The sequence below is a fragment of the Arenibacter sp. 6A1 genome (genome assembly GCF_012272855.1).
GTDB lineage: Bacteria > Bacteroidota > Bacteroidia > Flavobacteriales > Flavobacteriaceae > Arenibacter.
Genome location: NZ_JAAXCQ010000007.1, coordinates 173,015 through 268,349 on the forward strand (window position 1 = coordinate 173,015; position 95,335 = coordinate 268,349).

Sequence of the window (95,335 nt, forward strand, 5' to 3'; positions counted from 1 at the left end):
TTCTGTACGTCTTGATACTTTTAGTAAAAACAAACGCAATATTTCTTTTTATACGGCCAGGGGATACCAGCAAAAAGAGGATATCTATTTCCCACATAAAAGCGAATTTCCCTTTCATTGTTACGAACTTGTACTATAATTTTTTTAGGCCTTGAAAACCATTATTAGTTTTAAAAGCATTAACAAACTCGCCATTCCCGCTACCATTGCCGGAATAGCCGAACCTATTTTATCTATCACCGACACAGCCATTGTGGGCAATATTCCCGTTAATGGCGTGGAGTCCTTGGCCGCGGCCGGTATTGTAGGGGCATTTTTATCAATGATCATTTGGATCTTGGGGCAAACCAGAAGTGCTATTTCTGCCATTATCTCCCAATATTTGGGTGCCGGGAAATTATCGGAAGTAAAAACACTGCCGGCACAGGCCATTTATTTAAATATAGGACTAAGCGTGCTGGTACTTTTTTCTACGATCTTTATTATCGAGGATATTTTTATGCTTTTAAATGCCTCGGGAAAAATATTGGAACTCTGTGTCTCTTATTATTCTATTCGTGTTTGGGGCTTTCCTTTAACCCTTTTCGTATTTGCCGTAATGGGCATTTTCCGTGGGCTACAAAACACCTACTACCCTATGTTAATTGCGATAACCGGGGCAGTATTGAATATTGTGCTCGATTTTATATTCGTGTATGGTATAGAAGGCCTGCTCAGCCCTATGTATTTGGAAGGCGCCGCTTATGCCAGTTTAATTGCCCAAGGGGTCATGGCTATTATGGCCTTTGTCCTTTTGGTTACCAAGACCGATATTAGCCTATCCTTAAAATTCCCCTTACATCCAGAATTGGGCAGATTAATTGGGATGAGCCTAAATTTATTTGTGCGTGCCTTGGCTTTAAACACTGCCCTTATCCTAGCCGTTAGGGAAGCCACCGCTTTGGGAGACCAATATATAGGAGCCCATACCATCGCTATCAACATTTGGCTTTTTACTTCCTTTTTTATTGACGGATACGGGGCCGCCGGAAATATTATGGGAGGAAAACTTTTAGGGGCCAAAAACTACGATGGCCTTTGGCTACTGGCAAAAAATATTATAAAATATGGCCTTGTAATCAGCCTGTTTTTAATGGGATTAGGCGTCTTGTTTTACCAACCTATAGGGCTACTATTTTCTAAGGAACCCGATATATTAAACGCTTTTTACGCCATATTCTTTATCATTATTATTGGGCTTCCCATAAATATGGTGGCCTTTGTATTAGATGGACTTTTTAAAGGATTAGGAGAGATGAAATATTTGAGGAATGTTTTGCTCTTGGCTACTTTTCTCGGCTTTGTTCCTTTGTTGTTCCTTGGTAAATATTTACAATGGGACCTCTACGGCATTTGGGCAGCTTTTACCCTATGGATGTTTATTAGGGGAGCAGCCCTAGTTTGGAAATTTAGACGAAAATTTCGTCCGCTCTTACAAAACACCTAATTTTGAGATTACCTAAGCCCTTTTAAAGGCAGAAAAGGCCGAATGAAAATCTAAATCTATCTATTAACTATTGCTCTGATTATTATGGAAACTACAAGACCTAATGGAAGTTTATACACCAAAATTGTCGATAAGGTGGCAACGGTAGAATTTGGACATCCGGCCAGCAACTCCTTTGTTTTAGAACTATTAGAGCGCCTCACCGCTACCCTTAACCAACTTTCGGAAAACCCAGAGGTTTCCGTTATTGTTTTAAAATCTGAAGGGGAAGGTACCTTTTGTGCCGGGGCTTCCTTTGATGAGCTAGTGGCGATAGAAAATTTAGCCGAAGGCAAAATATTTTTCAGTGGCTTTGCCAACGTTATCAACGCTATGAGAAGCTGTACAAAAGTTATTATAGGACGTGTTCAAGGGAAGGCTGTAGGCGGAGGCATTGGACTGATCGCGGCTTGTGATTATGTCTTTGCCGCAGAAGCTGCCGCCATCAGGTTATCCGAACTCTCTATAGGGGTTGCCCCATTGGTAATTGCTCCTGCTGTAAAACGAAAAATTGGCACCGCAGCCCTTTCTGATTTATCCCTAGCTCCAACAGAATGGAAAAATGCCTATTGGGCACAGGAAAAAGGATTGTTTTCCAAGGTGTTTACAAACCTTAAGGATATGGACAAGCAAGTATCTATTTTGAGTGAAACCTTGGCAACCTATAATCCAGAAGCCTTATCGCAATGGAAAAAAGTACTGTGGGAAGACACCGATCACTGGGATACACTACTGATAAACAGAGCAGAAATTACGGGGAAACTGGTACTTTCTGAAGAGACTAAAAAGGCCTTGAAAAAATTCAAAAAATAATTCTATATACCTTCTTTTATGAATAAATTTCGCCTCGAAATAAAATGGGCCATCATATTCTCCGCCACCGTATTGGTCTGGATGACTTTTGAAAAAGCAATGGGCTGGCACGATGTCCATATAGGAAAACACGCCCTATACACTAATTTTTTTGCCCTTGTAGCCATTGCCGTTTATGTTTTTGCCCTTCTCGATAAGCGGAAAACGGTCTTTAATGGTAAAATGACCTGGAAACAAGGCTTTATCAGTGGTATAGCACTCAGTGTTATTATTGCCGCATTAAGTCCGATTACCCAATTTATAACCAGCACCATCATAACACCCGATTATTTTACCAATATTATCAATTTTGTGGTGAGTAATGGAAAAATGACACAGGAAGCAGCAGAAGCCTACTTTAACCTAAAGAGCTATATGCTACAAAGTGCCTTTGGCGCCCTTACCATGGGTATCGTAACGGCGGCCTTTGTTGCCTTTTTTGTTAAAAACACTACCAAAGAACTATAACCGTTTTCGGTGAATTTTAAATCCTAACCCTTAAAAAAAAGATATGTCATCAATCTTAAACGGAAACTTTGTTTTCCTATTATTAGCCGTAGTATTATTTGTTGTTTATTTTGTCAACAAACTTAGGAACAAGAAAAAATTTAAAAGGTAGTTGCCTACCTTGTCTTTAACCAACCCGTAATGCTCAGTCTTTCGCGCTTTACGGGCTTTACCTCGTGTTCTAATTCCTGACTTTCAAATATCACTACCCTGCCTGGAAATGGGGTTATGGTCTTGGTTTCATCTTTTCCGTTTTCAGAAAGGTACAATACCAATTCTCCACCATCGGTTTCTGGAACCCAATCATTCTCATTCAGATAGCACACCATGGACAGTTTTCGCCTGTCATCGTTCTTAAAGGTGTCTAAATGTCTTTTATAAAAAGTACCCTCTGGGTAAATGGCATAATGGAACTCTTTATAGAGAATTCCCATAAAACAAGTTTTATTCAAATAATTAGCTAGGTCATTGATTTTATCAAAAAATCGCCGTTCCAGAACATCATGGCTATCTTCATTTATCCACAAGATGAAATCGCCACGAATAGCTTTTTCTATCTGTTCGTTGACCCGATTGCCAATAGCTGCTTTTTTAAACTGCTCTTCCTCGTATTTTGTCAGAAGAGAATTTCGTAGGACCGCCACCTCTTCGTCTGTAAAGAAATCATCGATAATACTGTATTTCGTCTCTGAAATATCAGTTATCACTTTTTCAAAAAGTAGATTTTCTTTAAAATCTAATTGCTCATAAAGTTCTATCACTTATAACATTGCCATTTAGAAAGCCGGCAAATGTAGTTTAAAATCGGTTTTGTAAAACAAAGCCCATCATAAAAATGATATTTTTTTACTTCTAACCCTCTCCTATACATTGGCTTAGGGCCTCCACTTTTAGAAGAAAGATAAAAACTTCCTTATTTTTAGACATTTAGAAAAACACCTCTACACAATCCCTTCGACCTATATTGAATTAAAAAATTAGCGGGAATCAATATATACATAGGTTTTACAAATTAACTACCTTTGCAGGGCAAACAAACATTATGGGCAACATTCGTATTACCAAGCAGTTTAATTTTGAAACTGGACATGCATTATACGGCTACGACGGCAAATGCAGAAACGTACATGGGCATAGCTATAAACTTTCCGTGACGGTAATAGGCACTCCAATTACCGATACAAATCATGTAAAATTAGGAATGGTTATAGATTTTGGCGACCTAAAAAAGATTGTCAAGGAAGAAATCGTTGATGTATTTGACCATGCTACTGTGTTTAACAAACACACCCCACATGTAGAGTTGGCAAAAGAGCTAACGGATAGAGGGCATAGCGTGATTTTAGCGGACTACCAGCCTACCAGTGAGAATATGGTGCTGAGTTTTGCCGATAAAATAAAGGCTAGACTTCCCGAAAACATCAAGTTACATTCCTTAAGACTACAAGAAACCGATACCTCGTTTGCAGAATGGTATGCTTCCGATAATTAATTCCCTATACGGCTTCTTATAGGCTTTTGATCGTTTACAACCCACACATGATAGAAATTACCGTTCCAAAAGGAAAAAATATATACTTCGCCAGCGATCAGCACCTTGGGGCTCCGACCATGGAAGCGAGCATGGTCAGGGAAAAAAAGTTTGTCGCCTGGTTAGATGACGTAAAAAAAGACGCAGCGGCCATTTTTCTCTTAGGAGATTTGTTCGACTTTTGGTTCGAATACAAAACGGTAGTACCCCAAGGATTTACACGGACCTTGGGTAAGTTAGCCGAAATAACCGATTCGGGTATTCCTGTCTATTTCTTTGTAGGGAATCACGATCTATGGATGAACGGATATTTAGAGAAGGAATTAAATATTACGGTCTTTCATAAACCCCAAGAATTTCGATTTAATAACACTTCTTTCTTTATCGGCCATGGTGATGGCCTAGGACCTCACGACATAGGCTACAAACGCATGAAGAAAGTGTTTACCAATCCTTTTTTTCAATGGCTATTTCGATGGCTTCACCCAGATCTGGGCGTGAAATTGGGACAATACCTGTCCGTAAAAAACAAAATGATCTCCGGAGATGAGGATATAAAGTTTTTAGGCGAGGACAAAGAATGGTTGGTACAATATTGCAAGCGCAAACTAGAAAAACAGCACTACGACTATTTTGTTTTTGGACACCGCCACCTTCCTTTGGAAATTGACCTCAATGGAAAATCGACCTACACAAACCTAGGCGATTGGATTTCTTATTATACGTATGGAGTGTTTGCAGAGGGACGTCTTTCGCTTAAAAAACAGGGCGAATAATCATGCTTCCGATTCTAGTTTAACTATGTTCACTTTTAGGGAATGAATGACGTTGCGTTCTCAAAAGGACTTCAGATGACGCCAAGTAAGCTACATAAAAACCTACCTATAAAGGTCGCAATGGCATTAAAAACAAACGCCCAAACAGTATTGTCCGGGCGTTTGTGAAAAGTTATAATAAAGGCTGCCTATAGGAAGGTTACTGCCTTATATCTTTAAGTTTCAATTGTAAAGAAACATTCCCCTGCCATTCATTTTCATCGAGGGCAAAAACAGCACTGAAGGGCTGTTCACCAGTCACTACCTCCAGTTTATTACCCAGGTTAAAACCGATACATCCTATTGGGGGAGTGCCATTTTGGGTAACGGCCATTTTCAGGTGGCTCTCATCTTGCCCTACCCCCTTGGCATACCCGTTATCTTTAAGGTTTTCTGCCATAAATACCGGAGACGGATTTCCCGGGCCAAAAGGTTCGAACTGTTTAATGATACGCAATAATTTTGGAGTCACTTCCTCTAGGCTTATGTTCGCATCGATCACAATTTCTGGTGTCAATAGCTTTGGATCTATGCTTTGGGCAACCACTTCTTCGAACTTGGCCTTAAAGGCCTCATAATTCTCCTCTAATAGGGTGAGTCCAGCTGCGTATTTATGTCCTCCAAATTGCTCAATAGTCTCGGCACAACCTTCCAAAGCTTGGTAAACATCGAAGCCTTTTACCGAACGTGCCGATGCGGCCAATTTCTCCCCGCTTTTAGTAAATACCAAGGTGGGCCTATAATAGGTTTCTATAAGTCGTGAAGCCACAATTCCGATAACCCCTTTGTGCCAAGTAGCTTTATAAACGACCGAGGTACATCCTTCTTGTTCTTCGTTTTCTTCGATTTGCAATAAGGCCTCTTGGGCAATTTCTTGGTCTAGGCTTCTTCTATCGGTATTATAATTTTCTATTTCAGCGGCAAATTTTTCGGCCTGTGCCAAATCCGTAACCTTCAATAAATTCACTGCGTGTTGCCCGTGTTCCATGCGTCCTGCGGCATTAATCCTAGGGGCAATTACAAAGACCACATCGGTGATCGTTAGGGTTTGCTTTTTTAATTGATTAATAATTGCCTGAAATCCAGTTCTAGGACGACTATTGATCACTTTTAACCCCCAGAAGGCCAACACTCTGTTCTCTCCGGTAATAGGAACAATATCGGCACCAATGGCCGTAGCCACTAGATCTAGATATGGGATTAGGTCATCTATAGTTTCCCCATTTCGGCTGCCTAAGGCCTGAATCAGTTTAAATCCGACCCCACATCCACAGAGTTCATCATAGGGATAGCTGCAATCTTCCCTTTTGGGGTCTAAGACTGCCACAGCATCTGGAATTTCCTTTCCTGGCCTGTGGTGATCACAAATAATAAAATCTATTCCTTTTTCCTTGGCATAAGCGACTTTATCAATGGCTTTTATTCCACAATCCAATGCGATGATCAATGAAAACTCATTGTCTTCGGCAAAATCTATGCCCTGAAAAGAAACCCCATAGCCTTCCTTATAACGATCTGGAATATACGTAGCTACATTGGGGTAATAGCTTTCCAGATACGACGACACTAAGGCTACTGCCGTAGTACCGTCGACATCATAATCTCCATAGACTAAAATATTTTCCCCGCAAGCCATGGCTTGCTCTATCCTAAGCACCGCTGCATCCATATCCTTCATTAAAAAAGGATCGTGCAATTGGGACAACTGCGGTCTAAAAAATTGTTTGGCCTCCTCAAAGGTCGTTATTCCTCTTTGGAGCAACAATTCGGCTACTAAGTACTCTACATTAAGCGCTTTGGCCAATGCATCGACCTGAGCCTGCTCGGATTTTGGTTTTACAGTCCAACGCATTGCGTTTATTCTTTTAGCCTGATTCTATTTTTAAATATTTCTTCTCCTTCTACGATCACCTTTAAATAATAGCGCATTTTAGGCAAGTAAGACAGGTCGTAGGTAAGGATACCCTTCTGAAATCCTATATAAGAATGGGTTTCCACTATTTTAGATTCGTCTTCTTGTTGGGTTATAATCACCTGAACGTCCTTGGCATCGTTGGCAAAATAATCCAAGATGATAGGACCTTCTGTCCTCGATGGAAACATGGTAATAGAAGGGGTATTATCTAAATGATATTCTGCCGTTGGCTTTACCCTAAAATCGTATCTAATATGGCTTCCAAAATCAGCGTTAAAATGTTTTATAGCACGTCCTAAAGTGTCCAATATTTTTACATCGCCACGACCATCCTTAGCTTTGTACCAAAATTCTAGTCCATCGCCGCCCTTGTCCTCAACGGTAAAGGTATAACTCCCTTCTGGCAGTTGTAAGGTGTCCCTATAAACCGTATTTGGCTGTAGCTCCAAACTGTCCTTTTTAAAGACAATTTCACCTAAGCTATTGGTAACCTTGTACGAGTTCTGACCTGGTTTGTTGTTCGTTTTAAAGTAAATTATACTATTTTCTGGTAAAATATTTGGGCGTGTATACTGCGAGCTCTTTTTATTGTCTGCCTTATACCCATCTTTTTTACCGTTTGGATTCTTTAATTCTACATGAAATGGTACTGTTTCCTTATCACTGTATATTTCTTTAGGCAAGGTTATTAAAGCCATTTCACCATAAGGAATATCTCCTTTCCACTTAAAGGTATTGGTTTTATCACCTTCTAGACCATACTTCACCACCAAAGATTTAAGGTTTTCACGGCCGTTGTTCTTGATCCTGATTACGGCTAGACTTCCCAAGGGATTTTTTCTACTAAAAATCTCCTCGGTCGATGGAGAAATAATATCCACTAAGGTAACATCATTGGCAGAATTTATCTTTCCGAATTCCATCACATAGGCCACCAACAATTCTTTGGCACTAGGGTTTTCGGTTTCATAGGGCTCCATATCTACATTGACCGAATAGGCTGTTCCTGTTGTAATATCGAATAGTGCCTCATCTGGCTGTAGTAGGTAACCTGGGCACCAATTTGCCCTGTCGAATATCCAAGTACCCGCTTGCGGATATAAGGGGTTATCGCCACATTCCATCCACAGTTGCTTGGCATCTATTACCTTTCCATTGACAAGAATTTCACGGTATTTATCACAAAATTCCCCACAACCATTGGCATCCATCCCATGTCCGGTTTGGAGAATTTTAATTTTCCCGAAGGTAGCAGCGGCATCTGGCTTTAAATTAACAGGAACCAAATGATTCTCTATCGGATCATTTTTGTCGCCATAATTATAATTCCCATCATATATTTTATGCACTGCCAAAGGCTCTACCACCGGTTTTCCGTAGGTGATTTCGAAATCTACCGTTACTTTCCACCCTCTGGTTTTATTGTCTTCATACCCTGTATGAATATAATCGACTACCAAGCTATCTCTTAGGATAGGACTAAAATCGGTAATATCTACTTTCCAATCGAACCTCCAGTCTTCTTGGAACCTTCCTCCGTAGGGAGTCAACATTCTGGCTATCTCATAAGAGGTAGAATCGTTTTTGGGGCGTACTTTTATATGGTCTACATAATCCCAGTCTGCACAGCGCATATTGTCTGGGCATTCGAAAGTAAGGTTCAGTATTATTTCTCGTATTTCCTTGTCCTTCTTAGGAAAAACAGCCCATTCCTTATAACTGTTAGCCCCTAATGCCGGATTTGTTACTATGGTTGCTTCTTTATGGGAAACAATATGTTCTTTTTGTTGTGCTTGTAGCTGTTGACCAATAAAAAGTAGGCTGCCAACCAAAAAAAGTGCTCTTTTAATCATTTGTAATTCTTGCAATTTATTTATTAAAGTAAGTTTTGATATCTAAGGCAGCGAATTTCCTAAACATTTCCATCACACCACAGTATTTTTCAATGGATAGATCAACAGCGCGCTGCAATTTTTTTTCATCTAGGTTAGGCCCCGTAAAGTGGTACTCTATGGTTACCTGATCGTAATATTTAGGATGCTCGTCGGTAAGATTCGCAATGGTTTCTATTCGAAAATCGGCTACCTCTAGTTTCATTTTTTTGATCAATGATGCCACATCCAAACCGGAGCAGCCTGCCAAACTGGCCAACATCAGTGCCTTTGGGCGATACCCTTGCCCTTCGCCTCCATCCTCTGGTGCGATATCTATTATAAGGTTATTTCCTGAAGGATTGTTACTTTCAAAGGCCATGTTTCCCAGCCATTTCGTAGTGATGTGATTTGTCATGAGGTGAATTTTTAGTACTTTAATTGTCAAAAATACAATATAAATCTCCAACTATGCCCTTAGTAAAACCCTTAGATTCCCAACAGGACGCAGAGACTAAAGAACTGGCTGCATTTTTCAATGAAACATTAGGTTTTTGCCCCAATTCTGTACTGACCATGCAGCATCGGCCAGCTATTTCCCAAGCCTTCATTCATTTAAACAAAGCCGTAATGGCCAATGAAGGCAGGGTCACTTCTGCCCTAAAAAGACTAATGGCCTGGGTAAGTAGTAATGCTGCTGGTTGCCGTTATTGCCAAGCCCATGCCGTGAGGGCTGCAGCACGTTATGGTGCTTCCCAAGAACAATTAGAAAACCTATGGGATTACCGAACCCATCCTTCTTTTTCCGAAGCCGAGCGTGCCGCCTTGGATTTTTCATTATTGGCTTCGCAAGTCCCCAACGGAGTAGATGACGAATTAAAAGAACGCTTGACCCGGTATTGGGACGAGGGTGAAATTGTGGAAATGTTAGGGGTTATATCGCTCTTTGGATATCTTAACCGATGGAACGATTCTATGGGCACCTCCTTAGAAAAAGATGCCATTGAAAGCGGAGAGCAATATTTGGGAAAATACGGATGGGAGCAGGGGAAACACCGATAATAACTCCGCTACTACCCTAAACGGCCCTCCTCCTAGTTACTGGGATATGTTAGCACTAAAGCCTTCGTTCCTACATACTTCACTAGCGCTTGGATAATACTTTATATAAGTAGGTGCAAATTAGCGTAGGGTAGCACACACTATTTTTTACCGGCTACGACGATTACTATTTCTCCTTTTGGAGGTGTTTTGGTAAAATGCGCCAACACCTCGGCTGCGGTACCTCTGATGGTTTCCTCGTACATTTTTGATATTTCCCTAGAGACCGATACTTGGCGATCGGCTCCAAAATAGGTGACAAAATGCGACAAGGTCTTTACTAATTTATGGGGAGATTCATACAGAATAATTGACCTTGTTTCTTCGGCCAACAGTAAAAAACGGGTCTGTCTCCCTTTTTTTACGGGCAGAAACCCTTCGAAAACAAACTTATCGTTGGGCAGACCGCTATTGACCAAAGCAGGTACAAAAGCTGTGGCTCCTGGTAAACAATCGACCTCAATTCCGCTTTCTACACAGGCACGGGTCAATAAAAATCCGGGATCGGAAATGGCAGGAGTACCCGCATCGGAAATCAGGGCGATATTCTCACCGGCCTGAAGTTTCTTTACTATATTTTCAACGGTTCTGTGTTCGTTGTGCATATGGTGACTTTGCATGGGGGTCCCAATGCTATAATGATGCAACAACTTACCGCTGGTACGCGTATCCTCGGCCAAAATAAGATCTACTTCTTTTAGTATTCTTAAAGCGCGCAATGTAATATCTTCTAAATTACCTATTGGTGTAGGCACAATGTAAAGTTTCCCCATCTGTTGTTATTAAGGCTGCCCTTATTAAAAAGCAACTTGTACGTAAACTTTTATAAAAAAAAGAGCGCTTTATAAGGTTATCAATAAAAACCTATAAAGCGCAAAATTACAACTTAGTCCTTACTTAGCTACGAAAATTTACGGGCAATAATCCCCATAAAGCGCAATTCGTAGTCTTCTTTGCCCTCCCAATGGTTATAATCTGGTTTTACCATATTTTCTATAAAAGAAATAGAACGTTCTTCGGTGTCTATTGTTCTTAATTGAGACAAAACCCTATTGTAGTCTTCCATACTACCGTTAAAAAGATGTTTTACAAAAGCCAGCCGATCATTAAGGTCTACGGTAATGTCTCGTGGTTGGGATTCTTTAGCGGTCTGTCGAATTTCAGTAATTGGCGGGGTCGTTACTTCCTTGGGCATAAAGAGATCCTTATCATTTTTCATCAGTTCTGGTTTGGAGGTAAATTGAGAAAGCACCTCTTCTATCGTTGTTGCATTGGGCATCTCGGAAACCATATCTCGTATCGTATCAATTCCCGGGACAATGATATCTTCTTTATGAGGATTGCTCTCTGGCACAGAAGAATTAGCCTTTAACACGGAATTTGCCATGCTTTCAAATTTTGAGGCAATGACATTTTTAGGCTTTTTGGCCTCGGTTGTCTTTAAAGATTCTTCTATGTATTTTAACACTGCTAATTTTTCGTAAAGCTCTTTTGTCGCTTCATATAACGCAGAAATATCATTTAAATTCCTAGACGAAATAATCTCTGTCGATAATTTTCGCAACTCTTCTTTTAGTCTCTTTTTCATCGGTACATATCTTTTAAAAAAAATGTTTTCAGCAATCCCTCAATCCATCAAATGGTACTTTAACAAATATTGGCATCCCTAACCATTAACTTTTGTCTCCAATGATACCACAAGGATTATTTTTTTAATAATTTTATCCCACCTTATATAGAAAAAGGGGAGTAAATTACGTTCGTCTAAAAATACAAAATGTTTCTCGAAAATACTGTTAACCCTAAAGAACAATTCGGCTGGATCGAAGTTATTTGTGGATCTATGTTCTCTGGTAAAACCGAGGAACTGATTCGCCGTTTAAAAAGAGCTCAGTTTGCCAAACAAAAAGTTGAGATTTTTAAGCCTATTGTAGACACCAGGTATCACGAATCCATGGTGGTGTCTCATGATGCTAACGAAATTCGCTCTACTCCGGTCCCTGCAGCGGCCAATATTAGGCTTTTAGCCGATGGCTGTGATGTGGTCGGGATAGATGAAGCCCAGTTTTTTGATGACGAAATTGTATCGGTATGTAATGATTTGGCCAATAAAGGAATCCGTGTGGTAGTCGCCGGACTCGATATGGATTTTAAAGGAAACCCTTTTGGTCCTATGCCCGCCTTGTTGGCTACTGCAGAATATGTTACCAAGGTACATGCCGTTTGCACCCGTACCGGTAACCTTGCCAATTATAGTTTTAGAAAATCCAATAATGATAATTTGGTGCTTCTAGGAGAAACCGAAGAATACGAACCCCTTAGTCGCGCTGCCTATTACAAAGCCATGTTAAAAGAAAAAGTTAAAAATCTAGATGTGAAATCAGAAGAGATTATCCATCCTAAAAATGATAAGAATGTCTAATGCCGGGGAAACCGTTCTGGAAATAGATTTAAAAGCCCTGGAACACAATTATCAATATTTAAAGACAAAAATAAAATCGAATACCAAATTTCTAGGTGTTGTTAAAGCCTTTGCTTACGGTAGCGATTCCGTAGCCATTGCAAAGAAACTAGAAGCCCTTGGAGCAGATTATTTGGCCGTAGCCTATACCTCGGAAGGGGTAACCCTCCGGAGTGCGGGAATTAAAATGCCTATTTTGGTATTACACCCACAACAAGTGAGCTTTGCTACCATGATTGAAAATTCATTGGAACCAAGCTTATATTCCCTAGCTATTTTTACGGCCTTTATAGAAACTGCCAACAAGCTTGGAGCATCAAAGTATCCGATACATTTAAAATTCAATACAGGCCTCAATAGAATAGGGTTCGAAAAAAAAGACATCGACTTTATAGTTGACCATCTTAAAAAGAACAATGCCCTTGAGCTCAGGTCTATATTCTCGCATTTAGCCGCTTCCGAAGACCTAGAAGAAAAGGATTTTACCCTTCAACAAATTCATAAGTTTGAAGAAATATCCAAGGATTTAGAAACTAAATTAGGGAATATGCCCATGCGGCACTTGTTAAATACCTCCGGCATTATTAATTATGCCGATGCCCAATACGATATGGTGAGAAGCGGTATTGGTATTTACGGGTTTGGCAATGAGGCTTCCGAAGATAAAAAATTACGACCGGTGGCTTCCTTAAAAACCATTATTTCCCAAATCCATACTATAAATGCCAAGGATACCGTAGGGTATAACAGGGCTTTTACAGCAGAAAAAACTACGGTTACCGCCACACTGCCTTTAGGCCATGCCGACGGTCTTGGAAGACAATACGGCAACAAGGCAGGACAGGTATTGGTTCATGGAAAATTGGCCCCCATTATTGGCAATGTGTGTATGGACATGGTTATGATAGATATCACAGATATTCCCTGCAAGGAAGGCGACGAGGTAATTGTTTTTGGCAAGGAATATACAGCGGATTGGTTGGCTACTTCTGCCAATACCATTTCCTACGAATTGCTTACGGGGATTTCACAACGCGTAAAAAGAACTTATATCGATTAAAAAATGTCTTGGTCTTGGAGTTTAGTGACGCATTGTTTTTTTTACTAAATTGGAGAATACCTTAATAACCAATTAAATAAAAAACCTATGTTTAAAGAATTCAAGAATTTTATTATGACCGGTAATGTCATTGATTTGGCAGTTGCGGTGTTATTGGCAAGTGCCATGGGCTTGGTCGTCAGTGGATTTGTGAATGACATTATGATGCCTATCGTTGGATATTTTACCGGAGGGGTCGATTTCGCGGACATGCAATTTGTTCTTTCAGAGGCAGTCATGGCTGCCGATGGCACAGTAGAGAAACCAGAAAGCGCTATCCGATATGGAAAATGGATTAATTCCATTATCAACTTGGTCATCGTAGGAGCCGTTTTATTTGTCATTGTAAAAGCGTATAACAAAACCAAAAAACCGCCAGAACCAAAGGCTCCCAAAGGTCCAAGCCAAGAAGAACTATTGACGCAGATAAGGGATTTGTTAAAAAAATAATAGCTGTTGCCCCTTATAACAAGATAAGACCAAAAAACGGCTAAACAAAAAACCGTCAACCATGTTTCCATACAAAGTTGACGGTTTTCTTATGTTTTCAATTGTTATAAAAATAACATTTTGTTATATTTTTATAAAACTATTGTTAATAATCTTGTATAATGTCTTTTAATCAGTACTTTTGCAGCATGAATTTTTAATTTTATTCTAATGAAAGTAGCAGTAGTCGGTGCAACAGGAATGGTTGGTGAAATAATGCTAAAAGTATTGGCAGAACGTAATTTCCCCATCACTGAATTATTATTAGTAGCCTCAGAACGCTCGGTAGGGAAAAAATTGACCTTCAAAGGAGAAGAGCACACCTTAATAGGATTGGCAACGGCCGTAGCCGCCAAACCAGATTTGGCCATTTTTTCTGCCGGAGGAGATACTTCTTTAGAATGGGCTCCTAAATTTGCCGAAGTAGGGACTACCGTTGTAGATAATTCCTCGGCTTGGAGAATGGACCCCACCAAAAAGTTGATAGTTCCAGAAATCAATGCCCATGAACTTACCAAAGAAGATAAAATAATAGCAAACCCTAACTGCTCTACTGTACAATTAGTATTAGCGCTATCGCCTTTGCACAAGCAATACAAAATGAAAAGGGTGATTGTTTCTACTTACCAATCTGTATCGGGAACAGGTGTTAAAGCCGTTCAGCAATTAGAAAATGAAATTGCTGGCATACAGGGAGAAATGGCATATCCTTATCCAATTGGAAAAAATGCCCTTCCACATTGCGACATATTCCTAGAGAATGGGTACACCAAAGAAGAGATGAAATTGGCCCAAGAGCCCTTAAAGATATTTAACGACAATTCTTTTTCCGTGACTGCTACAGCAGTACGTATCCCTACTTCAGGTGGACATTCGGAATCTGTAAACGTAGAATTTGAAAACGATTTTGACCTAGCAGAAGTAAGAAGGCTATTAAGTGAGGCCCCTGGTATTACCGTACAAGACAACACAGATACCAATACCTATCCGATGCCTATTTATGCCAACGGAAAAGACGATGTTTTTGTCGGTAGAATTAGAAGGGACGAATCACAGGCAAAAACTTTAAACTTATGGATCGTAGCCGATAACTTAAGAAAAGGAGCTGCCACCAATGCCGTACAAGTTGCTGAATATTTGGTAGAAAACAAATTGGTATAACGCCTTAAGGCATCCCTATATCAGATTATTCTTCTGAACATATAATTGTTACCGCTGCTTTATAAGTAAGGTACTGGTTACAATCTAAGTTAAAACCTTTATAACCCTTGTGTTATAAAGGTTTTTTTATGGTATTTTTATAGATTAGAAATCGCTTAACAATGAAATGAGCATGACCGATAACCAGTCGCAAATACGAATTTCAAATGACCGTTCAAAAAAACACATATCTGCAAATGAAAAAATTAACCCTGTCCTCTTTTACGGCCCTGTTGATCATGGGCTGCAAAACAGATACTAAAAAAGAACACCTATTGTTGAATTATCCTATTACAAAAAAAGTAGACCAAGTAGACACTTACTTTGGCACCGCAGTAAACGATCCTTATCGTTGGTTAGAAGATGACAGAAGTGCGGAAACCGAGAATTGGGTAAAGGAGCAAAACGAGGTGACCTTTGATTATTTAGATAAGATCCCTTTCCGTGACAGTTTTAAAAAACGTCTCGAAAAATTATGGAATTACGAGAAGGTAGGCGCCCCTTTCCAAGAAGGAGACTACACCTATTTTCATAAAAACGATGGCCTTCAGAACCAATATGTGGTATATCGTAAAAAAGGGGATGAAGAAGCAGAGGTTTTTTTAGATCCGAATTCTTTTTCTAAGGACGGTACCACTTCTTTGGCTGGACTAAGCTTTTCCAAAGATGGGTCAATGTTGGCCTATTCTATTTCTGAAGGGGGAAGCGATTGGAGAAAAGTGATCGTTACCAATGCCGTCACCAAAGAGGTTGTAGAAGACACCATCGTTGATGTTAAGTTTGGGAGCATTTCCTGGAATGGGAACAAAGGCTTCTTCTATTCTAGCTACGACAAGCCCGATGGCAGCGAACTTTCTGCAAAAACGGACCAACATAAATTATACTACCACGAATTGGGGACCCCACAAAAAAATGATGTCTTGGTTTTTGGAGGCACCCCAGCAGAGAAACACCGTTACGTAAGTGGCCAAGTTACGGAGGACGATAACTACCTAATTATTTCGGCCTCGGTATCTACCTCGGGCAACAAACTATTCATAAAAGATTTGAATAAGGCCAATAGTCCATTAATTCCGATAGTAAACCATACCGATTCGGATAGTTATGTGATAGACAATTTAGGATCTAAACTATTTATAGTAACCAATTTAGGGGCTCCGAACAAAAAAATGGTGACGGTCGATGCTGCAAAACCAAGCCCGGAGCATTGGGTAGATTTTATCCCTGAAACAGAATACGTACTGAATGCCAGTAAAGGAGGTGGTTATTTCTTTACCAGTTATATGGTCGATGCTATTTCCAAAGTTTATCAATACGACTATCAAGGCAAGCTAATTAGGGAAGTAGCCCTTCCAGGAGTGGGAACTGCCAGTGGATTTGGCGGAAAAAAAGAGGAGAAGGAATTTTATTTCTCCTTTACCAATTACAATACTCCAGCATCGTCTTATAAATACAATGTGGATAGCGGTGAGTACAGCCAATATTGGAAACCTGAGATAGATTTTAATCCAGAAGAGTACGAATCTACCCAAGTTTTTTATACTTCCAAAGACGGCACTAAAATACCTATGATCATTACCCATAAAAAGGGATTGGCTCTTAACGGCAAGAATCCGACCATCTTATATGGTTACGGCGGATTCAATATCAGCCTTACCCCTTCTTTCAGTATTGTCAATGCTGTTTGGATGGAGCAAGGCGGAGTCTATGCGGTACCAAACTTAAGAGGAGGTGGCGAATACGGAAAAAAATGGCATGATGCCGGTACCAAAACCCAAAAACAAAATGTTTTTGACGACTTTATTGCCGCGGCCGAATTCCTTATTGACAAGCAATACACTTCCAGTGAATTTTTAGCGATCAGCGGCCGTTCTAACGGTGGTTTATTAGTGGGGGCAACAATGACCCAAAGACCAGACTTAATGCAGGTAGCCTTGCCAGGCGTTGGGGTATTGGACATGTTGCGCTACCACACCTTTACAGCAGGTGCCGGTTGGGCCTATGATTATGGGACTGCGGAGGACAGTGAAGAAATGTTTAAATACCTACAAGGATATTCTCCTGTACACAACGTAAAGGAAGGGGTGCATTATCCGGCCACAATGGTAACTACAGGTGACCACGACGATAGGGTGGTGCCGGCGCATAGCTTTAAATTTGCGGCAGCATTACAGGAAAAACAAACTGGTACGAATCCGACACTGATCAGGATTGAAACCAATGCCGGCCATGGTGCGGGTACTCCTGTTAGCAAAACCATAGAACAAGCGGCAGACACCTTTGGGTTTACCCTTTTCAATATGGGGTATGAAGATCTTCCTAATAAAGAAGTCCTAAAAGATTAATTTTACCCATCTATAAAAACATTAAAAAGTCCGTTTATTTTTTTAAACGGACTTTTTTTTTTGGACTGAATTTAAGCTGTTGAGAAACATCAAATTCCCAGGATAAGCTTTTAATCTACCTTTGTACGATTGAAAAAAACAAATTCGAAGAATTTATCAAATTTCCTATCCTTATTTCTGTAGAAGTATTGATATAAGTATTTGTTGTGAGTTTTCGGTTTTACGATCAGAAAGAAAAAATACCAGGTAAGAAAACTTAAAGAAAACATCTCCCCTCCATCTTCCAGTATAACCATGATTAATTGCATATATCGGCCACCACCAATTAAAACGTGCATCATATCTATGACAATGCCAAAAAATAAAAACAGGACAAAAAGCAATCCTAGATCTATATTCTTTTTTTTATATTCTTCGTTTCCCCTGTGAAAACCGATAACCATGGAAATTAACAACAAGGAACCAAATAGGGCAACATAGGTCAGCTCCCCTAAATCTTGCGCACGAAAACCAAATGCCGGTTGATAATTAAATTGTTCCACTACCCAGGTACCAAATCGTTCATGGAATTTAAGTGAATCATCCAAGAGCAACATAACAAACAATAGGAACCATGAAAAATAATTATACGCTTTATCTTTTATAAAAAAGTAGACAATGGCACCTAGCACCAAAAGGTATTTAAAATATTGAAATATTTCCGGATATCCGCCATCCCTATTCACTAAAAACAACATTGAAGCCGACCAATCGAATTCTACCCGGATAAAAATCAGATAAATAATCAGCACATGTGCCAAGACAAAAATGATATCCAAGACTAACATGAGGCCTAAAAGCCAATTCGTTTTACGGCTGCTAAAATTCTTTTTAAAATAAGAGAGTTTCATTTGGAGGAATTTAGAAATCACCTTAAATTAAAGCCTAATGTTAGCTTAAGGTTATTAAATCGTTTAATCCTTGACATTTTCGACAAAAGGAGCGTTTTTACTAATCTATAAAATGTAAACTACTGGCAATATGTTCTTAAGGACATTTTTTATGTATGAATAATATCTATCCGCCAGCCCCATAAAAATAAATTGGCCCTCCTTTAATTTGGCTCAATTTTTTAAACGGACTTTTTTTTGGACCCGCTTCCTTGGCTTTTTATATCTTTACTGCTATGTTATATGTAAATTCCCTTTCCTTTTCCTACCAGAAAAAACCAGTTCTTACCGACATCAATTTTCAGGTAAATGATGGCGAACACATTGCCATTGTAGGCGAAAGCGGATGCGGAAAAAGCACGCTGTTAAAAATTATCTATGGACTGCTTCATATAGATAAAGGGACCGTTTTTTGGAACGATCAACAAGTTATGGGGCCTAATTTCAATCTGGTTCCCGGGGAGCCTTATATGAAATATCTTTCCCAAGATTTTGATCTAATGCCCTATACCACGGTAGAAGAAAATGTGAGTCAGTTTTTATCTGTTTTTTACCCCGAAGAACTCCAAGCCCGTACCTATGAGCTGTTGCAAATGATAGACATGGTCTCCTTTGCCAAGGTAAAGGTAATGACCCTTAGCGGAGGCCAGCAACAACGAGTTGCCCTAGCCCGTGTATTGGCACAAATGCCCGACTTGCTATTGTTAGATGAGCCCTTTAGCCACATCGATAATTTTAAAAAGAACAAGCTTAGAAGAAATCTCTTTGGGTATTTAAAAAAGCACGGTATTAGCTGTATTACTGCTACCCATGACCATCATGATATCCTTCCCTATGCCAATAGGGTACTGGTCATAAAAGACCACGAACTAATCGCCGATGCCGAAACAGCCCAATTATATAAAAATCCAAAAAACCTGTATATCGCCTCCTTGTTCGGAGAAGCAAACCTGGTTCCTATAGACATCGTAAAGTCGTATGCAGATGTAAAACGACACATCGTTGTCTATGCTCATGAGTTTAGGGTATCGCGCAAGAAAGGTATTCCGATCATTGTAGATAAGTGTTATTTTATGGGCAGTTACTATCTATTGGAAGGACTCTCTGAAGGCAATAAAATACGTTTCCATTATTCCGAAGCTATTTCGGCGGGAAAAAAAGTTTTTATAAATATCGATATTGAGACCATTAACCAGCGGCTTCAGCCCTAAAATCTATCTGTGAACAAGGAACAATTACTACAGGAATTACAATTTAAGGCCGTCCGTAGTAGTGGTGCTGGTGGCCAAAACGTCAATAAGGTTGCCACCAAGGTGGTATTGATCTTTGATCTGGGAGCTTCATCAGCCTTTACGGAGACAGAAAAGAACAGACTTTTTAGAAAACTTGCCCATAGGCTGTCCAAGGATCAGCAACTGATTTTACAGTCCGAAGAAACCCGAAGCCAACACAAGAACAAAGCATTGGTAATCGAAAAATTCTTGGAAACCATAGCCCTTAACTTAGTGGTGCCCAAAAAAAGAATGCGTACCAGGCCGACAAAATCGTCCATGGAAAAACGATTAAAAAGTAAAAAGAAAGGGGCTTTAAAAAAGTTACACCGGAGGAAACCACCGCTCGACCAATAAGAGCTTTTCAGGGCCGTAGTTTCTTTTACAAACTGCCAGCAAAAGCTAATGCTTTCTCAACACACTGTTCGACCAGATTTTTTTTTTGCGTTAGGGACCGCGGCGGCATCCCCGAAGCAGCGCAAGGGATATAGCCAAGTGCCCGACCGACGAAGGAGGGAACGCCCAAAGCCCTACACTAAGAGCTATGGAAAATCTAGAAATGTTTGGACAACTCAACTTTTAAGCAGCTTAAAGAAGCTGTCTTTTAATTAATCGCTAGAATCGTAAATTCTTTTGTATTAAATATAACGGCATCGCCCTTAGCCTTCCCCATCAATAATTTCCCCATGGGGGTGTTGGGAGCAATGGCATAAAAGGTCTGTCCCTGAAGTTTAATTTCCCCGACACTGATACTGAGGTAATAATGAAGGCCCGTAGTCTGCACCAAACTCCCCAAACTTATGGTATTTGCCGTCGTTTTTAAGGGTATTTTCTGAAATACTTCTTTTAAATTCTGCGCCTCGGCCAATTGCTGCCCTAGTTTTTCGCGCTCTAACTGTATCATAGCCCTACCGGTCTCGTGCTTGTCACCAGCACTACTTTTGGTTTCTGAAGTGAGGGCCTCTTCAAGGGACCCTATATTCTTTTGAAGCCTCGAGAGCCGCTCCTCTACATATTTAAAGCAATGGGCATATAGCTGTTCTTTTAGGGAAATATCCATCCTACTATCTTACTATTTCTTTTATTTTAACGGATTGGCAAATCGCTTCGCAACCCGCTTCTCTATACAAGGTCTGCCAAATTCTTTCCGACCAAACTTCCTATGGCAATGCCCATACCGCCCATTCTAACGCCGCAGAACACACGATCTGACAAAGGCTTTACAATAGGGCGTTTATGCGTTCCTGTGCCCATAATGCCGCTCCAGCGCCGTTCTATTTCAAAAGACGTATTTGGCAAGATTACAGTAGCCAGTATTTCTTCCAAACTATTCTGAATCAAAGGCGTGAGGCCAAAGGCGGCTGTTTCTTCCCCTTTGAAGTCTAAATTTCTACCTCCTCCCAAAAGGATCCTATCATCTATATTCCTAAAGTAATAATAGCCCTCGTCTAAGTGAAAAGTGCCCTTTATTTTTAAATCCGGGATAGGTTTTGTTATTAATACTTGAGCCCTTGAAGGCTTTACGTTCTCTGCGATCAATTCCGCCGCAAAACCGTTTGTTGCCAGCAATAGATTTTTGGTATTGAACTCAAAGCAGTTTGTTTTTACGGTAACATGGGACGCATTTTCGGCAAAACTTTCTACCGTAATGGCGTTCAGGATCGTTACCCCGCTTTGTTGAACTTTTGCAACCAAGCTTTCCATCATTTTTCCCGTATCGATCTGCCCCTCTACCGTGCTGGTGATATACTGCTGTTGTATACTTTCAAAACCAAAAATATTGTCTTGTGCTTTAAAGGCCTCGGTCTTAAAAACCTCCTTTAGCAAGTTGTTGACCCTAGGCAGCTGTGACCGACATTCTTGGTACAGCTCTCGGTGTTCTTTTAAAAACACTTCATGACCCCCAAGGTTTTGGTAATCTATGGTTTTATCGCCCAAATTGGCCCGCAGAAATTGAATGCCTTCCCACCTGTTTTGAACCAGTTGCAAAACTTCTTCCTCGGTATGCTTCTTCAGGTCGGATAAGATTTCGGAGATGCTCCCGAAACAGGCAAAACCGGCATTTTTGGTACTGGCCCCCTGGGGCAGGATCCCTTTTTCCAAGACCAGCACTTTTGCCTGTGGAAATCGTTTTTTCAATTGCAAGGCCGTATTAAGCCCAACGATACCACTGCCAACGATAGTATAGTCTATATTGGACAACCACGTTTTGTATTCCCAGTAGCTAAGATTCATCATAATTGGAGTTATAGGGGTAGCTTGCGATAAAGTTAATACCTTATTTTATAAATTCAACGGGCTATGGCAATATCAGAGGCCTGTAGTTAAAAAAAAAATGGGACTGAAAGATCACATCCCATAAAATTCCGCAAAAAAAAACTCCGACATCGTAGTCGGAGTTTTCAATATTCATCTATTCTTCTGGTTGTGGCGCCATTACAAAGTCTTCCATAAACTTAGTCGTATAGTTCCCCGCTAAATAATCCGGGTGATCCATTAACTGTCTGTGGAAAGGAATGGTCGTCTTAATTCCTTCGATGACAAACTCATCCAAGGCACGTTTCATCTTATTAATCGCTTCTTCCCTAGTTTGGGCCGTCGTAATTAACTTAGCAATCATGGAATCGTAATTAGAAGGTATGGTATACCCGCTATATACGTGCGTATCTAAACGTACTCCATGCCCCCCTGGGGTATGCAATGTGGTAATTTTTCCTGGAGAAGGTCTAAATCCGTTAAAAGGATCTTCCGCATTAATCCTACATTCTATAGAGTGTAGTTTAGGAATGTAGTTCTTACCAGAAATAGGAACACCTGCAGCAACAAGGATTTGCTCGCGAATAAGGTCATAATCAATTACCTGTTCGGTAATTGGGTGCTCTACCTGTATTCTGGTATTCATCTCCATAAAATAGAAGTTACGGTGTTTATCTACTAAGAATTCGATGGTTCCCGCGCCTTCATATTTAATATATTCGGCTGCTTTCACAGCTGCCAATCCCATTTCATCCCTTAATTTATCGGTCATGAACGGAGAAGGCGTCTCTTCTGTAAGCTTTTGGTGGCGACGTTGAATAGAACAGTCCCTTTCAGAAAGGTGACAAGCTTTTCCATATTGATCTCCCACAATCTGGATCTCGATATGTCTTGGCTCTTCTATTAACTTTTCCATGTACATCCCTCCATTTCCAAAGGCAGCTTTGGCTTCTTGGACAGCACTTTCAAAGTTTTTCTCTAGATCTTCTGCTTTAAAAACGGCACGCATACCTTTTCCTCCACCTCCGGCGGTAGCCTTTATCATCACGGGATACCCCATTTCTTTGGCTAATTTTTTGGCATCTGCAACATCTTTTAGAAGACCTTCGGAGCCCGGAATGGTAGGAACCCCTGCTTTTTTCATGGTTTCCTTGGCCGTGGCCTTATCTCCCATTCTATCGATGTGTTCTCCAGAAGGGCCGATAAATTTTATATCGTGTTCGCTACAGATCCTAGAAAACTTGGAGTTTTCCGAAAGAAATCCGTACCCTGGATGGATAGCATCGGCATTGGTAATTTCGGCTGCCGCAATAATATTGGGGATTTTCAGATAAGACTCCGAACTTGGTGCGGGTCCTATACAAACGGCCTCATCGGCAAAACGCACGTGAAGGCTTTCCTCATCGGCCTTAGAATATACCGCTACGGTCTTAATCCCCATTTCTTTACAGGTCCTAATGATACGTAAGGCTATTTCTCCCCTATTTGCAATAAGTATTTTTTTAAACATATCGTGGTCGAATTTTTAAATCTTAAAAATCAATTTCCTAAAACATTAGTTTTAGGAAATGCTTCCGATAGGTATCGGGAAGGTGATTTATTATGATGGGTCAACCAAAAACAACGGCTGATCGAATTCTACTGGAGAGCTATCGTCCACTAGAACTTTTACAATTTTCCCTGAAATTTCAGACTCAATGTCATTGAACAATTTCATGGCTTCGATCACACAAAGCACATCTCCTTTTCCGATAGTATCGCCAACTTCCACAAAGTTTGGTTTGTCTGGAGAAGGTTTTCTGTAGAAAGTACCGATAATAGGCGATTTTATAGTCACATACTTAGCGTTCTCGTCTACCTCTGTTTTCCCTGCAATTTCAACTGAAGGAGCAGGAGCAGCAGCTGCAGGAGCGCCCTGTGGCTGCATTGGCGCGCCCATAGGGATTTGCTGTACATAAGTAGTTTCTCCTGTAAAACCAGAGCCTCCGGTTCGGATGGTGATCTTAATATCTTCCATCTCTAATTTTACTTCGCTAGCCCCAGATTTGGCTACGAATTTAATTAAGCTTTGAATCTCTTTAATATCCATAGAATTCGTTTTTGTGTAATAGGTTGCGTCAGATTTATGAATTATAAGCCCATTTTAAATAAATGGATCCCCAAGTAAAACCACCTCCAAAGGCCGCAAAAACCAAGTTGTCGCCTTTTTTGAGCTGCTTTTCATAATCGTGTAATAATAGTGGTAAGGTTGCCGAAGTAGTATTGCCATACCTTTGTATGTTCATCATGACCTTTTCATCGTCTAATCCCATTCGATTAGCGGTAGCGTCTATAATACGTTTGTTTGCTTGGTGAGGCACCAACCAATCAACGTCCTCATGGGTAAGCGAGTTGCGTTCCATGATTTTTCCCGCAGCATCTGCCATATTGGTCACGGCAAATTTAAACACCGATTTTCCGTCTTGGTAAATAAAATGTTTCCTGTTTTTCACAGTTTCTTCAGATGCCGGCATCAGTGATCCTCCTGCATCCATCTTCAGAAAGTTTCTTCCAACCCCATCAGATCTTAAATATTCATCTTGTAACCCCAAACCTTCCGTATTAGGCTCAAAAAGTGCCGCTCCGGCACCATCACCAAATATAATACAGGTAGTCCTATCGGTATAATCTATTATAGAAGACATTTTATCGGCTCCTATAAGGAGTACCTTTTTATATCTTCCCGACTCGATATAACTCGATGCCGTAGACATCCCATATAAAAAGCTAGAGCAAGCAGCCTGTAAATCATAAGCAAAGGCATTGGTCGCTCCTATTTCAGAAGCCACATAAGCAGCAGTAGAGGCTACCATCATGTCTGGAGTAGCAGTTGCTACCAGTACCATATCAATCTCCTTAGGGTCTAAATCCCTCTTTCTGATCAGTTCTTCGGCCGCCTTAATGGCCAAAAAAGAGGTTCCTAGCCCCTCTCCCTTCAAAATCCTTCTCTCCTTTATTCCGGTCCTAGTTGTAATCCATTCGTCATTGGTATCTACCAAGGATTCCAAGATCTTATTTGTCATTACAAAGTCGGGGACATAGCCCCCTACCGCAGTAATTGCTGACGTTATTTTGCCCATCTAAAATTGATTTTACTAGAAATCTTCAATTACTTGAAAATTTGTGAAAATTAATGATTTTCTCGGACTTTTAGCCAAAAACCACCAAGTTTTTGAAGATTTCATCACTTTCATAAAAAAAACTCCCACTTATTAGAGTGAGAGTTCCAGTTGTAATGTCTTTAACTAAATTATGCTACTGCCTCTTCAGTTTTGTCAATCAAAATCTGACCTCTGTAGTACAATTTACCTTCATGCCAATGAGCTCTGTGGTATAAGTGCATTTCTCCAGTTGTTGGATCCTTTGCTACGGTTGGAGCCACAGCTTTGTAATGCGTTCTTCTTTTGTCTCTTCTGGTTTTAGAAATTTTTCTTTTAGGATGTGCCATTATGTAACTTATTTACCCGTTAATAATTTTTTTAATTCGTCCCATCGGGGATCATTGTCTTCGTCTTCTTTGTTTTCCTCTATATCTTTTGGATGCAACTCTTCTAGCTTATCCAACGTTTCCGATTGTAATGTGCCGTCCAAGACTCCAGGATGAACTTTCTTAAGTGGTACTGACAACACCAACATTTCATAAACGTATTGTGAGATATCTACTTGATGCTCCCTATGGGGAATAACCAGTATCTCGTCGTTGTCATTGTTAAACTCATCACCAAACTTTACCACCAATTTTAAATCGGCACTAATTTCCTGATCATAAGCCTCGTCGGTCAGATCACAATTCACGTTTACCGTGCCTCGTGCCTCCATTTCCAACTCCATCATGGTACTCATTTTGTTCAAAGTAACGTCTAAATTAATATCCGTTCCATTAAACTCATCATATTCAAAAGACTCAAAGAACTCATTTTTAATTGTAAAATCAAAGTCGTGTTTTCCCTGTTTCAGTCCTGAAAAAGATATGATAAACTCCTTAAGCTTCTTCATGTTCCACACTTATTTTTTACATACCGCCATAATAATAGCGGGTGCAAAGATACTATTATTTTATAAAACGCCAACAATTCAAACGAAATAAATAAATTCCTTAAAAATACCCCTAATCCGTTGTCTTACTGCCAGTACCGTCTGCCAAAAAAGCTGTTTTTACACTACCTTTTCAGTCTTTGTTTTTTCAGCGGATTCGCTGTTAATTCTTGGTATTCTTCCCTGTTTTTAAAAATCTTCAAGGCCGTAAACACCGCCTCTTTAAAGGAACTGTGATCGGCAATGCCCTTACCGGCAATTTCATAAGCCGTCCCATGATCCGGAGACGTACGTACTTTGTCGAGGCCTGCGGTATAATTCACTCCTTTCCCGAAAGATAAGGTTTTAAATGGAATTAATCCCTGGTCGTGATAGGCCGCCAAGATAGCATCGAACTTAGTATAACTGTCAGAACCAAAAAAACTATCGGCAGAATATGGTCCAAAAACCAAGTGCCCCGCCTTGATCAATTCTTCAATGGCAGGCTTCATCACCTCCTCGTCTTCTTTCCCGATAACACCGTTATCGCCGCTATGTGGATTAATCCCCAACAATGCTATTTTAGGCTTGCGAATACCAAAATCTACCTTCAAGGAGTTTTCTATGGTAAGCGCCTTGCTCTTTATTAATTTGGCATCAATGGTAGTGGCTACATCTTTAATGGCCACGTGATCGGTAACCAAACCTACCTTTAATTCGTCGGTAACCATAAACATTAAGCTTTCCCCTCCCAGTTCCTGGGCCAAAAAATCGGTATGTCCCGGAAACTTAAAATCCTTGGCTTGGATATTGTTTTTATTGATAGGCGCGGTCACCAATACATCTATCTCCCCTTTCTTTAAGGCCGCCACGGCTGCCCTAAGAGATAATAAGGCATATTTCCCTGCTTCCGGTGTAGCCTCGCCAAATTTAACCATAGGAGATTCTTTCCATACATTAAAAACATTGACTTTACCGTCAAGGGCTTGTTCTACCTTATGGATGCCATTATAGTTGACACCAATGTTCAATTCATTTTTTTGAAACGAAATGGTCTTGTTCGACGCAAAGATAACCGGAGTACAGAAATCCAACATCCTAGAGTCTTCAAAGGTTTTAAGGATTACCTCGCATCCTATTCCGTTTAAGTCCCCTATAGATATTCCTAATTTTATTTTTCCAGTTTCCCGCATAGCAAGTTTTCGTTAATATCAAATAAACCTCTAAATTTACACCACAAAACTACTTAATTTTAACGACACATGTTTACTGGGATTATTGAAACTTTAGGAGAGGTACAAAAATTGGACAAGCAAGGCACTAATCTTCACATTACCATAAAATCGACCCTTGCCCCTGAGTTAAAAATAGACCAAAGTGTTGCCCATAACGGGGTTTGCCTAACGGTTGTGGCTATCGAGGACTCTTCTTATACGGTTACGGCCATTGAGGAAACCTTGCAAAAAACCAATTTAAACGAACTTAAGGAGGCCGATTCCGTAAACTTGGAACGCGCCATGGTTTTGGGTGCTAGGTTAGACGGACATATTGTTCAGGGCCATGTAGACCAAACCGGTACCTGTACCAAAATAGAAGAAAAAGACGGTAGTTGGTTTTTTACCTTTAGTTACGATCCTGCACAGAATAACGTTACCATCGAAAAGGGCTCCATAACCATAGACGGCACAAGTTTAACGGTAGTAGATTCTGATAAAAACAGTTTCAGCGTCGCCATCATTCCCTACACCTACGAGCACACCAGGTTTAGAGAATACCAGGTTGGAACGGTCGTAAACTTAGAGTTCGATGTCATCGGAAAATACGTTTCCAGGCTATTATCGCTAAGAGACTAGCCTAGCCGCACCCCTCTCTATTTTCTTTTTCCAACTTAGCGCATACTGCCCCAGCATGCTGTCATCGGCTTTTATAGCCTTCATTTTTGGGCGTTCCCTCCTAGGTCGGTCGGGCTCTCCGCTATATCCCTTGCGCTGCTGCGGGGATGCCGCTGCGATCCCTAACGCGGAATAAAGGCAGCATAAAACAATATCGCAATTGGTTAAACTGCCAATGGACCAATTAGGAAATAAGGTGAATGGAATTTCGACCCGTCGACGGTAAAGTTGTTATATTAAGGTAGCAATCTTAAAAGGAGCTTCGACAAGAAGGGTCAATATAAGGAGCACCTATAACTTTCTACCGACACACTCAGCGCCCAAAAAAGCACAAATTGTACCATTAGAACAACAAACGGAAAACCAGTACCAATAAAACCTCTTCCTTGTAATGTAGATCCCTGTTATATACAGAACGATTCACTGGGACACCAAAACGCCCAATAAGGCGATCCATAGTAGATATATACATCCGCCTCCTTAGAGATCGCTCCCCCAGAAAAAGGAGCCGTCCATTTATAAACAAGGGGCAAAAAAAAGACCCCTAGTTATTTACTAAACTGTAAACAACCAGGGGTCTGTTATATTTTCGGCCAATACCTCTTACAAGATATTAGACTTCATTTTGTTCCAAACAACTGCTAATAACGTTCCTGAAATAGCCGCTAAAATGGTCAATGATATTGCTCCTGTATAGTAGCCATAAATCCAGTACCCAGTAGCGAACATACAAGAGTAGATAAGTACACATCCTAATAACATAGCGCCGATACCGGCAGGTACACTCCATTTTTCCTTAGCGTTTACTATTTCTACATTGTCTTTTTCGGCCGATGAAATTACACTCTTCCACCCTGGACCTCCAGGCTGAATTTTCTTGTAGAAACTCTGCAAGACCTCCTTAGATTCTGCTTGGGTCATATAAGTCGCCGCCAACCATATAAGCGTCGTGACCAAAACTACCATTGGATATTCTGCCCAATCTGGGAAAACACCTGTTTCTGCAGCGAAGAAGAAAGGACCAACCGCTGTTAACTTCAATACTATAGAAATAATACCAGAAGCAAACATAGCCGTAATTTCACTCCATGCATTAATTCTCCACCAGAACCATCTTAGGATAAAAATAAGTCCGGTACCCGCACCAAAAACTAAAAGCACTTCGAACAACTGCAGGGCATTTTGTAACAACAAGGCCAAAACAGCACTAAATATCATTAAAACAACTGTAGATATTCTTCCTACGGCAACCAATCTCTTCTCGGTAGCATTAGGGTTTATCTGTTGTTTGTAAAAGTCATATACGATATAAGAAGACCCCCAGTTTAATTGGGTAGAGATCGTACTCATATAAGCTGCGATCAAAGAAGCCAAAACCAATCCAAGCAAACCACTAGGAAGTTTGGTCAACATCGCAGAATAGGCCAAATCATGCCCTAATTTATCTGCAGCAACATTAGGGAAAGCAGCATGGATACTAGCTACATCCGGATATACAACCAAAGAAGCCAAGGCTACTAAGATCCAAGGCCAAGGACGTAAGGCATAATGCATAATATTAAAAAAGAAAGTAGCACCAATGGCATGGTTTTCATTCTTCGCCGCCAACATACGTTGTGCGATATACCCACCACCACCTGGTTCTGCACCAGGATACCAAGAGCTCCACCATTGTACTGCCAATGGAATAATAAATAAGGTAATCAAAGCCTTCGTATTGCTAAAATCTGGTAGTATAGATAGTTTATCCTTAACATGTTCATTGGCCATAAGAGCATCTATACCTCCTACTTCCGGGATATTCACCAAATAGTAAGCAGCGCCAATGGCACCGCCCATAGCTACGAAAAACAAAAGGAAATCGGTATAAACCACCCCTTTAAATCCACCTAAAGCACTAAAGGTAACGGTAATAAGACCAGCACTTACTACGGTCTGCCAAGGCTCTAGCCCTAACATAATACCGCCAATTTTTATAGCCGCCAATGTAACGGCCGACATGGTAATAACATTAAAAATTACCCCTAGGTAAACCGCTCTAAACTTCCTTAAGAATTTTGCGGGCGCGCCACCATAGCGCAACTCATAAAATTCAAGATCCGTATTTACATTAGACTTACGCCATAGTTTGGCATAAACAAACACGGTTAATAATCCGGTAAGCAAAAACGCCCACCATACCCAGTTACCAGAAACTCCATTGGTACGGACAATATCCGTTACCAAGTTTGGCGTATCGGTAGAAAAAGTGGTAGCAACCATAGAAAGGCCTAATAACCACCACGGCATTGTTCTTCCTGACAGGAAATATTCTGCTGAATCTTTTCCTGACTTTTTTGAAACATAAATTCCAATTCCTAAAACAATTGAAAAGAATACTATTATAAAACTGTAATCGAGTGTGCTTAATTCCATGAATATGGTATTGGTTAAATCAATCGATAAAGATAAATTTTTTTGGGATACTTTTGCTTTTTGTTTGCTAAATGTCACATATGAACTTCCCAATAGAATCAGATATCACATTAACAACATGGTTTCTTGCCTTTTCGGCCACTTTTATCCTTGGCATTTCCAAGGCAGGAATCAAAGGAATCTCTATTATAATCGTTACGCTAATGGCCCTGGCCTTTGGCGCCAAGGAATCGACCGGACTTTTGGTACCCCTATTGGTGGTTGGCGATACCATAGCCGTTATTTATTACCACCGCCATACCCAATGGAAGTATATTATTAAATTTCTCCCTTGGATGATCCTTGGAGTTTTTCTAGGTACGGCCATAGGGAAAGACTTGCCCGAGAGCACTTTTAAAATAAGTATGTCTGTTATTATTTTGGGAACATTGGTAATGATGTATTGGTGGGACAATAAAAAATCTAAAAAGGTGCCTACCCATTGGGCCTTTGGGGGCTTTGTTGGTATCATGGCAGGAATAACCACTATGATCGGTAATTTGGCCGGTGCATTTTCCAACATCTATTTTTTGGCCATGCGATTGCCCAAAAACGAATTCATAGGTACTGCCGCTTGGTTGTTTTTTATCGTAAACCTTTTTAAAGTACCCTTCCATATTTTTGTTTGGAAAACCATTACCCCAGAAACGCTTCTTATAAATCTACAACTACTTCCAGGCATTCTTATAGGCCTGTTTATGGGAGTGCGTTTGGTAAAGGTGATCAAGGACAAGTATTACCGTAAAATGATCTTAATCCTAACTGCGGTCGGAGCTTTGCTACTTTTATTCCGATAAAAGGACGGACAGCGCATTGTTATACGCTACTTCCTTTCCTTAAAACAGGAAAGAAATCCAAGGTCCGATTTAAGGTTGGCACCTTAAATCCCTGGCACATTGTTCCGCGTTAGGGACTGCGGCGGCATCCCCGCAGCATCGCAAGGGATATAGCCAAAGGCCCGCCCGACAAAGGAGGGAACGCCCAATTTATACTCATCAATAAATTTTGTCCTTAAATTATACCGCATAAAAAAAGCCGATGCTGAACACCGGCTTTCCATAAAACCAACTCAAACCAAATTTTATGTAAACTTTCAATGGCACAAAAATGAGGCTATTTAATCAGAGTTGTGTTAACAAAACTTCAAGCTATTATCATCTTAATCTTTTAAGTCATTTTCACCTCCCTATTGTGTATTTCGCTACGGATAGGAGGTGCTACGATTATATTTTTTACACAAAACCTGACAAAAATCATATTCTAAGAGGCCATTTCGTATAAATTTTGCCTATTCATAAACGGTCCAACCAAATTGATATGGGAACTGATGATTTTGAGGAAAATTATGTATTGCCATCCTTTATATACACACCCTCATCAATGGTTTTGGCCAAGAACAAAAAAAGAATAAAATGAAACAGCACAGCTTTCATATTCCGGTAATGGGCATTGGATTTACCATAGATACCCCCTTAAAAGTTGCACATTTGGGTATTGACTCGGTAATTTCTTTGGTAGATGATATTCTCTTGGAGAAATTAAGGAAAATGTATTGTGAAAAATTTGAACTCCCCTATCAAGAAATTACGGATAAGTTCGAAGATTTTAGAGCAAAACGAATTACCTCTTATCTGAATATGGTAAACAAATTGGCGCACCAAAAATTTGAGGCCTTAAAAAATTCGAGCCTTGAAACAAGCCAGGAGATTAAAGAGTACTTTCAGCTACTACCAGATTCAGCTACTCTAAAACAGGAGTTTTTAAAAATAACTTCGGGAGATTTTAACCTCCCCGACCTCAAAAAATGGTACCAGGAACATTTGACCATGGGCAGTATCGATGTCAATATCATGACCAAGGTAGATAAGGACAATTACATCGGCAAAGAGAAGCAAGCGGTGATTTATAACGATGCGCATGCGGCCTTACGTGGGTACGCCAATAGCGACCTTTGCTCTTCCTTAATTTTATCGGCCGGTATGAATCCGAGGTTGTACAGCTATATGGAGCATTTTGAGGACTTTTATCCCGATAACAATGGGGTCGTTCAAAAGAAAATAGTACTCAAAGTAAGCGATTATAGGTCGGCTTTGATCCAGGGCAAATTTTTGGCCAAAAAGGGACTGTGGGTTTCCGAATATAGAATAGAGTCCGGATTGAATTGCGGAGGGCATGCTTTTGCGACGGACGGTTACTTAATGGGACCTATTTTAGCAGAATTTCAGCATAATCGGGAATCCTATATAAAGGAGGTGCACGGTATTTTAATGTCGGCCCTGGCGCAAAAAAACCGATCCCTGCCCACTGCCTCCTTACCCTTAAAGATCACCGCCCAAGGTGGGGTGGGTACTGCCGAAGAACACTCCTTTTTACTAGACCACTACCAGGTAGATTCCGTGGGCTGGGGAACACCCTTTTTATTGGTCCCAGAAGCGACAACCGTAGATAGGGACACCCGTAATAAGCTGGTAGATGCCCAAGAAAAAGATCTGTACTTAAGCGATATTTCTCCCTTGGGCGTTCCCTTCCATAACCTTAGAGGAAACACCAAGGATATGGAAAAGCAAAAATTGATTGATAAAAACAGGCCCGGAAGTTCGTGTCCCAAAAAATTTGTAGCCTTAAACAAGGATTATAAGGAGGAAGGCCTTTGTACCGCTTCTAGGCAGTACCAACATTTAAAAATTAAGGAATTGGAGGCAGAAGATGTTTCCAAGGAAGTATACGAGCAGCGGTGGCAAAAAATAACGGAAAAATCCTGTACCTGTGTCGGCTTGGGGACTTCTGCCTTGTTGGCCTATGATTTGGATACCAAGACCGAAGGAACAGGGGTCTCTATTTGCCCAGGGCCCAATATGGCCTATTTTTCCAGAACCATGCGTTTAAAAGAAATGACAGACCATATTTATGGTCAGAGAAATGTTATTGTCCGGACCGATAGGCCTCATATGTTTATGAAGGAGTTGGGACTTTATATGGACTATCTTAAAAACAAGTTGTCGGCCGCTGAAGGTGCCATGGATAAAAAACAAGAGAAGTACTTACGAACCTTTGTCACCAATATGCTCGAAGGCGTGGCGTATTACCAAAACCTTTTTGGCGCGCTAAAAGAAGGCTTTGAAAGTTCTAAAAATACTATTCTTAAGGAATTAAAACGGGAAGAGGAAGTATTAAAGGCCATACACCAGGAAATTGGAGCCATGGCGGTTACCCATTGATAGGGAGTACAAAGGGGTTAATACGACAAAAGCCGCTACATGGCTGTAGCGGCTTTTGTGATCCCTAATTCTAGTGATTATTTTGAATTTAATCGTATTGGTTTTGCCTTTAAGTCGAATGCTTTTTTAGGGGCTTCCAAGGCTTTTATAACCGTAGGCGCTATCTGGGTGGTAAACATCTGCTCGTTTCCTGTAAGCTCTCCCAAGGCCTTAACGCCTTTTCCAAAGGCTACCATCCACACTTCGCCAGCTCCTTTTATACTACTACCATGACCTTTCCACGTATCTAATGGTTCGGTTCCGCGACCGTGATCTGTAGTGATGATAAAAGTAGTATTGTCCTTGTAAAAAGGGTCTGCCTGGGTGTATTCCCACAATTCCTTAATTAAGCCATCGGTATTATGGGCTGCCTTTAAATAGGCATCGTATTCGCCATCATGGGCAAAATCGTCGGTTTCCCCATAGGAGATAAACATAAGTTTAGGGTGTTTCTTTTTCATATGTTCCAAAGCAAAGTGATGTGTAAAGGCATCTAATCTTACAGATCCCCATGGACTTGGCAATTGTTGCTGCAATTTGTTTAAAAACTGCTCGCGGTCTGTTAAATCGTCTCCTTGAGCCAAATCAAAGCCGGCATTCACAGGAATTCCGGAGCGCTCCTTGTTGATGATATAAGGAAAGACATCCCAGCTTCCAAAAGCAGCTACCTTGCCCTTATATTCCGGGATATTGTTTACTAGCTCCAAAACAGTTTTATTGGGATTGTTAAACTTATTGTTGCTGGTGATGTTTACATCATCGGCTGTACCGGTTAAAATCTCGTTGTATCCAGGATATGAAAACCACATAGAATTGGTAAGATCTACCTTGCTACCCTGGTTTCTATTTCCGTGCAACTGGCCTATCTTCACTACTTCGTTCCATAAAAAAGGCATTAAACTCGCTCTTCTTTCCTCGGCACTCTCTCGCCAGAAAAGGGATTTTAATTCCGTAGTATCGCCAACATATTTTTTATTCGCTACCAATAAGGGATCGGCTCCCGAAAATAATTCTTGCCAACGGAGTCCGTCCAAAGTAATTAAAACCACATTGGGCTTATTATCTGTTTGTGCCATGGTCTTGGAGAAAATTCCCGCTACAAGAACCATCATAAGCGTAACTAAATTTTTTTTCATTTTTTGGTTAAAATTATAGTGTTAAAAGTTAAAATATTGGACCAATCGCTCCAGTTTAAATTTTGATCTCGGTACCGTACTCTCCAGAAATAGGTGGTGTTTGGTACTAAGCGTTTTGTCACCTCGTCAGTAAGGTCATCGTCTTTTTGCCTGTTTTCCTTGTAATACCAGTTTTCATGTTGTTTCCAGCTCTCAAAGACAGGTTTCTCAAAGTCTTCGGTCGTGGCTATTTGCCAATGGGAAGCAGCATGGAAGGCATCCTTAAAACTTGTTTTAAATGCGTCTGCCTTTAATGTCGTTCCCGAAAAATGAACGGTTTCATTATTTGGAGAAAGGGCCACTGGCGGCAGTGGTTTTCGTTCTTTTCTCCAAACGGTAATACTATCCCTGAGTTCGTTTTCCCTGAACTCGGTTTCATTGCCTCTACTGATTCTTTTAATGGTGAATTTGGGATCTTCCCTATTGCCATCGACTTCTACCATTACAAATCCGTATTCGTCTTGGGTAACGCTAAATTCTTCATAATCCCTGCCTTCGAACTCTCCCCAATTATCTATGGCCCCACCTGCCGAAGCCACATTAATCCAAAGGTGCTTATGATCCCTAGATTGACCCCGCGAATATCCATGGGTATGGCCAAAAAAGTGAATACTGGGTTTTCCGCTTTCTGTAGAGAATTGTTCCAATAAGGCTACCACTTTCCCCGAAAAATCTTCTTCCCCAGGAATCCATAATTCCGATTTGTGGGGATGGTGCAATTGGGCAAAGACAAAATCTACTTTTTCCTCTTTGGCGGTATCCTCCAAAAGTTTTTTTAACCATTGGTATTGTTCGCTGCTATTGTTGTAACCGTCATTAGAGTTTAATCCTATTATTCTGGTATTGCCATAGTCTTTAAACCACCAATGTTCGGCATAGGCAGGACTACCGTTTTCTGGCAGGCTAAAATATTTAAAGTAAAACACCGAATTCTTTTCATGGTTCCCCAATACCGGATATACGGGAACCTCGGACAACAATTTTTCTGCCGGATTAAAAAAATCGTTTTTCCATTGGTCGTATTTGGTTCCGTTTTCTACCAAATCGCCAGGGATCATTACCATAGCAAGGTTGTTTGGCAGGCTGCCTCCAAACTCTTTTTCCAAATACGTTAGGACTCCCTCATTGACCACTTCTGAAAATTTATCTGGGTTGTTGTGGTCTTTTTGCATATCGCTCATGGCCACAATTTTAAAAGACTCCTGGTCGCTGGCAAATGGAGGTGTTTTAAACTGATATATGTCCGACACGGCTTTATCGGTTTTTACCCGATAGTAATATTCTGTAAAACGCTTAAGGCCTTCTACTTTTACCTCGTGCAACCTGGCCTCGGTAAAGTTGATATCGAAGGCAGTACCCTTTGATTTTTTTCCCAATTTTGGGGTAAGCCCCCATTCTACGATACTTTCTTCCCCCGCGTTGGTTTGCCATAAAATTTTGATGGAATTTGGGGTGGCATCCTGAAGGTATGGTTCTATTTGGATGCTTACATCCTTTTGTTGCGCGTGACCTATAAACATAAGAAAACACAGGACACCGCTAAGCGAAATACTTTTAATCATGGGGTAGTTATATGGTTGGTTTAATAACTTCTTTAAAAGAAATTATTTTTCTAAAAATAAACATTCTTATATTGGTATCTAAGGCTTTATTACAATAAATATTTCAGTTTTATAAAAACAACCTAAGACCAAAGAAATATCCTTTGGTCCTAGGTCGTTACTGAATCGTTCTTATTCGCTTATTGTAACCACCAGCTTATTTCCCGTATTTTATCGTTTCCAGCCCCAAATTGAACTTCAATAGCCTTGGAAACATTCGCGGTATTGTTGTTGTATTCGGACTGTGGATACATCCATCTTGTTGGGGGTGTAATCCCTGGGGTTTGGGCAAAACTTGGGTATCCTGTTCTTAAATGGTCAAAATACATTCTCCAACCCGACTGTAAAAAGGAGGTGAAATATTTTTGGGTCAAGATCAGTTCCAGTTTTTTTGCCGTTGGGAACGCCTCTTCAAAGCTTACCAAGGAACCGCTTAAATAAGTCGCTGCATTTGACGCATCCACATAAGTTTCAAAATTTTTCGCATAGTCGTTATAAAAGCTAAAAGATGCTTTAACGCCATTCTCGTAATGGGTTTTGGCAGGGGTGGCTATCCATCCTCTTACAGCTGCTTCCGCCAAGATAAATTCTAGCTCCCAATACCCCATCAGGTTGTGAGGTTCGGTAGTGGGGTCTGTAGAATACCGTAGATTCACTTTAGACACGTCACCGGCAGCGGCCTTATCGTTTACTTCGGCATAAGGGGCCAATGGATCGCCACCTTCATAGGCATTAAAATCGTCTATGGCCAAACCTGCTTCCTTGGCATTCTTTGTCCTTCCGCAAAAGATAAACAACCTAGGGTCTTGCCTATCCTTTAACCTTTCTACAAAGGTGGCAGACATATACATCCCAGAGCCATAGCTACTAGAATTAAACTCTGCGTACCTACTGCCTTCTTCGTCCGCGTACACCAATTGCCCATTGTCTTCATTAGAAACCATAATAGGCTCGTTGGCATAAATTGAAGCGAAGGACTCCTTAATTCCCAATTGGGCATCTCCTTCTTTTTTAGAAAGGGTCATCAGTACCTTTAGCCTAAAGGAATTGACCAACTTTTGCCATTTTAGGGTATTGCCGCCAAAAATAATATCCCCGGCAATAAGGTTGGTATTGTCCCTTAATAGTTCGTTGGCTTCTGCCAGTTCTTTTAATATTCCTATAAACACCTCTTTCTGGGAATCGTATGTAGGAGCATAATTTTCCGCTGTTTCCCCTTGGAGGGCTTCGCTATACGGAATATCGCCAAAGGTTAAGCTCAGGTTGTAAAAGTAATAAGCCCTAAAGAATTTGGCAAGAGCGATGTATTCTGTGCTATTGATGCGTTCTGCTTCTTGCATCATTTTGGTTACTTCTCCCAACATATTATAGTCTCCAAAACTAGCGCGGTTCCAATTGTAATATTGGTTGTTGCTTTCTCCATCGGTTTGCACTAGCATTCTAGAAGCATATAAGGCCGAGGTGCCTTGGACCGTAAAAGCTTTGCTGGCAATATTGGTCAATAATAACTGGGGATGCGTCTGCCCTACGTTATTCGGATTTTCGTTAATATCTGATAAATCGTGACATGCCGAAAGGGTTATCAGAATAAATAGGTGGCATAATATTTTTATTTTCTTCATTGTGTTTCTTATTACTAAAATTTAACATTAACACCCATACCAATGTATCTTGAAGATGGGTCTTGCAGGTTGTTGTCATTTCCAAAATCTGGATCGATCAAATCTGCTTTCTTCCAAACGAAAAGGTTATATCCGCTTAAGGTCGTCTCTAAGCTTTTTACTCCTTTTATATTGGCCAGTTCGGTTAAATCGTATTTAAAGGAAAGGGTTCGCAGTTTAAAGAAGCTACGATCAAAAATATTCGCGAATTTTTTATTTTCCTTATTGGTAACTGCGGCTCGGTAAGGGTAGTTCTGCGACCAGGTCTGCCAGCTAACGGCTGTGGTATTTTCTTGATAGGTTCTGGTATCGGAAATGACGGTACCATCTACATCTTGTACCAATTCTCCTCCGGTTACCGTTACACCTTCGGGAACATAAACAGGCTTGCCTGCCGCGTATTCCGCATCCCGGTACTCCGTAGAATTAGGGTGTTTACCGCCCCACCACATTTTTTCAACGGTTAAAGAACGCATCAATCCGCCCCATACCCCATCGATACCGATATTTACGGAAAGTTTCTTGTATTTAAAATTGTTTTGAAGACCCAAGGTCCAACTAGGGTCGGTATGTCCCAATTGCTGTTTAAAATTATCCCGTACCGGCATTCCTTTGTCGTTTAAAATCAAATCTCCTGCAGCAGATTTCTGCCATACGGTTGCATAATAGCTATCGGCGCGGTCATTGAGTCTTAAATTATTATAGGTAGCATTATCTCCATAAATTTCTGTGATACGCCTTACCTTTCTACTCCAGTTGGCCGTTGCGTCCCATCTAAAATCATCCGTACGGAAAGGGGTAGCTCCCAGAACAAGCTCTAATCCTTTGGTAGTATATTCGTTTCCATTCACCTTACGGCTTTCAAAACCAGAAGTGTTAGAAATAGGCAAATCTATAATCTGGTTGGTATCGACTACATTGTAGTAAGTAAGGTCCAAGCGGACTTGGTTTTGTATAAACGCCGAACTTAGTCCCAATTCGAAAGAGTTAGAGCTCTCTGGCTGAATATTGGCATTGACCAAACCATTGGGGTATTCCAATTTTACGTTTCCGCCAAATACACCATTATTGGTATAAAAAGATTCGGTACTATAAGGACCAAGGTCGCTAGACACCTTTGCCCAAGAACCAAAGGCCTTTACATAATCTATCCCCACCGGAAAGTTCACATAATTAGACACTACGGTACTTAAGGATGCCGAAGGGTAAAAATAGGATCTGTTTGCCTTGGGCAAAGTAGAAGACCAGTCGTTTCTGGCTGCCAGGGTTAGGAACACCGAATTGTAAAGATCCATGCCAAAAGTAGCGTACACACTATTGGTAGCCTTTTCTTCTAAATAGGTTTTTGCTGCCACCGCACCCTTGGTGTTGTTTAAGCTATATACAAAGGGTACTACCAGACCATCGGTAGAATTGTATTCTTGCTGGTATTTTCTATAAAAAGAAGCTGCTCCGGCATTGATATCAAAAGAAAGATCATCGCTCAAATCCTTGTTATAAGATGCTAGGATATCGTAATCTACGGTTAGCTTATTGCTGTTCCATGTTTTATAGTCTCCATCCCTGGCATCTCCGTAATTCAAATAACTTTTAGGACTTTGGCGGTCTTCAAAAATATCCTGAACCACTGCCGATCCCCTTGCCTGTAGGCTTAGATCGTCGGTAATTTTATAGTTCAATGCCATTTGTGCATTGATCAGGTTGGCATCGTATTTCTGGTTCAGCTCATGAGCGGCAAAGTACACATTGTTATACCAGGCATAATTATAATTTGCCTGTCTGTAGCCCTCCTGTCCCGGAACATAACGGTGTTCGTCCAATTCCTTTCCATTTACGTCATCACCCATCCATATAAGAATAGTATACATATGGTTTTTGGGGCCGTATCCGTGTCGTGGGTAATTAGGGGAGAATACCTTGTTGTAAGACAGTTTACTGTCCAAGGTAAGGGCCTCGGAAAGGTTGGTGGTCGATTTAAAACTAAGTCCCCCAGTTTTAAGACTGGCATTGGGCACCCTATCTTTTTGGCTAGAGAAATTTCCGGATAATCTAAAGGCCCCTTTCTCCGATTTATTGGCTATCGCAAAATCTGTTGATGCGATATACCCCGGTTCCATAAAGTCTTTTAGGTTATTGTGGTATTTCCATGGAGTCGGCACCCTGGAATAGCGCGACTTATCGTCGTACTGAGTTCCGGAAACATCGCCCCACCATGGAATAGTTTCATCAGTGACATTATCGTAAATAGGGCTGTTCCATTGTGATACCATCACCCCAGGCTCAAATTTAGGTCCCCAGATCATATCTCCATCGGATACACCACCATCTTTTCCGTCCCAGAACTCATACTTTCCATTGGAACCGTTTCCGTATTCATTTTGTGTTTCGGGAAATACGGTAAAGCCGGCCGAAACCATGGTATTATGGGATACAGAAACTTCCAAGCCATCGGTTTTGGCATTTTTTGTGGTGATCAAAATTGCTCCGTTCCTCCCTCTAGATCCGTAGAGAGCCGATGCTGTGGTTCCTTTTAATACATTGATGTTGGCAATATCGTTGGCCGAAACATCATAAAAGTCTGTTTCTACGGCAATACCATCTATAACGATCAGCGGTGTTTTACCTCTCAGCGAAAAAGAAGGTTTTTGAAATAATCCGGTCGGATTACTAACCGTAAGTCCGGCTACCTGACCAGAAAACAAGCTCCCCACATTTGGTGCGTTTACCTCTTCGATTATTTCGGTATCGATAGTTTGGGTGGCATAGCCTATTTTTTTCTCGGCACGACTAATTCCCAATGCGGTTACCACCACCTCATCGAGTTTTTGAGAGTCTGGCAAAAGCTGAATATCGGCCCTGAGTTTATTTGCCGTGGCAAATTCCGAGGAAATATACCCTATATAGGAAACCACCAAGGTTTCTGTTCCTGTTGGCAATGCTATCTGGAAATTCCCGTCAAAATCGGCTGCTGTCCCGGTGGTACTTCCTTTTATAACAACGGAAGCCCCTGGCAATGGAAAATTATTTTCGTCCAAAACCGTCCCCTCAAATATTTTTTGGGAGTGGCCGCTGACAAATGCCAGAACCGCCAGTATCAATAATAGTTTCGTTTTAATCATGTTTTTGAAAGATTGCGTTAGTTGTTTGTTAATATGCCGCAAATATGCCTCGACTACATTAACCAAGCCCTTCCTTTATATTAAGTGATTGTAATAATACCGCTAGGATTGTTAACTAAAGGTTAGCCGTAAAATACAGAGGCAATGACTATGAAATAGCCTGTATTTGCTAGGAACCGCTAACCTTCAACGAAACTATTCTGACCTTGAAGCCATTAGAAGGGAAGGGTCCTTTGGGAATCAAAAATATAGGGATGGTAAAGAGCTTTAATTGCTTTTGTAAGCGCCGGCCGCCTTGGCTCCTTTACAAAATCGGGCATAAAAAAAACGGACATTGATCTTACCGATCAAAGTCCGTTTTCAAGAATTGCATTAATTTTTATACCTAGGCTTCTTTTAAAAGGATGTCTTTTAATTCCGCTAGGGAGGCTAAGACATGGGTAGGATTGGCCGATAATAACTGGGATTTATTATGGGCTCCTGACGTAACTCCAACGGTCATCCCGCAGTGAGCATTTTTACCTTCTTGAATATCAATAATAGAATCGCCTGCCTTCAGCACTTTTTGAGCATCGGTTACCTGCAACAAGTTCATGGCTTCTTCGATCATGTCTGGATTTGGCCTGCCCAATTTTACATCATCGGCCGTAATAAGCGCATCGTATTGGACTCCTTGGCACCATCCCATTTTATCTAATAGCAATTGGGCCGTATTTTTATCGTAGCCTGTGTTTAAGGCTACTTTAATATTTGCCTTTTTTAAACTTTCCAACAGTTCTGGTACCCCATCATAACTACTTACCTCTAGTTCTTGGTAAGCTTGTTTTAACATCCCCTTAAAGTCCTCGAAAATTTCCGATGTATTAGGGCTACTATCTACAGCATCGTTGGCCTTTAGTATATCTTTTATCGCTTGGTGCTTTTCTTTTCCTGCGCCATGTTCCAAGACAAAGTCCAGACTTAAGTCAAAGCCTTTTTTATTGATTGCCTTTTGCAAGGTTTTGTACACCACATTATCTTCATTGACCGTGGTTCCTGCCATATCAAATACGGCTAATTCTATAGTGTGCATTCTTCCTTATTATAAAGTTTCGTAATATTTTCCTTGGAAAACCCAGCGCTTCCTGTCATTCCCTTTCCTCCTATTCCTGTAACGATATGAATATTATCATCCATATTTTTTTGATAAATATCGGTTGTTTTACATTGGGAATACATCCCAAACCAACGATGTTGAATGTCATAAGTGGGCAGGTCCATTATTTTTTTAGATTCCTCGATGATAAAGTTATCAATGTCCATATTCAAATCAAACCCTAAAAGATCCTTTTCCTTTGCGGAGGCGTATTCATGAGAGTCGCCAAGAATAACCGAACCGTCGCACGCTTGTTTGAACAATATATGGACGCCCCACTTTTTTTCGAGGGAATCGGGGCTTTCTTTGGCCTTTATAGCTTTATAGGAAGCACATTCTTCAAAAGCCTCATAGCGCCTAATAGATAGTCCGGTTAAGATAGAGCCTTGCAATTTATAGTTTTGTTGGGGTTTGGTACTCATCATTTGTAGTTTAGAAACTACTAGATCGCTTTCCTGAAAGGTCTTGGGATACAAGGTCTCAAAATCGCTCCCATTGCAAATCATCACCTTTGCCGCTTTAAAAGTTTCCCCCATAGCGGTGGTCAACACCACCTCGTCGGCCAAAGATTCGCACTGCATTATTTTTTTATTAAAAAATAGCTCGAGTCCTATCTCTTTCATATAGCCGTGCAATTTATTGATCATGACCCTTGGTTCTACGATCACTTCCTCTGGAAAAAAAAGTCCGGCTTTTACATAATCGCTACGCAGGCCATTATATTTATCAAGGCACTGGGTTTTTGTCAATAGCTGCGAGCTATACGCATTCTGTTTATTGATTGCCGCCAATTCTTCTAGCAATTGCACCTCCTCTTCGTTAGAAGCCAAATACACAGACCCCTGTTGGCGTACAGAAATATCGAATTTTGATTGTATTTCCTTATATATTCGCAAACTCTCCCTTCCATAGGCCTGCCACTTAGAGTCCATGCCCGACGGCACTACCTGCCCAAAATTGCGTACTGTGGCTCCTTGGGGAGCATTGTTTTTTTCGATCAAGGCCACTTTCAGCCCCAATTGCATCGCCGCATAGGCATGAAAAGTGCCCAAAACACCTCCACCAACGACTATAAGGTCATATTTTTTCTTCATAATTCTATTAGTTGCATTTCGGGATGTGATGTTTCCCTACTAATTTTTAAACTATTCTCTTTTCTATATTTTCTTTTAAAGTAGACCAAGGATATCACCGCAATTACACCCCCTAAAACAGCAATCAGGTAAGAGCTTCCTATAAAAAAGTTAAGCCATGAAATATTGCTCTGTCCAAAATTCTTATAAAGGAGTACAGCCATACTTCCCAAATACCCAAAGGCATCGGCAATGTAAATCAGGTATCCGGCATTGCCGTTTATTTTAAAGGTGGCAATCATCCTATCAAAAAAAATGCAATTAAAGGGCACATAACATATATAGAGCCCAAAACCAACGCTCATCATCCAAACTACCGGAGAAATAACTCCACCCTGAAAAAGCAAGGTTGTTATTCCAATGCCCACGGTGCCAAAAAGCAATAAATAATGATAAGAGACAAAAGCTTTGTAATTACTTTTTAATAGCCCGATGACCCCGATGATCACCAATACTAAAACGGCGATGGGTATTTCTGAAAAGGTATAGATAGCGGCGTTCCCTTCAAACCCTAGGGAATCCCATATCTCCCTGGTAAAATTATCCCTAAAATCGCGCAATGCCGTTAAAAAGGTATAGAAGACCACCAAAATCACTATCGGAAAAAAGAAAGCCCCAAACACTTTTTTACGATCTTTTGCAGTCATAGGTTTCCGTGCTGTTTTTAGCTGTTCATCTTCTTTCGTAGGTGGTGGCATCCTATTGAGCAACCAGGCAAAAAATACAAAAGGAACAATAAAAACCGCTCCGGTAACCGCCGGCATCCAAAACTCGGAAACCTGCCATTTTTCCATCACCAAAAGTCCAGCCGATTTTACTACCCCACTAGAAACGATAAAACTAGAACATAGGGCAACCCCAAGAAACTCTGTAAACTTGCGACCTTCCAAATATGAAAAAACAATACCCCAAACAATCCCCAATGGCAGACCGTTTAGAAACATAAAAATAACATTATAGGGCATTGGGGTTATTCCAAAGAGAAGGAGACTAAGCTCGGCTAAAAGGATCATTCCTATTAAATAATAGATGCGTTTTTGAGGTTTAAGTTCCGAAATTACCTTTATACCAATGAACTTGGAAAGCATATACCCAATTACTTGGGCAATGATCAGGATAATTTTGTAGTCGATTCCCATAAAAGAAAAATCCTCGTAGGTAGCCACCGTAAAGGGCTTTCGAAAGGCATACATACAAAAATATGTGCCAAAGGAAGCAAACGCCCCATATAACAAAAACCTGATATCTCTTTTCCCTGCTTTCAACTATTTCCTTGTTTAATTCGTACCTCGGTACAAATGGTGAATTATTGAATACAAAACTCCTTACTTTTTTACGGTAAGGAGTTTTTAAGGGGTTATGAGATTGTTAGGGAAAGTTTATAAAATAAGAACGTATGTTAAGAGAAGGTTAGTTATATGATTTTAAAATAAAAATGGCCCATAGCAACCTTCTCTTTTTTAAGGAAAAATCACCATGAACCATTAAATAGGTACTCGTTAAAAATATTATTTTATAGAGTCTACCACACTACCACAGCGTAACATACTGTCGCCGTAATACGGGTTCTTAATATCTTTCTCCCTACTCAACCAATAAGCACCTTTATCGCTGTTGGCCATAGGACAATGTTGAATATATATGGGCGCTGATCCTTCTTTGAGGTTGGCGCCTATGGTGATCATATGGTCGGATAGGGTTACAAGTTCCGCACGTTGTTTTTTAAGATCCTCCGTTTCGGAAATGGTCAAATACTGTTTTTCCAACGATGATAAGTACTCCTTGGCACTTGCGTCAAGTCCCTTGTCTTTCCCCAGTTTCTTTAGGGGCGCTAAACTTTTCTTTGCCGCTGCACTTGCCAAGGCCGCATCACTGGCAACCAAGGCATCCTTCATTTCCAAGTATGCGGCGATTACCTTTTTGAACTCGGCCTCCAAAGTAGCCGACCAGGCTATTTTTAACTCGGTTGCGGATTCTTGGCCCATACTGCCCGAATGTCCTTCGTGCCCTGTTGTCGTTTTTCCTCCACTTTGGTTCATCATAGATTTCTTTCCCATTAATTGGGCCGCCGCGTCTACGGTAAAGGCTCCGTTAACGACAATTTCTTCCCCATTTTCCAAACCGCTGAGTACGGTATAGCTACCATTGCTCAGTATTCCTAGGGTTACTTCCCTCAGCTGAAAAATAGGCTCATCGCTACTTTCCTTTATATATACCAAAGAGCGTTTTCCGGTCCAAAGGACGGCACTTTCTGGAATAACAATTACCTCATCATCTTGCTTGCCTAAAATATCGATTTTCCCTTCAACGAACATTCCCGGTTTAAAAGTAGCATCCTTATTTTGTAATGTTGCCCGTACCATTACTGTTCTGGTACTGGTATTCAACCTTGGGTCGATGAATGAGATCTTTGCCTCAAATTCCTTATTGGGATATGCCTTGGCAGTAATGTTTACTGTTTGCCCGACTTTTAGTGAAGGTATTTGATTTTCATAGGCGTCGAATACTGCCCAAACCGAGTTTAGATCGGCAATTTTAAATAGAGGTTGCCCCTGCTTCACATAGTCGCCTTCCTGCACCAGTTTTTCGGAAACCGTTCCGGCAACAGTGGCATAGATCGGAAAATTTTCTCTCACTTTTCCCGAAGTTTCAATTTGGTCTATTTGCCCTTCGCTTAGCTTCCACAACCTTAATTTATTGCGCACGGCCTTGTAGAGCGAAGGCTGTGTAGCCTTTAAGCTTGCCGCCGTTATAAGTTCTTGTTGCGCCGCTACTAGGGCAGGGGCGTAGATAGTGGCCAAAAGTTGCCCTTTCTTTACCGTTTCCCCAGTAAAACTAACCCCTAATTTCTCTACCCTTCCTTCAAAGTAAGAAGCTTGTACAGCATTGGCCTCTTCATTTTCTTTAATTTTCCCTGATAGTTTCAGCTTGTTCTCACCAGCTTCTCCAGCGCCTACCATAGCCGTCTGAACATTGGCCAAGGCCATGGCATTTTTGGTCATTTTAAACTGATCGGCAGCCAAACCGTCCGCGCCAGACTCCGCAGGAATAAGGTCCATACCACAAATGGGGCAGTCCCCAGCTTCGGGCTGCATAATCTGAGGATGCATGGAACAGGTCCATAGCTGACTCTCGGCCACTTCCCCGGAATGATCGTGTTGATCTTCTTTGCTGGCACTTTCTCCAAATAGCAGCCATCCCATTAGGAGACCTGCTAGTAATATCCCGACATATAGTATGTACTTTTTCATCTTATTCTTATTAATTCATTTATCTCAGATCCACATAGTTCAATGCTCTACATTGCTTTTCCTACCAGGGTCTTTTTTCAAAAACGGCACTTATATAATTTGCCCCTTAATTTGATACTTTAAAAGGAAAGCTTACGGCTATCTTTTCCCAAGCCATTGAAATTTCCCCTTCCCTATCGTTCTTCTTTATTATGGAATATTCTAGGTGCTCCTTCGTCGTATCCAAGGTTTTTGGGGTAACCTGAAAACGCAGTACATCTTCTGATTCCTTATAATCGTCTTTCCCATGTTGATTCCAATTGGAATTGAATATGAGGGTCCATTCGGATTTTGTAGGTATCACAAAAAAACCATATTTCCCTGCGGGCAGCACTTGCCCTGCTATGCTCAGATTTTTATCAGTCTCTATCCAAGTAGCCATGTGGGCTCCTGCTTTCCATACGGCATCAAAGGGTAGTAATCCACCAAAAATGATCCGGTCTCTTACACCAGGGGAAGAGTAATCGATATGAATATGGGCATCGCCTATCATTGTCATTACCGAAGTGTGTGGACTTAGTACTTTATTTGCGGTACTGGCCACTTCTTTTGGCACTGGATGTTGATGGCCTTTGGCCTTGGGTTCTTTAGCATTTTTACAATTAAATAATGCTAAGGAGAATATGGAAATACAAATTATTTTCTTCATTAATTCTTAATTAATTTTTGTTGTTCGTAATCGCAGGGCATTGGCAATCACCGATACCGAACTAAAGCTCATGGCCAGTGCCGCAATCATGGGAGACAATAACAGCCCAAAAACCGGAAACAGCAATCCGGCGGCAATAGGTACCCCTAGACTATTATAAATAAGCGCAAAGAATAAATTCTGTTTTATATTCTTCATCACTTTCACACTCAAATTCCGCGCCTTTACTATTCCATGTAAATCTCCTTTTACAAGGGTAATGGCGGCGCTTTCTATGGCTACGTCGGTTCCGGTTCCCATGGCGATCCCTACATCGGCCTTTGCCAAAGCAGGGGCATCGTTGATACCGTCTCCGGCCATCGCTACCTTTTTACCTTCTTTTTGTAATTGGGTAACTATATTTAGTTTATCCTCCGGCAGCATTTCTGCTTTAAAATCGGCCAAATTCAGGGTTTGGGCCACGGCACTGGCAGTATCGTGATTATCCCCGGTTAGCATCATTACCGCTACCCCGTGTGACTGCAGTTCTTCGATGGCTTTTTTACTGCTCTCTTTAATTTTATCACTGATGACCACATAGCCTACACCAATACTGTCGATAGCTAAGAAAGGCACTGTTTTCCCCTTTTTCTGCTCTTTCATCACCGTCTCCAGCAATTCGTCAGACAGGCTTACTTGCGCTTCTTCCATCATTTTTTTATTGCCCAAGGCCAGTGACTTCCCTTCCACGGTTCCGGTGACCCCTTTTCCGGTCACCGACATAAAATCGGATACTTTCAACAGGGTACTTTCTTTCTCTTTGGCATAGGCAACGGTTGCTTCTGCCAAAGGGTGCTCGCTATGGTTGTTAAGCGCGTACACATATTGTACAATTTGCTCTTGGGTGTACTCGGAAGAGGCACTGCCTACTCGTTCTACAGAAGGCTTTCCTTCGGTGATAGTCCCTGTTTTGTCTATGATAAGGGTATCTATCTTATCCATCTTCTCCAAGGCTTCTGCATTCTTGATCAACACTCCAGACTGCGCTCCTTTCCCAACGCCCACCATAACGGACATAGGAGTGGCCAAACCTAGGGCACAGGGACATGCAATAATAAGTACGGCAATAGCGTTGACCAATGCGTACACATAGGCCGGTTCCGGACCAAAACTTGCCCATATTACAAAGGTAATCACGGCTATGATGACTACCACGGGCACAAAATAACCAGAGATTTTATCGGCCAGTTTTTGTATCGGTGCCTGACTCCTACTAGCTTTGTTCACCATATCGATGATCTGGGCCAGCAGGGTATCGGACCCTACTTTTTGGGCTTCCATCAAAAAAGATTGCTTTCCATTAATGGTCCCCGAATTTACCGTATCGCCTTCTCCCTTATCTACAGGAATAGGTTCCCCGGTGATCATGGATTCGTCTATAGAAGTATTGCCTTCGCGAATGGCCCCATCCACGGGTATTTTTTCTCCCGGTTTTACCCTTAATAAATCTCCTATTTTAATTTTATCAATAGCGATGGTTTCTTCCTTGCCATCGACTACTCGTATCGCTTTATTGGGAGCCAGTTTCAACAATTCCTTTACGGCGTTATTTGTTTTACTATGGGCCCGTGCTTCCAATAATTGTCCCATCAACACCAAGGTTAGGATAACGGTAGCTGCTTCAAAATATACGTGTACGGTTCCGTGATGCGTCTTAAACTGGGCAGGGAAAAAATCGGGAAATAACAAGCCAAAAACACTGAACAACCACGCCACTCCTGCACCGATACCGATCAGGGTAAACATATTGAGGTTCCAGGTCTTTAGGGAACGATAGGCACGTTCGAAAAACATCCATGTAGCGTAAAATACTACGGGGATAGAAAGCACAAATTGTATCCAGTTCCAATAGGTCATTGAAAGCATGTCGTACAATGGATTGTTCGGTACCATTTCGGACATGGCAATTATAAAAATGGGCAGGGTAAAGATCCCCGCTATCCAAAACTTGCTTAGCAGCTTCTTATAATTCTTTTCTTCGGCAGATATATCGGCTTCTTTGGGCACTAGATCCATACCACAGATGGGGCAATCCCCGGGTTCGTCCTTTAGTACTTCCGGATGCATAGGACAGGTATATTGGCTAGCCCCAAAGGCATCCATTTTCACTTCTTCCACCAAATCCATTCCACAGACCGGACAATCGCCCGCCTTGTCATAAATCGTATCGCCTTCGCAATGCATAGGGCAATAAAAGGTACCCGTACCGCTACCTTTTGGCGTTTTTTTAGGCGTTTTATGCTGTTGGGGATTTTCTTCCCCCGGCATGGCAATACTATAAAGGTCTCCCTCCTTTGCCAAGGCTTCTTGGAATTTCTCTAAAGGGATATTCTCGGTCATGCTTATGGTAGCCTCGGCCTTTGCCAAATCTACCGATGCTTCTGTAACCCCTGCAACCTGCTTCAAAGTCGCTTCGACATGGCTTCTACAGCCATTACAAGTCATTCCGAAAATTTTATAGGTAACTGTGCCGTTTCCTTTAAGCTCTTTATCGGATTCCCGCTGCTGAAGTTGCTCCTCTCCCGGCATAGCAATACTATAGCGGTCTCCTTCCTTTGCCAAGGCCTCTTGGAATTTCTCTATAGGGATTTGATCGGTCATGCTTATCGCAGCCTCGGCCTTTGCCAAGTCTACCGATGCTTCTGTAACCCCTGCAACCTGTTTCAAGGTCGCTTCGACATGGCTTCTACAGCCATTACAAGTCATTCCGAAAATTTTATAGGTAGCTGTGCCATTTCCTTTAAGCTCTTTATCGGATTCCCGCTGCTGAAGTTGCTCCTCCCCCGGCATAGCAATACTATAGCGGTCTCCTTCCTTTGCCAAGGCTTCTTGGAATTTCTCTAAAGGGATATGCTCGGTCATGCTTATCGTAGCCTCGGCCTTTGCCAAGTCTACCGATACCTCCGTAACCCCTGCAACCTGTTTCAAGGTCGCTTCGACATGGCTTCTACAGCCATTACAAGTCATTCCGAAAATTTTATAGGTATGTCTCATTGTTTAGGTCTTTAATTGAATACTCAAATGTAGCCTTTACCCCTAGCTTGTGTTTTCACAATTATGGAGGATGTTTATACTATTTGGTCCAATGATTTCCTGTCCCATTGCTGCAAATTCTTATAATCGCTCATAGACATTCCGGTTACCGATTTAAACTGTGCTGCCAAATGGCTACTGCTTTTATAGTTTAGACTATAGGCTATCTCAGAAAAATTAAGATGTTGCAGCTGAATCAATTCCTTGACTTTTTCAATTTTTAGATTGATATAGTACCTTTCTATAGTAATACCCTCTTGTTTACTAAACATTTTGCTCAGTACCGAATAATCCTTCTTTAGTTTTTTGGACAGGTAAGCCGATAAGTTTTCCTCTGTTGCCGCTTCTAGGTTGTCAATAGCTTCAATGCAAGCTATTTTTAGCTGTTCGTTTACCATCAGCCCGACCTCTTTTACCAGTTCGAAGCCATTTTTGTTCAGCAGGCTTTCTATAAAAGCCTCATCGACGCCTTCTTTTTCCAAGAAAACAATCTCTCCTAAGGAAATGGATACCACAACCAGGCCTACCTTTTTGAACTCCTGTTCCAAAAAGCTTATACACCTATTGCAAACCATATTTTTGACGAGAATCTTTTTTTTCATGCTTCTTTTTAAGAACAAGCTTATTACCCTTTAATTTACGAACAATCTAGAAACTTATAGCCCCTGTCCAAAAACTATACTTCCCTGTTAGTTGATTTCCTTCTGAACAAAACCACAGTTCAACATACCGCTTCCAAAGTATGGATTTTTAACAGCCTCCTTTGCACTTACCCACATACCGCCTTTGTTGTTATTGTACATAGGACAAAATTGTTGGTACAAGGTTTTTGATGTTCCGGCAATCGCCACAAAATCTACGATAGCACTGCTTAAGCCTTCAAAGTATTCTCTTTGTTTAGCGATATCTCCTGTGGTAATTTGGGTCGCTTTATCTTTAGCAGTAGCGATAATTTCTTTTAGTTCGGATTGCTTGGAAGCTTCAACGGATGCCATATCGAATTCCGATATCTTTTTTAGCATGGTCTCTCCTGCCTTTGCAGCATTCTCCTGACTATCTGCCACCAAGGCATCTTTTAATTCTAGGTAGCTATCGATGATAGTTCCTGCTGCCGTAGTTTCTTGAGTGCTTGTATTTGCCTCTACAGATACTGCGTTGTCTTCTTGAACTGCCTCTTTCTTTGCCTCTTTACAAGACATGGTAATAACAGTTACTAATCCCAAGGCTAACATTCGCATTGATACATTTCTTCTTTTCATCTTAAATGGTATTTATAGTTAATTAATAATTATTTTAAAACTGAATTCCCCGTCAGTTACATTCGGTATTAATGATTTGATACGTCAAAAATATGCAGCTTTATGGCATTCCTGCCTTGCTGTACTTACTTTCTTAGGTAATGAATAATGGTCGATTGCACTTGAAAATCCCTAATCGCTTCTATCTGGCCAGTTTGAAACTTCAATTGTAATTCCTGCACCTCCAGAATGTCCCTAAAATCTATAGTTCCAGTCTCGTAACTTTTAAGTAGGATCTCTTCTGCATTTTTAGCTTGGACCAAATTTTGGGCCTGTGTTTCATAATTAATTTTTGCCGCCTTTCGTGCTTTCACGGCCTTGTCCAACACAGCTTCCAAAGTGTTCAATTTACTTTGTTTCTGAACAATTATTTCCTGTTGCTTTAGTTCGTTCTGCTTGCTTTTAGACTTAAAACTATTATTAAAAATAGGGATGGATAGGGAAACCATAGGCATGACCATATCCTTGTGCATTCCCATTACGGTATAGCTCATCCCAAGGCCAAGCATCGGCGCACTTTCTTTTTGGTTCAGCAGTTCTGATTGGGTTACCGATTTAAAAAGCTTGTCGTATTTTAATAGTTCGGGATGCAACTGTAAGTTCTTCTCATCATAAGGAAGCTCATCGGAAAGTCCGTCCAATTCCATGCTCACCAGCACGGGAGTGTTTTTATCCCTGTTTAGCAGACTGTTCAACTGGCTCTGTTCTGATAGGTACTCTTGTTCCAAGACTTTTTTTAAAGCGAGCAGTTCATTTTGTCGCATTTGCAAGCGAAGGACATCTACGGAAGATGCCTTTCCTACTTCCACGGAATTTAGGGCCAAGGTCTCATAGGTTTTTAATAAGGCTATGTTTTCTACTAAAACCTTTTGTTTCCCTTGGTTCGCAAACAAGGTATAATACGATTGGGAAACAGAAGCCGCCAATTTTCGTTTGGCAATGGCAATATCCTCGTACTGTGCTTCGGCCAAGGAAGCTACATAATTTTCTCTGGCCGTAATGGTCTTAAACCAAGGAAACATTTGCATCACTTCAAATTGTGCCACCTCCGACATCGCTATATTCTCTGGCGGATTGGCCAATACCATGGCCTCCATGGTCGTATTGGGCAGTGTGTTTACCTCTTTTATTTTTTCGGTAGCGACCTGATACTGCAATTCAAAGGCCTTTATTTCTGGGTTGTTGGCATAGGCATCCATGACCAAGCTGCCCAGATCCTGGCCTTGCACAGAAAGCGTCAGGAACAAGGCGGCAAATAACAGCCTTCCTCTTGAGTTATAATAGTTATGATCGGTTCTCATTATTCGTCTAATTTTAAATTATTGCCACTGTTTTTTTCCTTCAATTTCAAGGCAATTTCCGCCTTGGAACTAAAGAGTACCGGTACTACAAACAAGGTGATCAGGGCTATCAGCATTCCACCAAAACTCGGGATGGCCATAGGGATCATAATATCGCTCCCACGCCCTGTTGCAGTAAGTACGGGTAAAAGCGCCAACATGGTTGTTGCGGTAGTCATCAGACATGGACGGATACGTTTTTCACCTGCCTCTACCACCGATGCCCATATTCCTTCTTTGGTCGTTGGGTTATTTCTATCAAAAGTCTGTGTCAGATAGGTAGCCATGACCACCCCATCATCGGTAGCAATTCCGAAAAGGGCAATAAACCCTACCCATACGGCCACACTTAAATTGATGGTATGCATCTGAAAGAGATCACGGAGGTTTTCACCAAAGAAATTAAAATTCAAAAACCAGTCCTGTCCGTACAGCCATATCATTATAAAGCCCCCGGCAAAAGCCACGGCAATTCCGGAAAACACCATAAAAGAGGTTGCCACGGATCGGAATTGGAAATACAGGATCAGGAAAATTATGGCTAGTGCCAAAGGCACTACGATAGCCAATGTTTTTTCGGCCCTTAGTTGGTTTTCATAGGTTCCTGTAAACTGGTAGCTAATGCCTTTGGGCACCACTAGTTCTTGACTTTCTATTTTACTCAAAATCAAGGCCTGTGCATTTTCTACGACATCTACTTCGGCAAAACCGTCCAATTTATCGAATAGCACATAGCCGACCAAAAAAGTATCCTCACTTTTGATCATCTGAGGCCCCTGTTCGTAGCGCATGGTTACCAGTTCGCTTAATGGAACGGGATTCCCTTTGGCAACGGGCACATAGATGTTCTTTAGTTCCTCTGGATTCCCGCGAAGTTCCCTTGGGTAGCGTACCCGTACCCCGTAGCGTTCGCGGCCTTCTACGGTTTTGGTAAGGGTCATACCCCCTACGGCGACTTCCAAAATGCGCTGTACATCTTCGATCATAATACCGTAGCGTGCCAATTGCTCCCTATTGATATCTAGTAACAAATAAGGTTTCCCTACAATCCTATCAGCAAAAACAGCCTCTTCTTTTACCCCTTCGGCATCTTTTAAAATGGCCTCTAATTGCATTCCAAAGGCTTCTATCTGTTTAAGATCCTGTCCCTTTACTTTTATCCCCATCGGAGCCCGCATTCCCGTTTGCAACATTACCAGCCTCGTTTCTATAGGTTGCAATTTTGGAGCGGAAGTAACCCCAGGTAAACGGGTTACGGCCACTATTTCGTTCCAGATATCGTTTGGTGACTTTATAGAGGGGCGCCAATTCCTAAAATACTCCCCATCGTCATCGGCAATGAGTTGTTTTCTTGATATGTTGGCGGTAATAGGGGTTTCTGGACCATGCTGGTCATGATCGATATTTTCGCTATTGGGATTCACGATCATACTACCATCCTGAAGTATAAAATAACCATCTTCATTTACCTTATACCGTTGTCGCTCCCCCTGCTCATTCAGCATATATTCTGATTTATACTGAATAATATTCTCGTACATGGACAAGGGAGCAGGATCTAGGGCAGAATCTGTTCTCCCCGATTTCCCTACAACGGTTTCTATTTCGGGAATACTGGCCACAGCCATATCTAACTGTTGCAATACCCGCTTATTCTCTTCGACCCCAGAATGTGGCATAGAAGTAGGCATCAACAGAAAAGACCCCTCATTTAAAGAAGGCATAAATTCCTTGCCCGTATTTTTCATGATAAGAACTCCAAGGACCACAAGTAAAGTGGGGATGGATAGGAACAACAATTTATGTTGCAATGCCCATTGTAAAATGCGCACATAATACCTCCTAAACAGGGTAAATACCCCTAAGAGTCCAAAACATATAATCGCTACGAACAGTAGGTTCCACGACAAGTTCTTATCGAGTCCCAGCGGCCTCCAGTATTGGGCCAAAAGGACCATTATAGTTCCTACCGATACCGCAATATTGGCCAGATTGGCCTGTTTATCGGTTATTTTATCTTGCCCTTTTAAAAAGCGTACTATCGCAAAGGCCAATAAAACTAGCCCTAGGTAGTACCCAAAGAACAAGGCAACCACTCCTGTAATGGCCATCAACGCATTTAAGAAATACCCAACCGTTGTCCTAATAGTCCGTTTTTTAAATAGCATGGCTGCAAAGGGAGGAATCAGAAATAAACTAACGATAAGGGCGGCAGACAAGGCGGCTGTTTTCGTAAAGGCCAGGGGTCTAAATAGTTTCCCTTCGGCCCCTATCATCGTAAATACCGGTAAAAAGCTTATAATAGTGGTCAGTACGGCAGTTACTATGGCCCCGGACACCTCTTCGGTAGCATTGTAAACGACCGTATTAATAGGCAGCTTCTCCTTGTTTTCATCCATATGCCGGATAATGTTTTCGGACAAGATGACCCCCACATCTACCATGGTACCAATGGCGATGGCAATCCCCGATAGGGCCACAATATTGGCATCGACATTAAAAAATTTCATGGCAATAAAGACCATCAACACGGCAACGGGCAAGAGTCCCGAAATAAGGATAGATGCCCTGAGGTTAAATACCATCACGATGATCACAAAAATGGTGATCAATATCTCTAGGGATAGGGCTTCGTTTAGGGTTCCTAAGGTTTCTTGTATTAATTCCGTCCGGTCATAAAACGGTACGATCGTCAGTTGGGAAGTACGGCCATCGGCCAATATTTTTGAGGGCAGCCCAGCGCTCATTTCGGCTATTTTTGCCTTTACGTTATTAATGACCTCCATTGGGTTAGCACCGTATCTGGCAACGACCACTCCCCCAACAACCTCAGCACCTTCCTTGTCCAAAATACCACGACGTTCGGCTGGCCCCAGGTTTACCTTCGCAATGTCCATAATACGGATGGGCGTATAATCTTCGGCAGTTACTACGGTATTTTTAATGTCTTCCAAAGATTTAATATACCCTAGGCCACGCACCAAATATTCGGCCTTGTTTATCTCCAAGGTCTGTGCCCCTATATCGCGGTTGCTTTGCTTTACGGCATTCACCACCTGCTCTAGGCCAATATTGTACTGCTTCATCAGTTCCGGATCTACATCGATCTGGTATTCCTGAACATACCCACCTATAGATGCTACTTCCGACACCCCGCTGGCCGAGGAAAGCCCATATTTTACATAGTAGTCCTGTACACTGCGCAGTTCGTGCAAGTCCCATCCTCCGGTAACCGCCCCTTTTTGGTCTCTTCCTTCCAAAGTGTACCAAAATATTTGCCCCAATCCGGTAGCATCGGGTCCCAAGGACGGATTTACCCCATCGGGCAACAGGCCGCTGGGCAGGGAGTTTAGTTTTTCTAGAATACGGCTTCGGCTCCAATAGAACTCTACATCTTCCTCGAAAATGATGTAAATGCTCGACAAGCCAAACATAGAGGTGCTCCTAATGGTTCTGACCCCAGGGATCCCCAACAAGGAAGACGTTAAGGGATAGGTAATCTGGTCTTCCATATCCTGAGGAGACCTGCCGGGCCAATTGGCAAAGACTATCTGTTGGTTTTCACCAATATCGGGAATGGCATCTACGGCCACGGGATCATTCGGTAAAAAACCGGTATTCCAATTAAAGGGTGCATTAACGGTGCCCCAACCTATAAAAAGAACGAGTAGCAATACGGCTACCAACTTATTATGGATAAGAAACTTGATGCTTTTATTTAGCATGGGTATTGATATTTAAAACATTAGAATTCTGTGCTGTAAAAAAAACACAAACAACAGCTTTGGTCCAAGACCGGTATTACCGTTGGACGCTGGGGTTCTAAAGTTTTAAAATCAGATTAGGAAGGTCTCATCCAGTATATGGATGTCCCGTATGAGTAAGGGAGGCGTATAATCGCCAAAAGGCACCTTGTTTTTAATATCTCCTTCTAGAAGACTTAAAAAGCTATAAGAATAGGCAATAACAAATACTTGTTGCTGAAAGGTCAGCGAATCAAAGGATATCTTTAAATCGTCCTGTCCTTCAACAAGGATATTTTCTTCCTTGCAGCAGTCATCTATAACGATGGAACATGCCTCATTTGCCGCAGGCTGCATCATTTCCATGCCACAGCTATCTACCTTATCAAAGAAAGAATAATCAACCAATGTTTTTCCACAAAAATGCATATCTACCGAAAATGACATGGTAGACAATAACACTAAAAGTGCTAAAGAAAAAGCCGCTATTTGTCGAAAAATATTTTTCATTTGTGTTGCAAAAATACAAAATATAATCTATCCTAAATTAGATTAACAATTTATTATAGCTATGCACAAACTTACCCATAAAAAACTATATGGCTTACAAGAATTTGGGCAATGCTATTATTGTGCATCGCTTAACCATTGCCGTGCCAAAGCGTTACCCTAGAGCCTATTAACAACTCGATTCTTGCTGGAATATTGTAATTATTCAAAAAAAATATCGCCAAAAAACTCCGGCCTGTGATAATCGGGTGCCGCTGTATGTATGGGATAATAACTTAAGAAATGAGGTTTGGAGGTATGGTCGCCACATTTGTAAAAATTAGCCTTGGCCGCCAATCCTTTTAGTTGGATATTGGGATGGTGGACTAGGATACTAGCAGGGATTACCAAGAACAATTCCCAGAAATACTGTCCGCCTTCTGCTTCAAACACCGATGTCCCCAAGCTACTTTCTACCTGTATATGCTGTTCTATGGTTGCTGGGGCTATCAACTGCCGATCGGACCTTCCCGGACCGTACGCCAAATGGACGGTGCCGATAGCGTTCACTTCAAAATTATAATAGCGACCGTCTTTTAAGGGGTCAAAAAAGAATTCCACACAGCTATCTTGGTGTACCGGACCATTAGTTTCCGTCGTCCTGGCCAATACATGCTCCTCGGTAACATAGAATTTTAGGATCATATTATTGTTGGCACATGCGATCCTAAAAGAAACCTTGGGCTGGTAAGGAAACTCCCCCCAATTAAGGGTTTCTATGGAGTGTACGGGCACCTGTTCTTCTAGGAGCTGCGATAACTGCCTTACATCTGTTCCTTGGAAACCTTCTAATTCTTTTACCCTGAGTGCCATTTCTTTTTATTGATTATTAACCGAATATCGAACACACAAAAATAGTCCAAAATTCATATTTGCATATTTACATTAGCCTTTTTGAAGGCTACTTACAATTTCATAAGATTTTAGGCGGTCCTTATGATCAAAAATATGGGATACGACCATAATTTCATTCACTTGAGTCGCGGCTACAAAGGCCGATAGTTCTTTTTCTATGGTCTCTTTGTTCCCTACAAAACTATAATACATCATCTGTTGTATTTGCGCTTTCTCCCGCTCGTCCCAAAGCTCGTCCATGTTGTCTACCGGTGGCGGCAGGGGTTTTCTGGTGTTTCTTATAATTCCCAATGCCAGTTGTTGTAGGCTGGTCTCTATGTACCTTGCCTCTTCATCGGTATCGGCAGCAATAATATTGACACAGGCAATCGTATAGGGTTTGTTACTCTGTGGCGAAGGTTCAAAATTTTGATGGTATAGTCCTAGCGCCTGGTGCAATTGTGCCGGGGCAAAATGGCTCGCAAAGGCATAGGGCAATCCTTTTTTTCCTGCCAATTGGGCGCTAAAGGTACTAGAGCCCAATAAATACAAGGGGATATCTAAACCTTCACCGGGGATGGCCCGTACAGGGGCATGGCTGTTTTCTATGGAAAAATATTGCTGTAGCGCTTCTATATCACGTGGAAAATCGTGTACTGTTTCTATTCTATCCCTACGCAGGGCCTTTGCGGTGAGCTGATCTGTTCCCGGTGCCCTTCCCAGCCCTAAATCTATTCGTCCTGGGTAAAGGGTTGCTAAAGTGCCAAATTGTTCTGCTACGATCAATGGCGTATGGTTGGGCAACATAATACCTCCGGACCCCACCTTAATAGTTTTTGTTCCCTGGGCAATATGCCCTATTAATATTGGCGTGGCCGAACTCACCAAAGTATCCATATTATGGTGCTCGGAAATCCAGAAGCGTTCAAAACCTAATCGCTCTGCATGCTGCGCCAGCTCCAAACTGTTCTGAATAGCCTGCAGGTGCGTTGCTCCCTTGGCGACAGGAACCAGATCTAGAACAGAGAATTTTATAGTGTCTAAATTATGTGGATTGTTCTCCTTCATTATAGGCTGTTTTTTTAATAGGCTGTTAGCAATAATGATTACTGCCAAAGCCTTACAAAGTTAACAAGTCCAAGCACAATACTAGGATGAAACCAATCAATTATTATTCCTAGCCTCCCCTCCTAGGGCCACTTATAAAAGGGAGGTGTCTATTCCTGTTTCCATCCATAAAAACCTTTGGTACCTATCCCTATAAAAAGACAGGTCATCCTACTATTATATACCTCATTTGTTTTGCGTTAGGGACCGCGGCGGCATCCCCGCAGCACCGCAAGGGATATAGCCAAGGGCCCGCCCGACGTAGGAGGGAACGCCCAAAAGATTAGACAACGGCCACAGAAATTCGCCATGGCATACGGCATATACACCCTAAAAAATAGGCTCCCCAAATTTTTGCTTAGACCCCGATCTGGGAGCCATGGGCGCATGGAGAAAAAAGCTATGGATATGCTTGGGATCGGTTAAATAAAATTAATGGGTAGCTTTAAGCGACAAGGCCTTTTCAAAATTGGCTTTAAATCCCAAAGAAACGGGGATGTTATCTTCCGTTGCGCTTTGAACAGACAGGGCAAAACCCTTTCTTGTTTTCTTACAGGCAGTAATGTGTTGAACGTTTACGATATAAGATCGATGGGTGCGCACCAGACTGGCATCTTTAAGTTTTCCCTGTAGTTCTTTTAAACTCGCCCGCACCAGTTCCATGGTCAATTTTTCTCCTTTTAAATAAAAGATTTCCAAATAATTTCCGGCAGATTTAACGTATACCAATTGGTGGTATTTTATGGCTAGGACTACCTTGTCGTTTTCTCCCGTAATGGTTAGCAGCTCATTGGCCTTATCTATCATTGGACGCGCTGGGTTTTGTTGTTCCTTCTTATAGTACGCTAGTTTTTGCATTAATTGCATATACCAAAAAAAGAGAATGTAGGGGACTCCTATGATGAGCCCTACCTGCTTAAAGGTATTATAGAACTCGTATACATTTTCTTCGAAAGGCATGTAAAGCGGATTGTAAATAACAAAGATCGAAACCGTAATCAATACCACTTCCAGCACCGACCATAAAATAAGGCTATAGATTTTAAGGTGGTGTAATTTTATCAAGGGACGCAACACAAACTGGGAAAACAATATGATGGCTGCCCCTATCAACACAAACTGATGGTAGTAACTTTTGCCCCACTCATCCAAATCAAAAGGATCGTATATAGTTATAAAAAGCAAGGAGTATACAGAAATAAACCCCACCAATAAAAGCCTGTTTTTGGAAGTATCCAAAAACCGAACATCTTGCCGTAAAACATTGGTCATAGGTCGTCTTTTAGTACTCACTTTTACTGCTGTTACCATCCTCCAAAACCATATTTTTTAGATCCGTTTCCACAGCGGGCTTATGGGAAATCGTTTTTAAAAGGATACTCATATTTTACTTTGGACTTTTAATTCTCCTAAAGTAACTAAAAAAATAACAATCCCATGATGCCATAAAACCTTGGCCTTGCAACAATTATTTTCCGTTCTACCCGCTATGGGTGTCTCGGAAGGCGGTTTGAAACTCTTTTAGCGTACTTGCAGCATGGCCCGAGAGCTCCAAAAAATACTGCTGCTGCCATTCTTGGGTATTTTGGGCCTGCTTGCTAGTAAGTCGGTCCCAAGGCGGGTACACCCTTATCCCCCTTTTACCGGGCTTTTTTGCACTAGAGAAGACCCCTTGGTGCAGCAATGCCGATAGTGGAAATATAAATTGGCCACAACCAAATTCGGAAACGGCATTTATCACTAAAAACTCTACCCCATCATTTTCGGTATAGGGAGCGGTACCTCCCTCCGCGCTGCGCTTCCAAATAGCCACAAACTGACCTGTTTTTTTAGGGGTTTGTTTGGCGGTTCGCCCTATCACGGAAAATCCGTTGAGGGTATAAGAACAAGCCCCATAAGCCGCACCTTCTCCCTTTGTAAAATCGGTTAGGACAATCCCGGGGGAATCGTATAATAGGCTTATTCCTTTAGGCCAACCTATAGCCATCAAAAGGGCACTGGTATTGGTGTTTTGCATATGCTACCGTTTCGTTTTATGCCAATATACTCCTGGCGCAGGCTCGTAAAAATAGCGCTAAACATCCATGTCCCCTTATGTTTCCAAGAAAGGTGCTAAAAAAAAGCGCTCAGGATATGTATGTAACGCCACAAATGGCCCAATTCTTGATTGTATAAACGACTGAACTAAAAGCCAATGCCCTTTTAGACGGTGCGAATTATAATAATATTAACGAGGCTATAAAAAAATATTAACATCTAAAAAGCAACCTTTGCCCGTATCTATATCTATAGGGTAAGAACTTTTTAAGTTTTCAATACTATAAAATTATCAAAGCATGATTGAGGAATTATTAACTTTTACGATGAATTTAATAGATCAGTACCCGTACTTATCTATAAGTCTGTGTTTAGTACTGGTATTATTTTTAATTGGGGTCGAAGTAAAGAGCAAATATTCTAACAAATAATAACTTGTCCTTTTTCCAAGGATTTCCCCTCATTAAAAAAAGCGCTGTACGGTTTAGGATACTAATTATCCTGGCTTTTACGGCGCTTTTTTGGTGGCAATTTTTTTAAAGCTTCCCCTTTCTTATTGTAAAATCCTTCTCCCTTTTGCTCTCACAAACATTAGGATGGCAAAGTGCAAAAATCCGGCGACCTTCACCACACGGTCCATGTATATCTTAATCCAGGGGTCCTATCATTTCTTTTTCGTACCATATATAAGGTCATGGCTATGGTTACAATTTCAAGGAGTTTTGTAAATTTATGTCATCTGCCTTGCAAGGATGCGCAGCGGTAACAGTGTTCCCCTTTTTTATCACTAAAAGATTATCTTATGTCCTACGAACTCATCCACAACAAAAAAGAACATAGGTTTCAGGTATCTATCGATGGCCATATGGGCATTGAGGAGTACAAACTTTTCCCAGGCGGTATTGCCTATATCCATACAGAAGTTCCCAAGGCATTGGCCGGTCAAGGGGTAGGCTCGTTCATAGCCAAGGGCGTATTAGACTATGCCGCCCAGCAAGGCCTAAAGGTAAAGCCTGTGTGCCCGTTTATAAAGGCCTATATCGATAGGCACCACAAGTATCAGGCTAATTCTATTGCTCACCAAGACAAGAAATCTTAGCACTAGCAGGGTAATGTTTTTTTGGGCGTTCCCCTATCGGGTCGGGCTTTCCGCTGTATCTTTTTTAGCCGGCAGGGCCGTCCAAAAAAGGATGCCGCTGCAATCCCTAACACGGCAAAGCACAATCTTCCCTGTCAATCCTTATATTCAAAAAGAAAGATTTCCTTATGATCGTGGGCTATCTACCTCGCGATTGCACACCTTTTGAAAAGCATATTTTTTCTGCAAAAATAATTATTTACAGAAAATTACTTCTTTTTTAAAAAATAAACCTTCAGCTCCTTCCCGTCGAAACAAACCCAAAACACATTGGTTTACAGCTTCTTATATCCGTGAAAATTACATTTAAAAATGTACTAAAAGCAAACAAAAAACGAATGATTTCAATTTCTGACAAAAGTCATGTTTTCCACTAGCAATAAGTCGCAGTTTTGCCCTATATAATTAAAGAAATGAATTATGAGTCACATTAAAACAGGGTTCGCATTTATAGCAAGTTTATGCATTTTCTTGCTTTTCAACAACATGGCCGTTGCCCAACAGTTCAAAATAATCAATGAAAAATCGTCCTTAAGTGTTTTAGGGACCTCTAGTATACACGACTGGGAAATCAGTGCCGAGAATAAGTCGGGGGTATTGGTCTTAAAAAATGGGGAAACCAATGAATTAGAAAGATTGGATATAGAAATAGCAACGGAAGGTTTAAAAAGTGGAAAGTCTAGTATGGACAAAAACACCCATAAGGCCTTAAAAACCAAAAACCATAAAAAAATCGTTTTTAACCTTTCCGAAGTACAACAGACCATTCCACTTGGAAATGGGAAATACAAAGTAAAGGTCCAGGGCGACTTAAGTATTGCTGGGGTAAAGAAGACCATTTCACAAGACTTAGAGCTGGGGATCACTGGCAATACTGCCAAGCTTTCTGGAGAGAATAAAATAAAAATGACCGATTTTAATATAGACCCCCCTACCGCATTGTTAGGTACCATTACCACCGGGGACGACATCACCATAAAATTCGACATCACCTTAAATAAATAAAATTATCACTACCAAAAATCAGAATCATGAGAACATTTATTAAAAATACCCTGGGGATTACCTTACTATTGGCCGGAATGGGACTGCAGGCACAAGATCGCACCCTAGACAATTACAGACAGCCAGACAAAAATGGCCTGAACGTTTTTGAGGCGCCAAAAGATGTAACAACTACTTTTGATGGCGTAAAAGTACGAATAGGGGGCTCCTCTACCCTACAGTATCAAAGTTTAGAGCATTCTAACTCTGGTGCCGTACCGCTAAAAGAAATCGGTACTAACTTTAACTTGGCCACGGCAAACCTAGATTTGGACGTTGCTTTGTTCGATGGGGTAAGAATGCACCTAAGAACCTATTTGTCTTCTAGACACCACCCAGAACCTTATGTAAAAGGAGGGTATTTCCAAATAGACAAACTAGACTTCATTAATGAAGGGTTTATGGAAGATGTAATGCAGTATGTTACCGTTAAAATAGGGCATATGGAAAACAACTATGGTGATGCACACTTTAGAAGAACCGATAATGCTCAAGCTATCTACAACCCATTTGTTGGAAACCTAATTATGGACGCTTTTACCACAGAGGTAGGAGGAGAAGTGTATTTCCGCAAAAATGGCTTTATCAGTATGCTAGGCGTTAGTAATGGTAAACTAAATCAGGACGTAAGCGAAACCAATGGAAAAACAGGAGGAGCTTCTTTCTTGGCAAAACTAGGGTACGACAAACAAGCTACCGAAGATTTAAGATACCGAATTACGGGAAGTTTATATACTACAGGTTATGTACCTAACTCTTATCTGTATACCGCTGACCGTGCCGGATCTCGTTACTATTACGTAACCGAAAATAACGAAGCTAGAGCTAGCAGCAACTTTAGGTCTGGAAGATATAACCCGAACATGAGAAACCAAATCACGGCCGTTATGATCAACCCCTTTATTAAATACGGAGGCCTAGAGTTTTTTGGAACCTTAGAGCATACCACAGGGAAAGCCAGTACAGAAACCTCTAAAAGAAAGGCTACACAATATGCTGGAGAAGTCATTTACCGATTTGGAAAAAATGAAAATGCTTATTTAGGTGGTCGTTACAATGTTGTAGATGCAGAAGAGATGAGTGGCGATGACATCAATATTTCTAGATTCCAATTGGGAGCTGGTTGGTTCTTAACGAAAAATATCCTGACCAAAATAGAGTATGTCAATCAGCAATACAAAGATTTCCCTACGACAAGCATCCTTAACGAAGGAGAGTTTAAGGGATTAATGGTAGAAGCTGCAATCAGTTTCTAAGCAGTACCAATAAGATAAGTACAATGTGAGGGTACTTAGCTTATTATATAGTTTGCTTGGGCCAAAAGGTACCAAAAGCTCAGGCAAACTATATCAAGGATTCATGGTAAAAGCTGCTATCAGTTTCTAACCAGTACCAATAAGGTAAGTACATTGTGAGGGTACTTACCTTATTGTATTTTGCTTGGACCAAGAGGAATAAGAAGTCCCGGCAAACTTTATAAGGCAAATGAACACAACGCTAAACACTACCGATGAAAAAGCTTTTGGGTCTCGCCACATTATTTTTGTTACTTTCCTTTACCATAACGGATTCCAGATTGGATAACACCACGGTATATCTGGCTACAGATAGCACCCTACTAATTTCCGGAACCAGTAATATCAATGCTTTTAAATGTCTGTTTAACACCGAAAAAATAGCAGCACCAATACCGCTGACGTTTACAAAAATCGGCAACACACACTTCTTTAAAGAAGCTACCTTATTATTAGACAACGATGGCTTTAACTGTGGAAGCCGCTTTATAAATAAAGACTTTCACTCCTTATTACAGTCCAAAAAATACCCTAGCATCCTATTGGAACTTAAAAAATTAGAACCTATAGAAAACACCAGGGAAACCTTAATTGCCCTTGTAGAAATACAGATTGCAGAACACACCAACGCTTACCATATACCCGTTAGGTATACAAAGTCTAAAAAGCTCAGCGTTTCGGGAGAATTGGCCTTAAGTTTAGGCGATTTTAAGCTTGAGCCACCTAAAAAAGCATTAGGGCTTATTGTAGTTCACGACACCATTAGGATCAACTTTGACCTAAAGTTGAATATGGATACTGTTTCGAGCTAGCACTGGATTAATGTGAAAATGTACCAATTAGAAAATGGTATAACGTAGCCATGAATCATTTTGATTAAGTACCAGTTCCGAAAAATCCTCGAGGTAGCGGAATACACCAATACGAACCTTAAACTAAAATGGCCTCAAAGTCGGGAAACTTAGCGGAACAGTAAGCTTTAGTTTTACACCTTATGATCAAATAAGATCATTGCACTTTTCATTGGTGTACTAATAGCAGGGACGTGCATATAGTTTGTTCTTGGAAGAGTTCATTTTTTACTTGTTTTCATAGGACCGTTTGATTTTGGGGTACCGTAATCCTTTTTGATATCGATATTTAGTTCGTCCTTGGCGACCTCCATCATTTTCTCTAGATAATCGATCATAATCTGCTTGCGACCCGATACGTCCTCTAGCTCTTTTATACGAGCTTCAAGCTCCTTTATCTTTTTGTTACTATTGTCTTTCATTTCTATAACCTTAACTCCAGTTTTCATAAAGGTAGAAAATTTATAGATCCACCGATAAATTATCGGGTGGGGCCACAATTAATTTCACCAATTAGGGTACACTGAACTTGCCTTTTTTGAAATCGCCAACAAGACGTTTTTTAAATTTTTTCGAGTATTTACCCCCTTTGCGAATACCCCGTACAGTTGCTTTCATTGTTCTCCACTTTTTAGTGGTCAACCTATACCAGGGACGTACATCTTTGATAATTGTTTACTGTTTCTTGTAAAAGCGTTAGGGACCGCGGCGGCATCCCCGCAGCGAAGCAAGGGATATAGCCAAGGGCCCGCCCGACGAAGGAGGGAACGCCCAAAAAAACAACCCTTAGAGCATCCTAACATTTAGGACCAACGATCTTCTTGTAGTTTAACAAACCAATTAGCATAGGGGCCTTTTCGAGATTGTACTGCCCTTAGGATTCACTGCTCATCAACTCCTTAGGTTTAAGGCAGGCATTTACCGCATCTAAGCCTTCCTGGGTATCGGAGAGCACTACCAGGGTGTCGTTTTCCTGAATAACGGTACTTCCATTAGGGGTAATATATACGCCATTACGCTTAATCATGGCTATAATGGCATTTTTGGGAAAGTTTAAATTCACCACCTTTTTATTGGTCGCAAAGCAGCCCGCCGTAATATCAATTTCCTTCATAGCGGCTTTAGGGCCCTCGGAAAGGAAACTCTCCAGCTCTGAAACAGACTTATCTTTTTCGGGCATGGCAACATTTAGCCATTTCGCTACCACAGACAGGGTGGTCCCCTGAATTAAGACCGAGGACACCGAGATAAAAAACACAATATTAAAGATCATATCGGCCTTTTCTATACCTGCCAAAAGCGGATAGGTAGCAAAAACGATCGGCACTGCCCCACGCAATCCTACCCAGGAAATGTAAAAACGCCTTCTTAGTTTCATCTTAAAAAACATCAGACTTATAAATACGCCCACCGGTCGAGCGACCAAAATCAGGAATACCGAAATTAGCAATCCGATCCCCATATACGGGAATACCTCCGTTGGAAAAACCAATAATCCCAGGGCTAGGAAGAGTACAATTTGCATTAACCAAGCCAGACCATCGAACATTTTTAGGATGGTTTTTTTATGGATCAGGTCCTGGTTTCCTAAATAAACCGCACAGATATAAATGGCCAAGAACCCGTTCCCTCCCACAAAATCGGTGGCCGAAAAGGTAATGAACATCAGGGCTATGACCAATACGGGATACAGCCCCTCAAAATCGAGTTTTATTCTGTTAATGATAATTTTGCTCAGTTTTCCAAAGCCAAATCCGGCTATCCCTCCAAAAACCATTTGTTGTAAGAACAAGGGGATTAAAGAGGCTAAACTCTGATCCTGATTTACTACTAGCGATAAAAAAGCAATGGTCAGCACATAGGCCATGGGGTCGTTACTTCCGCTTTCGAGCTCTAATGTAGGCCTTAGATTGGTTTTTAAAGCAAGGCTTTTAGACCGTAATATAGAAAACACCGCCGCCGCATCCGTAGAGGAAACGATAGAACCAAGGAGCATACTTTCATAAATGGTAAAGTCCGTCACATAATACACAAACGTCCCTAGAGAAACGGCCGTTAGCAAAACGCCAAGGGTAGATAACAGTATTCCTTCGCGCATAATGGGCTTTACGGCTTTTAAACTGGTATCAAGTCCCCCGGAGAACAGTATAAAATTTAGGGACACAATACCTATAAACTGAGCAAGTTGGGGATTGTCAAAACGAATGCCCAAAATACCGTCGGAACCCGCCAACATACCAACACCCAAGAAGAGGATTAAGGTAGGCACTCCAAATTTATAGGAAGTTTTCCCTACGATGATACTGACAAAAAGTAATAAAGAACCTATTAAAAGGAAGTTTTCTATGGTGACGTTCATTGATATGTTTTCAGGAATGCAAGTCCCACAAATATACGTATTAAGGTTGAAAAAAAATTAACGCCCCCCTTGTTTATTGTTGCTTTTTACAGGCTTCCAAGGAGTTTTTTCCGCTCTGCGATAAGAATATAAAGTAGCATTCCAATTGATCGCTATAGCGCCAAAATGGTCTTTAAAAAATCAGTTTGTACAACAAGAGTTCTTCATCATCATTGGGCAAGGTGGTGGTACCGATTAAGGAAAGTCCCAATCGCAATAGCAGGTTTTGGGAGGCCACATTATTTTTTACGGTAATGCCGCTAATTTCTTTGATCCCAAAGGAATCTAGCGCTTCCTTCTTTAATTTATTTGCGGCTTCAAAAGCATAGCCTTTTTTCTCGTACTGGGGCAATAGGGCAAAACCAATATCGATGCCTTCTAGCCATTCCCTTTTATACAGTCCGCAAGAGCCTATTTTTATATGGTCTTTTTTTCGGATGATGGTATAGTTAGAAAACCCCAACCGATGCAGCTGTGGAAGCATTTTTCGCTGAATATATTCCTGGGCATTTTGCACCGTTTTTAGGTTCCGATCGCCTATGTTCGCAACCACTTTGGGGAGTTGAAAAGCTCATATATAAAATCGGCATCTTCTTCCGTAGTAGGTTTTAACAGCAATCGTTCCGTTTCAAAGCTTTTATAGGTCATGCCTCAACATCCTTTTTTAGGGCTATGGCTATCAAGCCCATAGCCCCTTATCCCCATAAAACTACATTAATTATTTAGAATAGGCCCCAGAGGAATAGGTCAATTCATAACTATGGGTATAAATTTCAAAGACAATACCGAACGGATCTTCTACATAACACATTTTATAAGGCTTGTCATTGGGATAATATTCCCTGATGGGCATTCTTTGTTTCCCCCCATGGGCCACAATTTTTTCGATAAGGTCTTCTATATTGGGGTCTTGGATGCAAAAGTGAAAAAGACCGGTATTAAAAGGATTAAATGCAGGCGCTTCTTTTTTTCCGTGGGGAAAAGAAAACAGTTCTATGCCTATCCCATCCGAAGTCGATAGATGTGCAATCTCAAATTCCTCCCAGTCTTCGCCAAAAACGTCAATACACATTTGGCCAATGGCCGTTTCCCGCTCTTTTTTTACTGTAGAAGGTTCCATAATAATATACCAGCCCATCACCTCCTGGTAGAATTTTACGGCCGCCGTAATATTGGGAACGCTAATTCCGATATGGGAAAATGACCTGGGATAATTTTCTGTAGTTTTCATATATGTTTTATTTTTAGTTTTTTAACGGGCATACTTTGGCTGCACCTAGCATAACTATGTAAACTTGCCTTACCACCGTCAGGTTTGCATAGCTGAATTTGTACTTGCGAACAGCTTTCCGTTATGCCCATTTCATATTGTTGTTTATATTAGACAAAATAAGAATATATTTGACTCATATACAATACGTTACCCTAAAGTTCGATACCTTACTAAAGGAGTGTATTGCTGATTTACAGTGTATTAAAAAAATAATTATGCAGAAACATTTTTGTCCGCTTCACTTTACCATGAATTTAATTGGTACCAAATGGAAGCCTTTGCTTTTATTTCACCTCCTCGAAGGCCCGCTACGATCTGGAATACTACAGAAAACAGTCCCAGAAATCTCCAATAAAATGTTTACCCAAACGGTACGGGAATTGGAGAAAGACGGACTTATTAGCAGGGAAGTATTTGCGGTGGTGCCCCCAAGGGTGGACTATCAGCTTACGGAAAAAGGGAAATCGCTAGCGCCTATTTTAAGAAGTTTAGATGCCTGGGGCAGGGAAATGTCATCGGAATAATATTCTAATGGCCACACCCATATTTTTGGGAGCGACCTTTTAAAGCCTATTTCTCCTTCCTCGAATCGTCCTTAAGGATGTCATTATGGAGACTTCCCCATGGCCTGTAGCCAAATTAATTTTTTAACTTTGTTTGCTTACCACCAAACTTATTCATGAGATTCAAGATTTATACCATCGCTTTTGCTGCACTATTTTTAGTTTCCTGCAAACAGACCGAAAAGCAACCCCAAGAGGACACTAACCAAATCGTTACGGCTAAAGTCGCCCCGGTGAGCGAGAGTCTTTATGAAGATTTAGAAGGGAACCCTATTTCCTTGGAAGAGTACAAAGGCAAAAAAATACTTCTTAACTTTTGGGCCACTTGGTGCAAGCCCTGTGTCGAAGAAATGCCTGCCCTTGCCAGGGCCATGGCTATTTTAGAAAAGGAAAACTATGTCTTTCTGTTGGCTTCTGACCAGTCGACCAAAAAAATAAAGGCTTTTAAAGCCAATTCACCACTTGATTTACCCTTTATAAAATTCAATGGGGCACTTTCCAAATTACAGATCTATGCCCTGCCTACCACCTTTATCTATAATGAAAAGGGTGAAAAAGCATCTGAAATAACGGGCGTTGTTTCTTGGGATTCTCCAGAAATGATCCAAAAATTAAAAAGTATCCAATAAATGCCAAACTACAAATATTTTGGGCTAATGGCCCTGACCCTACTCCTGGTTTCCTGTGGTGCCAAGGAAAAAAAAGCACAAGAAATTGTACGTCATATTCCTTCTCCTGAGGGAAGCTCGAACTTTTTGCCGTATTTATTTTCCAATTCGGACCAAGCCATTTTATCGTGGGTACACACTGTAAACGATTCTACTACACAGTTAAAGTATAGCTACCTGGACAATGATGAATGGAAGGCCCCCAAGGAAATAATCAAAGGATCGGATTGGTTCGTAAACTGGGCAGATTTCCCTTTAATTGCGGAAAACAAGGGGAATTTAATTTCGCATATTCTACAAAAATCTTCTGCGGGCACTTATTCCTATGATATTAAGCTGAATCTTTTACCTAAGGGAGATACTGAATGGAAGACCGGATTGCCCCTGCATACCGATGGTACCAAAACCGAACATGGTTTTGTGTCTGCGATACCTTTTAAGGAAGATCAATTTTTTATGACGTGGCTCGATGGTAGGAATACTGGCGATGCCGCACAAGGACACGAACACGAACATGGCCATGGCGGTGCCATGAGTATCCGGGCTGCCGTAGTATCACCAACCGGTGCGCTTAGCGAAGAAGCCTTGGTAGACAATCGTACCTGCGATTGCTGTGGTACCACCGCTGCCATCACTAGCAATGGTCCGGTAGTACTGTATAGGGACAGAACCGAAGACGAAATTAGAGATATCTCTATTTCTAGATACGTAAACGGCGCATGGACGAGCCCGAAACCAGTACATCGGGATGGTTGGGAAATTAAGGGTTGCCCGGTAAACGGTCCTAAAAGTGACGCTTTTGGTAATACCCTGGTAGCCGCTTGGTTTACTGCCGCTAATAACGAGCCTGTAGTAAAGGTGGCTTTCTCTGAAGATGGAGGTGAAAATTTTGATGCTCCTTTTGTCATAAACGATCATGCTGCCATTGGTAGGGTCGATGTTTTAATGATCGATGCTGAAAATGTCATTGCCAGTTGGATGGAGTCTGTGGGCGATGGGGCCCAATTAAAGGCGGTAATGATGCATATCTCCGGAAAAATATCGACGCCCATTGTCATCAGTCAAATAGATGCTCCTAGAAAGGCCGGCTTCCCGCAAATGGAGCTTGTAAAAGACAAGGTCTACTTTGCCTGGACCGCTGTTAGGGACCAAACCCCTCAGGTACAAACGGCATTTGTACACTTGGATAGTTTTTAAATCAAGAATATATTTTGATTTTTTGCAGTGCCAAGACTTATTAAGTCTTGGCACTGCTACCCCTTTTGGGCGGACACCACCACTCCCACTGCCTACTTTCTTACAATAAAGTCGGTGAATCCTAAAAACGCAGCAGCCCCACTAGCGTAATTCAAGGTATTCATAAGGCGTCCTAGTGCCGTATAATGAGGCCATCTACTCCTATACAATAAGCTTATTTTGATAGTAAAAGATTATTCATTTTATGAAATAATTACATTTTACGTATTATTCCGCCTACATTTTTAAATTTATTTACGATATTGGTTAGCGAAAAAATGAAGGAGCTATAAAAGCCTTCCTTTAATAATCGAATCGAATGACCGCTATTTATATCATTTTAGGAATTTTAGGAATCGCTTTGTTTATCTGGCTGGGCTACTTTCTGTGGTCTTCCTCCCTGGAAAAATACGATTATAACATCTTTAATATTGGGGTCATCATCAGAGGGCTCATTGCCATAGGGTGCATGTGGTTTGCTTTAATAATGGTAGAAAATCCAGATGGCTCCTCTATTGTTTGGATAGTTGTTTCCGTCATCCTATGGCTATGGACCTTTTTGGAAACAGCCTTTAGAGCCAATATTTTTATTGCCATATTCTCCTTAGTATATCAATTGTTCGCCGTGTTTTTAATTAAACAGGCGCTGAACAGAGTTTTTAAATAACCACCTATTGAATAATACCAAATAACCAAACCAGAAACAAAGTGTTCGTCCTCCTATAAGTCGAGGTCGAATACTTTGTTACCAATAAAATAATTGCTTGCTGAAAGCCTATCTACCATGGAAAAAGAAAAACTGACCAAGGACAGATCATTTAACCCAAACCGGCCGTACCACCGCACGGAAATTGACCAAGCTTTTACACAAAGAAAGGCCCTGATGCACCAAGAAGCCTTAAATAGAGGAAAGGCCTATGATGGTCGGGAGTTGGCTCTTTACCAAGACTGCTATACCGGAAAAACACTACGGGGAGGCGATCGGTATGATTATGAGCACATCCTATCTGCCGAGGCGGTTTTTGATCACTATAAAGCAACCCATACCAACGAGCAAATTGCCGTGATCGTGAATCATCCCGATAATGTGGGTACCACCTTACGTACTATTAACCAATACAAAGGAAAGTACGATTTGGTTTCGCGGATCTTGGGTGATCCGGCTAAAATGGCGGAGTTTGATATTGATGCGGCACTAACAAAAAGGAATCTACAAAAAGCGCAACAAGCGGTCTTTGGAAATAAATAATATAGCATAGCCCAATCGTGATATCACAATAACTGTCAGTCAATGCGGGCACGAGTAATCAGACCATATTAAAAATAGATTTCGACAATATGAATCTAGGTATGTTATAAGGAAACGATAGCTAAAATGGACCGAAAAGCAGGGCCGGCACGAGCGTGACCCTCGCGCTAGCGGTAAGCAAAACCCTTTAGGAGAAATTCATTTCCAAATTTGGACTATACCGTGATTATAGTATGTGCTTGCGTACAGTTCATTAATTATTTATCTTCAAGAAAATAAAAGAGCTATTTCCTAAGCAACCCCAAAACCTATCATTACTTTACAAAAGACATCAGAAGAGGATATATTTTCTTCTTAAACACCTTTCGCTAGCGCGAGCGTCACGCTCGTGCCGGCAAGAGTAAGCAGTCCATATTAAAAAAGTAAAGATGACCAGAAAATACAAGTTCCATAATAAGTCCGCTGCTTACTTCGTAAGCTTCGCAACGGTATATTGGTTGGATATATTCATCAGACAGGACTATTTTTCAATCTTAGAGGAAAGCGTAGCTTTTTGCAGGGCTGAAAAAGGCATGGAAGTGTTTGCCTATTGCTTTATGCCCAGCCATATTCATTTTGTATTTCGCTCAGACCAGGAAGACCCTTCCGGGCTGTTAAGGGATTTCAAAGGATATACGGCTAGGAAATTGATAAAAGAAATCGAGGAAAATCCTCAGGAAAGCAGAAAGGAATGGCTTTTATGGATGCTAGAACGAGCAGGAAAAAAGAAAAGTAATGTCTCCCAAAGACAACTCTGGCAACAACATAACAAACCCATAGAACTTTGGAGCAATAAGGTCATAAAACAAAAGATAGAATACATTCACAACAACCCGGTGGAGGCAGGTTTTGTGACCGACCCGGTAGATTGGAAGTACAGCAGTGCCAGAAATTATGCAGAGGATCAGACCATTTTAAAAATAGATAACGAAAATATGAATCTAGGAATGTTATGATGATAACAATAACTAAAATGGACCGAAAAGCAGGACCGGCACGAGCGTGACCCTCGCGCTAGCGAGCACAGCAGTGCCAGAAATTATGCCGAGGATCAGACCTTTTTAAAAATAGAGTTCGAAAATATGAATCTAGGAATGTTATAAGGATAACAATAACTAAAATGAACCGAAAAGCAGTACGGGCACGAGCGTGACCCTCGCGCTAGCGAGTACAGCAGTGCCAGAAATTATGCAGAGGATCAGACCATTTTAAAAATAGATATCGACAATATGAATCTAGGAATGTTATAAGGATAACGATAGCTAAAATGGAACGAAAAGCAGGACCGGCACGAGCGTGACCCTCGCACTAGCACGTACAGTAGTGCCAGAAATTATGCAGAGGATCAGACCATATTAAAAATAGATAACGAAAATATGAATCTAGGTATGTTATGATGATACCGATAGCTAAAATGAACCGAAAAGCAGGACCGGCACGAGCGTGACCCTCGCGCTAGCACGTACAGTAGTGCCAGAAATTATGCCGAGGATCAGACCATTTTAAAAATAGATGTCGACAATATGAATCTAGGAATGTTATGATGAAAACAATAACTAAAATGGACCGAAAAGCAAGACCGGCACGAGCGTGACCCTCGCGCTAGCACGTACAGCAGTGCCAGAAATTATGCCGAGGATCAGACCATTTTAAAAATAGATATCGACAATATGAATCTAGGTATGTTATGATGAAAACAATAACTAAAATGGACCGAAAAGCAGGACCGGCACGAGCGTGACCCTCGTGCTAGCGGTAAGCAAAACCCTTTAGGAGAAATTCATTTCCAAATTTGGACTATACCGTGATTATAGTATGTGCTTGCGTACAGTTCATTAATTATTTATCTTCAAGAAAATAAAAGAGCTATTTCCTAAGCAACCCCAAAACCTATCATTACTTTACAAAAGACATCAGAAGAGGATATATTTTCTTCTTAAAACACCTTTCGCTAGCGCGAGCGTCACGCTCGTGCCGGCAAGAGTAAGCAGTCCATATTAAAAAAGTAAAGATGACCAGAAAATACAAGTTCCATAATAAGTCCGCTGCTTACTTCGTAAGCTTCGCAACGGTATATTGGTTGGATATATTCATCAGACAGGACTATTTTTCAATCTTAGAGGAAAGCGTAGCTTTTTGCAGGGCTGAAAAAGGCATGGAAGTGTTTTCCTATTGCTTTATGCCCAGCCATATTCATTTTGTATTTCGCTCAGACCAGGAAGACCCTTCCGGACTGTTAAGGGACTTTAAAGGATATACGGCTAGGAAATTGATAAAAGAAATCGAGGAAAATCCTCAGGAAAACAGAAAGGAATGGCTTTTATGGATGCTAGAACGAGCAGGAAAAAAGAAAAGTAATGTCTCCCAAAGACAACTCTGGCAACAACATAACAAACCCATAGAACTTTGGAGCAATAAGGTCATAAAACACAAAGATAGAATACATTCACAACAACCCGGTGGAGGCAGGTTTTGTGACCGACCCGGTGGACTGGAAGTACAGCAGTGCCAGAAATTATGCCGAAGACCAGACCATTTTAAAAATAGATAACGAAAATATGAATCTAGGAATGTTATGATGATAACAATAACTAAAATGGACCGAAAAGCAGGACCGGCACGAGCGTGACCCTCGCGCTAGCGAGTACAGCAGTGCCAGAAATTATGCCGAGGATCAGACCATTTTAAAAATAGATGTCGATAATATGAATCTAGGAATGTTATAAGGATAACGATAGCTAAAATGGAACGAAAAGCAGGACCGGCACGAGCGGCACGCTCGCGCTAGCGCGTACAGTAGTGCCAGAAATTATGCCGAGGATCAGACCATTTTAAAAATAGATGTCGACAATATGAATCTAGGAATGTTATAAGGATACCGATAGCTAAAATGGAACGAAAAGCAGGGCCGGCACGAGCGTGACCTTCGCGCTAGCGAGTACAGCAGTGCCAGAAATTATGCCGAAGACCAGACCATATTAAAAATAGATGTCGACAATATGAACCTGGGAATGTTATAAGGATAACGATAGCTAAAATGGACCGAAAAGCAGGACCGGCACGAGCGTGACCCTCGTGCTAGCGGTAAGCAACCCTTAAAGAGAAATTCATTACCACCGTTTGACTATACCGCGATTATAATATGTGCTTGCGTACAGTTCATTAATTATTTATCTTCAAGTCTTCAATAAAGATAAAGCCCTGCCTTTTTCAGGCAAGCTAAAACCTATCATTACTTTACAAAAGACATCAGAAGAGGATATGTTTTTTCTAAAATACCTTTCGCTAGCGGAGCGACCAAGGCCCAGCGTTAGGGATAGTAGTGAAAAGCCCGCAGCGAGGAACGAGGGAGGACTTGCAGCGGATAGCCCGCCCCGCAGGGAAACGCCCAAAACAGTATAGATAACAGCATGAAAAATTATATCGTATTACTAAGCTTACTATTTGTATTTGGATGCGCAGAGAAGGAGGCCGACAGCTATCTGTTTTCTTATTTTAAGGACAATGGCCAAGACGGTCTACACCTTGCTTACAGTGAGGATGGCCTACAATGGACGGCCATTAATGAGGATGCGTCCGTTTTAAAACCAAGGGTGGGGAAGGATAAACTAATGCGCGACCCTTGTATTATTCTTGGGGGAGACAACAAATACCATATGGTATGGACCGTAAGCTGGAAGGAAAAAGGAATTGGGTATGCGAGCTCATCAGATTTAATTCATTGGTCCGAGCAAAAGTTTCTTCCGGTGATGCAAGATGAACCGGAAGCGAGAAACTGCTGGGCGCCAGAAATTTTTTACGATGAAAATTCTAAGGAATATATAATTCATTGGGCCACCACCATTCCAGGACGGTTTCCGGAAACGGATGCCTTGGGCGATGACGGGTACAACCATAGAATGTATTATACCACTACCAAAGATTTTGTGGCGTTTACAGATACCCAACTATTCTATGAGCCAGGGCTTAATGTCATAGATGCCAATATTAATAAGAACCGCGAGGGGTATCTTATGTTTTTAAAGGATGAAACCCTATTGCCCAACCCGCAAAAAAATATCCGAATTGCTACTAGTAAAGACCTAAAAGGCCCTTATTCTACGCCATCCGAACCCATTACCTCTAATTGGGTCGAAGGCCCGACAAGCATTAAAAAAAATGATGAGTGGATCGTTTATTTTGATCGGTATATGAGCCAGAAAATAGGGGCTGTTACCTCTTCCGATTTAATGGTTTGGAAAGATATCTCAGACGACATAAGTTTCCCAGTAGGAACAAGACATGGCTCCGTTTTAAAGGTAAAAAAAAGTACCCTAAAGAGAATTCTATCACATTATGACAAGGTGAAAAAATAGGCTATTCATGCACTGCTGTCCACTCCGAAAGTATCTGCGTATCCCTTTCGTTAGTGGGAATACGCTCGCAATACTGCACAAAACATAAAAACGCATTCACCTAAAATTTCCTCAAATAAGAAATTGTGAGGTTATTTTCAATAATCTATGTTTGCCGGTCATCTAAATCTTTAATTGGAGAATGACATCAAAACTTTATTTTTTAGGAGTTTGCTTTTTACTATTTGCCTGTGAGGGCAGTGAGCGTACGGTTAATGAAGAGGGAATTATCAATAATATGAACATCACCAATCTTTATGGAGATACTTTTCCTTGGTCCGGTATCGCTTCGGGACACCTAAAACGATGGGATATTGACACCGAAGGTCTCATCCCCGTAAAGACCAATAACAATGCCCTAGCTATTAAAGCAATGGATAAAATAGAGGAGGTCATGGGGGTTCCTATGTTCGATAGGACTAGCATTGCCAATGTTCCCAATGATGAAATTACGAGGGGACTTATTATAAGTGAGGGTACCGCTATTGGTCCAGGGGGTGTTGTCGATAAAAACTCTTGTGGCATGGTCTCCAAAAACATAGGAACTACCGCTTACCCCAATTCCTTTTATACCGAAAACGGCACCATCAATACCGTCCTTTATGTGCACCTTTCCTCTTCTAAATGTACAGCAAGCCTGGAGGTTGCCATACACGAATTTGGCCATGCCATGGGAGCAGGAGCCCATTTTAACGGTTTTGGACATGGAGATGCCATCAACAATGATTTTTGGAACGTACTCTATAACCTTTATAAGAATGTTATAGGCGCTACGGAAAATCAACTTATCATAGATAAAATTAAATAGTTGCCGAGGCGTACAAAGACGTATGCCGTTGGACTAATAGCATCTACATTTCAGCAATAGCAAAAGGTGATTTATCAACCACGCTATTGCTGTTTTTATAGTTCATAATTAACATCCTAAACGATTTTAGTTAGTCTTTACAGACTCTTTATAGGGCTGTATGTTGAGAGATTTTTGTAATGAAGGGTGCTGTTTATAAGGTTTTTGGGCCTACCGAAAGTTTACCGTGCAACTTGAAGTAGGATCGAACGTTGAGGAATAGTCCAGTGGACTATTTTAGTGAAAAGGCCAGCCTGCCGCCAAGGAATTTTTAGGCTGTCCGGGCTACACGAATTTCCTTATTTAAGGGTATTTCAATTGCGAGTTCCTAAAATGAAGGTGCTGCCCAATAAAATTTCTTTTGAGTGAATCATTTTGCAAAGTAGGCCAAGGCTACAGCTGGCTCCACGGACCAAAGGTACACTGTACCCTCGGTTAGAGGCCCTGGTTTGTTTTTTATTCATGGACGTACCTATTGTTTTTTAAAGGTATTCATGAATGCTCCGCATTTCATACATGGAAAAAATGAACAGAATACGGATGCAGGTCAGCACTAATTAAAAATAATAATACTGCCGCCACTTAAATTCAATAGCCAGCCTACCAAGGAAAAAGCCCCCACGCCAAAATGTATGGCAGGAGGGATTTTCTAGTAGCCCTATAGCATTTGGCTGGCAGTGGAATGTTACAAACCGAATCACCTACCGTTTGTAGCCATGGCATATTAGAGGTATGATAGCAATATCATTACATAGAGATCTTAATAACTTCTGCGAGTTCTGGACTCAGGGAATTGGTGGTGGCCCATAGGCTGCCATCCTTTCCGAAGGTAATCCCTGTAAGCCCCATGATCCCCGTAGCCACCACTTGGACCTCTAGGGTTTCTAGATCTACGGCACTGATTCTACCGCCAATACCGCCACCAAGTACTTCTACTGCAAACCAGCTTTGTTCATCTAGTTCGGCGACGAATAGCTTTCCGTCCGCACAAAACGCCATATCGATAATAGAGGTGAATCCACCATCTAGCAGCTTCATACAATCTGGACTGGTAGCACAGTCGGCTTCCGACGCATTGGGCGAAATCCGCCAAATATTAGATTCCCCCGCTGGGGCCGGAAAACCTTTAAGCTCACCCACATAGTAATATCCGTCCGGCCCTACTACCACCGTGGTGGGAACGGCCTGGGCCGGCATTTCGGCTGTGTCGCAAATAAAGGCAAAATCGGGATTAGGACAGCCAACGAGGTTCTGTAGGTTGGCCGTAGATACCACCTCATCGGGGAAAACGGCCAAAAGCTCAATATTTCCTTGATTATCTACGCGCAGCAGATCGTTGCCCCCGGCATCGGTAACCAAGGCGGCATTGCCGCCAAGAGACGCCACACCAAAGGGATTGGAGTCTACCCCCGCCCCATCAGGATCGTTGGCCTCCTCATATTCGAACAGGTTGGCAATCAGTTTGCTGTTGCCTTTAGAAACACGATGCAGCCCCTGGCCGGTATTGATAATAGCCCCATCTGGCCCACCAATGGCGCCGGTGATCGCCCACATGGAACCGGTTCCTATAGGGGCAATATCGGTAATCCCGGGCAAGGGTATAGTTGTGGTCCCTGTAGCATTGGCAATTCCCGCCCCACCGTCTGCCACCAGAATATCGCCGTTAGGCGCCGTGGCGAGGCCAAAAAGAGGAGTGGTGAATCCGTCTGTAGCGGTGACTTTATTGGAATTAGCCTTACTAGTAGCGGTCTCATTGACCATGGGGACCTCCGTAGCTACTGACTCCTTGCTACAAGCCGTCAAAAACAACAGGGATAAAAATAGGACACTGTAAAAAGATAACTTTTTCATGAGTACATTTTTTAAATAAACGAAAACCTTATAGGATATAAGAGATATAAAAATTGGAATAGCATTATTCCTATCAAGCGTAGAGGGGTAGCAAGTAACCATCATAACTGCTTACTATTTGCGACATACAAAAGACTGTATAATTGCAGTATAGCACAGAAAAAACATCAATAGACCTATTGAATATCAGATACTTATAAAAGTATCGTTTTTTAATGAAAACCCCAAAAGAAAATGCAAGAAGCGATCAAGATTAGGGGTTGTGACCTTTACAACCAAAACCGTCCACGCCCTGGCTACCACAGCTATTTGTTGGGCCTTATTTATAGGCCATAAAGCAGCGTACCCCCCTTTAAACGTGGGCTGGGAGCGCCTTGGGGCATTATAAGGAAATAAATAGCCTTCCTGGAATACGTAATTAGGCGGAATTTCAAACACTTATATCATAAAGGTTATAAGCACCAATATTCTTGCGCCCAAAAATTTTGCGAAACGAGAATTTAAATATGCTTCGTTTTCAATTTTACAATTGGTGGTGTCCTTGGGCATAGGAGTTCTGGGCGATCACTTTATTGGTGCATTAGGGTGGGTAGACAGTCTGTATAATGCTTCGATGATCTTGACAGGAATGGGGCCGGTTAATGAGATGGTTACCGATGCCGCTACATTGTTCGCTTCGGCCTATGCTATTTTTAGTGGGGTTATTTTTTTAAGTACCGTCGCTATTTTCTTTGCTCCCTTTGCCCATAGATTGATGCACTTATTGCGGATTGAAGAGATTTAAACGCTACTTACAATAACTGTATTCATTTTTTACGAGTCCAAAAAAAGGGAGCAACTTCAGACAAGTGTACATATAAAAAGCCATCGCAACACTTGCGATGGCTTTTCTTCTAACAAAATTAATAACTAACAAAACAAGCACCTACATATTTTCGTAAATAGTAACGGTACCACTATCTTCATTAGAAACCACTAAAAGATCTTTCCCGCTGGGGCTATCCGCTGCTTTTATAGCCAATAATCCCTCTGGTGCCTCATCTCCTGTGTGCGATAAAATACTAAGGAATTCCGGCATGGTCGGATTAGTGATATCATAAACTAAAACCTGGTCATTTCGCTCCAATCCAACAAAAAGGATATAGCGTTCGTTACCAATATTTAAAACCTCCACACTTTCTGGCTCAGCACCTTTATCGTCACTTCGGCCATCGTCGTCATTAAAGCGATCTGGCGTTGCCTTTAATGTTTCTACCGCAATGCTATTCCCACTGTCGTACACCAAACTTCCGTTTGTAGACCAGATACTAAAGGAACGTGCCCCATAGCTGTAAATAGCATCATGGTCGCCATCATTATCAAAATCTCCTAGAGTTGTCGTTGTTTTTAGTCGCCCTAAGTTGCTTGGGTTCTGATAGTCCTGTGCCGCAGGAAATGCCGTTACATCCAATAGCAAATCATCTACGCGCACTTCTTCACTAAAGCCGCTATAATCTCGTGCATCGCCTTCATTGGCAGAGATAATATACTCCGTTCCGCTTATGGTAACGGAAACAATCGCATCGGGCTGATACATCCCGTATACCGGCCAATTTTTAAGCGCTTTTTTAGTATCCTTATCGCTGGCATCTATTTGGTTGCCGGCTACATTATAATCTTTAAATCCTAGTGGATAAATAGCCTCAATAGTTTTTGATACCAGATTTACTTTAGCAATCCCATTATTTTCTTGCAAGGACACCCATGCCGTTTGGGAGTCGTCAGAAATGGCAATGTATTCCGGTTCCACATCGGCCGCTAAATTGGCATTGGGACCAAAGACCCTAAACCCTTGCGCTTCCAAGGCTTCTTCTTCACTATTAAAAGAAGAGAAGTCCAGGTTGGTAACCGAGTTTTCCTTTAGGTTAATGATACTGATAGTTCCATCAGGGTCATTGGTATAATCATCATTAGGTTCGCCCTCATTGGCAGTAATAATTAAATTCCCGTCTTTTGAAAATGTCACCATATCCGGTAAAGCACCAACCGTAAACTCACTTATTAAAGTATTGTCCAAGGTATTAAATACCAATACCTTTCCTGGAAGCTGTTTTGGACTCGCCTCTACTGCGACCGCCAATCTCCCAGTATGGATGGCCACACTATTTGGAGCCCCATAGGCATTTAAATCTATGGGCATTTCCTGAACAGGAGAGCTTAGAGCCGATATATTGCTTACTGCGATCTGATTGGAGGCTACATTCACCGTAAATAGCTTTTTAGAAATTGGGTCATAAGCCGTAATTTCTGCAGCCCCTTCACCTCCAATAGGTATGGAAGTTTTAAACTGAAAATTAACAGTCGTATCTACCACTGTTTCCGTACTGTCATTCTCCTTAATACAACCCACTATTAATAATAGGCATGATGCCAAAATCAACTTACTAAAATGTCTCATATTCTATTTAAATTATATGGATACAAATATGATTTCTATGATTAAAGTTAGTTTTAAGCGCTCATAAAGCTTGTATTAAGGATTGCATGCCAGCGTAACCAAATTGTATGGAGATAGGCTGCTTATGGTTTCCATTCTTGTGATTTAAAAAGGCGTTTTGGCCATACTAGCCCGGTAAGTAAGATGGGCATGAGGGCGACACCCAAATTCTTTCTTATAGATATCAGTTGTCCATGTTCTATATGGGCGTTCCCCTATCGGGTCGCTCTTTCCGCTGTATCTTTTTTAAAGGGCCATGTGGCCTTTAAAAAAGGATGCCGCTGCAATAGCTAACGCGGAAATCAGTGAGCGGTAGCCAGTAAACGGTAGGACCGAACAAAAAATGTAATGATATGCATTTGCAATAAGAGGGGCCAGCTGGTGCATTGGAAATAATTGCCCCGCTAGCGCGAGCGTCACGCTCGTGCCGGCAAGAGTAAGCAGTCCATATTAAAAAAAGTAAAGATGACCAGAAAACACAAATTCCATAATAAGTCCGCCGTCTACTTTATAAGTTTTGCAACGGTATATTGGTTGGATATATTCACTAGATAGCCCTATTTTTCAATCTTAAAGGAAAGCGTAGCTTTTTGCAGGGCAGAAAAAGGCATGGAAGTGTTTGCTTAATTCTTTATGCCCAGCCATGCCTGTACTGAGCGAAGTCGAAGTATACACTTTGTATTTCGCTCAGACCAGGAAGACCCTTCTCGGCTGTTAAGGGACTTTAAAGGGTATACCGCTAGGAAATTGATAAAAGAAATCGAAGATAATCCTCAGGAAAGCAGAAAGGAACGGCTTTTATAGATGCTAGAACGAGCAGGGAAAAAGAAAAGTAATGTCTCCCAAAGACAACTCTGGCAACAACATAACAAACCCATAGAACTTTGGAACAATAAGGTCATAAAACAAAAGATAGCATACACTCACAACAACCCAGTGGAGGCAGGGTTTGTGACCGACCCGGTGGACTTAAAGTACAGCAGTGCCAGAAATTATACCGAAGACTAGACCATTTTAAAAATAGATGTCGATAATATGAATCTAGGAATGTTATAATGATACGAATAACTAAAATGGACCGAAAAGCAGGGCCGGCACGAGCGTGACCCTCGCGCTAGCGAGTACAGCAGTGCCAGAAATTATGCCGAAGACTAGACCATATTAAAAATAGATGTCGACAATATGAATCTAGGAATGTTATAATGATACGAATAACTAAAATGGACCGAAAAGCTGGACCGGCACGAGCGTGACGCTCGTGCTAGCGGTGTCTTGACCCAAGTTATTTTTCTATTTACACACTTTATGAAATAGTCCCATTTTTATTAATTTCTAGCTAAATTTTAATTCCATATTTACTTAGTTTTTTTATAGCTGAATCAACTATTTCCAAGCGATTTAAATCGATATTTTCTTTTCTTTTAATTTTTTGAATTACAGTTTTAATTACGCTGATTTCTTTAAATGTAAGATTACCCGTTTGCTCACCCAAGGCAATTATTTGATTCCATTTAGCCGTTTCAATTAACAGAAGCCTATTATATATAGTGGATGGATCAATTATTATTTTTTCATCAACCTTACTTAAAGCGGACAACTCATCATTATTTATGTTTAATTTTTTTAATTTTTCAATGATTAGAATTCCATTTTTAATTTCACTGTCTGTAAAATTACCAGATCTCTTTATTTTACTTCTTATATTAGAAACTATATTATCTTCATATTTGGTCAAGATTTTTGTTCTAATGTTATAAGTGTAAAGCCCATCCCAAAATCTAATTCCTAGCTCAACAATTTTCTGTAATTCGTTATATCTTTTAGACTCAGCAACATTATCTATATTATTATCATATCGTTTTTTTAATTCACTATCTGAAGAACAATATTTCTTAAGAATACCTAAATCAAATGGATGTTCTTTTTGGTCAACTAGTAAGGTCCAAGTTTTCTCAGCTTTAGCAGCTTCACTTATTAATAGCACGTTTAGAGAAGTAAAAAACTTATAAACATACACTAAACCGTTTTTTAGTTCGTGTTCCAACTCGGGATCAATACACTGATTTTCCCATATTTTACCTAAATTAATTTTGTTATTTGTTATTTTATGGAGCAGAGACAAAGTATAGGCCACGGTATGTGATTTAATATTTGTGTCCCCAATTGGATTCTGATTTTTACGACCGAATAATTTATCCGTCGTTCTAAAAAGAATAGTATTTGCAACAACATCTTCCCATAGCACACGAGTAGGTTTGTTTTTTTTATATTCCTTTTCAGCTTCCGCTAAGAAAACATTATAATTTTTCTGAGCCCCTTTGGAAACGTGATAAGGCATAAGCTTAAAAATATTCATTGCTTTCGCCACGTCTGCCTTAATTAATTTTTGATTGGTAGGGTATTTCAGTTTAAAAGCATCCTGTTTTCCTTTAGTAGGTTCTTTGTTTAAGGCTTCTCTATATTGTCCCTGAACTCTTTCAAAATACCAGATTGTCTGCTTACTTCTGTCATTTAAGTCAATAGCATAAGTAGTTCGAGATAATTCTTCTAACTTTTGCAAAAATGGATTATTGGATGTTAAATCAAGTTCCGATACCTTGTTTTGACTATTTGCATAACGTGAGATATAAGGCACCATCTCATTTTTTTTGTCTTCATCCTTTATAACTGTAAGCTTCATTTGCACGAAAACTTCAGATAAATCAGCCTTGAACTTTTTAAAAGTATGAAACAAGGATGCTGTAGTTTGACCTCCGTTTACTATCTGAAAATCCTTAACAGTGGTGATTACCTTTTGACCATTAATTAATTCCGTCTCAACATCAATTGCTGTTGAAGCTAATCCATTATTATATGGAAGAAATAAATGTGGATCATTTTTAATTGTATCTCTAATACCTCTATTCACCTTTCCTGTTTGTTGAAGAAAAGCTCTTACGTTGCTTTCTAATAATCTCGTCCCATAATTCTTATAAAGAGTGGCTAGTGTCTGTCCAGAGATTATAGCCAAATAACATTCATATAATTCATTAGTTGAGGGCATTTCCAAGCAGGGAATAGTTACTCCAAGTGTTTCTTTAAAATTAATTTCTATAGGTTCTCGATTATATTTGGACTGCGACAATCTATGTAATCTTTCCAAATCCCAAATATGAACATTGATTTGAATATCTTCAAACCCTTTAATCTTTGTATTCTTTGGAGCGTCAAAAGGAATGTTTCCATTGGAAAGAATAAAAATATTAACTCTTATAAATCCATTTTTATTATCCCTAATTAGACGTGCTAGCCCATAAGCCTCAGATGATTGTTCAATATCTTCCAAGTGACCTTTGAGAGATCCATTTAAAAATTTTGTAGACCATTTCAAAAGATTCTCAAAGTCTGCTGTATAAAGACGGTAAATCTCATTAATATCCTCATAGTGGGTAATGAACAAATCAACACTTTCTAAACCTTCCTCCAAGGCATATCCGTTTATTTTAATTTCAATATTTTCGTTTTTATTCTCACGAAAATAAGGACAAAGTCGTATACCCTCAGTTTCACCGGCTTCCCCAAGGAATTCCATTATATATTCTGTAAACTTATTCTCCTTTGATGCTCCATCATCATCAGAATATGCTAATGAATTAATTTCATGATATAGTTCATTTGCGAATTGTTCCAGTTCAAAATCTGTATTTTTAGCCTTACTTATTGTTGCATTCATATCATACTTTTAAATACTAAATCTGATTCTATTTCATAATCTTTAAAAGCAGTTATATCTAACTGATATTGTACGTTATGAATAGCTAAGTTATTTATTACCTTACTAGTTAGGGCTGGAAAATCCTCAGTTATATGATAATACTTTAAAGACCTTATCAAAAACCCCAAATCATCATAATGTAGTTCTTCTTTAGGTGGAATTCCAATTAGTTCAAGTTTGTACTCAAATAGTTGTAAAGAATCTGATCCATCATTGATCATATCTTTAATTTTCGTAATGAGCTTGTATAAGGTCTCCTTCCCTTTATTTACATCATCAACATGAACTATTGCCATGAACAATTTACTCCAAATACTACAATCTAATTGAAATTCATTGGCAATATTGATTGTAGGCTTAGAGGCTTTAGACGTTTTTAATTCTAATGCAATGTCTTCATAATTAAAATCTTGATTTGAACCATGAGGCCCGGTCCATGAAGATATACATTTTAAAGAATTAGATGATTTTTGAAGAATTAATTCAAGAAATTTCAACTCCCCATATAGACCCCTTTGTTTTTCATTTGGTAATAAATCTATTTTAATCTTAGAAAATAATTTACCCCAATAATTAACTTTTTTATTTATAATTAATGGTAATTCTATATAATTATCTAATACCTCGATGTCTCCTATCAAGTCTTCTAGAAATAGAATAAACACATCTAAAAGCTCATGATCAGATAATATAATAGTAATATTACGTTTGGAGTTTTGCCCAGGTAATAATCTAATTTCAACTCCGTGAAACCGTTTTAAATAATTTTTCTCAATCGATACATTATTGCCAATTTCAATTTGAAACATTTTTGAATTTGAGGCTCGTATATATCCTATGGAACAAACTATATTATTATCCAAAATAAATTCCTCACTTATCGCTTGGTTTCCGGAATAATCCTTCTGTTTTCTCCAAATTTCTTTTAGGTTAATTTTCATCATCAGAAGGATCATCGCTTTCTTGAGGTGACTCCTCAAATTCAGGTTTTATAGGTCGTGCCGCATATTCATATTTTTGTTCAGAATCTATAATAGGGAACATTAATCCAAATCCAATAATAGGTGCATCTGACTCCTCATTTTTAAACCCTTCTGGATCTATTGGAATGATTATTAACAATGGTTTCCCTGACTTTTTTCTTAAATCTTTTATTTCATTCTCAGTTTTCGGTTCCTCCTTAAATTCTAAGTCAATCAATTTATGTTCTTTGAAAAGGATGGCGTTTTTCCCACCACCAACGATTAATTCAAGAGTTTGATCTTTTAACTTTCTTTTGGACAAACCACCAATTTCTTTCCCGGTTTTCCATTCAAATTCTAGTAAATTATTTGCTTTAGTATTTAATGATATGGCAACAGACCATTGATTTAAAATCCCATTTTCATTTTGTTTTTCTATATAGGATTTTATTATATCAAGTCGATGATAGTCATTCCTATATGTCGACAGAAAATCTAGCACAATCGAAGAGTTGACATCCTTCCATAATATTGAACTTAATGAATTACTTAAGTTTTTCTTTAATTCCGGAGTATTTAGTCTTGATATGAAATATTTAAAATCCATATAATTGGCCTCAATATCTCTTTTTTTGAAACTATAAGTTTGAATTAATTTTCCCGAAAATCCTACTTCGATTTTTTCATGCTCTCTCATTTTCGTTAAAGAGGTAATCATTAACATTCCAGGATGAGTTCTAACTTTTAACTGATAGTCAATTGGTTGCTTATTATTTGCTGCCATTTCATCAAAATCATTTCTCATTTCCTCTGTAGCCATGGTTACATGTCTGTACCAATTAACTAATTGTTCAGTTGTGTATAGCCTGCATAAATCTACATAACCAGGTCTATAACCAAACCATCTTCCCATTTGCATTAAAGAATCATACATACGAGTGGTTCTTAAATAATAGCTAACGGAAAGTCCTTCTAATGTTATCCCTCTCGCTAATTTATTACCCCCAACAGCAATCACTGAAAATCCATTTTCATATTTAGTGTAATCAATCTCTTCAATATTATGATATTCAAGTGAACTTGTTTTCTTAAGACCATGTACAGATCTTACTTCGATTTTTGAAACCGCTGCTTTTAACTCACCTTTTACCGCTTCCCAAGTATGTACCTTAATTTTTGGATCGTTATATGAGATATTTTCCTTCACCTCTTGAGTCGTGGATACAAAATCATTTTCATATAAATCTTCAAGTTCTTCAATTAAGGTTCCCTGACCAGATTTAATTTGATTTTTATAATCTCGCAGTAATTCATTTATTAACCATGCTACTCGATCTATCCATAAAACCCTTAAAGCTACATGAACCAACATTGAAGAATGTTTTTTATCCTGCCCCCTTAGCCGTCTAATAGTACAAGTTAATATAAAAGCCTTGGTAGCCTCCTTAAGGGTTTTTGGAATATCATCAGGTAAATTTTCATTATTATCTTTATTGATCTTTTTTGGAATCCAAGGTTCTTGATCCTCAACGAATCTTATAATATCTAAAGCTTCTTGGGATTCCCCAGTATTTTCGTTTTCAAAACCAAAAACTTGGGCAGCACCGATATAATTTGAAGGAGGAGGTAGGTTCACAATGAAGTCTCGAGGAAATAAATCCTCCCCTACTTTTAACTTTACATCTTTAACCATAGTTTCAAGATCCTCGCTCCATGATGCAGGAATGTATAAGTTTGCATAAGGTGTAGCTGTATACCCTATAAATGTGTTCTGACTAAAAAGATTTAACAATGTCCTTATTAATCTATTGATTGTCCGAACATCTAATTCAGAGCCTGAGTTTACGGATGCATTGTCTGCTTCATCATCAATTACTAAAAGAGGAGTATTTAATATTTTCCTGCTTCCATCAACCTCATGTGCAAACTGGTTCAACCAAAGTATTAGATTCTCTAGAATACTTTTATTCTTTTTTATCACTAAAACTGTTGGGCTCTTTCCTTCTATAGGCACATTAATTCTTGTAGCAACAGACCTATTAAAATCGCCCTTATCATCTGAGGAAGTATATGAATAAATTTCAGTTTCTGAAGCGTATTTACCTACTCCGATTTTTACATTCTTCTGACGTTGAATAAAATCAGCACTATTCCTTCCTATATAGCCTTCATCAATTCGGATTTGTGTTTGGGATCGTAAAGAATTATGAATACCCGCTATAACCACAATTAGTTTATACCCTGAGTCCGTGGCTTTATTGATTAAACCTGTATAATTTGCAGTTTTCCCTGATTGAACATTCCCAACTACCATTCCTCTTCTATCCCAACTACCTATCGTTTTTGGATTAACACATTTATCCAAAATCTTATCTGTGCGATCATCTAAACTATCTATTGGGAAAGAGCCATCCTTTGCCTTGATGTGTAATTTATACCTATCCCATAATTGCCAATTTATCGTAGACTTCAAATCACTAAGCCACGGCCTTACTTCCTTCTCAACCAGCTCTGTCATTTTATGTGAATAAATATCCAAGTCTGCTTCTAATTGAGCAATTAGGTCTTCCTTATTGACTCCTTCAAAATCAGGCATTAAAAATACATTCCCTATTTCCTTTTCAAGGATTTGACTGTTTAATTCTGATTTTTCGTATCGACCTAACAATACATGGGCTATGTTCCGAGCATTTTGAAATTGATCCATTTAATTTAAATATTGAAGAAGTTCTGGGTATTGATTAAAAGGTTCAATGTTAAAAATCTGTTTGGCGGCTGTTTCTTTAGTGAGCCCTTGAGACCGAAGGGAAGAGTGCATTTTTCTTGCTACTTCAATCATCCCATTATCCAATTCAAACTTTGACTCTCTAAGTTCATGGCTTTGAGGATCTTCACTATGAAATTGTATTATAGACTCCACAGGCGTAGTGTCTCCTATTAACTTAAGAAGACTTTTTATATCTCTTTTTGAGATATTTTCCTTTTCCAACAATCGTTTTATAATTGGATGCTCCTCATTTATATAATAATGTCTTGCATCATCCCTAGTTTTTCTTGCTTTCCATACGGATTGAAAATCAAAACTCTTAATAGTATCATCAAGAATTATTTGATTGCCCCTAAAGCGATGAATCGAACCTGCCGCTTGCCTAGTTAATTTCCCAAGCCTAACAAGATCCTTTCTTACAGAAAAAGAGGGTGTTGCAGTTGCTTTTTTAATATCTATCTTCCAATCATGGTCCAATTTATTTGGGATATCAATCAATATCCTTGCATTTTTAAAATGCTCATTTTTGGAGAATAAACCCAACCAATCACCATGAAGCAACAAACGGTTTTGCCTGTAGATATAAAACCCTTGAAGTTGATACCAATCCTCTGTTTTAGCAACCTTTCTTTCTTCAGACGTTAATTTTGAGATATGTGGCAAAACATAACATTTAATATTTACGTTTCCTTGATCTATGGATTCTTTAGCAATTAATTGACCACCCTCCGATTGTTTCATGAAAGGATCCCATGGAGATAATACATTTCCATTAAGATAAACAGTGATTTTCCTTTTTTCCATGTACCGATGAAACACAAGACATAGATGTGCTTCAACTAATTCGAATTCTTCTAGGAAGACCTTTCTTGCCGCCTCATTCTTCACATTAGAATTACCTACCAACCTATCCAGTTTTTCCCAAATTACTGTAGTTCCAGAATTCAAGTTTTCTAATTCTTTTTTGAAAACATCATCAGATAAATATTCCAATAAATTCCATTTTCCCGTTTTATTAACATAATCTAAATCCCAACATCTATTAATTAGGTTAAAACCTTTCTTTTTTGAAATTACCGTAAGACTCTTACACTGTGAAAATGATGATGTTTTTAATCCTAACCCAAACCTTCCTAAATCAGAATCTTCACGACTTTCATTTGGGTCTTTACTTCCAGGAGTCATAGCATCAATCAGCTCTACTTGATCCATGCCTACTCCATCATCTGTTATTTTCACCCAAGAATTTGCTCCATCCCAATTATATTCTATCCAAATATTTTTGGCCTCAGCCGATATACTATTATCGATAATATCCGCAATAGCCGTCCTTAGGTTATAGCCAAAAGCTCTAAAAGTATTAATCAAGGCTCCAGCTTTAGGTGGTGTTTCTTGAAATGGAATGTTATCGAATTGTTCTAACATATAATTCTTTCTTTTTTAATTCTAGCTTATTACAAGTATTGAAGCCTTTCTGTTCTATTAAATATTTAGACAAAAACCTTTTATATCCCGTCTAAAAACTCATAAAAAGAGTCGATAATTGTCTCTTTTTTACTTTTTATAAATAATTGCTTAAATTACATAAAATAGTTTTATTTACTTACTAATAAACAAGAATTAGTTGACTATAAAAATTTTAATCACCGTCAATTTGGATTAAAGCAAAAAATGAACAGTACTTTAATTGCGTTACTTTCTGGGATGGATATAAAAGTTAAACAATTTAAAAAACTAATAACTTTTACTATAAGATGATTAGCATTCAAAATACTTTAACAAAAATTACCTTTAAAAAAAACTCCACCCAATTATTAAATTGGGTGGAGTTTTTATAAAAAATTAAATTTATAATATATTACTCTTTGGTTTTAAAAATCACCATTTTCGAAATCTTATAACCTGAAATTTTAATCATAAAGCCATTCTAAGCCTCCACTTTTTTTAAAATCTTTTCGACAATTTCTGCTATTTGAAATGCCAAATACGGGGGTACCGCATTCCCAACCTGATGATACTGAGCAGTTCTAGAACCTCTAAACAAATAATTATCGGGAAATGTTTGTATTCTGGCAGCCTCTCTAACAGTTAAGCTTCTACATTGTCCAGGATCATAATGAATAAAATAATGGCCATCTTTTGAAATATGACTGGTTACAGTTGTAGCTGCCCCGTAAGGCATTTGAACTCTAAATCGATCGGCAAACTTTCCACTTTTTGCACTCTCATGATCTGGTAGTAATCCATCGCTATATTCTTCAAAATCTTTAAGCCTAGGGAAACGTTTATACTTCTTCGCATATATGCTTGCAAATAGGTACCTCTTTATGTCTTCAACTAAATGTGAGCGAGATTGGTGATTACATATTCCACCAATATTATCATCTAAATACCAATCTTTTAATGGATTGTTAATAGAAGGTGTATTGCAGAGCACAAATTCCCCACCAAGTCCCAATGAACAAGAAGCTTCTTTTTTAGGATTGTCATTAGAATTAAACACACCCCATGACATTATTTCATCGTTAAAAGACTTTATTGTTTTAGACCAATTCTCTTGGTTATCCACTTCTTTTTTATAGATTCTTTTTTTCTTACCATTTATTTTTTCGGTAGAAATTATTGATCTTCCTAATCCACTTCTTAGTTTTGGCAAGTCTCCAATAACATCCTTTAAATCTAATTCTTTATCTCTACTATTTAAAATACTCGGAGTAACCTTAATATCCTCTCTAATCCCTAATAAAATCACTCTATGTCGTTTTTGAGGAACATTAAATTTTTCAGAATGTATCAAAAAATCCTTATCGAATTTATAAATAGGATTTCCTTCTTCATTAAAACCTTCGGGTTTGGTTGATAAGGAATAAACTCGATACTTGGCACTTTTGCTTGCCTTAAATATGGAAGAAGGATTCTGGAGGTCTCCTAGGATCCAATCAAATACTTTATCCCCATTTACCTTTGCTGATAAAAGCCCCTTTACGTTCTCCATTACAAAAACAGAAGGTTGGTGTTCGGCTATTATTCGCAGGTATTCTTTATATAAGTAAACTCGATGGTCCCCGCTATCTATTCCTCCAACTCTAGATCTTCCCGCCATGGAATAAGCCTGACAAGGAGGACCACCTATTAAAAGCCATTCTGTATTCCCATTTAATGCCTCTTTTATTCTTTGGTCTACTTTAGAGGAGGGAAACTCTTCACTGCCTAGTGTAGCTTTCCAAGCTTCCTCTTTGGCTAGTTGCCCTTGGTATGGGTACTTGCAAAATAACTTTTCTATAAGCTTTTCTCTTTCAACTAAATTTGTTTCCCTAAGAACATTATAATATTCTTCAGGTACATTCTCTTTATTGAATTTTCTAAAAAAACTTCTTAATTCTAGCGTTTTTTGAGCATTTTCATCTTTTTCTATTGACAACTTAATATCAAATACCCTTTGTCCTTGGTCATATATTGAAGAAAAACCTTCCCCTAACCCTCCAGGTCCTGCAAAAAGATCAATTATTGGTATTTTTTTATTTTCCATTATAAAACACTGAATTTTAACATTTCGGTTAATTAAAGCATCCAAGACCCAAAAATAATGTTCTACTTGCATTAATTACGCAAATATATATTCATAGACAACACATATTTATTTAAATTATGTTTCTTATCAACGAAAACATAATTTCTAACTAATTATTCCAAAAATAATCAACTAGTACATTAATTTATAGGAACCAAACCTTCTTCAGAAAAAGAGGAACTTTGTATAAGATATTGGTATCGAAGGTCCTTAAGGATAATTAAAAAAACTAAATATTAATTTTTATAATAGCTGATTAAAAATTATATAAAACAGAAAATAACAACACATATTACTCCTGTTCACGCATAGCATCTTAGTGAGGATGAAACATTACCATGGATAAACACAGTAATTCGCAATAAAGGGCCTCATTTAGGCGGTAGACATTTAAGAGGCGGAGGTGAATTGTTAAAATAAAACCAACTAAAGTTTACACTATTTTGTGCCAACAAAAATGTCTGTTTATTTCGTTCTAAAAAAACTCGAGATATCCCCTATAAGATAGTTTAATCTGCGCCTCAAAGTCTCCCGACTTCACAGAGCAAAGAGCTTCCAATTCTCACACCCTTAAAACATATCTTTTCTATTACCTTATCCTTGGTAAGATATTTTTATTTAGAAAAAGGTCCCGTGCTGTTTATAAATCCTTAATTTAATATAGATAAGACTGTTGAAAGACAGCCTGAGGTTTGGGCCAACTTTTATTGTGTCATAGTTCCTGATTAAAGACCAGAACTTTTAAGGTAGTACATAAAAAAACAGGATTCAATAAATAGTGATTAATACTGTAAAAGCGACACGCTGTAATAGCTTCTAGTGCGTGATAATGGTTATTGAATGGCATTAGCTGAAGCGCTGGAGAAAGCCCCGTGAAAGGCCGGTAATTAATGTAACCATTAAACAATGTGGAAATGTATCAATTGGTTAATGTAACAATAAGTCAAATTGAAAATATGAGAATGAGGGAATTTGAAAATGCATCTGTGGACCAATGAAAAAAATGATCTGGAAGCGGTCATTGCGAGGACGTAGGACGAGGCAATCTGATGCTGTTTTCCGTATGCTTCTTGTGAATGCTTCACTGCGTTTGAAATGACGCTACAAAGAAGGGGTATTTAATAAAAGGGAACCGGCCTAAAGTATGTATAGGCACGTAAAAAGAAATGTCTTGGAAGAAGGATTTGGCGGTATGGTGGTTTTATTACTATTGAAACATTGAGGTATGATGGCCCTCAAAGTCGGGAGACTTTGCGGATCTACTTTGTGGAACTACTTTGCGGAACGGCAAAAAAAAAGTCCCTTCATTTTCATGAAGGGACTCTTAAAAAAAGGCGGCGGCCTACTCTCCCACTTGGTGTAGCAGTACCATCGGCGCAGACGGGCTTAACTT

Annotated in this window: 78 protein-coding genes and 1 pseudogene (1 of these 79 only partly in view); 32 read left to right on the forward strand and 47 right to left on the reverse strand. The window is 40.2% G+C overall.

Going from position 1 to position 95,335, the window contains the following annotated elements; all coding sequences use genetic code 11:
* The 4 genes from HCG49_RS08320 to HCG49_RS08335 form a co-directional block, all read left to right on the forward strand.
* Window positions 1–139, forward strand: partial view of a GNAT family N-acetyltransferase gene (locus HCG49_RS08320; RefSeq protein WP_168469069.1) — the end only. Its footprint begins 362 nt before the window's first position; 139 of the gene's 501 nt are visible here — the last part of the coding sequence; its start codon lies beyond the left edge, outside the window; it ends in the stop codon at window positions 137–139.
* A 12-nt stretch (window positions 140–151) separates the two neighbouring features.
* Complete coding sequence (locus HCG49_RS08325; protein WP_168469070.1) at window positions 152–1,486, forward strand: MATE family efflux transporter; 1,335 nt, start codon at window positions 152–154, stop codon at window positions 1,484–1,486.
* A gap of 84 nt (window positions 1,487–1,570) precedes the next feature.
* Window positions 1,571–2,338: an enoyl-CoA hydratase/isomerase family protein gene (locus tag HCG49_RS08330; protein ID WP_168469071.1), complete on the forward strand. Its 768-nt coding sequence runs from the start codon at window positions 1,571–1,573 to the stop codon at window positions 2,336–2,338.
* An 18-nt stretch (window positions 2,339–2,356) separates the two neighbouring features.
* Window positions 2,357–2,845 (forward strand): DUF4199 domain-containing protein, encoded by a 489-nt coding sequence (locus HCG49_RS08335; RefSeq protein ID WP_168469072.1) that lies wholly within the window; start codon window positions 2,357–2,359, stop codon window positions 2,843–2,845.
* A 155-nt stretch (window positions 2,846–3,000) separates the two neighbouring features.
* Here HCG49_RS08335 and HCG49_RS08340 read toward each other — a convergent pair whose 3' ends face one another.
* On the reverse strand, window positions 3,001–3,645 hold the full coding sequence (locus tag HCG49_RS08340; RefSeq protein WP_168469073.1) for a 2OG-Fe(II) oxygenase: 645 nt from the start codon (window positions 3,643–3,645) through the stop codon (window positions 3,001–3,003).
* A 281-nt stretch (window positions 3,646–3,926) separates the two neighbouring features.
* On the opposite strand from HCG49_RS08340, the gene HCG49_RS08345 reads away from it, so the two are divergent.
* Window positions 3,927–4,376: a 6-pyruvoyl trahydropterin synthase family protein gene (locus HCG49_RS08345; RefSeq protein ID WP_168469074.1), complete on the forward strand. Its 450-nt coding sequence runs from the start codon at window positions 3,927–3,929 to the stop codon at window positions 4,374–4,376.
* 56 nt (window positions 4,377–4,432) lie between these two features.
* On the forward strand, window positions 4,433–5,191 hold the full coding sequence (locus HCG49_RS08350) for a UDP-2,3-diacylglucosamine diphosphatase (RefSeq protein WP_168469144.1): 759 nt from the start codon (window positions 4,433–4,435) through the stop codon (window positions 5,189–5,191).
* A 199-nt stretch (window positions 5,192–5,390) separates the two neighbouring features.
* Here the strand turns inward: HCG49_RS08350 and recJ are convergent, their stop codons facing one another.
* From recJ to HCG49_RS08365, 3 genes are read right to left on the reverse strand one after another with little or no spacing between them, the layout of a single operon-like run.
* The gene (recJ, locus tag HCG49_RS08355; protein WP_168469075.1) at window positions 5,391–7,082 is read right to left on the reverse strand and encodes a single-stranded-DNA-specific exonuclease RecJ; all 1,692 of its coding nucleotides are present in this window, start codon (window positions 7,080–7,082) and stop codon (window positions 5,391–5,393) included.
* Between the two features lie 5 nt (window positions 7,083–7,087).
* Window positions 7,088–8,998 carry a peptide-N-glycosidase F-related protein gene (locus HCG49_RS08360; protein ID WP_168469076.1) on the reverse strand — a complete coding sequence of 637 codons (1,911 nt, stop codon included), beginning with the start codon at window positions 8,996–8,998 and terminating at the stop codon, window positions 7,088–7,090.
* 16 nt (window positions 8,999–9,014) lie between these two features.
* Entirely contained in the window at window positions 9,015–9,434 is a 420-nt protein-coding gene (locus HCG49_RS08365) for an OsmC family protein (RefSeq protein WP_168469077.1), read from the reverse strand.
* Between the two features lie 53 nt (window positions 9,435–9,487).
* Between HCG49_RS08365 and HCG49_RS08370 the strand changes: the two genes are divergently transcribed.
* Entirely contained in the window at window positions 9,488–10,078 is a 591-nt protein-coding gene (locus HCG49_RS08370; protein WP_168469078.1) for a carboxymuconolactone decarboxylase family protein, read from the forward strand.
* 140 nt (window positions 10,079–10,218) lie between these two features.
* Here the strand turns inward: HCG49_RS08370 and rsmI are convergent, their stop codons facing one another.
* Both rsmI and HCG49_RS08380 read right to left on the reverse strand, forming a co-directional pair.
* Window positions 10,219–10,890 (reverse strand): 16S rRNA (cytidine(1402)-2'-O)-methyltransferase, encoded by a 672-nt coding sequence (gene rsmI / locus HCG49_RS08375; RefSeq protein WP_168469079.1) that lies wholly within the window; start codon window positions 10,888–10,890, stop codon window positions 10,219–10,221.
* 128 nt (window positions 10,891–11,018) lie between these two features.
* Window positions 11,019–11,705, reverse strand: a complete 687-nt coding sequence (locus HCG49_RS08380; protein WP_168469080.1) for a hypothetical protein — start codon at window positions 11,703–11,705, stop codon at window positions 11,019–11,021.
* 189 nt (window positions 11,706–11,894) lie between these two features.
* On the opposite strand from HCG49_RS08380, the gene HCG49_RS08385 reads away from it, so the two are divergent.
* The 5 genes from HCG49_RS08385 (at window position 11,895) to HCG49_RS08405 (ending at window position 17,711) form a co-directional block, all read left to right on the forward strand.
* Entirely contained in the window at window positions 11,895–12,539 is a 645-nt protein-coding gene (locus HCG49_RS08385) for a thymidine kinase (protein WP_072763304.1), read from the forward strand.
* Window positions 12,532–13,638 carry an alanine racemase gene (gene alr, locus HCG49_RS08390; RefSeq protein WP_168469145.1) on the forward strand — a complete coding sequence of 369 codons (1,107 nt, stop codon included), beginning with the start codon at window positions 12,532–12,534 and terminating at the stop codon, window positions 13,636–13,638. Before HCG49_RS08385 ends, alr begins: the two co-directional genes overlap by 8 nt.
* 87 nt (window positions 13,639–13,725) lie before the next feature.
* Window positions 13,726–14,127, forward strand: coding sequence for a large conductance mechanosensitive channel protein MscL (mscL, locus tag HCG49_RS08395; RefSeq protein ID WP_168469081.1), 402 nt, complete (start codon window positions 13,726–13,728; stop codon window positions 14,125–14,127).
* A 210-nt stretch (window positions 14,128–14,337) separates the two neighbouring features.
* Window positions 14,338–15,327: an aspartate-semialdehyde dehydrogenase gene (locus HCG49_RS08400; protein ID WP_168469082.1), complete on the forward strand. Its 990-nt coding sequence runs from the start codon at window positions 14,338–14,340 to the stop codon at window positions 15,325–15,327.
* 236 nt (window positions 15,328–15,563) lie between these two features.
* Window positions 15,564–17,711 (forward strand): prolyl oligopeptidase family serine peptidase, encoded by a 2,148-nt coding sequence (locus HCG49_RS08405; RefSeq protein WP_168469083.1) that lies wholly within the window; start codon window positions 15,564–15,566, stop codon window positions 17,709–17,711.
* 110 nt (window positions 17,712–17,821) lie between these two features.
* On the opposite strand, the gene HCG49_RS08410 is transcribed toward HCG49_RS08405, so the two are convergent.
* Entirely contained in the window at window positions 17,822–18,601 is a 780-nt protein-coding gene (locus tag HCG49_RS08410; protein ID WP_168469084.1) for a hypothetical protein, read from the reverse strand.
* A gap of 275 nt (window positions 18,602–18,876) precedes the next feature.
* Between HCG49_RS08410 and HCG49_RS08415 the strand changes: the two genes are divergently transcribed.
* Both HCG49_RS08415 and arfB read left to right on the forward strand, forming a co-directional pair.
* Window positions 18,877–19,851 (forward strand): ABC transporter ATP-binding protein, encoded by a 975-nt coding sequence (locus HCG49_RS08415; protein WP_168469085.1) that lies wholly within the window; start codon window positions 18,877–18,879, stop codon window positions 19,849–19,851.
* Between the two features lie 9 nt (window positions 19,852–19,860).
* A complete protein-coding gene (arfB, locus tag HCG49_RS08420) occupies window positions 19,861–20,268 on the forward strand; it encodes an alternative ribosome rescue aminoacyl-tRNA hydrolase ArfB (protein WP_168469086.1) in 408 nt (135 codons plus the stop codon).
* A 247-nt stretch (window positions 20,269–20,515) separates the two neighbouring features.
* On the opposite strand, the gene HCG49_RS08425 is transcribed toward arfB, so the two are convergent.
* The 8 genes from HCG49_RS08425 to pdxA all read right to left on the reverse strand — a co-directional run bounded on the left by HCG49_RS08425 (window position 20,516) and on the right by pdxA (window position 27,413).
* On the reverse strand, window positions 20,516–20,971 hold the full coding sequence (locus HCG49_RS08425; protein WP_205764367.1) for a 3-oxoacyl-ACP synthase: 456 nt from the start codon (window positions 20,969–20,971) through the stop codon (window positions 20,516–20,518).
* Between the two features lie 62 nt (window positions 20,972–21,033).
* A complete protein-coding gene (locus tag HCG49_RS08430) occupies window positions 21,034–22,146 on the reverse strand; it encodes an NAD(P)/FAD-dependent oxidoreductase (RefSeq protein WP_168469147.1) in 1,113 nt (370 codons plus the stop codon).
* Between the two features lie 178 nt (window positions 22,147–22,324).
* Window positions 22,325–23,677 carry an acetyl-CoA carboxylase biotin carboxylase subunit gene (gene accC, locus HCG49_RS08435; RefSeq protein ID WP_168469087.1) on the reverse strand — a complete coding sequence of 451 codons (1,353 nt, stop codon included), beginning with the start codon at window positions 23,675–23,677 and terminating at the stop codon, window positions 22,325–22,327.
* Between the two features lie 90 nt (window positions 23,678–23,767).
* Window positions 23,768–24,256 (reverse strand): acetyl-CoA carboxylase biotin carboxyl carrier protein, encoded by a 489-nt coding sequence (gene accB, locus HCG49_RS08440; RefSeq protein ID WP_168469088.1) that lies wholly within the window; start codon window positions 24,254–24,256, stop codon window positions 23,768–23,770.
* A 34-nt stretch (window positions 24,257–24,290) separates the two neighbouring features.
* Window positions 24,291–25,286, reverse strand: coding sequence for a beta-ketoacyl-ACP synthase III (locus tag HCG49_RS08445; protein WP_168469089.1), 996 nt, complete (start codon window positions 25,284–25,286; stop codon window positions 24,291–24,293).
* A 170-nt stretch (window positions 25,287–25,456) separates the two neighbouring features.
* Window positions 25,457–25,654: a 50S ribosomal protein L32 gene (rpmF, locus tag HCG49_RS08450; protein WP_072763292.1), complete on the reverse strand. Its 198-nt coding sequence runs from the start codon at window positions 25,652–25,654 to the stop codon at window positions 25,457–25,459.
* An 8-nt stretch (window positions 25,655–25,662) separates the two neighbouring features.
* Complete coding sequence (locus HCG49_RS08455) at window positions 25,663–26,202, reverse strand: YceD family protein (RefSeq protein ID WP_072763291.1); 540 nt, start codon at window positions 26,200–26,202, stop codon at window positions 25,663–25,665.
* Between the two features lie 164 nt (window positions 26,203–26,366).
* Window positions 26,367–27,413 carry a 4-hydroxythreonine-4-phosphate dehydrogenase PdxA gene (gene pdxA / locus HCG49_RS08460; protein WP_168469090.1) on the reverse strand — a complete coding sequence of 349 codons (1,047 nt, stop codon included), beginning with the start codon at window positions 27,411–27,413 and terminating at the stop codon, window positions 26,367–26,369.
* 69 nt (window positions 27,414–27,482) lie between these two features.
* Here pdxA and HCG49_RS08465 point away from each other — a divergent pair, with 69 nt between their 5' ends.
* Window positions 27,483–28,073: a riboflavin synthase gene (locus HCG49_RS08465; protein ID WP_168469091.1), complete on the forward strand. Its 591-nt coding sequence runs from the start codon at window positions 27,483–27,485 to the stop codon at window positions 28,071–28,073.
* A 642-nt stretch (window positions 28,074–28,715) separates the two neighbouring features.
* On the opposite strand, the gene HCG49_RS08470 is transcribed toward HCG49_RS08465, so the two are convergent.
* A complete protein-coding gene (locus HCG49_RS08470) occupies window positions 28,716–30,527 on the reverse strand; it encodes a sodium:solute symporter family protein (protein ID WP_168469092.1) in 1,812 nt (603 codons plus the stop codon).
* Window positions 30,528–30,607: 80 nt separating this feature from the next.
* Here HCG49_RS08470 and HCG49_RS08475 point away from each other — a divergent pair, with 80 nt between their 5' ends.
* Together HCG49_RS08475 and HCG49_RS08480 are read left to right on the forward strand one after the other, a co-directional pair.
* Window positions 30,608–31,363 (forward strand): sulfite exporter TauE/SafE family protein, encoded by a 756-nt coding sequence (locus HCG49_RS08475; protein WP_168469093.1) that lies wholly within the window; start codon window positions 30,608–30,610, stop codon window positions 31,361–31,363.
* A 615-nt stretch (window positions 31,364–31,978) separates the two neighbouring features.
* Complete coding sequence (locus HCG49_RS08480; protein WP_168469094.1) at window positions 31,979–33,784, forward strand: hypothetical protein; 1,806 nt, start codon at window positions 31,979–31,981, stop codon at window positions 33,782–33,784.
* A gap of 77 nt (window positions 33,785–33,861) precedes the next feature.
* On the opposite strand, the gene HCG49_RS08485 is transcribed toward HCG49_RS08480, so the two are convergent.
* The 19 genes from HCG49_RS08485 to HCG49_RS08575 form a co-directional block, all read right to left on the reverse strand.
* Window positions 33,862–34,959, reverse strand: a complete 1,098-nt coding sequence (locus HCG49_RS08485) for an alkaline phosphatase family protein (RefSeq protein WP_168469095.1) — start codon at window positions 34,957–34,959, stop codon at window positions 33,862–33,864.
* Entirely contained in the window at window positions 34,956–36,560 is a 1,605-nt protein-coding gene (locus HCG49_RS08490) for a purple acid phosphatase family protein (RefSeq protein WP_168469096.1), read from the reverse strand. Before HCG49_RS08490 ends, HCG49_RS08485 begins: the two co-directional genes overlap by 4 nt.
* Window positions 36,561–36,739: 179 nt before the next feature.
* On the reverse strand, window positions 36,740–38,221 hold the full coding sequence (locus tag HCG49_RS08495; protein ID WP_168469097.1) for a SusD/RagB family nutrient-binding outer membrane lipoprotein: 1,482 nt from the start codon (window positions 38,219–38,221) through the stop codon (window positions 36,740–36,742).
* Between the two features lie 14 nt (window positions 38,222–38,235).
* Complete coding sequence (locus HCG49_RS08500; RefSeq protein ID WP_168469098.1) at window positions 38,236–41,379, reverse strand: SusC/RagA family TonB-linked outer membrane protein; 3,144 nt, start codon at window positions 41,377–41,379, stop codon at window positions 38,236–38,238.
* A gap of 385 nt (window positions 41,380–41,764) precedes the next feature.
* The gene (locus HCG49_RS08505) at window positions 41,765–42,451 is read right to left on the reverse strand and encodes a phosphonatase-like hydrolase (RefSeq protein ID WP_168469099.1); all 687 of its coding nucleotides are present in this window, start codon (window positions 42,449–42,451) and stop codon (window positions 41,765–41,767) included.
* A complete protein-coding gene (locus HCG49_RS08510) occupies window positions 42,439–43,608 on the reverse strand; it encodes a TIGR03364 family FAD-dependent oxidoreductase (RefSeq protein ID WP_168469100.1) in 1,170 nt (389 codons plus the stop codon). The genes HCG49_RS08505 and HCG49_RS08510 overlap by 13 nt, the downstream gene beginning before the upstream one ends.
* Window positions 43,605–44,912 (reverse strand): DUF5690 family protein, encoded by a 1,308-nt coding sequence (locus HCG49_RS08515; RefSeq protein ID WP_168469101.1) that lies wholly within the window; start codon window positions 44,910–44,912, stop codon window positions 43,605–43,607. Before HCG49_RS08515 ends, HCG49_RS08510 begins: the two co-directional genes overlap by 4 nt.
* A 243-nt stretch (window positions 44,913–45,155) precedes the next feature.
* Window positions 45,156–46,898 (reverse strand): efflux RND transporter periplasmic adaptor subunit, encoded by a 1,743-nt coding sequence (locus HCG49_RS08520; RefSeq protein ID WP_168469102.1) that lies wholly within the window; start codon window positions 46,896–46,898, stop codon window positions 45,156–45,158.
* Between the two features lie 106 nt (window positions 46,899–47,004).
* Complete coding sequence (locus HCG49_RS08525; RefSeq protein WP_168469103.1) at window positions 47,005–47,586, reverse strand: DUF2911 domain-containing protein; 582 nt, start codon at window positions 47,584–47,586, stop codon at window positions 47,005–47,007.
* Between the two features lie 6 nt (window positions 47,587–47,592).
* A complete protein-coding gene (locus tag HCG49_RS08530) occupies window positions 47,593–50,619 on the reverse strand; it encodes a heavy metal translocating P-type ATPase (RefSeq protein WP_168469104.1) in 3,027 nt (1,008 codons plus the stop codon).
* A 74-nt stretch (window positions 50,620–50,693) separates the two neighbouring features.
* The gene (locus tag HCG49_RS08535) at window positions 50,694–51,260 is read right to left on the reverse strand and encodes a helix-turn-helix domain-containing protein (protein ID WP_168469105.1); all 567 of its coding nucleotides are present in this window, start codon (window positions 51,258–51,260) and stop codon (window positions 50,694–50,696) included.
* An 87-nt stretch (window positions 51,261–51,347) separates the two neighbouring features.
* Entirely contained in the window at window positions 51,348–51,917 is a 570-nt protein-coding gene (locus HCG49_RS08540; protein WP_168469106.1) for a DUF3347 domain-containing protein, read from the reverse strand.
* Between the two features lie 125 nt (window positions 51,918–52,042).
* Complete coding sequence (locus tag HCG49_RS08545) at window positions 52,043–53,257, reverse strand: TolC family protein (RefSeq protein ID WP_168469107.1); 1,215 nt, start codon at window positions 53,255–53,257, stop codon at window positions 52,043–52,045.
* Window positions 53,257–57,021 (reverse strand): efflux RND transporter permease subunit, encoded by a 3,765-nt coding sequence (locus HCG49_RS08550; RefSeq protein WP_168469108.1) that lies wholly within the window; start codon window positions 57,019–57,021, stop codon window positions 53,257–53,259. Before HCG49_RS08550 ends, HCG49_RS08545 begins: the two co-directional genes overlap by 1 nt.
* Window positions 57,022–57,132: 111 nt before the next feature.
* Window positions 57,133–57,549, reverse strand: a complete 417-nt coding sequence (locus HCG49_RS08555) for an HYC_CC_PP family protein (RefSeq protein ID WP_168469109.1) — start codon at window positions 57,547–57,549, stop codon at window positions 57,133–57,135.
* Window positions 57,550–57,750: 201 nt separating this feature from the next.
* Entirely contained in the window at window positions 57,751–58,401 is a 651-nt protein-coding gene (locus tag HCG49_RS08560) for a carbohydrate-binding family 9-like protein (protein WP_168469110.1), read from the reverse strand.
* Window positions 58,402–58,473: 72 nt separating this feature from the next.
* Window positions 58,474–59,490 carry an LLM class flavin-dependent oxidoreductase gene (locus HCG49_RS08565; RefSeq protein WP_168469111.1) on the reverse strand — a complete coding sequence of 339 codons (1,017 nt, stop codon included), beginning with the start codon at window positions 59,488–59,490 and terminating at the stop codon, window positions 58,474–58,476.
* A 471-nt stretch (window positions 59,491–59,961) separates the two neighbouring features.
* Entirely contained in the window at window positions 59,962–60,840 is an 879-nt protein-coding gene (locus HCG49_RS08570; RefSeq protein ID WP_168469112.1) for a LytR/AlgR family response regulator transcription factor, read from the reverse strand.
* Between the two features lie 169 nt (window positions 60,841–61,009).
* Window positions 61,010–61,546 (reverse strand): MepB family protein, encoded by a 537-nt coding sequence (locus HCG49_RS08575; protein WP_168469113.1) that lies wholly within the window; start codon window positions 61,544–61,546, stop codon window positions 61,010–61,012.
* A gap of 822 nt (window positions 61,547–62,368) precedes the next feature.
* Here HCG49_RS08575 and HCG49_RS08580 point away from each other — a divergent pair.
* The 4 genes from HCG49_RS08580 (at window position 62,369) to HCG49_RS08595 (ending at window position 65,855) form a co-directional block, all read left to right on the forward strand.
* On the forward strand, window positions 62,369–62,665 hold the full coding sequence (locus HCG49_RS08580) for a GNAT family N-acetyltransferase (protein ID WP_168469114.1): 297 nt from the start codon (window positions 62,369–62,371) through the stop codon (window positions 62,663–62,665).
* Between the two features lie 459 nt (window positions 62,666–63,124).
* A complete protein-coding gene (locus HCG49_RS08585) occupies window positions 63,125–63,709 on the forward strand; it encodes a YceI family protein (protein WP_168469115.1) in 585 nt (194 codons plus the stop codon).
* 26 nt (window positions 63,710–63,735) lie between these two features.
* Window positions 63,736–65,004: a hypothetical protein gene (locus HCG49_RS08590; RefSeq protein WP_168469116.1), complete on the forward strand. Its 1,269-nt coding sequence runs from the start codon at window positions 63,736–63,738 to the stop codon at window positions 65,002–65,004.
* Between the two features lie 254 nt (window positions 65,005–65,258).
* The gene (locus tag HCG49_RS08595) at window positions 65,259–65,855 is read left to right on the forward strand and encodes a hypothetical protein (RefSeq protein ID WP_168469117.1); all 597 of its coding nucleotides are present in this window, start codon (window positions 65,259–65,261) and stop codon (window positions 65,853–65,855) included.
* 260 nt (window positions 65,856–66,115) lie between these two features.
* On the opposite strand, the gene HCG49_RS08600 is transcribed toward HCG49_RS08595, so the two are convergent.
* The 5 genes from HCG49_RS08600 to HCG49_RS08615 all read right to left on the reverse strand — a co-directional run bounded on the left by HCG49_RS08600 (window position 66,116) and on the right by HCG49_RS08615 (window position 69,523).
* Entirely contained in the window at window positions 66,116–66,343 is a 228-nt protein-coding gene (locus HCG49_RS08600) for a hypothetical protein (RefSeq protein WP_168469118.1), read from the reverse strand.
* Window positions 66,344–66,768: 425 nt separating this feature from the next.
* On the reverse strand, window positions 66,769–68,253 hold the full coding sequence (locus HCG49_RS08605) for a potassium/proton antiporter (RefSeq protein ID WP_168469119.1): 1,485 nt from the start codon (window positions 68,251–68,253) through the stop codon (window positions 66,769–66,771).
* 172 nt (window positions 68,254–68,425) lie between these two features.
* The gene (locus HCG49_RS08610; RefSeq protein ID WP_317167465.1) at window positions 68,426–68,845 is read right to left on the reverse strand and encodes a GNAT family N-acetyltransferase; all 420 of its coding nucleotides are present in this window, start codon (window positions 68,843–68,845) and stop codon (window positions 68,426–68,428) included.
* Window positions 68,830–68,940 (reverse strand): GNAT family N-acetyltransferase, encoded by a 111-nt coding sequence (locus HCG49_RS18820; protein ID WP_410488987.1) that lies wholly within the window; start codon window positions 68,938–68,940, stop codon window positions 68,830–68,832. The genes HCG49_RS08610 and HCG49_RS18820 overlap by 16 nt, the downstream gene beginning before the upstream one ends.
* 70 nt (window positions 68,941–69,010) lie before the next feature.
* A complete protein-coding gene (locus tag HCG49_RS08615) occupies window positions 69,011–69,523 on the reverse strand; it encodes a lactoylglutathione lyase family protein (protein WP_168469120.1) in 513 nt (170 codons plus the stop codon).
* 257 nt (window positions 69,524–69,780) lie between these two features.
* Between HCG49_RS08615 and HCG49_RS08620 the strand changes: the two genes are divergently transcribed.
* From HCG49_RS08620 to HCG49_RS08660, 9 genes and pseudogenes are all read left to right on the forward strand, one after another.
* Window positions 69,781–70,089 (forward strand): winged helix-turn-helix transcriptional regulator, encoded by a 309-nt coding sequence (locus HCG49_RS08620; protein WP_168469121.1) that lies wholly within the window; start codon window positions 69,781–69,783, stop codon window positions 70,087–70,089.
* A 155-nt stretch (window positions 70,090–70,244) separates the two neighbouring features.
* The gene (locus tag HCG49_RS08625; protein WP_168469122.1) at window positions 70,245–70,757 is read left to right on the forward strand and encodes a TlpA family protein disulfide reductase; all 513 of its coding nucleotides are present in this window, start codon (window positions 70,245–70,247) and stop codon (window positions 70,755–70,757) included.
* Window positions 70,758–71,993, forward strand: coding sequence for a hypothetical protein (locus tag HCG49_RS08630; protein WP_168469123.1), 1,236 nt, complete (start codon window positions 70,758–70,760; stop codon window positions 71,991–71,993).
* Window positions 71,994–72,351: 358 nt separating this feature from the next.
* Window positions 72,352–72,699 carry a hypothetical protein gene (locus tag HCG49_RS08635; RefSeq protein WP_168469124.1) on the forward strand — a complete coding sequence of 116 codons (348 nt, stop codon included), beginning with the start codon at window positions 72,352–72,354 and terminating at the stop codon, window positions 72,697–72,699.
* A 117-nt stretch (window positions 72,700–72,816) separates the two neighbouring features.
* The gene (locus HCG49_RS08640; protein ID WP_168469125.1) at window positions 72,817–73,281 is read left to right on the forward strand and encodes a hypothetical protein; all 465 of its coding nucleotides are present in this window, start codon (window positions 72,817–72,819) and stop codon (window positions 73,279–73,281) included.
* Between the two features lie 428 nt (window positions 73,282–73,709).
* Window positions 73,710–74,276 carry an REP-associated tyrosine transposase gene (locus HCG49_RS08645; RefSeq protein WP_168469126.1) on the forward strand — a complete coding sequence of 189 codons (567 nt, stop codon included), beginning with the start codon at window positions 73,710–73,712 and terminating at the stop codon, window positions 74,274–74,276.
* Window positions 74,277–75,331: 1,055 nt separating this feature from the next.
* Window positions 75,332–75,899: pseudogene (locus HCG49_RS08650) on the forward strand (REP-associated tyrosine transposase).
* An 831-nt stretch (window positions 75,900–76,730) separates the two neighbouring features.
* Window positions 76,731–77,675, forward strand: a complete 945-nt coding sequence (locus tag HCG49_RS08655; protein ID WP_168469127.1) for a glycoside hydrolase family 43 protein — start codon at window positions 76,731–76,733, stop codon at window positions 77,673–77,675.
* A 181-nt stretch (window positions 77,676–77,856) separates the two neighbouring features.
* Complete coding sequence (locus tag HCG49_RS08660) at window positions 77,857–78,522, forward strand: hypothetical protein (protein WP_168469128.1); 666 nt, start codon at window positions 77,857–77,859, stop codon at window positions 78,520–78,522.
* Between the two features lie 786 nt (window positions 78,523–79,308).
* On the opposite strand, the gene HCG49_RS08665 is transcribed toward HCG49_RS08660, so the two are convergent.
* Window positions 79,309–80,412 carry a ScyD/ScyE family protein gene (locus HCG49_RS08665; RefSeq protein WP_168469129.1) on the reverse strand — a complete coding sequence of 368 codons (1,104 nt, stop codon included), beginning with the start codon at window positions 80,410–80,412 and terminating at the stop codon, window positions 79,309–79,311.
* A 541-nt stretch (window positions 80,413–80,953) separates the two neighbouring features.
* On the opposite strand from HCG49_RS08665, the gene HCG49_RS08670 reads away from it, so the two are divergent.
* Window positions 80,954–81,196 (forward strand): hypothetical protein, encoded by a 243-nt coding sequence (locus HCG49_RS08670; RefSeq protein WP_205764368.1) that lies wholly within the window; start codon window positions 80,954–80,956, stop codon window positions 81,194–81,196.
* A 141-nt stretch (window positions 81,197–81,337) separates the two neighbouring features.
* Here HCG49_RS08670 and HCG49_RS08675 read toward each other — a convergent pair whose 3' ends face one another.
* Window positions 81,338–82,849, reverse strand: a complete 1,512-nt coding sequence (locus HCG49_RS08675) for a choice-of-anchor I family protein (RefSeq protein WP_168469130.1) — start codon at window positions 82,847–82,849, stop codon at window positions 81,338–81,340.
* Between the two features lie 843 nt (window positions 82,850–83,692).
* On the opposite strand from HCG49_RS08675, the gene HCG49_RS18825 reads away from it, so the two are divergent.
* Window positions 83,693–83,896: a transposase gene (locus HCG49_RS18825; RefSeq protein WP_410488988.1), complete on the forward strand. Its 204-nt coding sequence runs from the start codon at window positions 83,693–83,695 to the stop codon at window positions 83,894–83,896.
* 328 nt (window positions 83,897–84,224) lie between these two features.
* On the opposite strand, the gene HCG49_RS08685 is transcribed toward HCG49_RS18825, so the two are convergent.
* The 5 genes from HCG49_RS08685 to HCG49_RS08705 form a co-directional block, all read right to left on the reverse strand.
* A complete protein-coding gene (locus HCG49_RS08685; protein ID WP_168469131.1) occupies window positions 84,225–86,600 on the reverse strand; it encodes an AIPR family protein in 2,376 nt (791 codons plus the stop codon).
* Complete coding sequence (locus HCG49_RS08690) at window positions 86,597–87,586, reverse strand: PD-(D/E)XK motif protein (RefSeq protein WP_168469132.1); 990 nt, start codon at window positions 87,584–87,586, stop codon at window positions 86,597–86,599. Before HCG49_RS08690 ends, HCG49_RS08685 begins: the two co-directional genes overlap by 4 nt.
* Window positions 87,573–90,311: a Z1 domain-containing protein gene (locus HCG49_RS08695; protein WP_168469133.1), complete on the reverse strand. Its 2,739-nt coding sequence runs from the start codon at window positions 90,309–90,311 to the stop codon at window positions 87,573–87,575. The genes HCG49_RS08690 and HCG49_RS08695 overlap by 14 nt, the downstream gene beginning before the upstream one ends.
* A complete protein-coding gene (locus tag HCG49_RS08700) occupies window positions 90,312–91,796 on the reverse strand; it encodes an ATP-binding protein (RefSeq protein WP_168469134.1) in 1,485 nt (494 codons plus the stop codon).
* Window positions 91,797–92,298: 502 nt separating this feature from the next.
* Complete coding sequence (locus HCG49_RS08705; RefSeq protein WP_168469135.1) at window positions 92,299–93,900, reverse strand: DNA cytosine methyltransferase; 1,602 nt, start codon at window positions 93,898–93,900, stop codon at window positions 92,299–92,301.
* Between the last annotated feature and the right edge of the window lie 1,435 nt (window positions 93,901–95,335).

Bases quoted from the DNA above. Each gene is read 5' to 3' on its own strand.
- HCG49_RS08480 (WP_168469094.1), top strand. From the start codon at position 31,979: ATGAAACAGCACAGCTTTCATATTCCGGTAATGGGCATTGGATTTACC.
- HCG49_RS08510 (WP_168469100.1), bottom strand. From the start codon at position 43,608: ATGAAGAAAAAATATGACCTTATAGTCGTTGGTGGAGGTGTTTTGGGC.
- HCG49_RS08425 (WP_205764367.1), bottom strand. From the start codon at position 20,971: ATGGATATTTCCCTAAAAGAACAGCTATATGCCCATTGCTTTAAATAT.
- HCG49_RS08530 (WP_168469104.1), bottom strand. From the start codon at position 50,619: ATGAGACATACCTATAAAATTTTCGGAATGACTTGTAATGGCTGTAGA.
- HCG49_RS08580 (WP_168469114.1), top strand. From the start codon at position 62,369: ATGTCCTACGAACTCATCCACAACAAAAAAGAACATAGGTTTCAGGTA.
- HCG49_RS08625 (WP_168469122.1), top strand. From the start codon at position 70,245: ATGAGATTCAAGATTTATACCATCGCTTTTGCTGCACTATTTTTAGTT.
- HCG49_RS08365 (WP_168469077.1), bottom strand. From the start codon at position 9,434: ATGACAAATCACATCACTACGAAATGGCTGGGAAACATGGCCTTTGAA.
- HCG49_RS08400 (WP_168469082.1), top strand. From the start codon at position 14,338: ATGAAAGTAGCAGTAGTCGGTGCAACAGGAATGGTTGGTGAAATAATG.
- HCG49_RS08495 (WP_168469097.1), bottom strand. From the start codon at position 38,221: ATGAAGAAAATAAAAATATTATGCCACCTATTTATTCTGATAACCCTT.
- HCG49_RS08655 (WP_168469127.1), top strand. From the start codon at position 76,731: ATGAAAAATTATATCGTATTACTAAGCTTACTATTTGTATTTGGATGC.
- mscL (WP_168469081.1), top strand. From the start codon at position 13,726: ATGTTTAAAGAATTCAAGAATTTTATTATGACCGGTAATGTCATTGAT.
- HCG49_RS08485 (WP_168469095.1), bottom strand. From the start codon at position 34,959: ATGAAAAAAAATTTAGTTACGCTTATGATGGTTCTTGTAGCGGGAATT.
- HCG49_RS08385 (WP_072763304.1), top strand. From the start codon at position 11,895: ATGTTTCTCGAAAATACTGTTAACCCTAAAGAACAATTCGGCTGGATC.
- HCG49_RS08470 (WP_168469092.1), bottom strand. From the start codon at position 30,527: ATGGAATTAAGCACACTCGATTACAGTTTTATAATAGTATTCTTTTCA.
- HCG49_RS08465 (WP_168469091.1), top strand. From the start codon at position 27,483: ATGTTTACTGGGATTATTGAAACTTTAGGAGAGGTACAAAAATTGGAC.
- alr (WP_168469145.1), top strand. From the start codon at position 12,532: ATGTCTAATGCCGGGGAAACCGTTCTGGAAATAGATTTAAAAGCCCTG.
- HCG49_RS08545 (WP_168469107.1), bottom strand. From the start codon at position 53,257: ATGAGAACCGATCATAACTATTATAACTCAAGAGGAAGGCTGTTATTT.
- HCG49_RS08630 (WP_168469123.1), top strand. From the start codon at position 70,758: ATGCCAAACTACAAATATTTTGGGCTAATGGCCCTGACCCTACTCCTG.
- HCG49_RS08475 (WP_168469093.1), top strand. From the start codon at position 30,608: ATGAACTTCCCAATAGAATCAGATATCACATTAACAACATGGTTTCTT.
- HCG49_RS08445 (WP_168469089.1), bottom strand. From the start codon at position 25,286: ATGGGCAAAATAACGTCAGCAATTACTGCGGTAGGGGGCTATGTCCCC.
- HCG49_RS08675 (WP_168469130.1), bottom strand. From the start codon at position 82,849: ATGAGACATTTTAGTAAGTTGATTTTGGCATCATGCCTATTATTAATA.
- HCG49_RS08665 (WP_168469129.1), bottom strand. From the start codon at position 80,412: ATGAAAAAGTTATCTTTTTACAGTGTCCTATTTTTATCCCTGTTGTTT.
- HCG49_RS08520 (WP_168469102.1), bottom strand. From the start codon at position 46,898: ATGAAAAAGTACATACTATATGTCGGGATATTACTAGCAGGTCTCCTA.
- accC (WP_168469087.1), bottom strand. From the start codon at position 23,677: ATGTTTAAAAAAATACTTATTGCAAATAGGGGAGAAATAGCCTTACGT.
- HCG49_RS08640 (WP_168469125.1), top strand. From the start codon at position 72,817: ATGGAAAAAGAAAAACTGACCAAGGACAGATCATTTAACCCAAACCGG.
- HCG49_RS08555 (WP_168469109.1), bottom strand. From the start codon at position 57,549: ATGAAAAATATTTTTCGACAAATAGCGGCTTTTTCTTTAGCACTTTTA.
- HCG49_RS18820 (WP_410488987.1), bottom strand. From the start codon at position 68,940: ATGACCTATAAAAGCTTTGAAACGGAACGATTGCTGTTAAAACCTACT.
- HCG49_RS08335 (WP_168469072.1), top strand. From the start codon at position 2,357: ATGAATAAATTTCGCCTCGAAATAAAATGGGCCATCATATTCTCCGCC.
- HCG49_RS08550 (WP_168469108.1), bottom strand. From the start codon at position 57,021: ATGCTAAATAAAAGCATCAAGTTTCTTATCCATAATAAGTTGGTAGCC.
- HCG49_RS08415 (WP_168469085.1), top strand. From the start codon at position 18,877: ATGTTATATGTAAATTCCCTTTCCTTTTCCTACCAGAAAAAACCAGTT.
- HCG49_RS08525 (WP_168469103.1), bottom strand. From the start codon at position 47,586: ATGAAGAAAATAATTTGTATTTCCATATTCTCCTTAGCATTATTTAAT.
- HCG49_RS08410 (WP_168469084.1), bottom strand. From the start codon at position 18,601: ATGAAACTCTCTTATTTTAAAAAGAATTTTAGCAGCCGTAAAACGAAT.
- HCG49_RS08585 (WP_168469115.1), top strand. From the start codon at position 63,125: ATGAGTCACATTAAAACAGGGTTCGCATTTATAGCAAGTTTATGCATT.
- HCG49_RS08560 (WP_168469110.1), bottom strand. From the start codon at position 58,401: ATGGCACTCAGGGTAAAAGAATTAGAAGGTTTCCAAGGAACAGATGTA.
- HCG49_RS08590 (WP_168469116.1), top strand. From the start codon at position 63,736: ATGAGAACATTTATTAAAAATACCCTGGGGATTACCTTACTATTGGCC.
- HCG49_RS08330 (WP_168469071.1), top strand. From the start codon at position 1,571: ATGGAAACTACAAGACCTAATGGAAGTTTATACACCAAAATTGTCGAT.
- HCG49_RS08575 (WP_168469113.1), bottom strand. From the start codon at position 61,546: ATGCAAAACACCAATACCAGTGCCCTTTTGATGGCTATAGGTTGGCCT.
- HCG49_RS08370 (WP_168469078.1), top strand. From the start codon at position 9,488: ATGCCCTTAGTAAAACCCTTAGATTCCCAACAGGACGCAGAGACTAAA.
- HCG49_RS08405 (WP_168469083.1), top strand. From the start codon at position 15,564: ATGAAAAAATTAACCCTGTCCTCTTTTACGGCCCTGTTGATCATGGGC.
- HCG49_RS18825 (WP_410488988.1), top strand. From the start codon at position 83,693: ATGCTAGAACGAGCAGGGAAAAAGAAAAGTAATGTCTCCCAAAGACAA.
- HCG49_RS08455 (WP_072763291.1), bottom strand. From the start codon at position 26,202: ATGAAGAAGCTTAAGGAGTTTATCATATCTTTTTCAGGACTGAAACAG.
- HCG49_RS08345 (WP_168469074.1), top strand. From the start codon at position 3,927: ATGGGCAACATTCGTATTACCAAGCAGTTTAATTTTGAAACTGGACAT.
- HCG49_RS08620 (WP_168469121.1), top strand. From the start codon at position 69,781: ATGCAGAAACATTTTTGTCCGCTTCACTTTACCATGAATTTAATTGGT.
- rpmF (WP_072763292.1), bottom strand. From the start codon at position 25,654: ATGGCACATCCTAAAAGAAAAATTTCTAAAACCAGAAGAGACAAAAGA.
- HCG49_RS08705 (WP_168469135.1), bottom strand. From the start codon at position 93,900: ATGGAAAATAAAAAAATACCAATAATTGATCTTTTTGCAGGACCTGGA.
- HCG49_RS08660 (WP_168469128.1), top strand. From the start codon at position 77,857: ATGACATCAAAACTTTATTTTTTAGGAGTTTGCTTTTTACTATTTGCC.
- recJ (WP_168469075.1), bottom strand. From the start codon at position 7,082: ATGCGTTGGACTGTAAAACCAAAATCCGAGCAGGCTCAGGTCGATGCA.
- HCG49_RS08645 (WP_168469126.1), top strand. From the start codon at position 73,710: ATGACCAGAAAATACAAGTTCCATAATAAGTCCGCTGCTTACTTCGTA.
- HCG49_RS08430 (WP_168469147.1), bottom strand. From the start codon at position 22,146: ATGAATCTTAGCTACTGGGAATACAAAACGTGGTTGTCCAATATAGAC.
- HCG49_RS08700 (WP_168469134.1), bottom strand. From the start codon at position 91,796: ATGTTAGAACAATTCGATAACATTCCATTTCAAGAAACACCACCTAAA.
- HCG49_RS08380 (WP_168469080.1), bottom strand. From the start codon at position 11,705: ATGAAAAAGAGACTAAAAGAAGAGTTGCGAAAATTATCGACAGAGATT.
- HCG49_RS08570 (WP_168469112.1), bottom strand. From the start codon at position 60,840: ATGGTAACAGCAGTAAAAGTGAGTACTAAAAGACGACCTATGACCAAT.
- HCG49_RS08600 (WP_168469118.1), bottom strand. From the start codon at position 66,343: ATGAAAACTGGAGTTAAGGTTATAGAAATGAAAGACAATAGTAACAAA.
- HCG49_RS08535 (WP_168469105.1), bottom strand. From the start codon at position 51,260: ATGAAAAAAAAGATTCTCGTCAAAAATATGGTTTGCAATAGGTGTATA.
- HCG49_RS08695 (WP_168469133.1), bottom strand. From the start codon at position 90,311: ATGGATCAATTTCAAAATGCTCGGAACATAGCCCATGTATTGTTAGGT.
- HCG49_RS08360 (WP_168469076.1), bottom strand. From the start codon at position 8,998: ATGATTAAAAGAGCACTTTTTTTGGTTGGCAGCCTACTTTTTATTGGT.
- HCG49_RS08505 (WP_168469099.1), bottom strand. From the start codon at position 42,451: ATGCACACTATAGAATTAGCCGTATTTGATATGGCAGGAACCACGGTC.
- HCG49_RS08690 (WP_168469132.1), bottom strand. From the start codon at position 87,586: ATGATGAAAATTAACCTAAAAGAAATTTGGAGAAAACAGAAGGATTAT.
- HCG49_RS08540 (WP_168469106.1), bottom strand. From the start codon at position 51,917: ATGAAAAGAAGAAATGTATCAATGCGAATGTTAGCCTTGGGATTAGTA.
- HCG49_RS08605 (WP_168469119.1), bottom strand. From the start codon at position 68,253: ATGAACGTCACCATAGAAAACTTCCTTTTAATAGGTTCTTTATTACTT.
- HCG49_RS08500 (WP_168469098.1), bottom strand. From the start codon at position 41,379: ATGATTAAAACGAAACTATTATTGATACTGGCGGTTCTGGCATTTGTC.
- HCG49_RS08565 (WP_168469111.1), bottom strand. From the start codon at position 59,490: ATGAAGGAGAACAATCCACATAATTTAGACACTATAAAATTCTCTGTT.
- HCG49_RS08615 (WP_168469120.1), bottom strand. From the start codon at position 69,523: ATGAAAACTACAGAAAATTATCCCAGGTCATTTTCCCATATCGGAATT.
- pdxA (WP_168469090.1), bottom strand. From the start codon at position 27,413: ATGCGGGAAACTGGAAAAATAAAATTAGGAATATCTATAGGGGACTTA.
- rsmI (WP_168469079.1), bottom strand. From the start codon at position 10,890: ATGGGGAAACTTTACATTGTGCCTACACCAATAGGTAATTTAGAAGAT.
- HCG49_RS08595 (WP_168469117.1), top strand. From the start codon at position 65,259: ATGAAAAAGCTTTTGGGTCTCGCCACATTATTTTTGTTACTTTCCTTT.
- HCG49_RS08490 (WP_168469096.1), bottom strand. From the start codon at position 36,560: ATGATTAAAAGTATTTCGCTTAGCGGTGTCCTGTGTTTTCTTATGTTT.
- accB (WP_168469088.1), bottom strand. From the start codon at position 24,256: ATGGATATTAAAGAGATTCAAAGCTTAATTAAATTCGTAGCCAAATCT.
- HCG49_RS08685 (WP_168469131.1), bottom strand. From the start codon at position 86,600: ATGAATGCAACAATAAGTAAGGCTAAAAATACAGATTTTGAACTGGAA.
- HCG49_RS08635 (WP_168469124.1), top strand. From the start codon at position 72,352: ATGACCGCTATTTATATCATTTTAGGAATTTTAGGAATCGCTTTGTTT.